114 protein-coding genes, 1 tRNA gene, 1 other RNA gene and 1 riboswitch (2 of these 117 cut by a window edge) are annotated in these 111,306 nt (G+C 70.9%); of the genes, 60 read left to right on the top strand and 56 right to left on the bottom strand.

Features of this window, described 5'->3' with window-relative positions; genetic code table 11:
• Positions 1–206, bottom strand: the beginning of a protein-coding gene (locus tag FHP06_RS00855) for a class I SAM-dependent methyltransferase (RefSeq protein ID WP_147682889.1). Its footprint begins 559 nt before the window's first position; 206 of the gene's 765 nt are visible here — the first part of the coding sequence; its start codon is at positions 204–206; its stop codon lies beyond the left edge, outside the window.
• Between the two features lie 91 nt (positions 207–297).
• On the opposite strand from FHP06_RS00855, the gene FHP06_RS00850 reads away from it, so the two are divergent.
• The gene (locus FHP06_RS00850; RefSeq protein WP_147682887.1) at positions 298–1,566 is read left to right on the top strand and encodes a phytoene desaturase family protein; all 1,269 of its coding nucleotides are present in this window, start codon (positions 298–300) and stop codon (positions 1,564–1,566) included.
• Here FHP06_RS00850 and metF read toward each other — a convergent pair.
• The gene (gene metF / locus FHP06_RS00845; RefSeq protein WP_147682885.1) at positions 1,563–2,456 is read right to left on the bottom strand and encodes a methylenetetrahydrofolate reductase [NAD(P)H]; all 894 of its coding nucleotides are present in this window, start codon (positions 2,454–2,456) and stop codon (positions 1,563–1,565) included. The genes FHP06_RS00850 and metF overlap by 4 nt on opposite strands.
• Positions 2,457–2,480: 24 nt before the next feature.
• On the opposite strand from metF, the gene FHP06_RS00840 reads away from it, so the two are divergent.
• The gene (locus FHP06_RS00840) at positions 2,481–3,521 is read left to right on the top strand and encodes a polyprenyl synthetase family protein (RefSeq protein ID WP_230973359.1); all 1,041 of its coding nucleotides are present in this window, start codon (positions 2,481–2,483) and stop codon (positions 3,519–3,521) included.
• Here FHP06_RS00840 and FHP06_RS00835 read toward each other — a convergent pair.
• Together FHP06_RS00835 and FHP06_RS00830 are read right to left on the bottom strand one after the other, a co-directional pair.
• Positions 3,496–3,912: a barstar family protein gene (locus FHP06_RS00835; RefSeq protein WP_147682883.1), complete on the bottom strand. Its 417-nt coding sequence runs from the start codon at positions 3,910–3,912 to the stop codon at positions 3,496–3,498. The genes FHP06_RS00840 and FHP06_RS00835 overlap by 26 nt on opposite strands.
• Positions 3,909–4,310 carry a ribonuclease domain-containing protein gene (locus FHP06_RS00830; RefSeq protein WP_147682881.1) on the bottom strand — a complete coding sequence of 134 codons (402 nt, stop codon included), beginning with the start codon at positions 4,308–4,310 and terminating at the stop codon, positions 3,909–3,911. The genes FHP06_RS00835 and FHP06_RS00830 overlap by 4 nt, the downstream gene beginning before the upstream one ends.
• 122 nt (positions 4,311–4,432) lie before the next feature.
• Here FHP06_RS00830 and pknB point away from each other — a divergent pair, with 122 nt between their 5' ends.
• Both pknB and FHP06_RS00820 read left to right on the top strand, forming a co-directional pair.
• Entirely contained in the window at positions 4,433–6,490 is a 2,058-nt protein-coding gene (gene pknB / locus FHP06_RS00825) for a Stk1 family PASTA domain-containing Ser/Thr kinase (protein WP_230973389.1), read from the top strand.
• Positions 6,491–6,525: 35 nt separating this feature from the next.
• Positions 6,526–7,056: a carboxymuconolactone decarboxylase family protein gene (locus FHP06_RS00820; RefSeq protein ID WP_147682878.1), complete on the top strand. Its 531-nt coding sequence runs from the start codon at positions 6,526–6,528 to the stop codon at positions 7,054–7,056.
• 3 nt (positions 7,057–7,059) lie between these two features.
• Here the strand turns inward: FHP06_RS00820 and FHP06_RS00815 are convergent, their stop codons facing one another.
• From FHP06_RS00815 to FHP06_RS00805, 3 genes are all read right to left on the bottom strand, one after another.
• Positions 7,060–8,391, bottom strand: coding sequence for a class II 3-deoxy-7-phosphoheptulonate synthase (locus tag FHP06_RS00815; protein WP_147682876.1), 1,332 nt, complete (start codon positions 8,389–8,391; stop codon positions 7,060–7,062).
• Between the two features lie 127 nt (positions 8,392–8,518).
• Positions 8,519–9,544, bottom strand: a complete 1,026-nt coding sequence (locus FHP06_RS00810) for a 6-phosphofructokinase (protein ID WP_147682874.1) — start codon at positions 9,542–9,544, stop codon at positions 8,519–8,521.
• A gap of 33 nt (positions 9,545–9,577) precedes the next feature.
• Positions 9,578–10,330 (bottom strand): lysophospholipid acyltransferase family protein, encoded by a 753-nt coding sequence (locus tag FHP06_RS00805; protein ID WP_147682872.1) that lies wholly within the window; start codon positions 10,328–10,330, stop codon positions 9,578–9,580.
• A 62-nt stretch (positions 10,331–10,392) separates the two neighbouring features.
• Here FHP06_RS00805 and FHP06_RS00800 point away from each other — a divergent pair, with 62 nt between their 5' ends.
• Together FHP06_RS00800 and FHP06_RS00795 are read left to right on the top strand one after the other, a co-directional pair.
• On the top strand, positions 10,393–11,154 hold the full coding sequence (locus FHP06_RS00800; protein WP_147682870.1) for an alpha/beta hydrolase: 762 nt from the start codon (positions 10,393–10,395) through the stop codon (positions 11,152–11,154).
• On the top strand, positions 11,141–11,530 hold the full coding sequence (locus FHP06_RS00795) for a hypothetical protein (protein ID WP_147682868.1): 390 nt from the start codon (positions 11,141–11,143) through the stop codon (positions 11,528–11,530). Before FHP06_RS00800 ends, FHP06_RS00795 begins: the two co-directional genes overlap by 14 nt.
• On the opposite strand, the gene FHP06_RS00790 is transcribed toward FHP06_RS00795, so the two are convergent.
• Genes FHP06_RS00790 through FHP06_RS00775 form a run of 4 tightly spaced genes read right to left on the bottom strand, consistent with a single transcriptional unit; the run spans position 11,436 to position 14,173 of the window.
• Positions 11,436–12,473, bottom strand: a complete 1,038-nt coding sequence (locus tag FHP06_RS00790; protein WP_147682866.1) for an ROK family glucokinase — start codon at positions 12,471–12,473, stop codon at positions 11,436–11,438. The two genes, FHP06_RS00795 and FHP06_RS00790, sit on opposite strands and share 95 nt — an antisense overlap.
• 1 nt (position 12,474) lies before the next feature.
• Positions 12,475–13,446, bottom strand: a complete 972-nt coding sequence (locus tag FHP06_RS00785) for an ROK family glucokinase (RefSeq protein ID WP_147682864.1) — start codon at positions 13,444–13,446, stop codon at positions 12,475–12,477.
• On the bottom strand, positions 13,443–13,742 hold the full coding sequence (locus FHP06_RS00780) for a hypothetical protein (protein ID WP_147682862.1): 300 nt from the start codon (positions 13,740–13,742) through the stop codon (positions 13,443–13,445). Before FHP06_RS00780 ends, FHP06_RS00785 begins: the two co-directional genes overlap by 4 nt.
• Positions 13,739–14,173 carry an SRPBCC family protein gene (locus FHP06_RS00775; RefSeq protein WP_147682860.1) on the bottom strand — a complete coding sequence of 145 codons (435 nt, stop codon included), beginning with the start codon at positions 14,171–14,173 and terminating at the stop codon, positions 13,739–13,741. The genes FHP06_RS00780 and FHP06_RS00775 overlap by 4 nt, the downstream gene beginning before the upstream one ends.
• Before the next feature lie 88 nt (positions 14,174–14,261).
• Between FHP06_RS00775 and FHP06_RS00770 the strand changes: the two genes are divergently transcribed.
• Positions 14,262–15,995 carry an AMP-dependent synthetase/ligase gene (locus tag FHP06_RS00770; RefSeq protein ID WP_230973358.1) on the top strand — a complete coding sequence of 578 codons (1,734 nt, stop codon included), beginning with the start codon at positions 14,262–14,264 and terminating at the stop codon, positions 15,993–15,995.
• On the opposite strand, the gene FHP06_RS00765 is transcribed toward FHP06_RS00770, so the two are convergent.
• The 3 genes from FHP06_RS00765 to FHP06_RS00755 form a co-directional block, all read right to left on the bottom strand.
• Positions 15,962–17,209 carry a gluzincin family metallopeptidase gene (locus FHP06_RS00765; RefSeq protein ID WP_147682856.1) on the bottom strand — a complete coding sequence of 416 codons (1,248 nt, stop codon included), beginning with the start codon at positions 17,207–17,209 and terminating at the stop codon, positions 15,962–15,964. The genes FHP06_RS00770 and FHP06_RS00765 overlap by 34 nt on opposite strands.
• A complete protein-coding gene (locus tag FHP06_RS00760) occupies positions 17,202–18,182 on the bottom strand; it encodes a C40 family peptidase (protein WP_222706314.1) in 981 nt (326 codons plus the stop codon). The genes FHP06_RS00765 and FHP06_RS00760 overlap by 8 nt, the downstream gene beginning before the upstream one ends.
• Before the next feature lie 5 nt (positions 18,183–18,187).
• Positions 18,188–18,340: riboswitch (cyclic di-AMP (ydaO/yuaA leader) on the bottom strand.
• Between the two features lie 97 nt (positions 18,341–18,437).
• Entirely contained in the window at positions 18,438–18,665 is a 228-nt protein-coding gene (locus FHP06_RS00755; protein WP_147682854.1) for a hypothetical protein, read from the bottom strand.
• A 106-nt stretch (positions 18,666–18,771) separates the two neighbouring features.
• Here FHP06_RS00755 and FHP06_RS00750 point away from each other — a divergent pair, with 106 nt between their 5' ends.
• Positions 18,772–20,448, top strand: coding sequence for a DEDD exonuclease domain-containing protein (locus tag FHP06_RS00750; protein ID WP_147682852.1), 1,677 nt, complete (start codon positions 18,772–18,774; stop codon positions 20,446–20,448).
• A complete protein-coding gene (locus tag FHP06_RS00745; RefSeq protein ID WP_147682851.1) occupies positions 20,445–20,720 on the top strand; it encodes an Lrp/AsnC family transcriptional regulator in 276 nt (91 codons plus the stop codon). Before FHP06_RS00750 ends, FHP06_RS00745 begins: the two co-directional genes overlap by 4 nt.
• 4 nt (positions 20,721–20,724) lie before the next feature.
• Here the strand turns inward: FHP06_RS00745 and trpD are convergent, their stop codons facing one another.
• Positions 20,725–21,765 (bottom strand): anthranilate phosphoribosyltransferase, encoded by a 1,041-nt coding sequence (gene trpD, locus FHP06_RS00740; RefSeq protein ID WP_147682849.1) that lies wholly within the window; start codon positions 21,763–21,765, stop codon positions 20,725–20,727.
• A gap of 6 nt (positions 21,766–21,771) precedes the next feature.
• Entirely contained in the window at positions 21,772–22,176 is a 405-nt protein-coding gene (locus FHP06_RS00735; protein WP_147682847.1) for an Rv3143 family two-component system response regulator, read from the bottom strand.
• Positions 22,177–22,200: 24 nt separating this feature from the next.
• Between FHP06_RS00735 and ctaE the strand changes: the two genes are divergently transcribed.
• The 4 genes from ctaE (at position 22,201) to qcrB (ending at position 26,512) form a co-directional block, all read left to right on the top strand.
• A complete protein-coding gene (gene ctaE / locus FHP06_RS00730; RefSeq protein WP_456236631.1) occupies positions 22,201–22,839 on the top strand; it encodes an aa3-type cytochrome oxidase subunit III in 639 nt (212 codons plus the stop codon).
• 75 nt (positions 22,840–22,914) lie between these two features.
• Positions 22,915–23,742: a cytochrome bc1 complex diheme cytochrome c subunit gene (qcrC, locus tag FHP06_RS00725; RefSeq protein ID WP_222706313.1), complete on the top strand. Its 828-nt coding sequence runs from the start codon at positions 22,915–22,917 to the stop codon at positions 23,740–23,742.
• A complete protein-coding gene (gene qcrA / locus FHP06_RS00720) occupies positions 23,739–24,806 on the top strand; it encodes a cytochrome bc1 complex Rieske iron-sulfur subunit (RefSeq protein ID WP_147682843.1) in 1,068 nt (355 codons plus the stop codon). Before qcrC ends, qcrA begins: the two co-directional genes overlap by 4 nt.
• Positions 24,803–26,512 carry a cytochrome bc1 complex cytochrome b subunit gene (qcrB, locus tag FHP06_RS00715; RefSeq protein WP_147682841.1) on the top strand — a complete coding sequence of 570 codons (1,710 nt, stop codon included), beginning with the start codon at positions 24,803–24,805 and terminating at the stop codon, positions 26,510–26,512. The genes qcrA and qcrB overlap by 4 nt, the downstream gene beginning before the upstream one ends.
• Positions 26,513–26,673: 161 nt before the next feature.
• On the opposite strand, the gene FHP06_RS00710 is transcribed toward qcrB, so the two are convergent.
• The 9 genes from FHP06_RS00710 to htpX all read right to left on the bottom strand — a co-directional run bounded on the left by FHP06_RS00710 (position 26,674) and on the right by htpX (position 35,807).
• Positions 26,674–27,831: a L,D-transpeptidase gene (locus FHP06_RS00710; RefSeq protein ID WP_230973357.1), complete on the bottom strand. Its 1,158-nt coding sequence runs from the start codon at positions 27,829–27,831 to the stop codon at positions 26,674–26,676.
• Between the two features lie 42 nt (positions 27,832–27,873).
• Positions 27,874–28,269: a cytochrome c oxidase subunit 4 gene (locus FHP06_RS00705; protein WP_147682839.1), complete on the bottom strand. Its 396-nt coding sequence runs from the start codon at positions 28,267–28,269 to the stop codon at positions 27,874–27,876.
• A gap of 3 nt (positions 28,270–28,272) precedes the next feature.
• Entirely contained in the window at positions 28,273–30,018 is a 1,746-nt protein-coding gene (ctaD, locus tag FHP06_RS00700) for an aa3-type cytochrome oxidase subunit I (protein ID WP_147682837.1), read from the bottom strand.
• Positions 30,018–30,836 carry an aa3-type cytochrome oxidase subunit II gene (ctaC, locus tag FHP06_RS00695; RefSeq protein ID WP_147682835.1) on the bottom strand — a complete coding sequence of 273 codons (819 nt, stop codon included), beginning with the start codon at positions 30,834–30,836 and terminating at the stop codon, positions 30,018–30,020. The genes ctaD and ctaC overlap by 1 nt, the downstream gene beginning before the upstream one ends.
• Before the next feature lie 66 nt (positions 30,837–30,902).
• Positions 30,903–31,874 (bottom strand): carbohydrate kinase family protein, encoded by a 972-nt coding sequence (locus FHP06_RS00690; RefSeq protein WP_147682833.1) that lies wholly within the window; start codon positions 31,872–31,874, stop codon positions 30,903–30,905.
• Between the two features lie 203 nt (positions 31,875–32,077).
• Positions 32,078–32,443: a HesB/IscA family protein gene (locus FHP06_RS00685; RefSeq protein WP_147682831.1), complete on the bottom strand. Its 366-nt coding sequence runs from the start codon at positions 32,441–32,443 to the stop codon at positions 32,078–32,080.
• A 55-nt stretch (positions 32,444–32,498) separates the two neighbouring features.
• Positions 32,499–33,620 (bottom strand): glycerate kinase family protein, encoded by a 1,122-nt coding sequence (locus FHP06_RS00680; RefSeq protein WP_147682829.1) that lies wholly within the window; start codon positions 33,618–33,620, stop codon positions 32,499–32,501.
• Positions 33,621–33,623: 3 nt separating this feature from the next.
• Positions 33,624–34,895, bottom strand: a complete 1,272-nt coding sequence (locus tag FHP06_RS00675) for a PLP-dependent aminotransferase family protein (RefSeq protein ID WP_147682827.1) — start codon at positions 34,893–34,895, stop codon at positions 33,624–33,626.
• Between the two features lie 9 nt (positions 34,896–34,904).
• Entirely contained in the window at positions 34,905–35,807 is a 903-nt protein-coding gene (gene htpX, locus FHP06_RS00670) for a zinc metalloprotease HtpX (RefSeq protein WP_147682825.1), read from the bottom strand.
• 106 nt (positions 35,808–35,913) lie between these two features.
• On the opposite strand from htpX, the gene FHP06_RS00665 reads away from it, so the two are divergent.
• From FHP06_RS00665 to FHP06_RS00650, 4 genes are read left to right on the top strand one after another with little or no spacing between them, the layout of a single operon-like run.
• Positions 35,914–37,143, top strand: a complete 1,230-nt coding sequence (locus tag FHP06_RS00665; protein WP_187271726.1) for an SGNH/GDSL hydrolase family protein — start codon at positions 35,914–35,916, stop codon at positions 37,141–37,143.
• A complete protein-coding gene (locus tag FHP06_RS00660; protein WP_147682821.1) occupies positions 37,133–37,717 on the top strand; it encodes a hypothetical protein in 585 nt (194 codons plus the stop codon). The genes FHP06_RS00665 and FHP06_RS00660 overlap by 11 nt, the downstream gene beginning before the upstream one ends.
• 13 nt (positions 37,718–37,730) lie before the next feature.
• Complete coding sequence (locus tag FHP06_RS00655; protein WP_147682819.1) at positions 37,731–38,270, top strand: DUF3043 domain-containing protein; 540 nt, start codon at positions 37,731–37,733, stop codon at positions 38,268–38,270.
• On the top strand, positions 38,270–38,545 hold the full coding sequence (locus FHP06_RS00650; RefSeq protein WP_147682817.1) for a hypothetical protein: 276 nt from the start codon (positions 38,270–38,272) through the stop codon (positions 38,543–38,545). The genes FHP06_RS00655 and FHP06_RS00650 overlap by 1 nt, the downstream gene beginning before the upstream one ends.
• Here the strand turns inward: FHP06_RS00650 and FHP06_RS00645 are convergent.
• Positions 38,542–38,736: a YegP family protein gene (locus FHP06_RS00645; protein ID WP_147682815.1), complete on the bottom strand. Its 195-nt coding sequence runs from the start codon at positions 38,734–38,736 to the stop codon at positions 38,542–38,544. The two genes, FHP06_RS00650 and FHP06_RS00645, sit on opposite strands and share 4 nt — an antisense overlap.
• Position 38,737: 1 nt before the next feature.
• Positions 38,738–39,844, bottom strand: a complete 1,107-nt coding sequence (gcvT, locus tag FHP06_RS00640; protein WP_147682813.1) for a glycine cleavage system aminomethyltransferase GcvT — start codon at positions 39,842–39,844, stop codon at positions 38,738–38,740.
• 70 nt (positions 39,845–39,914) lie between these two features.
• Here gcvT and FHP06_RS00635 point away from each other — a divergent pair, with 70 nt between their 5' ends.
• Complete coding sequence (locus FHP06_RS00635; protein WP_147682811.1) at positions 39,915–41,390, top strand: leucyl aminopeptidase; 1,476 nt, start codon at positions 39,915–39,917, stop codon at positions 41,388–41,390.
• 8 nt (positions 41,391–41,398) lie between these two features.
• Positions 41,399–42,757 carry a serine hydrolase domain-containing protein gene (locus FHP06_RS00630; RefSeq protein WP_147682809.1) on the top strand — a complete coding sequence of 453 codons (1,359 nt, stop codon included), beginning with the start codon at positions 41,399–41,401 and terminating at the stop codon, positions 42,755–42,757.
• Positions 42,758–42,761: 4 nt separating this feature from the next.
• Here the strand turns inward: FHP06_RS00630 and FHP06_RS16245 are convergent, their stop codons facing one another.
• A complete protein-coding gene (locus tag FHP06_RS16245) occupies positions 42,762–43,319 on the bottom strand; it encodes a hypothetical protein (protein WP_222706311.1) in 558 nt (185 codons plus the stop codon).
• A 94-nt stretch (positions 43,320–43,413) separates the two neighbouring features.
• Between FHP06_RS16245 and lpdA the strand changes: the two genes are divergently transcribed.
• The 4 genes from lpdA to FHP06_RS00605 are packed head-to-tail and all read left to right on the top strand — an operon-like array spanning position 43,414 to position 48,019.
• The gene (lpdA, locus tag FHP06_RS00620; protein WP_147682807.1) at positions 43,414–44,799 is read left to right on the top strand and encodes a dihydrolipoyl dehydrogenase; all 1,386 of its coding nucleotides are present in this window, start codon (positions 43,414–43,416) and stop codon (positions 44,797–44,799) included.
• 24 nt (positions 44,800–44,823) lie between these two features.
• Positions 44,824–46,611: a 2-oxoglutarate dehydrogenase, E2 component, dihydrolipoamide succinyltransferase gene (gene sucB / locus FHP06_RS00615; protein ID WP_147682805.1), complete on the top strand. Its 1,788-nt coding sequence runs from the start codon at positions 44,824–44,826 to the stop codon at positions 46,609–46,611.
• The gene (locus FHP06_RS00610) at positions 46,608–47,513 is read left to right on the top strand and encodes a TIGR01777 family oxidoreductase (RefSeq protein ID WP_330999594.1); all 906 of its coding nucleotides are present in this window, start codon (positions 46,608–46,610) and stop codon (positions 47,511–47,513) included. Before sucB ends, FHP06_RS00610 begins: the two co-directional genes overlap by 4 nt.
• Positions 47,513–48,019, top strand: a complete 507-nt coding sequence (locus tag FHP06_RS00605; protein WP_147682801.1) for a mycothiol transferase — start codon at positions 47,513–47,515, stop codon at positions 48,017–48,019. The genes FHP06_RS00610 and FHP06_RS00605 overlap by 1 nt, the downstream gene beginning before the upstream one ends.
• On the opposite strand, the gene FHP06_RS00600 is transcribed toward FHP06_RS00605, so the two are convergent.
• On the bottom strand, positions 47,991–48,437 hold the full coding sequence (locus FHP06_RS00600) for a hypothetical protein (protein WP_147682799.1): 447 nt from the start codon (positions 48,435–48,437) through the stop codon (positions 47,991–47,993). The genes FHP06_RS00605 and FHP06_RS00600 overlap by 29 nt on opposite strands.
• Positions 48,438–48,504: 67 nt before the next feature.
• Here FHP06_RS00600 and lipB point away from each other — a divergent pair, with 67 nt between their 5' ends.
• The 4 genes from lipB to FHP06_RS00580 are packed head-to-tail and all read left to right on the top strand — an operon-like array spanning position 48,505 to position 51,239.
• A complete protein-coding gene (gene lipB, locus FHP06_RS00595) occupies positions 48,505–49,230 on the top strand; it encodes a lipoyl(octanoyl) transferase LipB (RefSeq protein ID WP_147682798.1) in 726 nt (241 codons plus the stop codon).
• A 23-nt stretch (positions 49,231–49,253) separates the two neighbouring features.
• Positions 49,254–50,168, top strand: coding sequence for a lipoyl synthase (gene lipA / locus FHP06_RS00590; protein ID WP_330999593.1), 915 nt, complete (start codon positions 49,254–49,256; stop codon positions 50,166–50,168).
• A 10-nt stretch (positions 50,169–50,178) separates the two neighbouring features.
• Complete coding sequence (locus FHP06_RS00585; protein ID WP_147682794.1) at positions 50,179–50,889, top strand: DUF4191 domain-containing protein; 711 nt, start codon at positions 50,179–50,181, stop codon at positions 50,887–50,889.
• A 2-nt stretch (positions 50,890–50,891) separates the two neighbouring features.
• Complete coding sequence (locus tag FHP06_RS00580; protein WP_147682792.1) at positions 50,892–51,239, top strand: hypothetical protein; 348 nt, start codon at positions 50,892–50,894, stop codon at positions 51,237–51,239.
• Here FHP06_RS00580 and FHP06_RS00575 read toward each other — a convergent pair.
• Positions 51,233–51,595, bottom strand: a complete 363-nt coding sequence (locus FHP06_RS00575) for an RDD family protein (RefSeq protein WP_147682790.1) — start codon at positions 51,593–51,595, stop codon at positions 51,233–51,235. The two genes, FHP06_RS00580 and FHP06_RS00575, sit on opposite strands and share 7 nt — an antisense overlap.
• Before the next feature lie 123 nt (positions 51,596–51,718).
• Between FHP06_RS00575 and glnA (FHP06_RS00570) the strand changes: the two genes are divergently transcribed.
• Together glnA (FHP06_RS00570) and FHP06_RS00565 are read left to right on the top strand one after the other, a co-directional pair.
• Positions 51,719–53,140 (top strand): type I glutamate--ammonia ligase, encoded by a 1,422-nt coding sequence (glnA, locus tag FHP06_RS00570; RefSeq protein WP_147682788.1) that lies wholly within the window; start codon positions 51,719–51,721, stop codon positions 53,138–53,140.
• 3 nt (positions 53,141–53,143) lie between these two features.
• Positions 53,144–54,031 carry an LLM class flavin-dependent oxidoreductase gene (locus tag FHP06_RS00565; protein WP_147682786.1) on the top strand — a complete coding sequence of 296 codons (888 nt, stop codon included), beginning with the start codon at positions 53,144–53,146 and terminating at the stop codon, positions 54,029–54,031.
• A 1-nt stretch (position 54,032) separates the two neighbouring features.
• On the opposite strand, the gene FHP06_RS00560 is transcribed toward FHP06_RS00565, so the two are convergent.
• Entirely contained in the window at positions 54,033–54,515 is a 483-nt protein-coding gene (locus FHP06_RS00560; protein ID WP_147682784.1) for a MarR family winged helix-turn-helix transcriptional regulator, read from the bottom strand.
• 95 nt (positions 54,516–54,610) lie between these two features.
• Here FHP06_RS00560 and FHP06_RS00555 point away from each other — a divergent pair, with 95 nt between their 5' ends.
• Positions 54,611–55,228 carry an FMN-dependent NADH-azoreductase gene (locus FHP06_RS00555; RefSeq protein WP_147682783.1) on the top strand — a complete coding sequence of 206 codons (618 nt, stop codon included), beginning with the start codon at positions 54,611–54,613 and terminating at the stop codon, positions 55,226–55,228.
• 1 nt (position 55,229) lies between these two features.
• On the opposite strand, the gene FHP06_RS00550 is transcribed toward FHP06_RS00555, so the two are convergent.
• Together FHP06_RS00550 and FHP06_RS00545 are read right to left on the bottom strand one after the other, a co-directional pair.
• Positions 55,230–57,146, bottom strand: a complete 1,917-nt coding sequence (locus FHP06_RS00550; protein WP_147682781.1) for an FtsX-like permease family protein — start codon at positions 57,144–57,146, stop codon at positions 55,230–55,232.
• Positions 57,143–57,889, bottom strand: coding sequence for an ABC transporter ATP-binding protein (locus FHP06_RS00545; RefSeq protein WP_147682779.1), 747 nt, complete (start codon positions 57,887–57,889; stop codon positions 57,143–57,145). The genes FHP06_RS00550 and FHP06_RS00545 overlap by 4 nt, the downstream gene beginning before the upstream one ends.
• 107 nt (positions 57,890–57,996) lie before the next feature.
• Between FHP06_RS00545 and FHP06_RS00540 the strand changes: the two genes are divergently transcribed.
• The 3 genes from FHP06_RS00540 to FHP06_RS00530 are packed head-to-tail and all read left to right on the top strand — an operon-like array spanning position 57,997 to position 60,712.
• Positions 57,997–59,256: a sensor histidine kinase gene (locus FHP06_RS00540; protein WP_147682777.1), complete on the top strand. Its 1,260-nt coding sequence runs from the start codon at positions 57,997–57,999 to the stop codon at positions 59,254–59,256.
• On the top strand, positions 59,241–59,906 hold the full coding sequence (locus FHP06_RS00535; protein WP_147682775.1) for a response regulator: 666 nt from the start codon (positions 59,241–59,243) through the stop codon (positions 59,904–59,906). Before FHP06_RS00540 ends, FHP06_RS00535 begins: the two co-directional genes overlap by 16 nt.
• A 17-nt stretch (positions 59,907–59,923) precedes the next feature.
• The gene (locus FHP06_RS00530; protein ID WP_147682773.1) at positions 59,924–60,712 is read left to right on the top strand and encodes an MBL fold metallo-hydrolase; all 789 of its coding nucleotides are present in this window, start codon (positions 59,924–59,926) and stop codon (positions 60,710–60,712) included.
• Here FHP06_RS00530 and FHP06_RS00525 read toward each other — a convergent pair.
• A complete protein-coding gene (locus FHP06_RS00525) occupies positions 60,696–61,811 on the bottom strand; it encodes an NAD(P)H-dependent amine dehydrogenase family protein (RefSeq protein WP_147682771.1) in 1,116 nt (371 codons plus the stop codon). The two genes, FHP06_RS00530 and FHP06_RS00525, sit on opposite strands and share 17 nt — an antisense overlap.
• A 24-nt stretch (positions 61,812–61,835) precedes the next feature.
• Between FHP06_RS00525 and FHP06_RS00520 the strand changes: the two genes are divergently transcribed.
• Both FHP06_RS00520 and FHP06_RS00515 read left to right on the top strand, forming a co-directional pair.
• Positions 61,836–62,573 (top strand): SDR family oxidoreductase, encoded by a 738-nt coding sequence (locus FHP06_RS00520; RefSeq protein ID WP_147682769.1) that lies wholly within the window; start codon positions 61,836–61,838, stop codon positions 62,571–62,573.
• Positions 62,574–62,605: 32 nt separating this feature from the next.
• Positions 62,606–63,946: an adenylate/guanylate cyclase domain-containing protein gene (locus FHP06_RS00515; protein WP_147682767.1), complete on the top strand. Its 1,341-nt coding sequence runs from the start codon at positions 62,606–62,608 to the stop codon at positions 63,944–63,946.
• Here FHP06_RS00515 and FHP06_RS00510 read toward each other — a convergent pair.
• Positions 63,936–64,430, bottom strand: a complete 495-nt coding sequence (locus FHP06_RS00510) for a DUF2834 domain-containing protein (RefSeq protein ID WP_147682765.1) — start codon at positions 64,428–64,430, stop codon at positions 63,936–63,938. The genes FHP06_RS00515 and FHP06_RS00510 overlap by 11 nt on opposite strands.
• A gap of 79 nt (positions 64,431–64,509) precedes the next feature.
• On the opposite strand from FHP06_RS00510, the gene FHP06_RS00505 reads away from it, so the two are divergent.
• The gene (locus FHP06_RS00505) at positions 64,510–65,121 is read left to right on the top strand and encodes a TetR/AcrR family transcriptional regulator (RefSeq protein ID WP_147682763.1); all 612 of its coding nucleotides are present in this window, start codon (positions 64,510–64,512) and stop codon (positions 65,119–65,121) included.
• Positions 65,122–65,153: 32 nt separating this feature from the next.
• Positions 65,154–66,722 (top strand): phytoene desaturase family protein, encoded by a 1,569-nt coding sequence (locus tag FHP06_RS00500; RefSeq protein WP_147682761.1) that lies wholly within the window; start codon positions 65,154–65,156, stop codon positions 66,720–66,722.
• On the opposite strand, the gene FHP06_RS00495 is transcribed toward FHP06_RS00500, so the two are convergent.
• A complete protein-coding gene (locus FHP06_RS00495; RefSeq protein ID WP_147682758.1) occupies positions 66,719–67,459 on the bottom strand; it encodes a nuclear transport factor 2 family protein in 741 nt (246 codons plus the stop codon). The two genes, FHP06_RS00500 and FHP06_RS00495, sit on opposite strands and share 4 nt — an antisense overlap.
• A 51-nt stretch (positions 67,460–67,510) precedes the next feature.
• On the opposite strand from FHP06_RS00495, the gene FHP06_RS00490 reads away from it, so the two are divergent.
• Together FHP06_RS00490 and FHP06_RS00485 are read left to right on the top strand one after the other, a co-directional pair.
• A complete protein-coding gene (locus tag FHP06_RS00490) occupies positions 67,511–68,692 on the top strand; it encodes a cytochrome P450 (protein WP_147682756.1) in 1,182 nt (393 codons plus the stop codon).
• On the top strand, positions 68,689–69,171 hold the full coding sequence (locus FHP06_RS00485; protein ID WP_147682754.1) for a TetR/AcrR family transcriptional regulator: 483 nt from the start codon (positions 68,689–68,691) through the stop codon (positions 69,169–69,171). Before FHP06_RS00490 ends, FHP06_RS00485 begins: the two co-directional genes overlap by 4 nt.
• Before the next feature lie 82 nt (positions 69,172–69,253).
• Here the strand turns inward: FHP06_RS00485 and FHP06_RS00480 are convergent, their stop codons facing one another.
• Positions 69,254–71,650, bottom strand: coding sequence for a hypothetical protein (locus FHP06_RS00480; RefSeq protein ID WP_147682752.1), 2,397 nt, complete (start codon positions 71,648–71,650; stop codon positions 69,254–69,256).
• 14 nt (positions 71,651–71,664) lie between these two features.
• Between FHP06_RS00480 and FHP06_RS00475 the strand changes: the two genes are divergently transcribed.
• Entirely contained in the window at positions 71,665–72,294 is a 630-nt protein-coding gene (locus FHP06_RS00475; RefSeq protein WP_147682750.1) for a GNAT family N-acetyltransferase, read from the top strand.
• Here the strand turns inward: FHP06_RS00475 and FHP06_RS00470 are convergent.
• Positions 72,291–72,917, bottom strand: a complete 627-nt coding sequence (locus tag FHP06_RS00470; protein WP_187271725.1) for a TetR family transcriptional regulator — start codon at positions 72,915–72,917, stop codon at positions 72,291–72,293. The genes FHP06_RS00475 and FHP06_RS00470 overlap by 4 nt on opposite strands.
• Before the next feature lie 137 nt (positions 72,918–73,054).
• Here FHP06_RS00470 and FHP06_RS00465 point away from each other — a divergent pair, with 137 nt between their 5' ends.
• From FHP06_RS00465 to FHP06_RS00440, 6 genes are all read left to right on the top strand, one after another.
• Positions 73,055–74,140, top strand: a complete 1,086-nt coding sequence (locus FHP06_RS00465) for a ferredoxin reductase (RefSeq protein ID WP_147682746.1) — start codon at positions 73,055–73,057, stop codon at positions 74,138–74,140.
• 16 nt (positions 74,141–74,156) lie between these two features.
• The gene (locus FHP06_RS00460) at positions 74,157–75,443 is read left to right on the top strand and encodes a fatty acid desaturase family protein (protein ID WP_147682744.1); all 1,287 of its coding nucleotides are present in this window, start codon (positions 74,157–74,159) and stop codon (positions 75,441–75,443) included.
• A 70-nt stretch (positions 75,444–75,513) separates the two neighbouring features.
• Positions 75,514–76,776, top strand: a complete 1,263-nt coding sequence (locus tag FHP06_RS00455; protein ID WP_147682743.1) for an NAD(P)/FAD-dependent oxidoreductase — start codon at positions 75,514–75,516, stop codon at positions 76,774–76,776.
• Positions 76,773–77,534: a DUF1365 domain-containing protein gene (locus FHP06_RS00450; RefSeq protein ID WP_230973355.1), complete on the top strand. Its 762-nt coding sequence runs from the start codon at positions 76,773–76,775 to the stop codon at positions 77,532–77,534. Before FHP06_RS00455 ends, FHP06_RS00450 begins: the two co-directional genes overlap by 4 nt.
• Positions 77,531–78,754, top strand: a complete 1,224-nt coding sequence (locus FHP06_RS00445; protein WP_147682739.1) for an SAM-dependent methyltransferase — start codon at positions 77,531–77,533, stop codon at positions 78,752–78,754. Before FHP06_RS00450 ends, FHP06_RS00445 begins: the two co-directional genes overlap by 4 nt.
• Before the next feature lie 66 nt (positions 78,755–78,820).
• Entirely contained in the window at positions 78,821–79,099 is a 279-nt protein-coding gene (locus tag FHP06_RS00440; protein ID WP_147682737.1) for a WhiB family transcriptional regulator, read from the top strand.
• 3 nt (positions 79,100–79,102) lie between these two features.
• Here FHP06_RS00440 and FHP06_RS00435 read toward each other — a convergent pair whose 3' ends face one another.
• Together FHP06_RS00435 and glnA (FHP06_RS00430) are read right to left on the bottom strand one after the other, a co-directional pair.
• Entirely contained in the window at positions 79,103–82,018 is a 2,916-nt protein-coding gene (locus FHP06_RS00435) for a bifunctional [glutamine synthetase] adenylyltransferase/[glutamine synthetase]-adenylyl-L-tyrosine phosphorylase (protein WP_147682735.1), read from the bottom strand.
• 18 nt (positions 82,019–82,036) lie between these two features.
• Entirely contained in the window at positions 82,037–83,374 is a 1,338-nt protein-coding gene (glnA, locus tag FHP06_RS00430) for a type I glutamate--ammonia ligase (protein ID WP_147682733.1), read from the bottom strand.
• An 80-nt stretch (positions 83,375–83,454) separates the two neighbouring features.
• Between glnA (FHP06_RS00430) and FHP06_RS00425 the strand changes: the two genes are divergently transcribed.
• The 3 genes from FHP06_RS00425 to FHP06_RS00415 all read left to right on the top strand — a co-directional run bounded on the left by FHP06_RS00425 (position 83,455) and on the right by FHP06_RS00415 (position 87,118).
• A complete protein-coding gene (locus tag FHP06_RS00425; protein ID WP_147682731.1) occupies positions 83,455–85,206 on the top strand; it encodes an NAD+ synthase in 1,752 nt (583 codons plus the stop codon).
• Between the two features lie 87 nt (positions 85,207–85,293).
• Positions 85,294–86,145, top strand: a complete 852-nt coding sequence (gene panB / locus FHP06_RS00420) for a 3-methyl-2-oxobutanoate hydroxymethyltransferase (RefSeq protein ID WP_147682729.1) — start codon at positions 85,294–85,296, stop codon at positions 86,143–86,145.
• 97 nt (positions 86,146–86,242) lie between these two features.
• Positions 86,243–87,118: a glycoside hydrolase family 16 protein gene (locus tag FHP06_RS00415; protein ID WP_187271724.1), complete on the top strand. Its 876-nt coding sequence runs from the start codon at positions 86,243–86,245 to the stop codon at positions 87,116–87,118.
• Between the two features lie 3 nt (positions 87,119–87,121).
• Here the strand turns inward: FHP06_RS00415 and FHP06_RS00410 are convergent, their stop codons facing one another.
• Both FHP06_RS00410 and FHP06_RS00405 read right to left on the bottom strand, forming a co-directional pair.
• Positions 87,122–87,385 carry a hypothetical protein gene (locus FHP06_RS00410; RefSeq protein ID WP_147682726.1) on the bottom strand — a complete coding sequence of 88 codons (264 nt, stop codon included), beginning with the start codon at positions 87,383–87,385 and terminating at the stop codon, positions 87,122–87,124.
• Complete coding sequence (locus FHP06_RS00405) at positions 87,382–87,585, bottom strand: hypothetical protein (protein WP_147682724.1); 204 nt, start codon at positions 87,583–87,585, stop codon at positions 87,382–87,384. The genes FHP06_RS00410 and FHP06_RS00405 overlap by 4 nt, the downstream gene beginning before the upstream one ends.
• Before the next feature lie 27 nt (positions 87,586–87,612).
• Between FHP06_RS00405 and map the strand changes: the two genes are divergently transcribed.
• The 4 genes from map to FHP06_RS00385 all read left to right on the top strand — a co-directional run bounded on the left by map (position 87,613) and on the right by FHP06_RS00385 (position 91,412).
• Entirely contained in the window at positions 87,613–88,461 is an 849-nt protein-coding gene (map, locus tag FHP06_RS00400) for a type I methionyl aminopeptidase (protein WP_147682722.1), read from the top strand.
• Between the two features lie 81 nt (positions 88,462–88,542).
• Positions 88,543–89,448 (top strand): glycoside hydrolase family 16 protein, encoded by a 906-nt coding sequence (locus FHP06_RS00395; protein WP_147682720.1) that lies wholly within the window; start codon positions 88,543–88,545, stop codon positions 89,446–89,448.
• Between the two features lie 53 nt (positions 89,449–89,501).
• Positions 89,502–90,398: a glycoside hydrolase family 16 protein gene (locus FHP06_RS00390; RefSeq protein WP_147682718.1), complete on the top strand. Its 897-nt coding sequence runs from the start codon at positions 89,502–89,504 to the stop codon at positions 90,396–90,398.
• Positions 90,399–90,527: 129 nt separating this feature from the next.
• A complete protein-coding gene (locus tag FHP06_RS00385; protein ID WP_147682716.1) occupies positions 90,528–91,412 on the top strand; it encodes a glycoside hydrolase family 16 protein in 885 nt (294 codons plus the stop codon).
• Here FHP06_RS00385 and FHP06_RS00380 read toward each other — a convergent pair.
• The 3 genes from FHP06_RS00380 to rnpB form a co-directional block, all read right to left on the bottom strand.
• Positions 91,391–92,260 (bottom strand): alpha/beta fold hydrolase, encoded by an 870-nt coding sequence (locus FHP06_RS00380; RefSeq protein WP_147682714.1) that lies wholly within the window; start codon positions 92,258–92,260, stop codon positions 91,391–91,393. The genes FHP06_RS00385 and FHP06_RS00380 overlap by 22 nt on opposite strands.
• A complete protein-coding gene (locus tag FHP06_RS00375) occupies positions 92,257–93,738 on the bottom strand; it encodes an adenylate/guanylate cyclase domain-containing protein (RefSeq protein ID WP_147682712.1) in 1,482 nt (493 codons plus the stop codon). The genes FHP06_RS00380 and FHP06_RS00375 overlap by 4 nt, the downstream gene beginning before the upstream one ends.
• Positions 93,739–93,819: 81 nt before the next feature.
• Positions 93,820–94,211, bottom strand: an RNA gene (gene rnpB, locus FHP06_RS00370) — RNase P RNA component class A.
• 216 nt (positions 94,212–94,427) lie between these two features.
• Between rnpB and FHP06_RS00365 the strand changes: the two genes are divergently transcribed.
• The 3 genes from FHP06_RS00365 to FHP06_RS00355 are packed head-to-tail and all read left to right on the top strand — an operon-like array spanning position 94,428 to position 96,850.
• On the top strand, positions 94,428–94,982 hold the full coding sequence (locus FHP06_RS00365) for a TMEM165/GDT1 family protein (RefSeq protein ID WP_147682710.1): 555 nt from the start codon (positions 94,428–94,430) through the stop codon (positions 94,980–94,982).
• A gap of 13 nt (positions 94,983–94,995) precedes the next feature.
• On the top strand, positions 94,996–96,066 hold the full coding sequence (locus FHP06_RS00360; protein ID WP_147682708.1) for an SLC13 family permease: 1,071 nt from the start codon (positions 94,996–94,998) through the stop codon (positions 96,064–96,066).
• Positions 96,067–96,085: 19 nt separating this feature from the next.
• Complete coding sequence (locus tag FHP06_RS00355; RefSeq protein WP_147682706.1) at positions 96,086–96,850, top strand: YaaA family protein; 765 nt, start codon at positions 96,086–96,088, stop codon at positions 96,848–96,850.
• On the opposite strand, the gene FHP06_RS15820 is transcribed toward FHP06_RS00355, so the two are convergent.
• The 9 genes from FHP06_RS15820 to FHP06_RS00315 all read right to left on the bottom strand — a co-directional run bounded on the left by FHP06_RS15820 (position 96,847) and on the right by FHP06_RS00315 (position 105,157).
• Positions 96,847–97,959 (bottom strand): bifunctional RNase H/acid phosphatase, encoded by a 1,113-nt coding sequence (locus tag FHP06_RS15820; protein WP_187271723.1) that lies wholly within the window; start codon positions 97,957–97,959, stop codon positions 96,847–96,849. The genes FHP06_RS00355 and FHP06_RS15820 overlap by 4 nt on opposite strands.
• Positions 97,956–98,732, bottom strand: a complete 777-nt coding sequence (locus tag FHP06_RS15815) for a zinc ribbon domain-containing protein (RefSeq protein WP_230973354.1) — start codon at positions 98,730–98,732, stop codon at positions 97,956–97,958. The genes FHP06_RS15820 and FHP06_RS15815 overlap by 4 nt, the downstream gene beginning before the upstream one ends.
• Positions 98,696–99,832 (bottom strand): Nif3-like dinuclear metal center hexameric protein, encoded by a 1,137-nt coding sequence (locus FHP06_RS00345; protein WP_147682704.1) that lies wholly within the window; start codon positions 99,830–99,832, stop codon positions 98,696–98,698. Before FHP06_RS00345 ends, FHP06_RS15815 begins: the two co-directional genes overlap by 37 nt.
• Positions 99,833–99,845: 13 nt before the next feature.
• Complete coding sequence (locus FHP06_RS00340) at positions 99,846–101,957, bottom strand: RecQ family ATP-dependent DNA helicase (RefSeq protein ID WP_147682702.1); 2,112 nt, start codon at positions 101,955–101,957, stop codon at positions 99,846–99,848.
• A 52-nt stretch (positions 101,958–102,009) separates the two neighbouring features.
• Complete coding sequence (locus tag FHP06_RS00335) at positions 102,010–102,975, bottom strand: NAD(P)H-dependent flavin oxidoreductase (protein ID WP_147682699.1); 966 nt, start codon at positions 102,973–102,975, stop codon at positions 102,010–102,012.
• A 13-nt stretch (positions 102,976–102,988) separates the two neighbouring features.
• The gene (locus FHP06_RS00330; protein ID WP_147682698.1) at positions 102,989–104,041 is read right to left on the bottom strand and encodes an LPXTG cell wall anchor domain-containing protein; all 1,053 of its coding nucleotides are present in this window, start codon (positions 104,039–104,041) and stop codon (positions 102,989–102,991) included.
• A 44-nt stretch (positions 104,042–104,085) separates the two neighbouring features.
• Positions 104,086–104,159, bottom strand: a tRNA-Val gene (locus FHP06_RS00325).
• A gap of 156 nt (positions 104,160–104,315) precedes the next feature.
• Complete coding sequence (locus FHP06_RS00320; protein ID WP_147682696.1) at positions 104,316–104,774, bottom strand: peroxiredoxin; 459 nt, start codon at positions 104,772–104,774, stop codon at positions 104,316–104,318.
• Positions 104,771–105,157: a DUF3052 domain-containing protein gene (locus FHP06_RS00315; RefSeq protein ID WP_147682694.1), complete on the bottom strand. Its 387-nt coding sequence runs from the start codon at positions 105,155–105,157 to the stop codon at positions 104,771–104,773. Before FHP06_RS00315 ends, FHP06_RS00320 begins: the two co-directional genes overlap by 4 nt.
• 121 nt (positions 105,158–105,278) lie before the next feature.
• Here FHP06_RS00315 and aceE point away from each other — a divergent pair, with 121 nt between their 5' ends.
• From aceE to FHP06_RS00300, 3 genes are all read left to right on the top strand, one after another.
• Positions 105,279–108,038 carry a pyruvate dehydrogenase (acetyl-transferring), homodimeric type gene (aceE, locus tag FHP06_RS00310; RefSeq protein WP_147682693.1) on the top strand — a complete coding sequence of 920 codons (2,760 nt, stop codon included), beginning with the start codon at positions 105,279–105,281 and terminating at the stop codon, positions 108,036–108,038.
• 70 nt (positions 108,039–108,108) lie between these two features.
• Complete coding sequence (locus FHP06_RS00305) at positions 108,109–109,149, top strand: phosphatase PAP2 family protein (protein WP_147682691.1); 1,041 nt, start codon at positions 108,109–108,111, stop codon at positions 109,147–109,149.
• 9 nt (positions 109,150–109,158) lie between these two features.
• On the top strand, positions 109,159–109,980 hold the full coding sequence (locus FHP06_RS00300; protein ID WP_147682689.1) for an acyl carrier protein: 822 nt from the start codon (positions 109,159–109,161) through the stop codon (positions 109,978–109,980).
• Between the two features lie 164 nt (positions 109,981–110,144).
• Here FHP06_RS00300 and FHP06_RS00295 read toward each other — a convergent pair whose 3' ends face one another.
• Complete coding sequence (locus FHP06_RS00295; RefSeq protein ID WP_147682687.1) at positions 110,145–110,645, bottom strand: DUF3145 domain-containing protein; 501 nt, start codon at positions 110,643–110,645, stop codon at positions 110,145–110,147.
• Positions 110,646–110,810: 165 nt separating this feature from the next.
• On the opposite strand from FHP06_RS00295, the gene FHP06_RS00290 reads away from it, so the two are divergent.
• Positions 110,811–111,137: a GNAT family N-acetyltransferase gene (locus FHP06_RS00290; protein ID WP_147682685.1), complete on the top strand. Its 327-nt coding sequence runs from the start codon at positions 110,811–110,813 to the stop codon at positions 111,135–111,137.
• On the opposite strand, the gene FHP06_RS00285 is transcribed toward FHP06_RS00290, so the two are convergent.
• A protein-coding gene (locus FHP06_RS00285; RefSeq protein WP_147682683.1) for a phosphatase domain-containing protein crosses the window boundary here: on the bottom strand, positions 111,118–111,306 show its 3' portion. 234 nt of this gene lie beyond the right edge of the window; only the last 189 of its 423 coding nucleotides appear in the window; its start codon lies beyond the right edge, outside the window — the gene reads right to left on this strand; it ends in the stop codon at positions 111,118–111,120. The genes FHP06_RS00290 and FHP06_RS00285 overlap by 20 nt on opposite strands.

The raw sequence follows: 111,306 nt of genomic DNA, 5'->3' as shown, positions 1-111,306 counted from the left end.
GCCTCGCTCGCTCGACGGTCCAGGGACGCCAGGGCGTCGGGGCTCGGGTCTACGACGGTCACTCGGTGCCCGAGGAGCGCCAGCCGGACGGCGTCGCCGCCGGTGCCTCCGCCGAGGTCGAGGACGTCGAGCGGACGGTCGTGGGAGGTCGCGGCGACGGCGTCGAGCACCGCGTTCCACATGACCTCAGTCCGGACCGGTCCCATGGACAGCACTGTGCCACAGCGCTAGATCCATTCGCCGCCCACGGCCCGGCACCCCCGCCGGGTCCATCTGCCGCCCCGTACTCTGCGGTGCATGGCGGACGTGGTCGTGGTCGGCGGCGGGTTCGCGGGGATGTCCGTCGCGGCGCGCCTCGCGAAGCTGCGCCACACCGTGACGATCCTCGAGGCCGGCGACGTCCTGGGCGGGCGACTGCGCGGCCACGAGGTCGGCGGCCACACCTGGCAGCTCAGCCCGGACACCGTCTCGCTGCCGGGCGTGCTGCGCGACCTGTTCCGCAAGTCCGGTCGCCCGATGGAGAAGGTCGTCGACCTCCTCCCGGTCGAGGGCCGCCGGCACGTGTTCTCCGACCGGTCGGTCCTCGACCTGCCCATGGGGCGCCGCTCCGACCAGCACGACGCCGTCGAGGCCGCACTCGGGGCCGACGCCTGGAACCCGTGGGTCGACACCCTGGCCGACCAGTGGGACGTCCTCCGCCGGTCCGTCCTCGAGCGACTGATCGACGGGCGCGACGACGTCGAGTCGATCCTGCGGTCGGACCTCGGCGGCCGGCGCTCCCTCCGGCGGATGGCTCGCAAGGACCTCCGGGACGACCGGCTCCGCACCATGGTGCGCGACGAGCTGCGGCTCGAGGGCCAGCACCTGGAGTCGACGCCTGCCTTCGTCGCGGTGCAGCACTACGTGGAGCGCAACTTCGGCCGCTGGCAGGTGGACGGCGGCCTCCCGGCCCTCGCCGACGCGCTCACGAGCCGGCTCGAGGAGCGGGGCGTCGAGGTCCGCCTCGGCACGGCGGCGCACGAGCTCACCGTCAGCGGCGGGCGCGTCACCGGCGCGGTGACCGACACCGGCTCCGTCGAGGCCGACGTCGTCCTGTGGTGCGCCCCTACCTGGCCCGCTCCCCTGCCCGAGCCGCGCGGGCTGCCGGCCATCCCCGCGTCGCGCATGCTCCTGCTGCTCGACGCCGACGCGCCCGCACTGCCGCGCGACCTCGTGTTCCACGGCAAGCCCGCGCTCCGCCTGTGGAGCGACGGCCCGCTCGTCACCGTCGCGCACCACAACGCCGAGGACCCGCTGACCGCGCTCAAGCGTGCCGGCATCCGCATCGAGGAGCACGTGGTCGAGCGCCACGACCTCGGGCCGGCGGACCTCGTCCGCCTGGGTCACTGGGGCTGGGCGTGGCAGGGCTGGAGCACCGTGCTCGACCGGCCGGGCACCGACGCGACGCAGCGGTTCGGAGACACCCTGTTCATGGCCGGCGCGCACGCGCACCCCGGCAGCACGATCGAGGAGATCGGCATGGCGACGGCGACGATCGCCGAGCACCTCGGCGCGGCGCCCCGCTAGACCAGGCCCTCGGACCGCAGCGTCTCGAAGATCTCCCGCGTCGCCTTGGAGCGGTTCAGCGTGATGAAGTGCAGACCGGGCGCTCCGCCGGCGAGCAGGTCGCGGCACAGCTGGGTGGCAAGCTCGATGCCCTTGGCCCGCACCGCGTCCTTGTCGTCGGAGATCGGCTCGATCTGGTCGAGCACCTCGCGCGGGATCTCCGCACCGGACAGCTCGGCCATCCTCGACACCTGCGCGAAGTTCAGGATCGGCATGATGCCCGGGATGATCGGGATCCGGCCGCCCAGGTCCCGGACGCGCTGCACGAGGTCGAAGTAGTCGGACGCGCGGAAGAACAGCTGGGTGATCGCGTACTCGGCGCCGGCGCGCTCCTTGGCGACGAGCACCTCGGCGTCGGCCTGGAGGCTCGCGGCGTCCGGATGGCCCTCGGGGAACGCCGCGACCCCGATGCAGAACCCGCCGAGGTCGCCGGCGAGCTCGACCAGGTCGATGGCGTAGGTCATGCCGTCCGGGTGCGGCTCCCACGGGGCGCGCGGGCCGCCCTTCGGGTCGCCGCGCAGGGCCAGGACGTGGTCGATGCCGGCGGCCGCGTACTGCTTGAGGACGTCCTCGATCTCGCCCTTGCTCTGGGCGACCAGGGTCAGGTGGCCGATGGCCCGCATGCCGCTCTGCTCGGCGATGCGCGCCGTGATGCGCACGGTGCGCTCCTGGCTCGTGCCGCCGGCGCCGTAGGTGACCGAGACGAACGTCGGCTCGAGCGGCTCGAGGTCGGCGATGGTGTTCCACAGCACCTCCTCGCCCGCGTCGTCCTTGGGCGGGAAGAACTCGAAGGAGAAGCTCGGGACGCCGTCACGCAGGTGCGCGGCGAGGGATCGGTCCAGGTCCGGCATGGTTCCAACGGTATCGTCCGGCTCGTGGCGACCGCAGACGATGACGCATTCCGGACGCGCGTCGACGCCGCGCTCGACGCCTTCGTCGAGCGCCAGCGCACGGTCCTCGCCGGTCTCGGCCCTGATCTGCACCCGTTCTTGGACGCCGCGCACGACTTCGTCCGGGGCGGCAAGCGGCTGCGCCCGCTGTTCTGCCGCGCCGGGTGGCTGGTCGCCGGTGGAGCGGCCGACGAGCCGGGACTCGACCGGGCCGCCGCCGCACTGGAATGGCTGCAGGGCAGTGCCCTCGTGCACGACGACCTCATGGACGGCTCCGACACGCGGCGCGGCCGCCCGAGCGTCCACCGCGCGTTCGAGCAGGTGCACCGCGACGCCGCCCTCGCCGGTGACGCGGTGCAGCACGGCGCCTCGGTCGCGGTGCTGCTCGGCGACCTGATGCTCTCCTGGGCCGACGAGCAGTTCCGCACCAGCGACCTGCCCGGCACCGCGCGGGCCCTGCACTACCTCGACCTGTGCAAGAGCGAGGTCGCCTCCGGCCAGTACCTCGATGTGCTCGCCCAGACCCGCTCGTCGGTCGACGTCGAGACGGCCATGAGGGTCGTCCGGTACAAGTCGGCGAAGTACACGGTCGAGCGGCCCCTGCACCTGGGTGCGGCACTGGCCGGCGGGAGCGACGAGCTCGTCGCCGCGCTGTCCGACGTCGCGATCCCGCTGGGCGAGGCGTTCCAGCTCCGCGACGACGTGCTCGGCGTCTTCGGTGATCCGGAGGTCACCGGCAAGCCGGCCGGCGACGACCTCCGGGAGGGCAAGCGGACCGTCCTCGTCGCACGGGCCGCCGAGCTCGCCGAGCCGGGCGATCGCGAGACGCTGTGGCGGACGCTCGGCACCGCGGAGGGCGTCGACGAGCTGCGCGAGCTGATCCGGAGCACTGGCGCGCTCGACGCCGTCGAGGCCGACATCGACCGCCTGGAGCGTCAGGCGGACGCGGCCCTCGACGCCTTGCCGGCCGGGTCCCGCCACGTGCTGGAGCCGCTGCTGCTCACAGCAACCCGTCGGACCCGATGACCATCGGGTCCTGACGCAGCACCACCGAGAAGGAGTCCGCGGCGTCGATCGCGTCGCGCAGGACGCTCAGCACCGACGCCGCCAGCTCCGGATCGGTGTCCGCGAGCGCGGCCGACCCGTCCCACACGACGAGACTCTCAGAGAACGTCATCTCGCCCAGCGCGTCGAAGAGTGCGTCGAGGTTGTCACCGAACCACGGCGGCAGCCCCCAGGCGGACCGGACCTCGTCGTAGAAGCCCTGCCGCGAGACGACGGCCGACGTGTCCAGCGGCCAGGCCGCCCAGCCCGCGCCGATCGCCTCGCCCACGAGGTCGCGCTCGGCGTCGCCGCGCCACTCGAACAGCCCGGGCGACGCGGCTCCGGCCAGGAGGTCGTCGAACCTGCTCGTCATGACTCCCCCGGTCCTCTGATCTTCCGGAACGTCCGGTAGTGGTCGCCGGTGTAGTAGGCCTCTCCCCCACGACCGACCACCAGTCGCCGCGCCCCCCGGTCCTGCGCCCCCGGCGTCGGCACCGTGTACTCGTGCCAGTACCCGCGCTCGTGCGAGGGGAGCAGGCCCTCGCGGTTCATGAACACCACGCCGTCGCGCCGGTACGGGAACGGTCCGCCCCGGTCGACGAGGTCCAGCGTCTCCTGCACCTCGGCCGGCAGCCCGGACGGTGCGGTCTGCGACGTGGCCGACGCCTGGGGCGCCGGGTTCCCGCCGTCGTCGGTGTCGACTCTCTGCAGCACCAGGAGCGCGAGGACGGCAGCGACCAGCAGGAGAAGGGTCCAGGCGGGACGGCGCACTGCTCCATCCTCCCTGATGAAGTGGGCTGTGACACGCCACGGGAGGGCTCGGCACGCCGAACCGCTCTCTACAATCTCAGGAAGATCGACCGGCGATCCCTAGGAGCGATGACGTGGCAGTGATGGGCGACGAAGCCCTCGTCGGGCGGGTGCTCGACGGCCGCTACCTCATCGGCGAGCGCATCGCCCGCGGCGGCATGGCCAGCGTGTTCCTGGGCACTGACCAGCGGCTCGACCGGCCGGTGGCGATCAAGGTCATGCATCACGGCCTCGGCGACGACGCCACGTTCACGCAGCGGTTCGAGCGCGAGGCGCGCGCCGCGGCCAAGCTCAACCACCGCAACGTCGTCTCGGTCTTCGACCAGGGCACCGACGGCGAGATCACCTACCTCGTCATGGAGTACGTGCCGGGCAGGACGCTGCGCGACGTCATGCGCGACGAGTGCCCGATGTCGCCCACCCGCGCCCTCGAGCTGCTGTCCCAGGTGCTCGTCGCCCTGTCGGCGGCCCACGACGCTCACCTCATCCACCGCGACATCAAGCCCGAGAACGTCCTCATCACGCCGGGCGGCGAGGTGAAGGTCGCCGACTTCGGCTTGGCCCGCGCCGTCAGCGCCGCCACCACCGCCACCGGCGGAACCCTGATCGGCACCGTCTCGTACCTGGCGCCGGAGATCGTCGTGAACGAGGGCGCCGACGCCCGCTCCGACGTCTACGCCTGCGGCGCGATGCTCTACGAGATGCTCACGGCGGCCAAGCCGCACTCGGGCGAGTCGCCGATCCAGGTGGCCTACAAGCACGTGCACGAGGACGTCGCCGCCCCGAGCTCGGTCCGGGCCGGCATCCCGCCGTACGTCGACGCCCTGGTCGCCCGGGCCACGTGCCGCGACCGCGACCAGCGGTCGGCCGACTCCCGGGTGCTGCTGCAGCAGGTCCGGCTCGTCCAGCGCGCCCTCGAGGAAGGTCTCAAGGACGACCCCGAGCTCACGGCCGACCTGATGCCGTCGGCGCCGGTGCATCACGCCGCCGGCGTCGAGGAGGACACCGAGCAAGTGCCACGGCCCACCGGAGGCGTCGCGGCGGCCACCGGCCTTGCCGGCGCCGCGGTCAGCGGTGCCGCCGTCGCCTCGGCCACCAGCGCGGCCGAGGACGCACCGACCGAGGCGGTCGGCTGGGTCACGGCGGCGGAGGACGTCCAGCCCACGGTCCAGTGGAGCGCCGGCAGCCCGCCGCCCACCGGGGTGCAGCCCCCGATCTCGCCGCGCGAGTACCGCGAGGCCACGCCCGACGGCCCCGCCAGCCGCCGCGGCCGGCTCTCGCTCGTCGCCGTCATCGTCGCCGCCCTCGTGCTCGCCGGCGTCGGCTGGTACATCGGCATCGGCCGGTACGTCGAGACGCCCGTGCTGGTGGGCAGCAGCGAGACGCAGGCTGCGAAGGACGCCGAGGACGCCGGGTTCGAGTTCGAGGTCGTCAAGCGCTCCTACTCCGAGACCGCGCCCCTCGGCACGGTCATCAGCACCGATCCCGGCGCGGGCGACCGCATCCTGCCCGGCGGCACGATCGAGGCGGTGGTGTCCCGCGGCAAGGAGCGGTACCCGATCCCCAACCTCAAGGGCCAGACCCTCGACGAGGCGACGGCCGCCCTGGAGAAGCTGAACCTCCGGGTCGGCGACGTCACCACCGCGTACGACGAGAAGGTCGAGAAGGGTCAGGTCGTCCGGGCCGCCGAGTTCCGCGTGGGCGACCAGGTCAAGCGCAACACCGCCGTCGACCTCGTCCTGAGCAAGGGCCGCAAGCCCATCGACATCGTCGACTACACCGGCAAGTCGGGCTCCGGCGCGAAGAAGGCACTGGAGAAGGCCGGCTTCAAGGTCAGCATCGAGCAGGCATTCTCCGACGAGGTCCCCAAGGGCGACGTCATCAGCCAGTCCCCCAGCTCAGGCGCCGGCTTCAAGAAGGACACGATCGTCCTCACCGTGTCCCGGGGGCCGGAGTTCATCCCGGTGCCGGACATGGTCGGTCACTCGAAGAACTTCGCGATCAAGCAGCTCGAGGCCGCCGGGTTCAAGGTCCGTGCCGTGCTGGGGACCGGCAACTTCAAGGTCCGGTCCCAGAGCCCGCGCGGTGGGACGAAGGCGAGGGTCGGCAGCACCGTGACGATCACCGCCCTCCCGTTCTGAGGCATCCGTCCAAGTCCGGCCGTTAGAGTCCAGCCATGAGCACGCCCCGCATCGCTCCCGGCAGCCGTCGCGAGATCGGCCTGGTCAACCACGTGTTCGCCCGGCTGGCCGGCCGGGTGACGGGCGGACCGCCGCCGAACATCTTCACGACACTCGGCCGCCAGCGCGGGCTGTTCCGCGCGTGGCTCTGGTACAGCGGCAAGCTGATGCCGGGCGGCAAGCTCCCGCGTCGTGAGACCGAGCTCGTCATCCTCCACGTCGCGGCCGTGCGCGAGTGCGCGTACGAGCAGGGCCACCACCGACGCCTGGGCCGACGCGTGGGCCTCACCGCCGAGCAGGTCGAGCACGCCGGCGACCTCGAGTGGTCCGGCTGGACCGACCGGGAGCGCGTCCTGCTCACCGCCGCCGACCAGCTGGTCCGGACCAAGGACGTCGACGACGCCACCTGGTCGGCTGTCCGGCAGCACCTCGACGAGGCCACGACGATCGAGCTGCTCATGCTCGTGGGTCAGTACGACTCGCTCGCCACCACGCTCATGACGCTTCGGGTCCAACCTGAAGGGTGAGACCTACTTGCTGAGCATCTCCGCGACGAGGAACGCCAGCTCGAGCGACTGCTCGCGGTTGAGGCGCGGGTCGCACAGCGTCTCGTAGCGGTGCGAAAGGTCGGCGGCCGAGAGCTTCGCTCCCCCGCCGACGCACTCGGTGACGTCGTCGCCGGTGAGCTCGACGTGCAGGCCGCCGGGCCACGTGCCGAGGGAGTGGTGCACCTCGAAGAAGCCACGGACCTCGTCGACGACGTCGTCGAACTCGCGGGTCTTGTAGCCGCTCTCGGCCTCGAACGTGTTGCCGTGCATCGGGTCGCAGACCCAGGCGACCTCGACACCGGCGGCCGTGACCTTCTCCACCAGGTGCGGCAGCAGGTCGCGGATCTTGCCCGCGCCGAACCGGGTGACGAACGTGATCCGGCCGGGGACGCGCTCGGGGTTGAGCTTCTCGTACAGCGCGATCGCGTCGTCCGGCGTGGTGGTGGGGCCGAGCTTCACGCCGATGGGGTTGGCGATGTGGCTCAGCAGCTCGACGTGCGCCCCGTCGAGCTGACGCGTGCGCTCGCCGATCCACACGAAGTGGCCGGACACGTCGTACGGCAGCTCGGTGCGCGAGTCGATGCGGGTGAGCGCGTGCTCGTACTCCAGGATCAGCGCCTCGTGCGAGGAGTAGAAGTCGACGGAGTGGAACTCGTCCGGGTCGACGCCGATGGCGTCCATGAACGCCAGCGCCCGGTCGATCTCGGCGCCGATGCGCTCGTAGCTGACGCCGACGGGGCTGCGCTTCACGAAGTCGGTGTTCCACGCGTGCATCTGGCGCAGGTCGGCGTAGCCGCCGGTGGTGAACGCGCGCGCGAGGTTCAGGGTGGCCGAGGACGCGTGGTAGACGTCGACGAGCCGCTGCGGGTCGTGGACGCGGGACTCGGGGGTGAAGTCGAAGCCGTTCACGGCGTCGCCGCGGTAGGCCGGCAAGGTGACGCCGTCGCGCGTCTCGGTGTCGCTCGAGCGCGGCTTGGCGTACTGGCCGGCCAGGCGGCCGACCTTGACGACGGGAACGCTCGCCGCGTAGGTGAGCACGACCGCCATCGAGAGCAGCACCCGCAGCTTGTTGCGGACGTTCTCGGCGGTGACGCCCTCGAACGTCTCGGCGCAGTCGCCGCCCTGCAGCAGGAACGCCTCGCCCCGGCTCACGGCGGCCAGCCGCTCGCGAAGGTCGTCGCACTCACCGGCGAAGACCAGCGGCGGCATCTTGCGCAGCGTCTCGACCGCGGCGTCGCGCGCGGCGACGTCGGCGTACGTCGGCTGCTGGGCAGCGCCGATCGCCCGGAGGTCGTCGAGACTGGGGATGCTCACCGCTCAAGGGTACCGAGGTGCCGAGCGAGCCTGATTCCTCACCCGGCTTCGCACCGGACGCCTTCGGCGTGACGCGCTCCCGCTCCGCTAGCCCGGGTTCACGCTCGCTCGCCAGGGCTCGCTCGGTTCACCCGAATAAGACCTCGACCTCCTCGTAGAGCTCCGGCCGGACGACCTTGAGCTCCGACGTGCCCTCAGCCAGCGGGACGCGGACGATCTCGGTGCCGCGCAGCGCGACCATGGTGCCGAACTCCCCGTCGGTGACCGCCTGGATGGCGTGCAGGCCGAACCGGGTGGCGAGCCAGCGGTCGAACGCCGTGGGCGTGCCGCCGCGCTGGATGTGGCCGAGCACGACGGCGCGGGCCTCGCGCCCGGTGCGCTCCTCGATCTCGTGCGCGAGCCGGTCGCCGATGCCGCCGAGCCGCACGTGGCCGAACGCGTCCTTCTCGCCGCTGACGAGCTCCATCGTGCCCTCGAGCGGCGTCGCGCCCTCGGCCACCACGATGATCGGTGAGTAGTGCGTCGCGAAGCGGCTCTCCACCTGGGCGCAGACCTTGTCGATGTCGAACGGCCGCTCGGGGATCAGGATGATGTTGGCGCCCCCGGCCAGGCCGCTGTGCAACGCGATCCAGCCCGCGTGGCGGCCCATCACCTCGACGACGAGGGCGCGGTGGTGCGACTCGGCCGTCGTGTGCAGCCGGTCGATGGCCTCCATCGCGATGTTGACGGCCGTGTCGAAGCCGAACGTGAAGTCCGTGCCCGAGAGGTCGTTGTCGATGGTCTTCGGGACGCCGACGACGTTGACGCCGAGGTCGGCCAGCTTGGTGGCGACGCCGAGGGTGTCCTCACCGCCGATGGCGATCAGGGCGTCGCAGCCGGCGGCCGCCAGGTTGTCCTTGATGCGCTCGACGCCGTTCTCGATCGCGAACGGGTTGGTGCGCGAGGACCCGAGGATCGTGCCGCCCCGCGGCAGGATGCCCCGCACCTCGTCGATCCCGAGCGTCATGGTGTCGCCCTCGAGCGGGCCGCGCCATCCGTCGCGGAACCCGACGAACTCGTGGCCGTGGGCGGTGACGCCCTTCCGCACGGCGCCACGGATCACCGCGTTCAGTCCTGGGCAGTCGCCGCCCCCGGTCAGCATGCCGACGCGCATCAGCTTTCTCCTTGCTCGTGTGGGTGGTGCGGGTCAGTCGGGCTTGATCTCTTCCCAGACCTCGTCGGCCTCGGCCTGCGCGGCCACCTTGGCGGCCTCGCGCTCGGCGTCCCGGTCGCGCTTCTTGGAGTCCTGGGCGTAGAGGTCGACGTACTCCTGGCCGGAGAGTCGCATGATCTCGTACATGATCTCGTCGGTGATGGCCCGGAGGATGTAGCGGTCGTCCTGCAGCCCGTCGTACCGCTTGAAGTCGAGCGGCTCGCCGAAGCGCACGCCGGGACGGGCGAACTTCCCGAAGACCTTGCCGGGCGGGGCGACGACGTCGGTGTTGATCACCGCGACGGGGATGACCGGCACACCGGCCTCCAGCGCGAGGCGGGCGACGCCGGTGCGACCGCGGTAGAGGCGGCCGTCGTGGGACCGAGTGCCCTCCGGGTAGATGCCGCAGACCTCGCCCTCGGACAGCAGGCGCAGCTGCGTCTTGATGGCGCCGGCCGCGGCGCTGCCGCTCGTGCGGTCGATCGGTACCTGACCGGACCCGGAGAAGAACTTCTTCTGGAGCCAGCCCTTGATGCCCGGCGACTCGAAGTACTCGGCCTTCGCGACGAACGTCACCCGTCGCGGGATGACGAGCGGCATGAACAGCCAGTCGCTGTAGGAGAGGTGGTTGCTGGCGAGGATGACGGCGCCCTCGCTGGGCACGTTCTCGGTTCCTTCGGCCCACGGGCGGAAGATCAGCTTGAGGAGCGGACCGATCGCCAGGAACTTGAGGAACCAATAGAACACGACGCGACTCTACTCTGAAAGACCCGTCACCTCGCCATGGTGAGATGAGGGAAGATGAGGGCATGGAGACCTCCCCCGCCGTCGTCGCCGGAGCCGAGCCGTTCACCGCCGACGGCGGACCGCTGGGTGTGCTGCTGAGCCACGGATTCACCGGCTCACCTGCGTCGATGACGCCCTGGGGACGTGCCCTGGCCGAGCGCGGGCACACCGTCCGCGTGCCCCGGCTGCCCGGTCACGGCACCACCTGGCAGGACCTGAACCGCACCCGCTGGGAGGACTGGTACGGCGAGGTCGAGGCCGCGTTCGACGAGCTGCGCGCGCGCTGCGACACCGTCGCCGTCGCCGGGCTCTCCATGGGCGGGGCCCTCGCCCTGCGCCTGGCCGAGCAGCGGGCCGACGAGGTCGACTCCGTCGTGCTCGTGAACCCCGCCATCGGGCTGCGCAACTGGCAGCTGCGTCTCGTCCCGGCCCTGAAGTGGGTCGTCCCGGCGATGCCCGGGATCGGCAACGACATCAAGAAGCCCGGCGCCGACGAGACCGGGTACGACAAGACGCCGCTCAAGGCCCTGGCGTCACAGCTGAAGGGCTGGCGCCTGGTCGCGGCCGACCTCGAGAAGGTCACGGCGCCGCTGCTGATGTTCCGGTCCACCGACGACCACGTGGTCGACGAGACCAGCCTCGGCCTCATCCGCGCGGGTGTCTCGTCGGAGGTGGCGGAGTACGTCACGCTCCACGACAGCTACCACGTCGCCACGATCGACAACGACGCCGAGCTGATCGTCAAGCAGTCCACGGCGTTCATCGAGTCCCATGCCCGAGCCTGACGACGAGTTCGACGAGATCGTCCAAGGGCTCGATCTCGACCTCTCGTTCCCCGACGATCCTCCCAGGCCGCCGCCTGCGGCGGCACCGTCACCCGAGCCGGTGGACTTCGACGACCTTCCGGACGAGCCGTTCTACCGCCGCGTGACGCCGCCCCCGCCGCGACCGCCGCACCGCGGGCGCACGGCGGCCTGGATCGCGGTGCTCGGCTCGCCGGTGGCGATCATGCTGGCCACGTTCCTGCACGTGTGGCTGGCCCGGCCGGTGCTGCTCGGGATCGGGCTCATCTTCGTCGCCGGGGCGATCTACCTGATCTCCCAGCTGCCCGAACACGGACCCTCGCGCCCGGACTGGCCTGACGACGGCGCCGCGCTGTGAGTCGAGCCATGTCGGCGGCACCCACGAGCCCGGCCTCGGGCCCGAGGTGGGCCCGCACGATGCGCGCCTCCGTCCGGTAGCCGCGGCCGGTCAGCGTCCGCGAGAACGCCTCGCGCGCCGGACCGAGCAGCAGCTCACCGGCGTCGCTCACCCCGCCGCCGATCACGACGACGCCGGGGTCCAGCGCCGCCGCGAGCCCGGCGATGCCCACGCCGAGCCAGTCGCCCACGTCGGCCAGCCAGGCGACGGCCTCCTCGTCGCCACCCTCGGCGGCCGCGGTGACCTGCCGCCCGGTGACCGCCTCGGGGTCGCCGCCGACCGCGTCGAGCAGCCGCCGGCCGAGCTCCGTGCCCGACGCCGCCGCCTCCCGGCCGCGGCGGGTGAGGACGCGGCCGCTGGCGTACTGCTCCCAGCAGCCGCGGTTGCCGCACTCGCACGGCAGCCCGTCGGGCACGACCTGCATGTGGCCGAACTCGCCGGCCAGGCCGTAGCGGCCGCGGTACGGCTGCCCGTCGATGACGACGGCGCCACCGATGCCGGTGCCGAGCGTGATGAGGACGAGGTCGGGCTCGTTCTGCGCGGCGCCGAAGCGCCACTCGGCCCACCCTGAGGCGTTGGCGTCGTTGTCGACGAGCACGGGCAGGCGGGTGCGCCGGGCCACGGCGTCGCGGAGGGGCTCGTTGCGCCACGCGAGGTGCGGCGAGAACAGCACCGTGGAGCCGGTGGCGTCGACGAAGCCGGCGGCCCCGATGCCGATGGCGCGGACGTGGTGGTCGCTCCGGAGCTCCTCGGTGATCGTGGAGATCGCGTCGAGCACGGCCATGGGGTCGGTGCTGGGCGTCTCGGTGCCGCGTCGGGCCAGGACGCGCCCGTCCTCGTCGACGACCCCTGCGGCGATCTTGGTGCCGCCGATGTCGAAGCCCAGGGCGAGCCGTTCGGGCACGTCAGTGGTCCAGCCGGGCCAGGTCCGCCGCGCCGATGATCCCGGCCTCGTTGCCGAGGGCGGCCAACCGGACCTCGGCGACCTTGCGGTGGTCGTGGGCGGTGAGGTGCTCCTCGAAGGCCGCGCGGGCCGGGTCGAGCAGCAGGTCTCCGGCGTCGGCGACGCCGCCGCCGATCGCGATGACACTGGGATCGAGCACGGCGGCGAGCGTGGCGATGCCCTCGCCCAGCCAGCGACCGGCGTCGTGCAGCAGGTCGACGCACATCGGGTCGCCCTGCTGCGCGAGGTCGGTGACCATCGGGCCGGTGATGGAGTCGGCGTCGCCGGCCACCTCGAGCAGCGGGCTGGCCTGCGGGTCGTCGGCCTCGACACGTTGCCGAGCGTCGGCGACGAGAGCACGACCGCTGGCGTACTGCTCGAAGCAGCCGTGCTGGCCGCAGCCGCACAGCCGGCCGCCGGGCACGACGCGCATGTGGCCGATCTCGGCCGCCGCGCCGAAGCCGCCGCGGAACAGCGTGCCGCGATGCACGATCCCGCCGCCCACGCCGGTGCCGACCGTCACGAGCAGGAGGTCGTCGGTGTCCTCACCGGCGCCGAAGCGGTACTCGCCCCAGGCCGCGGCGTTGGCGTCGTTCTCCACGACGACGGGCAGGTCGACGAGGCGGCCGACGTTGGCCGCGAGCGGCTCGTCGACCCAGTCGATGTTCGGGGCGAACCGCACGGTCGCCCGGTCGGCGTCGACGAAGCCCGCCGCGCCGATGCCGATGCCGCCGACGCGATCGGCGCCCACCGGGCCGGTGGTGTCAGAGGCGAGGAGGCGGTTGACGAGCTCGGCGACCGCCGGAGCGATGAGGTCCGCGTCCTCCGGGGTGCTCTCCTGCACGGCGTGGACGATCTGCCCCTTCTCGGAGACGAGACCGGCGGCGATCTTGGTGCCGCCGATGTCGACGCCGACGCCGTGGTCGGCGGTCATGCGGGGCTCGTCGGGTCAGCGTCACCCTGGCCGGACGACGCCTGGTCGAGCAGCACGTCCCGCACCGATCGGACCATCTGGATGGCCGAGTCGGCGACCTGCTCGACGACCTCCGGGTGCTCCTTCACGAAGCCGACGACCTGGCACACCGGGCACCAGGCGGTGGTGCAGACGTGAGCGGCTCCAGGCTGCTCACCGTCCGCGTCGGGGCGGCCGGATGACGACGACTCAGCGAAGGCGCGCAGCAGGCGGACCGCCTCCTCCCCCAACGAACCGACGGACTCCGGATCGGTCACCGGTTGCCCTCGACGTGCTTCTTCAGCCCCTTGAGGGCGGTGTCGATGATCACCTTCTCGGCCTTGCGCTTGAGCATGCCGAGCATCGGGATCGAGACGTCGACCGACAGCTGATAGGTGACGCGGGTGCCGTCGTCGACCGGGTCCAGCTGGTACTTGCCGTCCATCGAGGTGAGCATCGAGCCGCGCTCGACGAGGCTCCAGGTGACGGAGTGATCGCCGTCCCACACGTAGCCGAGCTCGTACTCGTCGCGGATCGGCGCGGCCTCCAGCACGAAGTGGACGCGCTCGGCGCGGTCGCCGTCCTGCTCCACGACCTCGGCGCTGCGGACGCCGGTGGCCCAGTTCGGGTAGTCGTCGAAGTCGGCGATGACGGCCATGATCTGCTCGGGCGGGGCGGCGATGACGATGTCGCTCGTGGTGCGGGCCATCTGCTCTCCTCGGCGTCCAGGTCTCGGTCGTGACCATCGTAGTGGCCGCAGGAGGTAGGGCGTCCCCGCCCCGAGTAGCCTGCGACATGTGGCACCGACGATCGCGACAGCACCCGGCAACCTGACCGACGACGTCCTCGACCGCCTCGCCACCGAGCCCGACGCCGTCGCGCTCCTGCGTCGCGTCGACGGCGCCTGGCAGGACGTGACCCTGCGGTCCTTCCACCAGGAGGTCACCGAGGTCGCGAAGGGTCTCGTCGCGGCCGGCGTGCAGCCCGGCGACCGCGTCGCCCTGCTCTCCAAGACCCGGTACGAGTGGACGCTGCTCGACTACGCGATCTGGTGGGCCGGCGCCGTCACCGTGCCCGTGTACGAGTCGTCGTCGGCCGCCCAGATCGCCTGGATCCTGGCCGACTCCGGCGCCGTCGCCGCCGTGGTCGAGACCTCCGAGCACGCCGATCGCGTGGCCGAGGCCCGGTCGGAGGCGCCCGACCTCTCGCACGTCTGGGTGCTCGACGACGCCGCCGTCCAGGCGCTCCGCGACGAGGGTTCCGACGTCACGGACGACGACCTGGAGAAGCGCCGGTCCAGCCTCGGTCCCGACTCGTTGGCCACCTTGATCTACACGTCGGGCACCACCGGGCGGCCCAAGGGCTGCCAGCTGACCCATGGCAACTTCCGTTCCGAGATCGCCGGCGCGCTCGAGCGGCTTCCCGAGCTCTTCGGCCGCGACGACGCGTCGACCCTGCTGTTCCTGCCACTGGCGCACGTGTTCGCCCGGATCATCCAGGTCGGCGCGATCCGGTCCGGCGCACGACTCGGGCACACCGCCGACATCAAGGACCTGGTCACCCACCTCGGCGAGTTCCAGCCGACGTTCGTCCTCGCCGTCCCGCGCGTGTTCGAGAAGGTGTTCAACACGGCGAGCACCAAGGCGTACGCGGACGGCAAGGGCCGGATCTTCGACCGCGCCGTCCAGACGGCCATCTCCTACAGCCGGGCGATCGACATCGGCGGGCCGGGCCTCCTCCTGCGCAGCCGGCACGCGGTCTTCGACCGCCTCGTCTACGGCAAGCTCCGGGACGCCCTCGGCGGGCACGCCGAGTGGGCGATCTCCGGCGGCGCGCCGCTCGGTGAGCGCCTCGCGCACTTCTACCGGGGCATCGGCGTCACCGTGCTGGAGGGATACGGGCTTACCGAGACCACCGCGGCGCTGTGCGTCAACACGCCCGAGCACCAGCGCATCGGCACCGTCGGCCGGCCGTTCCCCGGCACCGAGGTGGAGGTCGCGAGCGACGGCGAGCTGCGGTTCCGCGGCCCCCAGGTGTTCACCGGCTACTGGCACAACCCGGAGGCCTCGTCGGAGGCGCTGGACGCCGACGGCTGGTTCGCCACCGGCGACCTCGGCGACGTCGACGACGACGGCTACGTCCGCATCACCGGCCGCAAGAAGGAGATCCTGGTCACCGCGGGCGGCAAGAACGTCGCGCCCGCCGTGCTCGAGGACCGGGTCCGCGCCCACCCGTACGTCAGCCAGTGCCTGGTGGTCGGCGACGGCAAGCCGTTCGTCGCCGCGCTCGTCACCATCGACACCGAGGCCTGGGCCGGGTCACTGGACGACCCGGCGCTCGAGGCCGCGGTGCAGAGCGCGATCGACGACGCGAACTCCCAGGTCTCGCAGGCGGAGTCCATCCGCAAGTTCGTGATCCTGCCGGACGACTGGACCGAGGCGAACGGCTATCTGACGCCGTCGTTCAAGGTGAAGCGCAACGCGGTGCTGCGCGACTTTCACGACACCGTCGAGGCCTTGTTCGTCAGGTAGCGACGCCAGTCGGCGGTGATCTGCTTAACGGTCAGGCCGAGATCGGCGCGCGCGGCCTTGTCGGCCGAGTCGCCCTGGAGGACGTCGCGGTAGAACCGCACGATCCTGGCGTCGTCGAGTCGTTCGCCGAGCATCCGGAAGACCAGCCAGGCCTCCTCGTACACGGCCCCGAGACCGCGGCCGGCGCCGCCGAAGTCCGCCGCGCTCGGCAGGGCTCGGGGCGCGCCGTTCTCTCGCACGGACCGCAGGGCCTGCCCGGCGCTCAGGGTCAGCGGGGCGTCGTCGTCGTGGAGCGCGACGAAGTCGGCGAAGCCCTCCGCGACCCACGGCTCCGGCGACGTGCCGACCGCGTCGGTGAGCTGGTGCGTGGCCTCGTGAGTGACGACGACCTGCGCCGCGCGGGCGTCCATGGTGCGGAACTGGTCGGGGTTGAGCACGATGACACGGGCCGTCTTGGTGCCGCCGTCGACGGTGGTGGTGACCGCGGCGATCGGCTCCACGTCCTGCTGCGACCGGCCGACCAGCGTGGCTGTGAGTGCCCGGGTCGCGGGTGAGACCACGGTGAGGTCGCCGTCGACGCCGCGGACCACGGAGCGGACCGTGCTCGCGGCCGTGCGAGCCATCGACATCACGTCGAGACCCGGGACTCCCCCGTCGACCGCGATCACCCGGACCCCGGGCTTCCGCTGGACGTCGACGCGGCCGGCGAGCCAGAGCGGCAACGGCTCCGTGGACGTGGCGGAGCGGATGGCGAACGTGCCGTCGCGGCGCGGGTCGACGCGGAACCGCACCGTCGCGTCCCGCACGGACGTGCCGGTGACCACCGAGTCCGGGCCGGCCGTCCACGACACGGCGGCCTGGACGGTGGTGGAGCCGTCGGCCCGGTCGGCGACCTCGCCGCCGCGCAGGTAGCGCAGCTCGACGTCGCGGACGTCCAGCGCCGCGCGGGCGGCCCAGGCGTCGCGCGCGAACGAGCGCGCGGCCGAGCCGGAGCCCGCCGCCTTCACGAACGCGTCCTCGCTGTCGGCCGCGCTCAGCGCGCGGAACTGGTCGGCCAGAACGGTGGCCGCGTCGGCGGGGATCTCCGGGGCGTCATCGGGATCCGACGAGCTCCACGGCCGCTGCCAGAGCAGGACTCCGGCGGCGAGTGCCAGGAGGACGACCCCGGCGACCAGGTTCGGCGACAAGCGTCGCCGGGACCTGGGGTCAGCCAACCCGTCCGGCCTTGCTGAAGCCGCCGAGACCGGTGTACTCGACGCTCCGGCCGGGGTGCGGGGCGTGGATGACCTTGCCGTGACCGACGTAGATGCCGACGTGGGACATGTCGCCGTAGAAGACGAGGTCGCCCGGCTGCAGCGCGCCCATCGAGATGTGGCGCGTGGCGGAGTACTGCGGTCCGACGACCCGCGGCAGCGAGACACCGGCAGCCGCGTAGGCCTTCATCACGAGGCCCGAGCAGTCCCACGAGTTGGGGCCGGTGCCGCCGTAGACGTACGGGTCGCCGAGCTGGGCCTGGGCGAACTGGATGGCGCGGGCGGCGCGACCCGACGCGTCGACCTCGAAGCCGAGGTTCAGGTCGCTGGTGGTGAACGCGGCCTGGTCGGCGGCGCTCAGCAGCCCGAGCTCGGCCTTCGCGGCCTGGTACTTCTTCCGGATCTCGCGCTTCTTCTTGGCGACGTCCTTCTGGTCCTTCTTGAGGGACTTCTGCCGGTCCTCCAGCTGGGCCTTGCGGTTCTTCAGCTGCTTGGCCGTGCGGCCGAACGACTCCAGGGCGTCGGCGCGCGTGCTGTTGAGGGCCTGGACGGCACCGAGGCCGTCGAGGAACTCCTCCGGGTCGCGGCTGCCGAGCAGGTTGACCGTGGGACCGAGCGGCGCGTCCATGTGCTGCTGGACGATCGCCGAGCTCAGGGCGTCGCGCTGGGCGCGGTAGCCGACCATCTGGCGGTCGATGTCCTCGGAGAGGTCGTCGATCTCCTGCTTGGTCTGCTTGATCTGCTCCTTCAGGCCGTTGACCTGCTCGGAGACGGCCTCGACGCGGTGGAAGGCCTGCTCCACGTCGTGGACGGTCACCTTCTTGTCGGGCTCGGCCTGCGCGCCCACGATCAAGCCGGCGGAGAGCGCGGTGACGCTCGCGAGGGCGATCAGGGTACGGCGGGTGGTGGTGTGGCGATGGGGGGTGACGCGCACAACGCTCCTACGATCCTCGACGCCTACCGGGTGAGCTGACGGGTTCGGGCCAAGGTCTGCCCTACGACTCGCGGACGAGTCGATTCACCCCACTTGCGTGGTTCCCCGGCACGTCACGGCCGCCTGGGACGGCCGATCAGTCTCGGCGGTGCTCCCGGGGCAGACCATGTCGGTCCACCTTCTCCGGACGCACGAGGCCTCACTCTAGGGGGGCGTGGGTGCGCGATCAAATACGCGCGCCGTACCTGGGGAAACTCAGGCGGTGTGGGTGGCCGGTCCCGTGATCGGGATCACGAGCCGGAGGGGCGGCACGAGGCCACCGTCGGCCAGGGCGTCGAGAGCGGCGACCTCGTCCTGGTCGAGCTCGATGCCCTCGGGGGGCGCGCCCAGGAGCACGGTGACGACGCAGTCGCCGCAGGCGCCGGGGCTCCGGACGAGGCAGCGGTCGCAGTCGACGACCACGGGATCGGTCGGATCGGTCATGGGAAGCACCTCCTAGTGCTGACGTCCCAGACGCTAGACAGGACCTCGGACAGTTCCGGCGTGTCGTTCGAACACACTGTCGGATGTCCGACCTACCGTTCCCTGCGTGGAAGCAGTCCAGGCCTCGTTCGACGACCTCGGTCGCCCGCTGAGCGACGTGACGTTCTGCGTCGTCGACCTCGAGACCACGGGCGGCTCCCCCGCCCAGGGCTGCAAGATCACCGAGATCGGCGCGGTCAAGGTGCGCGGCGGCGAAGTGCTCGGCGAGCTGCAGACGCTGGTGAACCCGGACGAGTCCATCCCGGCGTTCATCACCGTGCTGACCGGCATCACCGACGCCATGGTGATCCACGCTCCGCGCATCGCCGAGGTCATGCCGAGCTTCCTGGAGTTCGCGCGGGGGTCGGTGCTCGTCGCCCACAACGCGCCGTTCGACGTCGGCTTCCTGAAGCACTACTCGCGCGAGCTCGGCATCCCGTGGCCGCGCTTCGAGGTGCTCGACACCGCGGTCCTGGCCCGGCGCACGCTGTTGCGCGACGAGGTGCCCAACGTCAAGCTCGCCACCCTCGCCCGGCACTTCCGCGCCACCACCACGCCCAACCACCGGGCCCTGGAGGACGCCCGCGCCACCGTCGACGTCCTGCACGGCCTGTTCGAGCGGCTCGGCCCGCTCGGCGTCTCCTCGCTGGAGGAGGTGTCCACGTTCACGGCCCGGGTCACGCCCGCGCAGCGGAAGAAGCGCCACCTCGCCGACCACCTGCCCCAGGCGCCGGGCGTCTACCTCTTCCGCGACGCCCGCGACGACGTCCTGTACGTCGGCACGTCCAAGCGGCTGCGCACCCGGGTGCGCTCCTACTTCACCGAGTCCGAGACGCGGTCCCGGATGGGCGAGATGGTGATGCTCGCGCAGCGCGTGGAGGCCGTCGTGTGCGCCACCGCCCTGGAGGCCCAGGTGCGCGAGCTTCGACTCATCGCCCGGCACCGACCGCCGTACAACCGGCGCTCGAAGTTCCCCGACCGGCTCTCCTGGCTCAAGCTCACCCGCGAGCCTTGGCCACGACTGTCGGTCGTCCAGCGCATCCTCGACGACGACGCCGACTACATCGGCCCGTTCCGCGGCCGGGTCGCGGCGGAGGACGCTGCGGCCGCGCTGCACGACACGTTCCGCATCCGGCAGTGCACCCCCAAGCTCGCGAAGCGGTCGCGGCGCACCCCGTGCGTCCTCGCGGAGCTCGGGCACTGCCTCTCCCCCTGCGACGGCTCGGTCGAGGTCGACGCCTACGACGCCGAGGTGAACCGGGTCCGTCGGGCCATGACGGCCGACCCCGCCGAGCTCGTCGACGCCATCGGCCGGCGGATGTCCGACCTCGCCACGCAGCAGCGCTACGAGGACGCCGCCCGCTGGCGCGACCGGCTCACGGCGCTGGTGCGCGGCGTCGTGCGCACGCAGCGCCTCCTCGAGCTCACCCGCGTCCCGGAGCTGGTGGCCGCCGCGCCGCACCCGGACGGGTGGGAGATCCACGCCATCCGGCACGGCCGGCTGGCGGCCGCCGGCGTCATGCCCCATGGCACCCACCCGCACGGCTGGGTCGACGCGCTGCTCGCCACGGCCGAGACCGTCGACGCCGGGTACGGCCCGATCCCCGCCGCCACGGCCGAGGAGACCGAGTGCCTGCTGCGCTGGCTCGACACGCCCGGGCTCCGGATGGTTCGCGGCGCCTGGAGCTCGCCGCTGGAGAGCGGCGCACGGCACCTCGACCTTCTGGCTAAGGTGGCGCCATGATCACCGCGATCGTCTTCATCCAGGCCGACGTCTCGCGACTGTCCGAGATCGCCGAGCAGATCGCCGACATCGACGGGGTCAGCGAGGTCTACTCCGTCACCGGCGACCTCGACCTCCTCGCCATGGTGCGGGTGCGGACCCACGAGGAGATCTCCGACGTCGTGGCCGACCAGCTCAACAAGGTCGACGGCGTCCTGTCCACCCAGACGCAGATCGCGTTCCAGACGTTCAGCCAGCACGACCTCGAAGAGGCCTTCAGCATCGGTCTGTGACGGGCTAGACGAGCGCCTGCGTCGCCGACGCCCACCGGTCGAGCACGGACCGCGCCGAGCCGGAGTCGATCGACTCCCGGGCCCGCTCGATGCCGGCGACCAGCCGGTCCTCCAACGAGCCCGCCTCGGCCGCGTGGGCGGCGATGCCCGCGCCGGCGTTGAGCAGGACGGCGTCGCGGACCGCCGACTTCTCGCCGTCGAGGACGCGCCCGAACACGCCCGCGTTGAAGGCGGGGTCGCCACCGGCGAGCGCCGACGGCTCGGACGTGTCGATGCCGAGGCGCGTGGGGTCGACGACGTGCTCGGACACGTCGCCCGTGGCCGGGTCGCCCACCCACACGTGCGACGTGGTGGTGGTGGTGATCTCGTCCAGCCCGTCGTCGCCGCGGAACACCAGCGCGTCGGCACCGCGACCGGCGAGCACGCCCGCCATGAGCGGCGCCATGCGCGGGTCGGCCACCCCGACGGCCATGGCGGCCGGCCGGGCCGGGTTGGTGAGCGGGCCGAGGAAGTTGAACGGCGTGGCGATGCCGAGCTCGCGGCGTGGCACCGCGGTGAACCGGAACGACGCGTGGAAGACCGGGGCGAAGCAGAACGTGATGCCGGCCTCGCGCAGGACGTCGAGGAGCTTCAGCGGCGGCACGTCGAGTCGCACGCCGAGCGCCTCGAGCACGTCGGCCGATCCGCTGGAGCTGGACGCGGCGCGGTTGCCGTGCTTGACCACCGGCACGCCGGCGCCGGCGATGGTGACCGCCGACATCGTGGAGATGTTGACCGTGTGAGCGCGATCGCCGCCGGTGCCGACGATGTCGACGACGCGCTGGTCGACCGTCAGCGGCGCGGCGTGGCGGTACATCGCGTCGACCAGGCCCTGCATCTCCGCGAGCGTCTCGCCCTTGCTCCGGAGCGCGACGGCGAACCCGGCGATCTGGGCCGGGGTGGCGTTGCCGGAGAGGATCTCCTCCATGGCCCAGGACGTCGCGGCCGCGTCGAGGTCGTGGCCGGCGACGAGGGTCGCCAGGACGTCCGGCCAGGTCTGGCTCATGTCAGGTCACGCCGAGGCGAGGACCCCGCGGGCCAGACCGATGACGGTCTCGGCCAGGCGCAGCGGGTCGATGGGGTGCGGCAGCGCGGCCTCGGCGCGCGACCAGGTGGCGAGCCAGGCGTCCTGCGGACGGCCGGTGAGGACGAGGACCGGCGGTGCCTGGTAGATCTCGTCCTTCATCTGCCGGGCGATGCCCAGACCGCCGGCGGGAACCGCCTCGCCGTCCAGGATCACGAGGTCGATGCCGCCCTCGTCGAGGTGGTTCCACACCACCGGCTCGGTGGCGCACTCGACGTAGTCGAACGGCGGAAGATCGGGGTGCGGGCGAGCGCCGAGGCCCGCGATGACAGTGGCTCGGACGTCGCGGTCGTCGCTGTACACGAGAACACGCAGGGGCTTGTGCTCACTCACAAACGAATCGTACATAATGAGCGCGTGGCCACTACCTCCGTGATCCCCGCCTCCCGTCTGCACGGCACCGAGGGACGTCCGTCCATGGTGACCGTCGGCACCATCGTCTGGCTCTCCAGCGAGCTGATGTTCTTCGCGGGACTGTTCGCGGCGTACTTCACCATCCGCAACGTCGCCCCCGACCTGTGGGACGTCGAGACGGCCAAGCTGAACATCCCGTTCGCGTCGGTGAACACCACGATCCTGGTGCTGTCGTCGGTCACCTGCCAGTACGGCGTCTTCGCCGCCGAGCGAGGCCGCCCCGGACGCACCGGCACCCTCCTGCAGATCGGCAAGTGGGGCATGCGCGAGTGGTTCGTGCTCACCTACGTCATGGGCGCGATCTTCATCGGCGGCCAGGCCACCGAGTACGCCGAGCTGGTCCACGAGAACGTCACCATCCCGAGCTCGTCGTACGGCTCGATGTTCTACCTGGCCACCGGCTTCCACGGCCTGCACGTCATCGGCGGGCTCATCGCCTTCATCCTCGTCATCGGCCGTACGTTCATGGCGCGCCGATTCACCCACGAGCAGGCCATCAGCGCCATCGTGGTCTCGTACTACTGGCACTTCGTCGACATCGTCTGGGTCGGCCTGTTCGCCACCATCTACCTGATCCAGTAACAAGGCTGACCTAACTCCATCGACGCGGCTCCTCGCTGGGTACGCTGACCCCACCAACCAGGAATGAGGTTCTCGGTGCGGAAACTGTCGACCAGACGCCGGCATCCCCTCGCCGGACTCGTGGTCCTGCTGCTCGGACTTGTCGTGGCCGGCGGCCTCTACGCCGCGTTCGCGCCGCGTGCCGCCACCGCTGAGGAGGCTTCGGCGCGCGACGTCGAGGCCGGGCGTCAGCTCTTCCTCATCGGCTGCGCCAGCTGCCACGGCAAGAACGCCGAGGGCATCACCACCAAGTCCGGTGGCAACTACGGTCCGAGCCTGATCGGTGTCGGCGCCGCGGCCGTCGACTTCCAGGTCGGCACCGGTCGCATGCCGATGGCCAACGCCGGACCGCAGGCCCCGCGCAAGGACCCGGAGTACACCGCCGAGGAGACCAAGCAGCTCGCCGCGTACGTCGCGTCGCTGGCTCCCGGCCCGTCCGTCCCGGAGTCCGAGTACACCGACTACAAGGCCGCCACCACCGAGGAGATCCGCGAGGGCGGCGAGTTCTTCCGCACCAACTGCACGGCCTGCCACAACTCCGTCGGTGCCGGTGGCGCGCTGCCGAACGGCCGCTACGCCCCGTCCCTGAAGGGCGTCAGCGCCAAGCACATCTACGAGGCCATGCTCACCGGCCCGCAGCAGATGCCGCTGTTCTCCGACGAGGTCATCACGCCCGAGGACAAGCGCAACGTCATCGCCTACATCAAGTCCGTCCAGGACCAGCCGACCCCCGGCATCGCCGGCGGCAGCGTGGGTCCGGTGTCCGAGGGCATGTTCACGTTCCTCATCGGCATGGGCGGGCTCGTCGGCGTCGCGGTCTGGATCGGCGCCCACGGCGCGCGAGTGAAGAAGAGGAGCTCATGACCGACGACCTCGAGCCCACCGGCGCGTCCGAAGGAACGGTCGCGCACGAGCCCATCGGCGACCCGGGGCTGCCGGAGCACCAGTGGCGCCCCACCGACGTCGACGCCGACCTCGAGCGTCGCGCCGAGCGCCAGGTCTCCACGCTCTTCGGACTCGGTGCCCTGCTCTTCCTCGGCTTCTGCGTCGCGTACTTCACGGTCGACGCGGACCAGACGTTCCTCGGCTGGAACGGGCAGAACTTCGCCCTCGGCGCCACGTTCGGCGGCGGTCTGCTGCTGATCGGCGTGGGCATCATCCAGTGGGCCAAGAAGCTCATGGGCGACCACGAGATCGTCGAGGAGCGTCACCCCAGCGCCTCGTCCGACGAGGACCGCACGGCCGTCATGATCGACGTCAACGCCGGCCTCAACGAGTCCGGCATCGCGCGCCGTCCGATGATCCGCAACAGCCTGCTGCTGTCGCTGGGTGCGCTCGGCCTCCCGGTCATCGTCGCCCTGCGCGACCTCGGCCCGCTCCCCCACGACCAGCGCCGCACGGTCTGGAAGAAGGGCATGCGGGTCGTCAACGACGTCTCCGGCACGCCGATCAAGCCCGAGCAGCTGCAGGTCGGCCAGCTCGTGAACGCCGAGCCGGCCATCCTCTTCGAGGAGGACGCCGACGGCGAGCGCGTGCTGCACGGCACCGAGGCCCTGCAGGTCAAGTCCAAGGCCGCCGTGATCGTCGTCCGGATGCGTCCGGAGGACATCACCCCGTCCAAGGGCCGCGAGAACTGGGGTGTCGACGGCATCCTCTGCTACTCCAAGATCTGCACGCACGTCGGCTGCCCGATCAGCCTGTGGGAGCAGCAGACGCACCACCTGCTGTGCCCCTGCCACCAGTCCACGTTCGACCTCGCCGACAACGGCAAGGTCATCTTCGGCCCGGCCCATCGACCGCTGCCGCAATTGCCGCTCGGCGTAGACTCAGAGGGGTACCTGATCGCGATGAGCGACTTCCCGGAGATCGTCGCTCCGAGCTATCCGGAACTCGCGCGTGACCAGAAGAAGCTGGACAAGAACTCATGACGACTGAGTACACCGACATCGAGAAGACCCCCGTCGGCAAGAAGATGGCCGGCCCGGTCGAGTGGCTGGACGACCGCCTCGGCCTGGCGGGAGCGGGCAAGAAGCTCATGCCGGTCCGCAAGGTCTTCCCCGAGCACTGGTCCTTCATGCTGGGCGAGATCGCCCTCTGGTCGTTCATCGTCCTGCTCGCCACCGGCGTCTACCTGACGTTCTGGTTCCAGCCGAGCATGGCCGAGACCGTCTACAACGGTCCCTACAAGCCGCTCAACGGCCTCGAGATGTCGCAGGCCTACTCCTCGACGCTCGACATCTCGTTCGGCGTCCGTGGCGGCCTGCTGATGCGCCAGGTGCACCACTGGGCCGCGATGCTGTTCGTCGCCGCCATGGTCGTGCACATGCTGCGCGTCTTCTTCACCGGCGCCTACCGCAAGCCGCGCGAGGTCAACTGGCTGATCGGCCTCGGTCTGCTGACCCTCGGCCTCGTCGAGGGCTTCGCGGGCTACTCGCTGCCGGACGACCTGCTGTCCGGCACGGGCCTGAGGTTCGTGGACGGACTGATCCGGTCCATCCCGCTCGTCGGGTCGTACCTGGAGTTCTTCATCTTCGGTGGGGAGTTCCCGGGCAACGAGATCATCCCGCGCCTCTACATGGCGCACATCCTGCTGATCCCCGCGCTCCTGCTCGGGCTGATCGGCGCCCACATGCTGCTGCTCGTCTACCAGAAGCACACGCAGTGGCCCGGCCCCGGACGCACCGAGAAGAACGTCGTGGGCTACCCGCTGCTCCCGGTGTACGCGGCGAAGGCCGGCGGCTTCTTCTTCGTCGTCTTCGGCTTCACCGCCCTGATGGGCGCGATGATCCAGATCAACCCGATCTGGGCCTACGGTCCGTACAACCCGTCCGAGGTCACCGCCGGCTCCCAGCCGGACTGGTACATGGGCTTCGTCGAGGGTGCGGTCCGTGTCATGCCCAACTGGGAGCTGACGTTCCTCAACTACACCTGGAGCCTGAACGTCTTCATCCCGGGCGTGCTGCTGATGGGCGTGCTGTTCACCGCTCTGGGCGCCTGGCCGTTCGTCGAGTCCTGGATCACCGGTGACAAGCGCGAGCACCACCTGCTGGAGCGCCCGCGCAACGCCCCGGTGCGCACCGCCTTCGGCGTCGCCGGCATGACGATGTACGCCGTGTTCTGGATCGGCGGCGGCAACGACATCATCGCCACGAAGTTCCACCTGAGCCTCAACGCGATCACCTGGTTCGTGCGGATCGGCTGGATCGTCCTGCCGGTCATCGCGTTCATCGTCACCAAGCGCATCTGCATCGGTCTGCAGCGCGCCGATGCCAACCGCATCCTGCACGGGTACGAGACGGGCATCATCGAGCGCACGCCGGACGGCTCGTACTCCGAGCGCCACGCTCCCCTGCCCGTCGCGAACCAGTTCGTGCTGACGTCCCACGACCGCCTGCCGGTGCTGGAGGCTCCCGCCGAGGAGGACGCCAACGGCGTCGCCGCCCCGGGCAGCCGAGGCGCCCGCCTGCGAGCCAAGGCGCGGTCGTTCTACTACGACGGCGCGGTCGACAAGCCCACCACGCACGACGTCGAGCACGCCGCCGAGCACCTGGGCGACCACGACGGCCACCCGGTCCCCCTCGGCGAGGACTTCCAGGGCGTCAGCGAGACCGGCATCCCCCGCTCCCACTTGTGACGGCCTGAGCTCGCGCTGCGAGCGAACGGCCGGCCAGGTCGAGTGTGCGCGCCGGAGGCGCCCGGCGTATCGAGACCTCGCGAGTTGTGAGGCTCGCGCTTGACGTGGTCTCTATACACCCCCGCTCGCTGGCGCTCGCGGGGGCACTCGACCACCGGGGGCTAGCTCAAAGCTGAGCCCTTGACCCAGTCGGACCAGGAGACGTTCCAGTCGGTCCAGCCGTTCTGGGACTCCAGGGGGCGCGGGCTGTCGACGAACTTCACGACGTCGCCGCGGCGGGACTGGCTGAAGAGCCAGGCCGCGTCGGCCGTGCTCATGCCGGTGCAGCCGTGGCTGACGTTGGCGCGGCCCTGGTTGCTACCCTGCCACGGGGCGGCGTGCAGGAACTCACCGGAGTTGGTGACGCGCATGGCCCACTTCACGTCGTCGATGTTGTAGTAGTCGGGGTCCTCGGAGTCGACGCCGGTGGTGGCGGCGTCCATCCGCACGGACGAGAACTTCTCCATGATGATCTTGGTGCCGCGACGGGTCTGGTGCCGTGCGTCGCCGGCGGAGATCGGGATGGTGCGGGCGGTCTTGCCGTCGATCTTCACGGTCAGCCGGTGGGCGCCGACGTCGACGGTGCTGACGACGCTCCGCCCGATCCTGAACGGGACGACCTGGTCCTTCTGCCCGTAGATGCCGTCACCGGCGGGCAGGCTGTTCAGCCGCAGCACGACCTTGACCTTGGTGCCGGCCGGCCAGAACTCCTTGGGGCGGAAGTGCGCCTCGCGGTCACTCAGCCACGTCCAGGAGCCCTCGGTGACCTCGGGGTCCGTGGTCACGTGCATGTTGCGCTCGTACAGCGTCTTGTTCTTCACCGGCAGGTCGAACTTGACGATGATCGGCATCCCGACGCCGACGGTCTCGTTCTTCAGCGGGGCGACGGCCGGGAAGGTCTGCTGGTCGAGGGTGAGCTGCTGCGTCGTGAACGACCGGGTCAGGGTGTCGGCCTTGCCGTCCTCACCCTTGCCGGTGACGGTCAGCTCGTACCTGGTGCCCGGCTCCAGACGCTCCGACGCGACCCACTGGTCACCGGTGACGCGCCCCTTGAGGCTGTCCTTGCCGTCCGCGGTGGCGAGCTTCGCTTGCGTGATGGTGCCGTGCTCGGCGCTGGCGGTCACGATCGTGTCGACCGGGACGTCCTTGGCCTTGACCTGCACGTTGGACGCCAGCGTGATCGGGTCCTTCGGCGCCACCACGTCCTTCACGTCGCCCGCGGAGCAGGCGGCGAGCAGGGCAGCAGACAGCGGGACGATCAGCAGGCGCAGGGATGACACCACGACATTCTACGTGGCCCCTCTGACCGCGCCGGACGGCCGTCAGTGGGCGTGGACGCCGCGGTAGTACTCGAAGATCCAGCCGCTCACCGTGAGGGCGCCGATGCCGGCACCGATGATGAACAGCCACCAGCCGATGACGACGCCGAGCACGATCGTGGCCAGCGCCATGGCGCAGAACAGCGGCCACCAGCTGAACGGCGGGAAGAAGCCCTGCTCCCCCGCGCCCTCGGCGATCTCGCCGTCGCTGCGGTCCTCGGGGCGGGCCGGGATCTGCCGCGCCACGACAGCCAGGTAGAAGCCGAGCAGGCCGCACAGCAGGGTGGTCATGACCAGGGCCGTCGTGCCGGTGGGGTCCTCGGTGAGGATCCAGTAGATCGGCGCGATGAACGCGAAGAAGACCGCCGTGAAGATGATGGTCAGGTACTCAGAACGCATGGCTCAGCTCTCATCCTTCGAGTCGGCGATCGCCTCGCCGCGTCCGGAGACGTCGGGCGCGTCGGCCAGGCCTTCCTTCTCCCCCGGGTTGTGCACGAGCTCGAGCTCGGCGATCTCCGGGTGGTGGAGGTCGAACGCCGGGCTCTCCGAGCGGATCCGCGGGAGCGACACGAAGTTGTGACGCGGCGGCGGCGAGCTCGTGGCCCACTCCAGGGAACGGCCCCAGCCCCACGGGTCGTCGAGGTTGACGAGCGGGCTCTTGCGCGACTTCCAGACGTTGTAGAGGAACGGCAGCGTGGACGCGCCGAGCAGGAACGCACCGATCGAGGAGATCTCGTTCAGCGTCGTGAACCCGTCGGTGGGGCTGTAGTCGGCATAGCGACGCGGCATGCCCTCGACACCCAGCCAGTGCTGGACGAGGAACGTCATGTGGAAGCCGATGAACAGCAGCCAGAAGTGGATCTTGCCGAGCTTCTCGTCGAGCATGCGTCCGGTGAGCTTGGGCCACCAGTAGTAGAAGCCCGCGAACATCGCGAACACCACGGTGCCGAAGACGACGTAGTGGAAGTGCGCCACCACGAAGTAGCTGTCGGACAGCTGGAAGTCGAGCGTCGGCGACGCCAGGATGATGCCGGTCAGGCCGCCGAAGAGGAACGTCGTGAGGAAGCCCAGCGACCAGATCAGAGGGGTGTCGAATGACACAGATCCGCCCCAGAGCGTGCCTATCCAGTTGAAGAACTTCACGCCGGTCGGCACGGCGATGAGGAACGTCATGAAGGAGAAGAAGGCCAGGTCGACCGCGCCGGTGACGAACATGTGGTGCGCCCACACGGCCACGGACAGCGCCGCGATCATCAGCGTCGCGCCCACCAGGCCGATGTAGCCGAAGATCGGCTTGCGGCTGAAGACCGGCAGGATCTCGGTGATGATCCCGAAGAACGGCAGCGCGATGATGTAGACCTCGGGATGGCCGAAGAACCAGAACAGGTGCTGCCACAGGATCGGTCCGCCGTTGGCGGCGTCGAAGACGTGGGCGCCGAGCCGGCGGTCCGCCTCCAGCGACAGCAGTGCCGCCGCGAAGATCGGGAACGCGATCAGCACGAGGATGCTGGTGACCAGCGTGTTCCACACGAAGATCGGCATCCGGAACATGGTCATGCCCGGTGCGCGCATCGTGAAGATCGTGGTGACGAAGTTGACGGCGCCGAGGATGGTGCCGAGGCCGGCCATCCACAGACCCATGACCCACAGGTCGCCGCCGATGCCCGGCGAGTTCACCGCGTCGCTGAGCGGCGCGTACGCGAACCAGCCGAAGCTCGCCGCGCCACCGGGGACCAGGAAGCCGCTGACCGTGATCAGACCGCCGAACAGGAACAGCCAGTAGCTGAACATGTTCAGGCGCGGGAACGCGACGTCAGGCGCGCCGATCTGCAGCGGCATCACCGCGTTGCCGAACCCGAAGAACAGCGGCGTCGCGAACAGCAGCAGCATGATCGTGCCGTGCATCGTGAAGAGCTGGTTGTAGAGCTCGTCGCTGACGACCTTGGACCCCGGCTGGGCGAGGTTCGCGCGGATGATCAGCGCGAGGATGCCGCCGAACAGAAAGAAGCAGAACGACGTGACCAGGTACAGGTTGCCGATGACCTTGTGGTCGGTCGTGGTGATGACCGTGACGATCTTCTGGCCGAGCGTCCGCTCACGCGTGACCGACCGGGAGCTGGTGTCCTCGAACGCTGCCGTGGTGGCCATCAGCCCTCGCCTCCGCTCTTCTCGAGGCCGGCGATGGTGTCGGCCTCCTTGGCGCCTGTGGGGGCACCGATCTCACCCTTGTTCTTGAGCTCGACGAGGTGCTGGTCGTACTTCGCACGCGAGACGATGTGCACCTCGAAGATCATCCGCGAGTGGTACATGCCGCACAGCTCGGCGCAGCGGCCGGTGAACACGCCCTCACGGGTGGGCGTGAGGTCGAACGTGTTGTGGCGCCCGGGGACGACGTCCATCTTGAAGTAGAACTCCGGGATCCAAAACGAGTGGATGACGTCCGGCGACTTCAGCGTGAACCGCACGGACTCGTCGACCGGGAGCCACAGCTCGGCCGGGTCGGCGGGCGTGCCGACGTCGAAGACGTTGTCGCGGTTGGTGGCCGGCTCGTCGAGGTAGTTGAAGGCCCACTGCCACTTGCTGCCGACGACGTCGATGGAGTGGTCGGGGTTCTTGACCTTCTCCAGCATGTCGTTCTGCGAGGTGACGGTGTGGAAGAAGAAGACGGCGACGACGATCACCGGGGCGATCGTGTACAGCGCCTCGATCGGCAGGTTGTAGCGCACCTGGGCGGGAACCTCGTCGTCGCTGCGACGGCGGTAGCGCACGACGGCGTAGACCATGCCGCCGAAGACCAGCACGAAGACCACGAGGACGGCGATCCAGGCGCCCAGCCAGAGGTCCCACATCGGGTCGGTCCGGTCACTGCCCGCGACGGGGAGCGCAAGCCGCTTGACGTCGGAGTCGTCAACGGGAGAACAGCCACTCAGCACGAGTGCCGCGGCGGCCAGGGCCACCAGCTTCATCCGACCCACGGGGTGCCTTTCTGATCCAGACAGTCCTGCGATGACATCAACACGATAGTCCAGCGCTCACCCGAGGCTGAGAGCGGCATCGACCTCGGAGGCCGCCGTGTCGCCGTAGGCCGCGCCCAGGCGCTTGAGGAAGCCGTCACGCGTGAGCTCGTACTCCTGCGTGCCCTTGGTCTCGACCACGCTGGCGGCGATCGTGCACCCGATCTGGGCGGACCGCTCGAGGTCCAGCTCGGCCGCGATGCCGGCCAGGAAGCCGGCGCGGAAGCTGTCGCCGACACCCGTCGGGTCGACGGCCACGACGCCCTCGATGGCCTTGACCTCGACGGCCTCGCCGTCGGCCGGATAGACCGAGACGCCGTCCTTGCCGCGCGTGACGATCCGGGTGCCGACGTGCGCCTGGACGTCGGCGGACGACCAGCCGGTCTTCTGCTCGATGAGCGCGGCCTCGTAGTCGTTGCTGAACAGGTAGGTGGCGCCGTCGATCAGCTCGCGGATGAGGTCACCCTCGGCCCAGGCGAGCTGCTGCGACGGGTCGGCGGCGAAGGCCTGGCCGCGGTCACGGCAGCTCTGGGTGTGGCGCTGCATGCCCTCCGGGTCGTCGGGGCCGACGAGGACGAGGTCGAACTCGCCGAGCGCGGCGAGGTCGATGTCGCGCGCCTCGGACATCGCGCCGGCGTAGAACGTCGCGATCTGGGCCAGCGAGGAGTCGGTGGTGCAGACGAAGCGGGCGGTGTGCCGGGTGTCGGAGACGCGCACGCCGGTGGTGTCGACGCCAGCGTCCTCGAGCCAGCCGCGGTACTCCATCTCGAAGTCGCGTCCGACGGACCCGACCAGCACGGCGCGGTGGCCGAGCTGCGCCAGGGCGAACGCGATGTTCGCCGCGCAGCCGCCGCGGCGGACGTCCAGGTCCTCCGCGAGGAAGGAGAGGGAGATCTTGTCGAGCTCCTCCGGGACCAGCGAGTCGGCGAACTTGCCGGGGAAGGTCATCAGGTGGTCGGTCGCGATGGAACCGCAGATGGCGAGGCGCACGCGGACACGATAGACGATCCGAATCCCCGAGGGCGCGAAGCGCCCGAGCGGGATGAGGAGGTCGAGTGTGCTACCGCGAAGCGGTCCGGCGTACCGAGACCTCGGAAGCAATCAGGCCCAGCCGATGCACGGCTGGGCCCGAAGGTGATGTGGTCTCGATACGCCGCTCGTTCCTCGCGGCTACTCGACCACCGAGGGGATGGCTAGTGGAACGAGTCGCCGCAGGCGCACGAACCGGTGGCCATCGGGTTGTCGATCGTGAAGCCCTGCTTCTCGATGGTGTCGACGAAGTCGATGGAGGCGCCGTGCAGGTACGGCAGGCTCATGCGGTCGACGACGACGTTGACGCCGTCGAACTCGCGGATCTCGTCGCCGTCGAGCGAGCGCTCGTCGAAGAACAGCTGGTACCGCAGTCCGGAGCAGCCGCCGGGCTGCACGGCGATGCGCAGGGCGAGGTCGTCGCGGCCTTCCTGGTCGAGCAGGCTCTTCACCTTGGCGGCGGCGCCGGCGGTGAGCGTGATGCCGTCGGTGGCAGTGGTGGTGTCGGTGCTCGTGCTGTCGACAGTCATGTGGTCTCCCGGGTCGGGGGTGCGTCAGACAGAGCCAACGCCGGTGGTGCGGTACTCATTCCATGGTACGCGCGGGTGGTGACCACGTGCGGGCCACCCGCTCGGCGAGCCGCGCCAGTGATCCGTAGGGATCGGCGAGGGAGGCCTCGACGCCGGCGAGGTCCGCCGCACCGTAGGCGGACTCCACGCCCATCGCCCGCATCTCCCGCGTGCCGACGGTGACCTGGCCGGCCAGGACGATGCAGGGCCGGGCGGCGCCGGCGGCCCGGGCAGCCACCCCGTGCACGACCTTGCCGCTGCGCGACGTGTGGTCGAACGTGCCCTCCCCGGAGACCACGAGGTCGTGCGCGGCACAGGTCTCGGCGAGCCCGACGGCGTCGGCGACGAGGTCGACCCCCGGCTGCGTCGTGGCACCGAGGAGCAGCAGGGCGAAGCCGAGGCCGCCGGCCGCGCCGGCCCCCGGGCTGTCGGCGATCCGCCGCTCGGCCGGGGTGGTGCCGCACGTGGCGTCGACGAACGCGTCCAGCAGGCGGTCGACCACGAGGATCTCGTCCTCCTGGAGGCCCTTCTGCGGGCCGAAGGTCTTGGTGGCCCCGAACATCCCGAGCAGGGGTGCGTCGACGTCGATGGCCGCGACCAGCTCGACGCCCTCCAGCCGCTCCCGGGCGGGCGCGAGGTCGACGGACGTGACGTCACGCAGTCCGTTCGGCCCGGCGTCGAGCGGCACGTCCGCGGTGGCGCCGAGCGCGCCGAGCAGGCCCGCTCCCCCGTCGTTCGTGGCGCTGCCGCCGAGCCCGATCACCACGCGACGAGCCCCGGCGTCGACCGCGGCCGCAATCGCCTCGCCGACGCCCACCGTGCTCGCGTGCCACGGGTCCGGTCGATCGAGCAGCGGGTGCCCGCAGGCCTGCGCCGACTCGATCCACGCGGTCCCGTCGCGCAGCAGGACGGTGACCGGGACCGGCGCGCCGACGGGTCCGCGCACGGTGACGACCTGGAGGTCGCCGCCCAGCGCGGCGTGCAGCACATCGACGAATCCCGGGCCGCCGTCGGCCATCGGCACGGCCGTCAGCTCGTCACCGGGCGACTGCCGGCTCCAGCCCTCGGCGATGGCGCGCGCGGCCTCGGGCGCCGAGAGGGTGCCGGCGAACGCGTCCGGCGCGACCAGCACCCGCATGGGCTAGGACGCGAGCTGCTTCTCGGCGGCGGCCAGGAGCACGCACGTGGCGAGCCCGTCCATCGCCGCGCGGAGGTCGTCGATCGACGGGAACGACGGCGCGATCCGGATGTTCCGGTCGCGCGGGTCCTGGCCGTGCGGGAACGACGAGCCGGCCGGGGTCAGCGCGATGCCGGCCTCCTTGCAGAGCTCGACGACGCGAGACGCCGTGCCGTCGACGACGTCGAGGCTCACGAAGTAGCCGCCCTTGGGCTCCGACCACGTGGCGACACCATGACCGCCGAGCCGGTCCTCGAGGATCTCGAGCACCGCGGCGAACTTGGGGGCCAGGATGGCGCGGTGCCGGTCCATCAGGTCCAGCACGCCGTCGAGGTCGCGCAGGTGCCGGGCGTGCCGCAAATGGTTGAGCTTGTCGGGGCCGATGGTCCGCTTGCCGAGCAGGCGCAGGTACCACGCGACGTTCTCCTCCGAGCTGCCGAGGAAGCAGACGCCGGACCCGGCGAAGGTGATCTTCGACGTGGACGCGAACAGGATCGGCCGGTTCGGGTGACCCGACGCGGCGCTCAGTCCGGCGATGTCGGGGGTCTTGGTGCGCTGCTCGGTGAGGTGGTGCACGGCGTACGCGTTGTCCCAGAAGATCCGGAAGTCCGGGGCCGCCGTCTCCATCGCAGCGAGCTCGGCCGCCACGGCCTCGCTCACGACCGCGCCCGTGGGGTTGCTGTACGTGGGCACCAGCCACATGCCCTTGACCGACGGGTCGGCGGCGAGCTCGCGCACCGCCGTCATGTCGGGACCGTCGGGTCGCATCTCCACGGGGGCCATGCGGATGCCGTACTGCTCCGTGAGGGCGAAGTGGCGGTCGTAGCCGGGGACGGGGCAGATGAACGTGACCTCGTCCTCCTCCACCCACGGGCGTGGCGAGTCGGGCGTGCCCCTGAGCAGCGCGAAGACCAGCGAGTCGTGCATCATCGCCAGGCTCGCGTTGTCGCCGGCGACGACCTGCTCGACGGGCAGGTGGAGGATCTCGGCGAAGATCGCGCGCAGCTCGGTCAGGCCCTCGATGCCGCCGTAGTTGCGGGTGTCGATGCCCTTGGAGTCCTTGAAGTCGGGCCCGGGCAGCGTCAGGAGGTCGGACGAGAGGTCCAGCTGCTCCGGCGACGGCTTGCCTCGCGTGAGGTCGAGCGTGAGTCCCGCGGCCTTGAGGGCGTCGTACTTCGCCTGCTGGTCGTCGTGGAGGGCCTGCAGCTGGTCGCGGGTGAGGGCGTCGAACGTCACACGCCGAGACTATCCAGCCGTCGTGCCTCGATCGATCTGGGCTCCGAGCTCCTGCAGCTGCGCCAGGCGACGCTCGAGCGACGGGTGGGTGGAGAACAGCGCGCTGATCGACTCGCGGCTGATCGCCGGCGCGAAGAAGAACGCGCTGAGCGCCTGCGCGTCGCGCAGCTGGCTGTTGGGGATGCGGCTCATGTCGCCGGAGATCTTCATCAGCGCCGTGGCCAGCGCGGTGGGGTTGCCGGTGAGCGCGGCGCCGCTGCGGTCGGCGCTGAGCTCGCGGTAGCGCGACAGGGCGCGGGTCAGCAGGAAGCTGACGAAGTACACGACCATGCTCACCGCGAACACGACGATGAACGGCACGCCGTTGCCGTTGCGGTTGCGGCCGCCGCCGAAGAAGAAGCCCCAGCGGGTGATGAAGCCGGCGAGCAGGCCGAGCGACGACGCCACCGTCATCACCGAGACGTCGCGGTTCGCGACGTGCCCGAGCTCGTGCCCGATGACCGCCTCGAGCTCGTCGCGGTTCAGTCGCTGCATGATGCCGGTGGTGACACAGACGACGGCCCGCTTCGGCGTGCGGCCAGTGGCGAAGGCGTTCGGCATCGCGGTGTCGGCGACCGCGACCCGCGGCTTCGGCATGTCGGCCATCAGGCAGAGGCGGTCGATCATCGCGTGCAGCTCCGGCGCCTGCTGGGGCGTGACCTCCTGGCCGCCGATCGACCGCAGCGCCAGCCGGTCGGAGAAGAACCACTGGCCCCAGGCGAGGCCGAGCGTGATGACGATGCCCATCAGGGCGCTGCCGGAGAAGGAGATGAGCACGGCGCCGAAGAGCACGTAGAGCGCGCCCAGGCCGAGGCCGACGCCGCCCATCCGCCAGCTCAGTCCCCGATCGCCACGAAATCCGGTGCGGGCCATGGCCGTTCTCCTTCCAGGTCCGGCCAGGGTACGACCCAGGTGGGTGGGCCCACGATGGGTCCACGGACCCTGGTCGCCCGTGACGCAGGTCACGTTCGATCGAGCCATGCGCGCGCAGCCGATCCGCGAAAGAGGCCAGGGCTCCACCGAGCTCCTCGGCATCGTCGTGCTGGCCGCGATCATCGTCGGGGGGCTGGTGTTCACCGTCAGCAGCTCCGACGACCACGTCAGCTCGACGATCCGCTCGAAGATCTGCGAGATCACCTCCGGCGGCGAGGGCGACTGCGGCGACGTCGCGCCGCTCCCGACGCTCACCACCACCGGCGTCCCGACCTACCTCGACCCGTCACTCACGCCGCAGCAGCAGGCGGAGTCCGGACGGTACGTCGCGCTGGGCGACTCCTTCTCCTCCGGCGAGGGCGGGTCGGAGTACGACCCGAAGACCGACGAGAACTACGCCGACGAGGCCGAGTACTACTGGCGCACCCACAACCCGGACGGCACGCAGAAGCCGACGATCTGCACGTACCACCCGCAGATCCCGGGCGACCACCGCGCGTGCGGCAACGACCCGTACGCCCCGCAGGAGAAGCCGTACAACAACACGTGCCACCGTTCCACCCAGGCATACCCGCAGCGCGTCAACGACGAGCACACGTTCGCCGGCGGCTGGACGTTCGCGGCGTGCTCCGGCGCGGTCACGGACGACTTCAGCCGCCCCAACCCGAGCAACGACGACGAGCCGGCGCAGCTCTCCCACCTGAACGCCGAGACCAGCCTCGTGACGTTCAGCATCGGCGGCAACGACGCGAAGTTCGCCGACACCCTGTCCGGCTGCATCGCCGCCGGCCTCAACCCGTTCGACTCCTGCACGGACGACGACGAGAAGCAGGCCGTGGAGGAGAACATCGACGTCGCCCTCGAGAACCTGGAGGAGCTGTTGCCCCTGGTTCGCGAGAAGGCGCCGAATGCACGCATCCTGGTGGTGGGCTACCCGCGCTTCTTCCCGGAGGAGCCCGGCAGCGAGTGGGGCGACGGCACCCAGATCGACCACGACGACATCCTGTTCATCAACAGCAAGGTCAAGGACATGGACGAACGCATCGGTCAGCTGGTCGACCGGCTCAACGAGGAGCACCCGCACAGCTTCGAGTACGTGGACGTCTACGACGCGTTCGCCGGGTGCGAGATCGGCACCGACTCGCCGTGCATGAACAACATCGAGCTGCGCTGGGCCGACGGCAAGCCGGACAAGAACGGCAGCTACCACCCGAACGACAAGGGTCACGGGAAGCTGGCCGAGCAGGTCGAGGAGGTCATCCGGCATGGCAGCTAGACGACTCGCGGTCCTCACCGTCCTGGCCCTGACGCTCTCCCTCTCGGCCTGCGGCAGTGACGCGCCGAAGGACGACAAGAAGCCCACGGCGGCGGACGTGCGGGCGAACCGCACCATCCTCGAGGCGGACGACCTGCCCGACGGCTGGCGCCGCGTGCCGGCCAAGGACCGCCTGGACGGGCCGCCCGGCACCGCCCGCTACTGCGGGGTCGTCGCCGAGCCCGACCCCGTGCGCGAAGGTCGGATCTCCTACTACGAGCAGGCGTCGCTCCCGCGCTCCGTGCTCGAGTACGGGATGCTCAGCACCGTCGACGGCGCCTCCGCGACGATGGCGACCCTAGTCGAGCGCAAGGACGACTGCGCCGAGCCGGGCGCGAAGGTCACCCCCGTGCCCGTGTCCGTCGGCGACGAGTCGGTGGCCTGGGACTTCACCCGCGAGGGCGGCCCGTCGTTCCGCACCGTGGTGTTCCGGCGCGCCGACGTCGTCGTGGTCCTCGTGGCCACCGGCGACACGTCCGTGCCCGGCGACGAGCAGCTCGAGATCGCCCGGGCGATCGACGACCGGCTGCGCTGACTAGGCTGGCGTCGTGGACGACGACGTACGCAAGGGACGCGCGACGCCCAGCCGCAAGGAGGCGGAGGCGGCGCGCAAGAAGGCCATGAAGCCTGCGCTGACGCGCAAGGAGCAGCTCAGGCGCGAGCGCGAGGCGCGCGCGACCATCCGCCAGCGCCAGCAGGAGGCCATGCGCGGGACGAGCGGCAGCGACGAGCGCTACCTCCCGTCGCGCGACCGCGGACCGGTGCGCCGGTTCGCCCGCGACTACGTCGACCGCCGCCGCACGTTCGCCGAGTACCTGCTGCCGGTCCTGATCGTCGCGTTCATCGCGACGCTGTTCCCGCCGATCGCGACGGTCGCGGTGCTTGTCTGGGTGATCTGGACGGCCCTGTTCATCGTCGACGAGGTCGTCATGATCCGCGGGCTCAAGAAGGAGATCCGCCGGCGGTTCCCCGGCGAGTCCACCCGGGGCATCACCTTGTACGTGCTGCTGCGCAGCACCCAGATGCGCCGGCTGCGTCTCCCCAAGGCGCAGATCCCGCGCAACGCCCCGCTGCCCGACCACTACTGATGGCCGACCGTCGCGCGGTCGGGTCCGTCGCGGCCACCGTCCTCGTGCTCGCCGCGGCCGGACTGGCGTGGTTCGTGTGCGGCGTCGTGTGGCTCGTCGACTTCGACGACTCCGACCCGGACAGTGCCCGGGCGGGCACCTCCGCAGTTCTCCTGACGATCACGATCGTCGGGGCTCTCGTGGCGATCCTTGCGGCGCGCGACGCCCGGCTCGGCCGGCGCGTGATCTACGCCGGCGCGGTCGCCGCGGCACTCCCCTGGCTCACTGCTCTCTAGGCCGGGTGCAGCGACATCGGGCCGTAGACCTCGGTGTCGCCGTCGAACAGCCGGAGCTGGTCGATGCCCTGCTCGAGGAGGGCGTTGAACTCCTCGCCCACCCAGGACTCGGCATCACTGCGGCTGTCGAACGCCTCGGAGCGGCCGACGGTGGCGCCGTCCGCGGTCTCGTAGGTCCAGGTCCAGGCCATCTCAGCTCTCCTTGGTCGACGGCTCGACGAACGGCGGCTTGGTGACGGTGAACGACTCCGCGCGCCCGCGGACGTCGACGACCACGGTGTCCCCGTCGCCGACAGAGCGGTCGAGCAGGGCCAGGCCGACACCCTGCCGCAGCGTCGGCGAGAACGTGCCGGACGTGACCTCGCCGACCGTGGCGCCGGGGTCGTCGGCCCGCCGGACGGTCATGCCGGGGCGAGGGATCCCGCGACCCTCGGCCAGCAGGCCCCGGACGAGCGGGACGGACTTCTCGGCGCGCTGCTTCTCCAGGGCGTCCTTGCCCCAGAACGCCGGCTTGTCCCAGCCGACCGCCCAGCCGGCACGCGCCATCACCGGGCTGATCTCGACGGACAGCTCGTGGCCGTGCAGCGGGTAACCCATCTCGGTGCGCAGGGTGTCGCGGGCGCCCAGGCCGCAGGGGCGCAGCCCGTGGGGCTCGCCGGCCTCGACGAGCGCGTCCCACACGTCGACCGCCCCGTCGCTGGGCACGACGAGCTCGTAGCCGCGCTCCCCCGTGTAGCCCGTGCGGCAGACGGTGAGCTCGTGGCCGGCGACCGTGCCGTCGGCGAAGGACATGTACTCGTGGTCGACGGGCAGGTCGAGCGCGGTGAGCACCTCGTCGCTGAGCGTGCCCTGCACGGCGAGGACCGCGTGCTCCCGGTGCTGGTTCGTGACCTCGATGCCGTCCGGGGCCGCCGCCTTCAGCCGGTCGACGACCGCGGCGGTGTTGGCCGCGTTGGGGATCAGGAAGACCTCGAAGTCGCTGCGCAGGTAGGCGATCAGGTCGTCGATCGTGCCGCCGTCGTCGTCGCAGCACAGCGTGTACTGGGCCTTGCCCGGCTGGATGCGCCGCAGGTCGTTGGTCAGGCAGGCGTTGACGAACTCGGCGGCGCCCGCACCGCGCACCAGCGCCTTGCCGAGGTGGCTGACGTCGAACAGACCCACCTGCTCCCGCACCGCCTTGTGCTCGGCCAGCACACCCCCGCCGGCATATTCCAGCGGCATCTCCCAGCCGCCGAACTCGGCGAGCTTCGCCCCGAGGGCGACGTGGCGGTCGTGGAGCGGCGAGTGCAGCAGGTCCATGCGCGCCAACCTAGCCGTGCCTCACGGCCCGGCCTCACCGTAGGTACGACTTGGTGGTTACATGGCGCCCATGGTGTCTGTGAGCCTCAGCACGTCCAAGCCGACCACCGCCCGGGCCGACGCCCTGGTCCTCGGCATCAGGACCGACGACGACAAGGACGTGTTCGGGCCCAGCCTCGACGCGATCGGGTTCACCGGGGAGCGGAACCAGGTGTCCTCGTTCCCGGCCGGCGACCTCGCCCGTGTGTCCTTGGTCGTCGCCGTCGCGCTGCCCGAGGAGCCGACCGCCGAGGACCTCCGCCGAGCCGCCGCCCGCGGCGTGCGGGCCGCCGCCCAGGCGAACGTGACCTCCGTCGCCGTCGACCTGCACCCGGCCGACGTCGATGAGCTGGGCGCCGTCGCCGAGGGCGTCGCGCTGGGCACCTACCGCTACGAGGCCTACAAGTCCAAGGGCAAGGACAAGAAGAAGGCCAAGGCGAAGAAGCACGTCGAGTCCGTCGTCCTGCTCAGCCCGTTCGCCCGCCAGGTCGCCGCGCAGGACGCGCTCGACCGCGCCGAGATCGTCACCGGAGCGGTCAACGTGGTCCGGAGCTGGGTCAACACCCCGCCCGGCGACCTGCGTCCGCCGATGTTCGCCGACGCCATCGCCGAGCACGTCGGCACCCAGGGCAGCCCGGTGAAGGTGCAGGTCTGGGACGAGAAGCGCCTGGCCCGTGAGCGCTGCGGCGGACTGATCGGCGTGGGCTCCGGCTCCGACGCCCCGCCGCGCCTCGTCAAGCTCACCTACTCCCCCGCCGGCGCCACGCAGCACATCGCCCTCGTGGGCAAGGGCATCACGTTCGACTCCGGCGGCCTGTCGATCAAGCCCGGCGCGTCGATGCAGACCATGAAGCTCGACATGGCGGGCGCCGCGGCCGTCGTCGGGGCGACCGTGGCCATCGCCGAGCTCGGCCTGCCGATCAAGGTCACGACGTTCGCCTGCCTCGCCGAGAACATGCCCAGCGGCTCGGCCACCCGGCCCGGCGACGTGCTCTCCATGCGTAACGGGTCCACCGTCGAGGTCCACAACACCGACGCCGAGGGTCGGCTCGTCCTGGCGGACGGCCTCTCGCTCGCGGTAGAGGCCAAGCCCGACCGCATCATCGACGTCGCGACCCTGACCGGCGCCTGCATGATCGCGCTCGGCGAGCTCACCGCGGGCATCCTGGGCAACGACGACGACTTCCGCGACCAGGTCTTCGAGGCCTCCAAGACGGCCGGCGAGTCCATGTGGCCGCTGCCGATCGTCGAGGAGATGAAGGAGAAGGTGAACTCCTCCTCCATCGCCGACCTCCGCCAGCACAACCCGAAGCCGTACGGCGGCACGCTGTTCGCCGCCGCGTTCCTGCGGGAGTTCGTCGGCGACGTGCCGTGGGCCCACCTCGACATCGCCGGTCCGTCGTTCAACGAGGGCTCCGCGCGCGACTACACGCCCGTGGGCGGCACGGGCGTCGCGGTCCGCACGCTCGTCCAGCTCGCCTCCGAGCTGGCCGGCTCCGCCGGCTGACGTCGGCCATGGCGCTCTCCCCGGCGACGGCGGTCCTGCTCGGCCGGCGCCTCCGCGAGGAGCAGGCCGACCGGCGCCTGCCGTCGGTCGTCGCCGCCGTCGTGCGGGACGATCAGGTGGTCTGGTCCGACGCGGCCGGCACCCTCGACGGCCGACGCGACGGCCTCGCGCCGACCGCGGCCACCGCCTACCGCCTGGGCTCCATCACGAAGACGTTCGTGGCCGTGGAGGTCATGCGGCTGCGCGACGAGGGTTCGCTCGATCTCGCCGACACCGCCGCCGACCACCTCCCCGAGCTCGCGTCGCTCGACCTGGGCCGGGTGACCGTCGGGCAGCTCCTCACCCACACGTCCGGACTGCAGTCGGAGACCGACGGCCCCTGGTGGGAGCGCGCGCCGGGCGACGACTGGCCGGCCCTCGTCGAGGCCGCTCCGCAGCTGCGCTTCGCCCCGGGCACGCGCTACCACTACTCGAACACCGGGTACGCGGTCCTCGGCGAGATCGTCGCCCGTCGCCGCGGCGTGGCCTGGACCGAGGCCGTGGAGGGCGGCATCCTGCGGCCTCTCGGCCTGACCATGACGACCCGGCCGCCTGCCGACGCCGCCCCCGGGCTCGCGGTGCACCCGTTCGCCGACCTGGTCCACGCCGAGCCGGAGCACGACGCCGGCGCCATGGCCCCGGCGGGCCAGCTCTGGGCGTCGATCACCGACCTGGCCGGCTGGGCCGCGTTCCTCGCCGGGGCGACCCGGGACGTCCTCGCCGCGGACACCCTGACCGAGATGCTCCGGCCCGTCGCGCTCAACGACGTCCCCGACGTCGCCTGGGGCAGCGCGCACGGGCTCGGCTGGCAGGTCTGGAACGTCGACGGACGCCGGTACGCCGGGCACGGCGGATCGATGCCGGGCTTCCTGGCGACCCTGCGGGTCGACCTCGAGACCGGCGACGGCGCGGTGCTGCTCACGAACGCGACGTCGGGCTTGGGCACGGTCAACGCGGACCTGCTCGACCTGCTCCACGAGCACGAACCGCACCTCCCAGCTCCGTGGAGCGTCGACACCGCCCACGAGGCCGGGCTCGACCTCGTCGGTGAGTGGTTCTGGGGCACGCAGGCCTTCACCCTGCGGCTGGACGGCACCGACGGTCTCCGGCTCGGCACGCCGGGCGAGGGACGCGGCGCCCGGTTCACCCGGCGCGGAGACGCCTGGATCGGCCTCGAGGGTTACTACGCCGGCGAGACCCTGACCGTCCGGCGCGACGCCGACGGGGTCCCGGTCCAGCTGGACCTCGCGTCGTTCGTCTTCACCCGGACGCCGTACGACCCGGCGGCCGAGCTGCCAGGCGGCCACGACCCGGCCGGGTGGCACTGACGGCCTAGGTGTGCAGGCCGAGCGTCCGTGCGGCGTCCTCGACCTCGTCCCACGCGGCGCGGTCGCCACCGCGGCGGTCCGGATGGGCGCGGCTGCGGGCCAGGCGCCAGATGCGGCGCAGCTCCTCGGGATCATGACCCTTCGCCGACTCGCCGGCGAGGTCCTCCAGCCACCCGAGCGCGGCGCGCTGGTTGGTGTCGAGGCCGGCCGGTCGCGTGGCCTCTGCCTCGCGGGGTGTGGTGGTGGTCTTCGCGCGGTCGCCGCGCTGGCGCATCGTGTAGTCGCGCATCCGCTGCGGATATCCGACCCGGTTGGTGTCGTACACCGGGATCCCCTGCTTGCGCGCGAAGTCGGCCGCGGCCTGGGGGCTCGGGACGCGTCGACGCGTCCACTCGCCGTCGCCGGCGACGAGCAGCATCGTGGTCTGCGTGACCGACGTCTGCGGCTCCACGTACGCCTCGACACCGCGCCGGGACGCACACCAGTCGCGCAGCTGCGCGAGGTCGTCCTTGGTGGCCTTGCGGTCGCTCCGCGGGCCTCGACGACTGCGGAACAGACCCATGCGACCAGTGTGCCTGACGGCGGTAGCCCCGGTGGCAGGACCGACCAGCCAGGTGACAAGATGACGAACGAAGATTCCATCACGGGAGGCGACAGTGGCCGACAGCCCTGCGGACACCAACAACTTCGACATCGTGGTCCTGGGCGGTGGCAGCGGCGGCTATGCGTGCGCGCTCCGCGCCGCGCAGCTCGGGCTGACCGTGGCGATGGTCGAGAAGGGCAAGGTCGGCGGCACCTGCCTGCACAACGGCTGCATCCCGACCAAGGCCCTCCTGCACGCCGCCGAGGTGGCCGACGCGGCCCGTGAGGGCAGCGCGTTCGGCGTGAAGAGCACCTTCGACGGCATCGACATGCCGCAGGTGAACACGTACAAGGACGGCGTGATCACCAAGATGTACAAGGGCCTTCAGGGCCTCATCAAGGCGGCCGGCATCACGGTCGTCGAGGGTGAGGGCAAGGTCGTCGGAGACAAGACGGTCGAGGTGAACGGCACCCGGTACACCGGCAAGAACCTCGTGCTCGCCACGGGCTCGTACGCTCGCACGCTGCCCGGTCTGGAGATCGGCGGCCGCGTCATCACCAGCGACGAGGCGCTCACCATGAGCGAGGTCCCCAACAACGTCGTGATCATCGGCGGCAGCGTCATCGGCGTGGAGTTCGCGTCGGTGTGGAAGTCGTTCGGCGCCGAGGTCACCATCGTCGAGGCCCTGCCCACGCTCATCCCGCTGGAGGACCCCACGCTCTCCAAGCAGCTCGAGCGCGCGTTCCGCAAGCGCAAGATCGCCTTCAAGACCGGCGTGAAGTTCAGCGGCGTCAAGCAGACCGACAGCGGCGTCACCGTCTCGCTGGAGAACGGCGAGACCATCGAGACCGACCTCGTGCTCGTGGCCGTCGGCCGCGGTCCCCGCTCCGAGGGCATGGGCTACGAGGAGGCCGGCATCACGGTCGACCGCGGCTGGGTGCCCACCGACGAGCGCCTGCACACCAACGTCGACGGCGTCTTCGCGGTCGGCGACCTCGTGCCCGGCCTGCAGCTGGCCCACCGCGGCTTCGCGCACGGCATCTTCGTGGCCGAGGAGATCGCCGGCCTCAAGCCGCAGCCCGTCATCGACTCCGGCATCCCCCGCGTCACCTACTGCGAGCCCGAGGTCGCTTCCGTCGGCCTCACCGAGCCGCAGGCCAAGGAGAAGTACGGCGAGGTCGAGACCTACGAGTACAACCTCGGCGGCAACGGCAAGAGCCAGATCCTGCAGACCGCCGGCGTGGTGAAGCTGGTCCGCGAGAAGGACGGCCCGATCGTGGGCGTCCACATGGTCGGTGCCCGGTTCGGCGAGCAGGTCGGCGAGGCCTCGCTGATGGTCAACTGGGAGGCCTTCCCCGAGGACGTCGCCCAGTTCATCCATGCGCACCCGACGCAGAACGAGTCGCTCGGCGAGGCGTCGCTCGCGCTGGCCGGCAAGCCGCTCCACTCCCACGCCTGATCACACCTGAGGACAGAGGACACCATGGCCACGACCGTCACCCTTCCCGCCCTCGGTGAGAGCGTCACCGAAGGCACCGTCACCCAGTGGCTCAAGCAGGTCGGCGACGAGGTCGCCGTCGACGAGCCGCTCCTCGAGGTCTCCACCGACAAGGTCGACACCGAGATCCCGTCCCCGGTCGCCGGCACGCTGCTGGAGATCAAGGCCGACGAGGACGAGACGGTCGAGGTCGGCGCGGTGCTCGCCATCATCGGCGAGGCCGGCGAGAGCGCCGACTCCGGCAGCGGTGACGACTCCGCGCCCGTCGAGGACACGGCCGAGGCACAGCCCGAGCCGGAGCCCGCCCCCGAGCCCGAGTCAGCACCGGAGCCCGAGCAGAAGGCCGAGCCGGAGCAGAGCGCGCCGCCGGAGGACACCCCGTCCGGGCCCGACACGCGCGAGACGGACCAGGGCACCGAGATCGTGCTCCCGGCGCTCGGCGAGAGCGTCACCGAGGGCACCGTCACCCAGTGGCTCAAGCAGGTCGGCGACGACGTCGCCGTCGACGAGCCGCTGCTGGAGATCTCCACCGACAAGGTCGACACCGAGGTCCCCTCCCCCGTGGCCGGAAAGCTCCTGGAGATCCGCGCCGAGGAGGACGAGACCGTCGAGGTCGGCGCCGTCCTGGCCGTGATCGGGTCCGGCGACGCCGCGCCGCAGCAGGAGTCTCAGCCCGCGGCCGAGGAGAAGCCAGAGCCGGAGCCCGAGCCCGAGCCGGCACCTGAGCCCGAGCCGGAGCCGAAGGCCGAGGAGGCTCCCGCTCCTGAGCCCGAGCCTGAGCCTGAGCCTGGGCCCCAGAAGGCCCCCGAGCCCGCCCCGGCGCCGCAGGCCTCCACGAGCTCGAGCTCGTCGGGCGACACGTACGTGACGCCGATCGTGCGCAAGCTCGCCAAGCAGCACGGCGTCGACCTCGCGTCGATCACCGGCACCGGCGTCGGCGGCCGCATCCGCAAGCAGGACGTGCTCGACGCCGCCGAGAAGGCACCGGCCGCCGCGGCACCCGCGGCCGCTGCCACGTCGGCCCCGGCCGCCCCGGCGCAGCCGTCGCCGCTGCGCGGCAGCACCGAGAAGCTGAGCCGGCTGCGCAAGACCATCGCCACGCGCATGGTCGAGTCGCTGCAGGTCTCCGCGCAGCTCACCCAGGTGCACGAGGTCGACGTCACCGAGATCGCCCGCCTGCGGGCGCGGCACAAGGACGCGTTCCTCGAGCGCGAGGGCGTCAAGCTCACGTACCTGCCGTTCTTCGCGAAGGCCGCCATCGAGGCGCTCAAGTCGCACCCGAAGGTCAACGCGGCGCTCGACGTCGAGGCCGGCACCGTCACCTACCCGGACGGCGAGCACCTCGGCATCGCGGTCGACACCGAGCGCGGCTTGCTCGTGCCGACGATCCGCGACGCCGGTGACCTGTCGATCGCCGGGCTCGCCCGGAAGATCGCCGACGTCGCCGAGCGCACGCGCACCAACAAGATCTCGCCCGACGAGATCTCCGGTGCCACGTTCACGATCACGAACCTCGGCAGCAACGGCGCCCTGTTCGACACGCCGATCATCAACCAGCCGCAGGTCGCGATCCTGGGTGTGGGCGCGGTCGTCAAGCGCCCGGTCGTCATCACCGACGCCCAGGGCGGCGAGAGCATCGCGGTGCGCAGCATGGCGTACCTCGCGCTCACCTACGACCACCGCATCATCGACGGTGCGGACGCCGGCCGGTTCCTGACGGCTGTGAAGGACCGCCTGCAGAACGGGTCCTTCGACGGCGAGATGGGGTCCTGATCCCAAGCCTGCAGGTCGTCGTCGGGGGCGCGTCGGGGTTCCTCGGAACCGCCCTCGTGGCGCACCTGCGCGCGCAGGGCCACGGGGTCACCCGGCTGGTCCGCGACGAGCGACAGGTCCGCGACGACGCGTCGCTGTGGGACCCGCGCACGGGCCGCATCGACCAGATCGTCATCGACCGGGCCGACGCCGTCGTCAACCTGTCGGGTGCGTCGATCGGCCACTGGCCGCGCACGTCGTCGTACAAGCGCGAGCTCATGCGGTCCCGTGTCGACCCCACCACGACCCTGGCCCGGGCCATCGCCGGCTCGGACGACCCGCCCGTGCTGCTCTCCGGCTCCGCGATGGGCATCTACGGGAGCAACCGCGGCGACGACGTCCTCACCGAGGAGAGCGAGCTCGGCGACGACTTCCCCGCGCAGATCGCCACCAAGTGGGAGGCGGCGGCACAGCCCGCCGTCGACGCCGGCGCTCGTGTGGTGTTCCTGCGGACCGCCCTGGTCCTGGAGCAGTCCGGCGGCCTGCTCGGCCCGATCCTGCCGCTGTTCAAGCTCGGACTGGGCGGCCGGCTCGGCAACGGCCGGCAGCACATGGCGCTGGTCTCCATGACCGACTGGCTCCGGGCCGTGACGTTCCTGCTCGAGAACAAGGACGCCTCCGGGCCGTACAACATCGTCATGCCCGCCGACGTCACCAACTCCCAGTTCACCGCCGCCCTGGGCGACGTCCTGCACCGCCCGACCGTGATGACCGCGCCGCGGTTCGCGCTGCGCGGCGTCCTCGGCGGCATGGCGAACGACCTGCTCGGCTCCATCCGCCTGCAGCCGGCCCGGCTGCGCGAGGCCGGGTTCGAGTTCGAGCACGCCGACCTCGAGTCCGCGATGCGGTCGGCCCTGGCCTGATGGTCCTCGTCGAGGTTCAGCCGTCGGACGCGGCCGACCCCGCAGCGCACCTGCGCGCCCAGCTCGACTTCTACCGCTCGGCCGTCCTGAGCAAGCTCGACGGCCTCGACGACGCCGCGCTCGACGCCGCCGTCCTGCCGTCGGGCTGGACGCCGCGCCAGCTGCTCGCACACCTGGTGTTCATGGAGCGCCGCTGGTTCGTGTGGGGATTCCTCGGCGAACAGGTCGCGGACCCGTGGGGCGACCAGGTCGACGAGCGGTGGCACACCGACGCGTCCGTCGCCGAGCTCTCCGAGAGGCTGGTCGCGGGCGGACGTCGCACGTCGGAGATCCTGCGCGACCGTCCGCTCTCGGCCGTCGCGGCCACCGGCGGTCGCTTCCCGGCGGAGGAGCCACCGCCCACGCTGGCGACCATCGCGTTCCACGTGCTGCAGGAGATGGCGCGGCACGCCGGCCACCTCGACGTCGTCCGCGAGCTCATCGACGGCTCCACCGGGGAGAGCTGACCGACGCGATCCGCCACGCGTCGTCGACGCGCCGGAGCACCACGGTGTGGCGCGACCACTCGTCGCGCGGCAGGCGGCGCCACGATCCGTCGGCCGTGCGGACCGTCGTGGGCGCGAGCCGGTCGACGACGTCGAGCACGACGCGATCGGGATCGTCCGACGCCACCTGGCACCGTCGCCGCTCCAGCCTCATGCCGTGCAGCCGCAGGCCGCGCTCGCGGTACGACCGCAGCACCGCCACGTCGGGCCGAGCCGCGCGCTCGTCGGTGTAGACGTCCGCCAGCCGCTGCTCGTCAGAGCTCACGAAGGCCTGCGCCCGCGCGGCGTCGAGCCCGCCGAGAACCAGGCACGCCGGGTGGTCGTCGGCCCCGCCGACCCACGCGGCCAGCAGCCACAGCAGCGCGAGCACGGAGTCCATGGCCGCAGTGTCGACGAGCGGCCGGACGCTCGCCGATCGCCATCCACAGCCGCGCTAACCTGAAGTGGTGACGGCGCTGAGCATCCTCGACGACTGGTACGGCGCGAACGCGCTGCCCTACGAGGAGGCCTGGGCCCTCCAGCGGGAGCTGCACGAGCAGCGGACGAACGACTCGATCGGCGACACCGCGCTCTTCCTCGAGCACCCGCCCGTCTACACCGCCGGCAAACGCACCGAGCCGCACGAGCGTCCGTTCGACGGCACTCCGGTCGTCGACGTCGACCGCGGGGGCAAGATCACGTTCCACGGCCCCGGCCAGCTGGTCGGCTACCCGATCACCAAGCTGCCGTCGCACGTTCTCGTCGTCGACTACGTCCGACGCGTCGAGGAGGCACTGATCCGCGCCGTCGCCGACCTCGGTGTCGCCGCCGGTCGCGTCCCGGGACGCTCAGGCGTCTGGCTTGCTGCCGACGACCGCGGCCAGGAGCGCAAGATCGCCGCCATCGGCATCCGCGTCGCCAAGGGGGTCACGATGCACGGCTTCTCGCTGAACGCCGACGTCGACCTCGCCTGGTACGACCGCTTCGTCCCCTGCGGCATCGCCGACGCGGGCGTCACCACGCTGTCCGAAGAGCTCGGCCGCGACGTCACCGTGCCCGAGGCCGCCGGTGCCGTCCGGCCCCACCTCGTCGATCTCCTCGCGTGGGAGCCGTACACCCCGTCCCCCGACATCGCGCACGACGCTCACGAGAACCTGAGCGTTCCCGTGGGCACCGTAAGGTTGAGCTCGTGACCATCGCTCCTGAAGGCCGCAAGATGCTGCGCCTCGAGGTCCGGAACGCCGAGACCCCGATCGAGAAGAAGCCCGAGTGGATCAAGACCCGGGCGAAGATGGGCCCTGAGTACAACGAGCTGATGAACCTGGTGAAGGGCGAGGGGCTGCACACCGTCTGCCAGGAGGCCGGCTGCCCCAACATCTTCGAGTGCTGGGAGGACCGCGAGGCCACCTTCCTCATCGGTGGCGAGCAGTGCACCCGGCGGTGCGACTTCTGCCAGATCGACACCGGCAAGCCCGCTCCGCTGGACCGGGACGAGCCGCGTCGTGTCGCCGAGAGCGTCAAGAAGATGCAGCTGCGCTACTCCACCATCACCGGCGTCGCCCGCGACGACCTCCCCGACGGAGGCGCGTGGCTGTACGCCGAGACGGTCCGCCAGATCCACGAGCTGAACCCCGGCACCGGCGTCGAGAACCTGATTCCCGACTTCAACGGCGTCCCGGAGCTGCTCGAGCAGGTCTTCGACTCCCGCCCGGAGGTGCTGGCTCACAACGTGGAGACCGTGCCGCGCATCTTCAAGCGCATCCGCCCGGCGTTCCGCTACGACCGCTCCCTCGACGTCCTCACCCAGGCCCGCGCGTACGGCCTGGTCACCAAGAGCAACCTGATCCTCGGCATGGGCGAGACCCGCGAGGAGGTCAGCCAGGCGCTGCGCGACCTGCACGACGCCGGGTGCGACCTGATCACCATCACCCAGTACCTGCGCCCCTCCAAGCGCCACCACCCCGTCGAGCGGTGGGTCAAGCCCGAGGAGTTCGTCGAGCTCAAGGACGAGGCCGACGAGATCGGCTTCGCCGGCGTCATGTCCGGCCCGCTGGTCCGCTCCTCGTACCGCGCCGGCCGCCTGTACCAGCAGGCTCTCGCCGCCCGCGGCATCGCCACGCCCGCCGAGTAGGCTGGTCCGCATGTCTAACGCCGCGCCACAGCCGGAGAAGGGCCGCCTGCGCCAGATGCGCCAGGCCTACCGGATCACCAAGAACTCCGATCCGAACATCGGGCTCATCCTGCTCCTGTGGTTCGTCCTGGTCGGTGGCCTCTTCGCCGTCGGCGGGTTCTTCCTGTTCGGCACCGGAACGTTCGGCATCATCCTCACGGTCGTCTTCGCGCTGATGACCGGCCTGCTGGCCGTCCTCATCGTGTTCGGCCGGCGCGCCGAGAAGGCCGCCTACGCCCAGGCCGAGGGCCAGCGTGGTGCCTCCGCCGGAGCGCTCGGCATGCTCAAGCGCGGCTGGGACCTGAAGACCGAGCCGGTGGCCGTCACCCGCAACCAGGACGTCGTGTTCCGCGTCGTCGGCCGCCCAGGCATCATCCTGGTGGGCGAGGGCAACGGCAGCCGAGTCCGTGGGCTGCTGGCGTCGGAGAAGAAGCGGCACAGCCGCATCGCCGGCGAGGAGATCCCGGTCCATCTCGTCGTGGTCGGTCGCGGGGAGGACGAGGTTCCGCTCACCAAGCTGCTCAAGCACGTGCAGAAGCTGCCGAAGGCGCTCAAGCCGGCCGAGCAGACCGCGGTCATGAACAAGCTGAAGGCGCTCGACTCGATGCGACCCGGCGTCCCGATCCCCCGCGGCCCGATGCCCACGAACCTGAAGGGCGCCCGCCGCGCGATGCGCGGCTGACCGTGCGACCCCTCCTCCTCGGGGCGGCCGTCGTCGTCCTGCTCGCCGGCTGCCAGGGCGAGAATGACCCCGGCGAGATGACCGCCCAGCAGTACCGCTCGCTGGCGGCCCAGAAGAGCACGCTGTCCGTCGACGACGTCACCGCCAAGGGCGCGATCCGCAGCACCAAGCTCGAGAAGGCATGGTCCGACGACGGCGGCGCTGCACCCGCCGCCGGGCTCGACTGCCTCTTCGCGCGCACGACCTTCAAGACCCGCGACCGCGGTGTCGCCCGGTTCTGCTTCGACGCCCAGGGCACGGCCGTCTCGGTCGAGCGCAACCGCTCGGACCTGCCGAACCCGTCCTACTGAACCGGCATCACGCGCGACGTCACGGCGATGTCGTGCAGTCCGCGGCGCTCGTCGTTCATGACGACCGCCGGGATGACCAGGCAGACCAGCAGCGTGCGCAGGATCGCCCGCGGGACGCCGATCGGGCGACCGTTGGGCCCCTCGACCTTCAGGCCCACGACCCGCTTGCCGATCGAGTAGCCGAGCAGACCGGTGAGCAGCGCGACCTCCCCGACGAAGAAGCCGGTGATGACGAGGTTCTGCCCGATGTCGTCCGGTGGATAGCTCACTCCGGCCAGCGCGATGGCGCTGAACGCGGCGATCACCCAGTCGATCAGCAGGGCGACGAGACGTCGTCCCAGGGAGACATGGGGCACGAGGCGACCCTATCCGCGGACTTGTAACATGCCGGAAACAAACAGGTGACGGTCGGGAAACTGCCCGACCCTAGCGTGTGGACCACAATCGATGGCCGCGCCGGAAGCGGCTGAGGAGGCCCCATGTTCGGCAGTGCCGACGAGCTGTTCAAGTTCATCAAGGACGAGGGAGTCGAGTACCTCGACGTCCGATTCACCGACCTTCCCGGCATCCAGCAGCAGCTCACCCTGCCGGCCGCGTCGTTCGACGCGGACATGGTGCAGAACGGCGTCGCGTTCGACGGCTCGTCCGTCCGCGGCTTCCAGACCATCGACCAGTCCGACATGGTGCTGTTCCCGGACGTGAGCACCGCCTACGTCGACCCGTTCAAGGCGCGCAAGACGATCGCGATGGACTTCTTCGTCCACGACCCGATCACCGGCGAGGCCTACTCGCGCGACCCGCGCAACATCGCCCGCAAGGCCGAGGCGTACCTGGCCACCACAGGCATCGGCGACACCGCCTTCTTCGCGCCTGAGGCCGAGTTCTACATCTTCGACCGCGTGAACTACGGCACCAGCGCCAACAAGTCGTTCTACGAGATCACGTCGGCCGAGGCCGCCTGGTCCACCGGTGACGACATCACCGACAACCGCGGCTACAAGGTGCGCTACAAGGGCGGTTACTTCCCCGTCGCCCCCACCGACAAGCTGGCCGACCTGCGCAACGACATGATGACGAACCTGCAGGACGCCGGCCTCGTCCTCGAGCGCGGTCACCACGAGGTCGGCACGTCGGGCCAGGCGGAGATCAACTACCGCTTCAACACGCTGCTCAAGGCCGCCGACGACCTGATGAAGTTCAAGTACATCGTCCGCAACACGGCCTGGGCCAACGACAAGACCGTGACGTTCATGCCGAAGCCGATCTTCGGCGACAACGGCTCGGGCATGCACGTGCACCAGTCGGTGTGGAACAACGGCGAGCCGCTGTTCTACGACGAGGCCGGCTACGGCGGACTCTCCGACACCGCCCGCCACTACATCGGCGGCATCCTGAAGCACGCGCCGTCGCTGCTGGCGTTCACCAACCCGTCGGTGAACTCGTACCACCGCCTGGTGCCGGGCTTCGAGGCCCCGATCGCGCTCGTCTACTCCGCGCGCAACCGGTCCGCCTGCGTCCGCATCCCGATCACCGGTGCGAACCCGAAGGCCAAGCGCATCGAGTTCCGCTGCCCCGACCCGTCCAGCAACCCGTACCTCGCCTTCTCGGCGCTGCTGCTGGCCGGCCTCGACGGCATCAAGAACAAGATCGAGCCGCCGGCGCCGATCGACAAGAACATCTACGAGCTCCCGCCCGAGGAGTACGCGGAGATCGACCACGTGCCGACCTCCCTCGGCGCCGTCCTCGACTCGCTCGAGGCCGACCACGAGTTCCTCACCGCCGGTGACGTGTTCACGTCCGACCTGATCGAGACGTGGATCGAGTACAAGCGCACCGAGGAGATCGCGCCGGTGCAGCTGCGGCCGCACCCGCACGAGTTCGAGCTCTACTACGACATCTGATCGGTGAAGGTCGGCGTCGCCGTCCCCCAGATGGCGACGGAGTACGGACCAGGCACCACGGTGTCGTGGGCCAGGGCCATCGACGACGGACCGTTCTCGAGCGTCTCGGCCGGCGAGCGCGTCACCTTCTCCAACCCGGAGATGGTGGCGACGCTCGCCGCGTGCGCTGCGGTCACCGAACGCGTCCGGGTCTTCGCCAATCTGTGGGTGCTCCCCCAGCACCCGATGGCGATGGTGGCGCAGCAGATCGGCACGCTCGACCAGCTCTCCCACGGTCGTCTCGACGTCGCGGTGGGCGTGGGGGCCCGGGACGACGACTACCGCGCGCTGGGCGCCGAGGTCCGCAACCGGCACGCACGGCTGGACGCCCAGGTGGCCGAGCTGCGGTCGCTGCTGGCAGGTGAGCCGCCGTTCGACGGTGCGGACCCCGTGGGGCCGGCAGTCGTGCAACCCGGCGGTCCGCAGATCCTGGCCGGCGCCGTGGGACCGAAGGCGATGCGCCGCGCGGCGCAGTGGGCCGACGGGATCAGCGGCTTCAGCATCGCCGCCGACCCTGCCGAGATCGGCAAGGTCAACGCCCTCGCCGAGACGTGCTGGCAGGACGCCGGACGTGCCGGCGCGCCGCGGAAGGTCAACGGCACGTTCGTCGCTGTCGGCGTGCCCGACAGCGTCGAGACACTGCACGCGTTCACCGCCCGCTACCTCTCGTTCCTCGGGCCGAAGCTGGCGGAAGCGATCGCGGCCACCGCCCGCACCTCCTCCCCCGACGCCCTGCGGGCTGCGCTGGACGGCGCCGAGGAGGCCGGGTGCGACGAGATGATCGTGGTTCCCGCCACCACGGACCTCCGCTGCCTCGACGTCGTGGCGGACGTCGTCGCGTCGCGCGGCTAGCTCAGCAGGACTGGATCCGGCAGCGCACCTGTTCGCCGATCTCGGCGAGGGCCGTGATCTGCGCAGCACTGAGCGGATCGATGACGAGGTCGCGGACGGCGGTCACGTGGCCCGGCGCGGCCTCGACGACCTTGTCCATCCCGGACTCGGTGAGGGTCACGTTCGTGTAGCGGGCGTTGGTCGGGTCGGGCTCCCGGCGCAGCCAGCCCCGCTCCTCCAGCCGTTTCACGACGTTCGAGAGCCGGGACAGGGATCCGCCGGCCATCTCGGCCAGCTCGCTCATCCGGCACGTCGGCTCGGGCTCCGTCATCGACAGTCGGCTGAGGACGAAGTACTCGTACAGGTTGAGGCCCGCGTCGCGCTGGAGCTGCGCGTCCAGCGTCGTCGGCAGCTCCACCAGGACGTGCGCCAAGGCGACCCACGCCCGCTGCTCGTCCTCGGTGAGCCACTGCGTCGTCGAGGCAGCGGTGTCCTTCGTGGCCATGCCTTCACGGTAGTCGCCCGACACCCCTGCTTGTCCTCACTTCAAGGTTGAACTATTCTAACTTCAAGCTTGAACTATCACACGAGGAGACCTTCATGACCCTGTTCCGACTCGACGCCAGCATCCGCACCGACGGATCGGCGAGCCGCGAGATCGCCGACATCGTCGAGGCTGAGTGGCTCGCTGCTCACCCCGGCGACACCATCGAGCGGCGCCACATCGGCGTCGACGTGCTCCCCGCCGACGCCTGGGCGCAGTCCGTGTCCGGCGAGGCGGCCGGGCAGCAGCTCGCCGCCCAGCTCGTCGACGAGCTCCTCGCGGCCGACGCGATCCTGCTGGCCGTGCCGCTCTACAACTTCGGCGTCTCGCAGCACGTCAAGACCTGGATCGACCTCGTCGCCACCGACCCCCGAGCCGCCGACCCCACTGCTCCCCTGCTCGCCGGCAAGCCGGTCGTGCTGTGCACGGTGCGCGGCGGCGCGTACGGGGCGGGCACGCCCCGCGAGGGCTGGGACCACTCCACCGCCTACCTCCGGCGCATCCTCGAGGACGTCTGGGGCGCCGACCTGACCGTCGTCGAGCGCGAGTTCACGCTGGTCGGCGTCAACCCGGCCCTCGACGACTTCGCCGACCTGGCCGCCGAGATGCACCAGAAGGCGCTGTCGGCAGCGCGCGAGGCCGGCCGGGCACTGGCGGTCCCGCAGGCCGCCTGACTCACGACCGTGCGGTGCGCGCTCCGGCAGCCCCCGCGGCCGCAGCGAGCGCACCGCACGTCAGGGCGATGGCGGCGAGCGGCAGCCACGGGATCGTCATACCCGGATCGACGCCGGTGCCGGCGAGGTCGGCGGAGATCGCCCGGCGGACCAGGATGCCCATCAGCACCGTCGTGAGTCCACCGATCACCAGCCCGGCGCCGGTGACGAGCGCGGCCTGCCACAGCGCGACCCGTCGCAGCTGTTCCCGCGTGGCGCCCAGCAGCGCGAGCACGCGGTGCTGGCGCCGCCGCTGGGTCGCCCCGATGAGGGTCGCGTTGACCATCGCGATCGCCGCATAGAAGCCGGCAGGGCCGAGCAGGATCACGAGCCCGAGATTGTTGGCCCGCCGGGTCTGGGCGGTCACGTCGTCGATCCAGTCGTCGGCGGTCCGGACGTGGCTGTCGGTACCGTGCAGTCGCCGCTCCAGGGCGCTCCGAACCGCGTCCACCGAGGTGCCTGGGGCCGGCACGACGAACAGCTCGTCGGGCGGGTTGTCCGCGAGCCGGTCGGGCCACAGGTCCGTGGGCAGCATGATGTCCCCGTAGAGGTCGGGGGCGTCCTTGACCACGGCGACGATCCGCACGTCCACGCGATGACCGTCGACCCGGACGCGCAGGTAGTCGCCGAGGTTCTTGCCCGAGTCCGTGGTCCAGGTCCGGGAGACGGCGACGGCGCGGCCGTGCAGGTCGGCGAGCCGCCCACGGACAGCGCTCAGACCGCGCGCCGCGGTGGCGGTGGACACGTCGACGGCGTCCACGTCCTCGCGGGAGTAGCCGTCGTCGTCCAGCTCGATCGTGGTGGTGCGGCGCTGGTCCACGAGGCGCACCGCCGGGTCCTCGACGACGGTGCGGACGGTGTCGGCGTGCTTCGGACCAGGCTGGACCACGAGCGGCGCGCGCAGCTGTGCCCGGTCCTGGGCGGAGGTCCAGTCGGCCGTGAAGCTGAGCGAGATCAGCATCGAGCCGGCGATCGCCGAGATCGCCATGACCGGCGCGGCGACGGAGGTCGTGGTCCGCACGGCCGCGCGCAGCTCGTCGCGGGCGAACCGTGCGGTGACGTCCCGTGAGACCCACGGACGCGCCAGCAGGGCGGCGAGCCGCGGAATCAGCAGCGGGCCGAAGCACATCATCGCGATCACGACGACTTCCGGAAGGAGGATCGACGCGACCAAGGCGAACAATGGACCGCCCTCCGCGGCGAGGATCGCGGCCGCGACGACGCCGGCCAGGCAGAACGTGCCGACGACCCACTGCGCGGCGCTCGGACGTCCGCGCTCGATGGCGGCTTCCTGCAGTGCGGCGACGGGCGGGACCTTCGCCGCCCGTCGGGACGCCCGCCGGGCGCCGAGGATCGCCACGGCCATCCCGGTCGGTGCGGCGATGGCCCAGGCCAGCCACGGCGCTGGAGCGACCAGGTGCTGGTCGGTGACCCCGATCCGACGGACCATGGCGAGCACCGGCCCTGCCAGCGGCGTCGCCACCAGGCACCCGGCGATCGACGCCAGGACGGCGACGACGAGCGACTCCCCGAGCACCAGGCGGCGCACCTGCCGGCCAGTGGCGCCGACGAGCCGCAGCAGCCCGAGCTCGCGTCGCCGGGTCGCGACGACGAACCCGAACGTCGACCCGACGACGAACAGAGCCATGAACATCGAGACCGCGGACATGATGCCGAACATCGAGGTGAGGTCGTCGAGCTGCTGGCGCTGGTCCACCGTCGCCGACGGGCCGAGGCGGGACAGCGTGGCGTCGACCGAGGCGACCAGGTTCACCGTCGTGGCGATCAAGACCACGCCGCTGGCCAGCGCCACGAACGCGCCGAGGTAGGCGGGCCACGAGGTGCGGACGGTCTGCCGCGCCAGGCTCATCGTCCTCATCGGTCCTCCAGCTCGCTCATGCGCTGCGCGATCGCGGCGGCGTCGGCGTTCTGGAGGCGCCCGACGATCCGGCCGTCGGCGAGGAAGAGAGTCTCGTCGGCGTAGGACGCGGCCAACGGGTCGTGCGTGACCATGACCACCGACTGCCCGTCGTCGGCGACCCGGCGGAGCAGGGCGAGCACGTCGCGGCCGGTGGTGCGGTCGAGGGCACCCGTCGGCTCGTCGGCGAACAGGACGTCCGGGCGGGAGTGGATCGCGCGGGCGATGGCGACGCGCTGCTGCTGGCCGCCGGACAGCTCTGGTGGGCGACGGCGCGCGAGGTCACGCAGCCCGACCTGGTCCAGGGCGTCGAGCACGGCGGCGCGGTCCACGGGACGTCCGGCGAGGCGGGCCGGTAGCGCGACGTTGTCGAAGGCGGTCAGGGCGTCGAGCAGGTTGTACGACTGGAAGACGAACGCCATCGAGGTGCGGCGGAACGTCGTGAGGGCCGTCGCCTTCAGCCGGCCCAGGTCGGTGCCGCCGATGCTGACCCGACCGCCCGAGGGGACGTCGAGGCCGGCGGCGAGCTGGAGCAGCGTGGACTTGCCGGAGCCGGACGGCCCCATGATGGCGGTGAAGGTGCCGGCGCCGAACGCGTGGCTGACGCCTCGGAGCGCGTGGACGCTCCCGGCGCGGGTCTTGTAGACGCGGGACAGGTCGTCGAGGGCGACGGCCGGGGCGGCGGGAATCGTCTGGACGGTCATGGGACCAGTCCAGTCGCCGTGGCCGCCCTGCACACGGGCTCACGCGCGACAGCAGAGGTAGCGTGCGCGCTACCGTCCGCGGGCGTTCCGGCTCCTAGGCTGGTCGTGTGAGCCAGTACCCGGACGCGTGGACCGCCCTGCGCACGCGTCCCGCCCGGCTCCTCGTGACGACGTGGCCGTGGCGCTCGCTCGCGTACCTGATCTCCACCGTGCCGGTCGGCATCGTCGCCCTGGTGGTCCTGGCGACGGTGGTCGCTCTCGGTGTCCTCACCGCGGTGATCGTGGTCGGCCTGCTCCTGCTGGCCAGCGTCCCTCTGCTGACGTCCGTGATCGCGGACGCGGAGCGGACCCGCCTCCGGCTGGTACTTCCTCGTGACTCGGTCGCGGACGACACGAGCGCACCGACCCTGCGCGAACGCGTCGGCGCCTGGCGGACACTTCCGGTCTCCTGGCCTGAGGTCGGCCACGCCGTGCTGCTGGCAACGGTGCTCTGGGTCGTCGACGCCGTGGTGCTGGTCTTCGCGATCACCGCGCCCGCCACGTTGATCCTCTCGCCCGTCCTCGTGCAGCTCGACACGCTCGAGGTCCTCGGGTGGCGCATCGACGACACCGCCGAGGCGTGGCCGGCGGTGGTCGTGGGCCTGCTCGCCGCGGTCGTCGCCGCCTACCTCGTCACGGCACTCGCCAGTGCGCAGGCCGGCCTCACTCGCCTGCTCCTGGAGCCCACGGAGGCCCGGCTGGCCGCCGCCGTCGAGCAGCTGCGCCGGTCGCGGACCGGCCTCGTCGATGCGTTCGAGGCCGAGCGCCGCCGGATCGAGCGCGACCTCCACGACGGCGCCCAGCAGCGGCTCGTCGCGCTGACCATGACGCTGGGGCAGGCGGAGCTGGAGCTCCAGGACGGCCCGGCGCTCGAGCTCGTCGGCAAGGCACACGCCCTGGCCGAGGACGCGCTGGCCGAGCTGCGCGCCACGGTGCGCGGCATCCACCCGCAGGTACTCACCGACCACGGCCTCGCGGCGGCGATCCGTGAGCTGGCCGACCGCTCCCCCGTCCCCGTCGACGCCGACCTGCATCTCGACGGCCGGCTGCCGGCGCGCGTCGAGGCCGCGGCGTACTTCCTGGTCAGCGAGGCGCTCACGAACACCGCGCGGCACGCGGGCGCGTCCTCCGTGCGGGTCCACGCCTGGGTCGCGGACGGCTCGTTGACCGTGTCCGTCGAGGACGACGGTCGCGGTGGTGCCGATCCCGTAGCCGGCACCGGCCTGGCCGGTCTGGCCGCCCGGGTCGAGGCGGTCGACGGCACTCTGGAGCTGACCAGTCCGCCCGGCGGGCCGACGACCGTGAGGATGACATGTCCGACCACCTGAGGATCGTCCTCGCCGAGGACGCCGCCCTGCTGCGCGAAGGGCTGGTCGGGATCCTCGAGAAGGCCGGGCACGAGATCGTCGCCGCCGTGACCGACGCGGACGCGCTGCTCGTCTACACCGACAACCACCGGCCCGACCTGGTCATCACCGACATCCGGATGCCCCCGACGCACACCGACGAGGGCCTGCGGGCGGCGGTCACCATCCGCGAGCGGCACCCGGACATGGCGATCATGCTGCTGTCTGCGTACATCGCCGAGGCGTACGTCGCGGACCTGCTGGACTCGACTGCCGGAAGCCACGCCGGCATCGGCTACCTGCTGAAGGACCGCGTCGGCCACGTCCGCGACTTCCTCGACAGCGTCGACCGCGTGGCCGGCGGCGCCACCGTCGTCGACCCCGACGTCGTCCGCCACCTGCTCGCCCGCGGCCGTGACGACGGCCCACTCGCTGCCCTGACCGACCGCGAGCGCGAGGTCCTCGCCCTGATGGCCGAGGGCCACACGAACCCGACCATCGCGGACCGTCTCGTCGTCAGCGAGGCTGCCGTCCGCAAGCACGTCGGCAACATCTTCGCGAAGCTCGACCTCGAGCCGACGTCGGATCGTCGCGTCTCCGCCGTGCTCACCTACCTGCGCGGACCGTCCTGAGTGCGGGACAGTGAGGCATGACCGAAGCCCGCATCACGCACATCGGGGGCCCCACCGCGCTCGTCGAGGTGGACGGATGGCGCATCCTGACCGACCCGACGTTCGACCCTCCGGGGCAGCGCTACTTCTTCGGCTGGGGCACGACGTCGCGCAAGGTGGCGGGGCCGTCGATCTCCCCGGACGAGCTCGGCCCGATCGACGCCGTCCTGGTGAGCCACCACCATCACGGCGACAACCTCGACCCGTCGGCGCGTGACCTGCTCCCCCGGTGGGGCCGGGTGTTCACGACGAAGGCCGGCGCGAAGAAGCTGGGCGGCGGCGCCACCGGGCTCGCGGCCTGGGACACCACGACGCTCGAGGCGCCCGGCAAGCCGACCATCACCATCACCGCGACACCGTGCCGCCACGGACCGGCCGGCAGCGACCCGATCACCGGACCCGTCGTCGGCTTCGACCTGACCTGGGACGGCCAGGAGCACGGCTCCCTGTGGGTCACCGGTGACACCGTGTTCTACCGCGGCCTGCGCGACGTCGCCGAGCGCCGGGACGTCGGGACCGTTCTGCTCCACCTGGGCGGAGTGAAGTTCCGGTACCTCTCGGGCGGCCTCCGCTACACGATGGACGCCAAGGAGTCGCTGAAGCTGCTCGACCTGCTCGGCGCGACGCACGTGGTCCCCGTGCACTACGAGGGCTGGACCCACTTCAAGCAGGGCCGCTCCGAGGCCCAGCGGGTGCTCGACGCCTCACGGCACGCCGGCAGCGTCACCTGGGTCGATCCCGGCGAGGCCGTCACCGTCCAGGTGTGACCGGGCCCGTGTAGGTGCCGTGACCCGTGGGGAGCGGCAGGTCCAGGGTGGTGCGGATGCCCGGCGGCGCGGCGAGGACGTCCGGGATGGAGTTCACGATCCGGCCGCAGGCGGCGACGATCGCGGCGTGGTTGTGGTCGCCGTGGTCGCTGCTCGGGACGATGTCGACGACGAAGCTCGGCTCACCGGTGATCTCGACGCGGTAGGCGCCTCCGCCCGATGACGGGCGGGCCCAGTCGGGGCGGAGGTCGTCGCGGGTGCGGGTGACGTGCTCCACCACGATCGCCGGATGGCCGGCGACCATCCCGGTGATCGAGAAGTGCAGCGCGGCGATCGTTCCCTTCTCGATCCGCCCGGCGGCGATGTCGTAGGACTCCGGCGCGGGCTCGGCTTCCCAGAACTCGACGACCTCGTCGATCGTGATGCCGAGACCCTCGGCGATCATCCGGATCGCCGTGCCCCAGGCGAAGCCCAGGACGCCGGGCAGGAACAGCAGCGGCGTGTCGTCGAGCGGCTTGCCGAAGCCCATCAGGTCGAACATCACCTCGGCCCCGTCGTACGTGGCGTAGTCGGCCAGCTCGTAGCAGCGGACCTGCTCGACGCGCTGGCACGTGCTCGCCAGCGCGAGCGGGATCAGGTCGCTCGCGAAGCCGGGGTCGACGCCGGTGATGTAGACCGAGGCGTCGCCGGCGCGCGCCGCGGCCTCCACCTTCTCGATGACCGCGTCCGGCATCGTCCCCCACGGGAACTGCAGCGTGCCGGGCGCGGACCCGACGACGTCGATCCCGGCCTCGAGCAGGCGGCGGACGTCGTTGGTGGCCTCGACCGGGCGGGTGTCCCCCATCGCGCAGTAGACGACGCACTGCGGCCTCGCGTCGATGACGGTCTGGAGGTCCATCACCGCGCGCACGCCGGTGGTCGCGTCGATGCCCGCAAGCTCACCCGCGTCGATGCCGACCTTGTCGGCGGTGGAGACGCCGACGGCGACGAGCTCGAACCGCGGGTCCTGCACGAGCTGGCGCAGCGTCAGCCGTCCCGCGTTGCCGGTGCCGACCTGGGCGACGCGGATCGGTTCAGTAGAACGTGTTCTACCAGGCATGGCGATGATGCTACCGTCCCGCGCATGGGTCGCGTGGACGGCAAGGTCGCTCTCATCACCGGCGGGGCACGCAACATCGGTGCAGCGAGCGCGCGCATGCTCGTGGCCGAGGGTGCCCGGGTCGTGCTCGGCGACATCGTCGACGACGAAGGTGCCGCACTGGCCGACGAGCTGGGTGACGCAGCCCGCTACGTCCACCTCGACGTCCGCAGCGAGGACGACTGGACCCGAGCGGTCGAGCTGGCCGTCGCGGAGTTCGGCTCGCTGAACGTCCTGTTCAACAACGCCGGGATCTTCAACGGCGGGAAGCTCCAGCGCTACCCCGTGGAGCAGTGGCAGGAGATCCTCGACATCAACCTGACCGGCGCGTTCCTCGGCTGCAAGGCCGTCGCCGACGCGATGATCGCCGCCGACGGCGGGTCGATCATCAACAACTCCTCCATCGAGGGACTCCGCGGCACCGCGTGGGCGCACGGCTACGTCACGTCGAAGTGGGCCCTGCGCGGGCTGACGAAGTCCGTGGCGATCGAGCTCGCCCCGCACGGCATCCGCGTCAACTCCATTCACCCCGGCCGCATCCGCAACGAGCTCACCGACGCGATGCCCGCGGACATGATCCCGATCCTGCTCGGCCGCCCCGGTGAGCCCGAGGAGGTGGCGACGTTCGTCGTCTTCCTCGCCAGCGACGAGTCGTCGTTCTCGACCGGCTCGGAGTTCGTGGTGGACGGCGGCACCGTCAACCACATCCCCGTAAACGGCTGACGACCGGCATTACAGGCCAATACGCTCGCTGCGTGGCCGAGACCGCCGTCGATCATGCCGTTCGGTGGTTCGGTCTGCGGTTCGCCTCCGAGCGCACCGAGCGTGAGTACCGCGAGTGGCGCATCGCGACCGCCACGCCCTTCGCGCGGATCGGCTACATCGGCTCGATGCCCAGCTGGTGCCTCCTGCTCGTGAGCGTCGTGGTGCTGGACTGGGAGTCGGTGCCGACCGCCGGTCCGCCGATCTTCGGGTGGATCCTGGCCCTGGCCGTCCTCACCGCGCTGACCTTCCCGGGCGCCGCCCGGCCATGGGTCATGCCGCTGGCCGCGGTGGCGAACTGTGCTGCCGGCTTTCTGGTCATCTGGCTGATGTTCGACGTGCTCGCCTCCGACCTGCCGGCGCAGTCACGCGCGGGCCTCATGACGGCCGGGATGTTGATCGTGATGTTCTTCGGATTCGCGATCTTCCGCATCCCGCCGCTGCTCGCGATGGCCGCCGTGACCCCGTACACGATCTTCGCCTCCCTCCACCTGTACGAGGATCACCAGGACGGGAACCTCGACGACGTCGAGGCGGGCGGCTTGGCCGCGGCCCAGTGGATCGCCTACCTCGGCTGCCTGTTGGTCTACATCGTGATCGAGATCGTCAACCGGCGCAGCTTCTGCAAGGACCAGATCATCCGCGTCCAGCAGGCCGAGCTGCAGCGCAGTCGCGACGCGATCCGCCGCTACGTGCCGCCCAAGGTCGCCGAGCGCATCGTGCGCGGCGACACGGTGAGCATCGAAGAGCCGGTCCGACGGCGCATCACCGTCCTGTTCGCCGACCTCGTGAACTTCACGATCCTGGCCGACCGCGTCGAGGCCGAGGTCCTGACGACCGTCGTCAACGAGTACATGACCACCATGAGCGAGATCGTCGCGGACCTTCATGGCACGGTGACCGAGTTCGCCGGGGACGGGCTCCTCGCCTTGTTCGGCGCCCCGGACGAGCTCGATCCGGTGGATCAGGCCGTGGCAGCGGTCCGCGCCGCGAAGAGCATGCAGCGGCGGATCCCCTCGCTCAACGAGGGCTGGCTCCGACTCGGCGTCGGAGAGCCCCTCGCGATGCGGGTGGGCATCAACACCGGGGTCCTCAGCGTCGGCAGCTTCGGATCACGAGGGCGCATGACCTACACGGCGATCGGCATCCAGGCCAACATCGCCGCACGGATCCAGTCGCAGTGCGAGCCGGGCGGGATCCTGCTCAGCGACACCTGCTGGCACCTCGTGAAGGACCAGGTGCCGTGCGAGCTGCGGGGCGAGGTCGAGTGCAAGGGAGTGCACTACCCCGTGCGGGTCCACGCACCGCTGACGCTGACCCCCGTCATGAGCTGACGGCGGCCTCCACGGGCACACGCGCGCCGAGGCGGCGCTGGCGCTCGACCGTCGCGGCGTAGAAGGCCCAGCCGGCAGTGAAGCTCGCGAACAGCGTGACCACGAAGTACAGCCACGGCTTGTTGATGCCGCGACGGCGGCCGTCGGCGATCGCGATCAGCGGGAGCAGCACGACGTTGGCGATGATGAAGTCGATCGACGCCGAGCTCGCGGCGGCGTTGTCGAACATCAGGTCCATGTACTGCGCCCACGAGCCGTCGCCCCACAGCGGGTTGGTGAGCCAGCCGTCGGTGTTCTCGGTGACGAACCGGATGTTGAACGTCCAGCCGCCGACGACCGACGCGACGGCCACGCCGTAGAGCGCCAGCTCCATCGGCGAGAACATCGGTCCGGAGTCGGGGCGCCGGAAGATGGTCGGATTCGCGCGGAGCGTCACCAGGACGACGACCACGGCGAGGATGGCGTGCACGGTGAGGGAGAGCATGACCACACCGTGGCCACTGATCCATGTTTTGTCAATGTTGACGTAACTTGCCGCGAATCCTCTGGGGTACCGTCATGCCATGGCGCGCAACCCGCAGACGATCCGCAGCGAACGCACCCGCGTCGCGCTGCGGAAGGCCGCCCTCTCCCGGTTCCAGGCGCAGGGCGTCGAGGCCACCACCGCGGAGCAGATCGCTGCCGACGCCGGCGTCACGCTGCGCACGTTCTACCGGCACTTCCCGTCCAAGCACGACCTGCTGTTCGCCGACTACGACTCCGGCCTGCAGTGGTTCCGCGGCGCCCTGGCGGCACGGCCGGCGGACGAGTCCGTCGTCGAGTCCGTGCGAGCAGCGATCTTCGCGTTCCCGTACGACGTACAGCCCCTCACCCAGATGGCCGCGTTCCGGGCGGCGGAGCTGGACCCCGAGCGCATCGTCAACCACCTGCGGCGCGTGGAGAACGACCTGGCGGAGGCCATCACCGAGCACCTGGAGCGACGGACGAAGGGCTCGGACCGGGCGCTCGACGTCGTGGTGACCGCCCGCTGCATCGCGGCCGCCCTGTTCGCGGCGATGGAGGTGTGGATGCGGCAGGACCGGCGGACGCTCGCCGACCTCGCCGAGGCGAGCCACGCCACGCTCACGGCACTCGAGACGGGCCTCGGCCCGGACGGCATGTTTCGTCATAGTTGACGAAACTGTGGAAGCGGTGGCACCGTGCGTCCATGAGTGACCACGAGGCGTACGACGCCGTCGTCATCGGCGCCGGGCACAACGGCCTGACCGCCGCCGTCCTGCTGCAACGCGCGGGCCTCCGCACCGTCTGCCTGGAGTCCAAGCGGTACGCCGGCGGGATGGCGTCCACCGTCGAGCTGTTCGACGGCTATCAGTTCGAGATCGCCGGCTCGGTCCAGCTGCCGACGTCGGCGATCGTCAGCAAGGAGCTCGGGCTGGACACGCTCCCCCAGGTCGACCTCTCGGTCATGTCCGTCTCGCTCATCGACGAGGGTGTCGAGCCGCTGATCTACTACACCGACCTCGCCGAGGCTGCCGTCCACATGGAGCAGGTGCACGGCATCGAGGTCGTCCTCGGGATGGCCGAGATGATGGGCTGGAGCGCCGCACCGACCCGGGCCCTGGGCCGGTTCGAGGCCGGCACGCTGCCGAAGTCGCTCGACGAGATGTACGCCTGCGCCACGAGCGACGCCGAGCGCGCCAGCATCACCGAGATGCTGTTCGGCAGCGCCACCGACGTCCTCGACCGCTACCTGCCTGACAAGCAGAAGCACGCCGCGCTGCGTGGCATGCTCGCGTTCCTCGCGGTGAACTCCACCTACCGCGGACCGGCCAGCCCGGGCAGCGCGGCGGGCCTGGCGTTCGGCATGGCCGTCCCGGACGAGAACACCGTGCTCACCAAGAAGATCAAGGGCGGCATCGGGACGCTCACCAAGCACCTGGAGGAGCAGTACGCGGAGGCCGGCGGCGAGCTGCGGCTCGAGGCTCCGGTCAGCGAGATCGTCGTCGAGGACGGCAAGGCCGTCGGCGTCGTGCTCGACGGCGGCGAGCGCATCGACGCCGGCAGCGTCGTCTCCGCCGTGGCCCCCGACCTCACGCTCACGTCGCTCATCTCGGGCGATGCCGTCGACCCGGCGCTGGTCACGCGCCTCAACGGCATCGACCACCGCGGCAGCTACGTCCAGATGCACTTCGCCCTCGACGGCGTGCCGGAGTTCGCGGCGCCGTACGAGTTCCTCAACGACCCGGCGATGCAGGCCGCGATCGGCATGTTCGCCACGCCGGAGCAGCTGCAGCAGCAGTTCGAGGACAGCCGGCGCGGCATCGTGCCGGAGACGCCGGCCGTCGCGTTCCAGATCCCGTCGGCGTCCGACCCCGACCTCGCTCCCCCGGGCAAGGCGGCGGCATCGGCGTTCTCGCTGTGGTTCCCGGTCGAGGAGGACCCGTCGGAGTACGCGCGCCTCAAGGCCGAGATGGGCCAGCGGGTCATCGACCGGATCACGCACTTCGCGCCGAACTTCGAGAGCCTGATCCTCAAGCACACGACCTTCACGCCGAAGCACATGGGCACGATGTTCGGCGCGCCCGGTGGCGACTACTGCCACGGCCTCATCCATCCGGAGCTGCTCGGCCCGTACCGGCCCGGCCCGCGCGGCTACGTCGACCAGCCGCACGGGATCGACGGCCTCTACCTCGGCAGTGCCGGCTGCTACGGCGGTCCCGGCATCACGTTCATCCCGGGCTACAACGCCGCCCAGGCCGTGCTCGGGGACCGCTAGACGTAGACGTCGATCTCGCGGATCGCCCTGGTGCGGGGCGAGAACGTCGCGTAGAGCAGACCGGGCGTGCCGTCGACGGTCACCGTCGCGGTGACGAAGCGGCCGGCGGCGATCACCTTGTCGGTTGCGACGGGCGCGACGCCGCCGAGCCGGTCGAGCGCCGTCCGGTCACCGCGCTGGGCGTTGGCCAGCAGGTCGAGGACGGCGAGCTTGCCGCGACGGCCGACGCTGCCGCGCATCGCGGACGCGAAGCCCAGCACTCCGCCGACGCCCTGGACGCGGAGCATCCGGGCCTGCTGGGCCGACAGCGCACGGACGTGCGCCGCCGTCGGGTGGATGCTTTGGCGCAGCACGGGCAGGAGCTCCCAGAACGCGCTCATGTGCGTGATCTCCAGGCCGTCGTCACGGCGGCGGAACTCGTACTTCAGGTGGGCCGGCGTCACGACCTCGATGCCCTGGGGCATCTGCGTGCGGATGGTGACGTCGCGGACCACGTGGTCGTCGCGCGGGACCTCGTGGTGGACCTCGAACCGGATGTCGTTCGGGGCGATGAACGTGTCCCAGAAGCGGCGGAGCGACGCCTTGGGATCAGGACCGCCCTCGGGCACGACTGGACGCGAGCCGACCGGGTCGTCGACCCGGAAGTCGTCGGCGAACAGGCCGACCCAGCCCTCGCGGTCGTGCGCGGCGACCAGCTCGGGCGAGCGCGCGACCGCGCTGAGCAGCTCGTCGATCATGGGCAGAGAGTATCGTGAGACATATCGCTCTGTTTGTCTTACGCTGAACGCGTGACCCTCCAGTTCCGGCTCCGCGACCGCGACACCTGGGCCGACCCGTTCCCGCTCTACGCCGCGCTCCGTGAGCACGACCCGGTGCACCACGTGGAGGACGGCGACTACTGGGTGCTCACCCGGCACCGCGACGTGTTCTCCGCCGTGCGCGACCACGAGACGTTCTCCTCCGCGCAGGGGCTCACGGTCGAGTACGGCGAGCTGGAGAAGATCGGCATGCAGGACAGTCCGCCGATGGTGATGACGGACCCGCCGAGCCACACCGAGTTCCGCAGCCTGGTCTCCCGCGGGTTCACGCCGCGCCAGGTCGAGAGCGTCGAGCCGGCGGTGCGGGCGTTCGTGCAGGAGCGGCTCGAGGGCCTCGTCGGCGATGGTGGCGGCGACGTCGTGGCGTCGCTGTTCAAGCCGCTGCCGAGCATGGTGGTGGCGCACTACCTCGGGGTGCCGGAGGAGGACCGGCCGCAGTTCGACGGCTGGACCGACGCCATCGTCGCGGCGAGCGCGACCGGCAGCTACGGGGACGTCGCCGACGCCATCGGCGAGATGCTCGGCTACTTCACCGAGCTGATCGAGCACCGGCGCGAGCACCCTGAGGACGACACGGTGTCGCACCTCGTGGCCGCCGGCGAGGCGGGCGACACCGACGGCATCCTGCGCATCCTCGCCTTCACGTTCACGATGGTGACCGGCGGGAACGACACCACGACCGGGCTGCTCGGCTCGGGCGTGCAGCTGCTCAGCGAGCGGCCCGACCAGCGGGCTCGGGCGCTCGACGACCCGGCCGCGACGGTCGAGGAGCTGCTGCGACTGACCACGCCGGTGCAGGGTCTGGCCCGGACGACGACCCGCGACGTGGACATCGACGGCGTCACGATCCCGGCAGGCCGGAAGGTCCTCATGTGTTACGGCGCCGCGAACCGCGACCATAAGGTCTTCGGTTCCGACGCCGAGGAGCTCGACGTCGCCCGGAACCCGCGGCAGATCCTGACGTTCTCGCACGGCGCGCACCACTGCCTCGGTGCGGCCGCGGCGCGGATGATGGGCCGCGTCGCGCTGGAGGAGCTGCTGACCCAGATCCCCGATTTCACCGTCGACCTCGACGCCGTCACCTGGGCCGACGGCGGCTACGTGCGGCGCCCGACGAGCGTCCCGCTCCGGGTGACCGAGGTAGCCCGATGACCGACGCGGTCGTCGAGCGGATCCTCGACGCGGCCGAGCGACTCTTCGCGTCGGAGGGGCCGCGTGGCGTCGGCATGGCCGCGATCGCCGAGGCAGCCGGGTGCTCCCGCGCCACGCTCTACCGGTACTTCGAGAACCGCCGCGAGCTGCAGACCGCCTTCGCCAGTCGCGAGGCGGGCCGGATCGTCGACGACGTGCTCGCCCGGTCCGGCGACGTCGTCGAGACCATCCTCGGCGCCCTGGCCGAGGTGCGTTCCCGGCCCAGCCTGGCCGCCTGGATCAGCCCCGACGCCTCCGCCGAGCTCCTCGACGTCCTCCGACACTCCCCGCTCGTCGAGGCCACCATCGACCCGGCGGACACCGACCTCGCCCGCTGGACGCTCAGATCACTGGTCTCGCTCCTCGCCTTCCCGCCCGACGACGCCGCCGAGGAGGAGCGCCTCGTGCGTCGTTTCGTGGCCCCGCTGCTCGCCGGCTGACCGCGCGCCCCCGACCACGACTTTCGTGGACCTACGCAGGTTCCCGGACGCGGGTACCTTCGAATCCCTTCAAAAGCTGCGCTTAGGGTCGCGAGCGCCTCACCGCAGCCAACGCTTCCGGCCACACCGGATTGGTCCAGTAGTAGCTGTGCCCGTGCAGCGCGTTGACCGGAGCCTCCTGGGTCTCCTCGACGCGCGGCACCGGGTCGAGGAGTCGCCAGTCGTCACCGCAGAGCCTGGTTCGGTACCCGTCCGTGACCGGGTCCTCGCTCGGTCCGTCCTCCGGGAACGGGAACGACTGCGACGTCCCGCCGTCGCCGTGGTGCTCGTGGTTCCACGACAGCACTGGCCCGGCGAGCGGATCGGTGTCGCGATACAGGTTGATCCAGCCCCCGTCGAGCCGCTGGTGCATGAGCGAGATCGCCTCGAAGTTCACGTACATCGGGAAGGCTCGCGGGAAGATCACCCGCAGCTGCGAGCCGAACGTCAGGAACCCGACGCGCCGGCACTCCTCGTCGCTGAGCAGGTTGAGGGCGGCGAAGCTGACCAGGCTCCCCTGGCTGTGCCCGCACACCACGACGGGCCGGCCGTCGTCGACCGGAACCTCGGAGTGGTTCCGCACCCGCTCCACGAGGTCGCCGACGGTACGCAGCGAGTACGGCGTCGGAATGAACGGATGCACCGCGTGCGGCCAGAACGCCACGACGTCCCAGATGATGTTGACGCCACGCCGAAGATTGGCGTCCCGGAACGCGCCGCGCGCCAGGAACACGATGCCGAGGACGAGACCGAGCAGAACCCAGGTGCCGATCTGGGTGAGGAACTCACTCCCCCGACCGTCAGCGGACGTGCCACTGAGGAGGCCCGCGTCATTCGTGTCGTGCTTGGGGGCCATCTCGACGATGATCGCGAGTGACAGGAAGGTGCCGGCGACCACGAGAGTCCACACGATGTGCTGCACGCCGTTCTTCGCTCGGGCGAACCAGATCGCGGACGCCAGCTTCGTGCGCCACGGCGTCAGACGCGCAGCAGGGAACGGCGCATCCTCGGGGTAGCCGACCATGGCCAGCTCAGCGAGCTTCCTCCTGCTCCGCATCTTCTGCACCAGCATCACGAGGACGACCAGGACGATGGGGACGAGCGCCAGGCTGAAGGCATAAGAGACCCGTTCGAGCATGACGGTGGAGGCGTAGACCTTGCCCTTCGGCCCCTCGCGCTGCTGGAGCGTGGTGGACGTCCCGATGACGAGGGCAGCCGAGTAGCCGACCCCGAGGAACAGGCCGAGTCCGGCGACGGGCATCGCGGCACAACTCTTGCTGTACGGCCGGAAGAACCACGCCGGGCTGTCCTTCTTCGGCCGGGCCGACCGCGTGGTCCACGCCAGTCCGACGACGAAGATTCCCAGCAGGATCAGGGCGCCGGCGCCGAGGTACAGGAACCAGAGTGACCAGCGATCCAGGTCCACCTGGTCGTGACGGTCCCGGGCATCGAGCGCTTCCTCCCTCGTGTAGCCCTTCATGGCGCGGGCCGAGACGATCAGGGTGAAGGCGGCCACCGCGACGGCCGCCCTCGAGAGCCACACCGCGAGTCGGTGCCACCACCGGTCGCCGGCCGTCTCGGCGCCGGTGACGGCCCCACCGTCCTTGTCCCCGAGCAACGTGGTGAGGACCATGACCACTGCGAGGATCCACAGCGAGAGCTTCTCCCACTCGTCGGTGTAGGTGCTCGCGATCAGCGCCGGGACGGCGAGTCCTGCTGCGACGTGGAAGCCACGCAGGGTCATGGTGTCGGGATCGCCGTCGTAGAAGATCTTGCTGGCGAACGGTGTCGCGGACCAGTTGTGCGGCGCGGCCGCCAGCTTGGTCTGGTCGTTCGGGGGGCGCTTCGGCGTGGGAAGCAGCGACTCGTCCAGGCCGACGGTGTCGCCGCGTCGCTTCAGTAGTCGCACGAACCACGACCACCCGCCGAGCAGCGCCAGCACGGCGCCGGACAGGAACGTGGCGACCATGGGCGTCCACTCCCGCACCCACCCTTTCGACCAGCCTTGACCAGGTGCCCAGCGACCGGCGACGACCTCGATCAGGGTCAGCGCGATCGCGAAGCTCAGGAGCATCGTCATCAGCAGAGCCAGGAACCGCAGCACGCCGAGGGCGGCCGCACGCCAGGGACCCGCGCCCCGCAGGTCCTTCCCGTCGGGAGTGTGCGGCGCCGGGAGCATGAAGGCCGCGAGGTTCACCAGGCCGAACGGCAGCATGGTCAGCCAGAACGACTGCTTCCACGAGCCCGACGTGTACTTGCCCCAGTGGTAGCCCTCGATGGTGTGGCCGTCGTCGCCGGTGAGGATCGTGTCATTGGAGTCGACCGCCCGGAAGAAGCGCGACTTCTTGTCCCCGTCCACCTGCCGCACGTGCGGACGGGCCAGCAGGTCCTCCGGCGGCGTGCCGCTGACGCCGTGAACCCGAAGCTCCACCCAGCTCATGATGGGATCGTTCCATGACCGACGACCGGGAGACGGCAATTCGGTGGGTTCGCGGTTGGGCCCACGTCCGCGACCTCACGGTCGAGACGGTCGACGGCTGGCCCCTCGTGCACGTCGACAGCGCGTCCCGCGACACCGAGATCGTCTGCGTCGACCCCGGGCGGAGTGCCTTCGCCACGCTCGCCGAGCACGTTGCCGGCGACGCCCGAGCCATGCTCACCGTCCTGGCCGACGACCTCGACCCCTACCGCGACGTCGCCTCAGGGCTGCGCGTCGACCGGGACGACGAGACGTTCATGACCGCGCCCCTGACCCCGTCGGAGTCCTCGCTCCTCGGCGGAGGCTCACCGCGGTGGCTGGTCGACGGCTCGCGCGCCACGTACTGCGTCGACGTCGACGGCCGGCTGGCCGCGGAGGGGTCGGTCGGCGTCCTCGGCACGGACGCGGTCTTCGACCGGATCGAGACGTCACCGGACCACCGCCGGCGCGGGCTCGGCCGCCACGTGATGGCGACGCTCACGTCCTGGGCGATGAGCGAAGGAGCCACCGCAGGCCTGCTCGTCGCCTCGGTCGAGGGCGCTGCGCTCTACCGCTCGCTCGGCTGGGACGCACAGTCCTCGGTGCTCTCGCTGATGGGTGCTTAGCTCCGCCACTTCTCGAAGCCGAGGACGATCATCCGCATCTCACGACGCGCCTTGCGCTTGATCTCCTCCTCGAGATCAGGCCGGCCGTCGGGCGTGGCCACGACCTGCTCGGCCCGGTAGACCATGTTCCGCACGAACAGGCCCGCGACCATCGTGACGTCGTCGCTGCTCCAGCTCTGCAGCTCGGGCACCCGAGCGAGGAAGACGGCCAGCTCGCTGATGAACAGCTCGAGCTCGTGCTGGATCGCGTCGCGCACCGGGGCCGGGCCGCCGAGGCGCTCGCGGGCGACGAAGGCGAAGTGCTCGCGGTTCTGCTTCACCGCGGCGACGAGGACGTCGGCCGACGCGTCGATGAGGTTGTCGACGACCTCGGGGTCGCGCTGGGCGTCGCGGATCATCCGGCGCAGCGTCATGAACGACTGCTCGACGAGCGCCAGCCCGACCTCCTCCATGGAGTCGAAGTGCCGGTAGAAAGCCGTAGGCACCACGCCGGCGGCGCGCGTGACCTGGCGCAGGCTGAGCTGCGAGAGGCCCGCGTCGTGGCTCAGCTGCAGCGCAGCCGCCAGGATCGCCTCCCGCGTGCGCTCCTTCTGCGCCTGGCGCAACGGCACTGGTTCGGACACCCCACCAGTGTAAACGTCACGCTCGGTGAACACCTGTGTGCTTCGTGGGCCCGATCACGCGGCGCGCCGGTTGCACACCGGCTCGACGCATGCCACTATTTGAGTGCACACGCGTTCACTGACTTCGAAGGGTTGCCATGGGTGTCATCCGCCGCATGCTGGCCTCCAAGGCCGTCGGCTCCCTCACCTCACCGCACTCCATCGACCACTATCTCGAGCACGTGCACCCCATGCTCACCGTCTCGGAGGTCCGCGCCCGCGTCGTGCGGGTGATTCGCGAGACCGGCGACGCCAGCACCGTCGTGCTCCGCCCCAACGGCGCCTGGCGCGGGTTCGTCCCCGGCCAGCACGTCCAGTTCGGGGTCGAGGTCGAGGGCAAGCGCCGCGTCCGCGTCTTCTCCGTCTCCAGCTCGCAGGCGAACCGCGACGGCACGTTCAGCGTGTCCGTGAAGGCCCACCCGGACGGCTACGTCTCGCAGTTCCTCCACACCGGGCTCGCGCCGCGGACGATCGTCCACCTCTCGCAGGCCGAGGGCGAGTTCGTCCTCCCCGACGTCGTGCCCGACCCGCTGCTCCTGCTGAGCGGCGGCTCCGGCATCACCCCGGTCATGTCGATGATCCGCACCCTGCGCGACCGCCAGCACCGCGGCGACGTCACGTTCCTGCACTACGCCCGCTCGCGCGACGACGAGATGTTCACCGCCGAGCTCGACGCCCTCGCCGACGCCGGCGTGCGCGTCGTCCGCGTCTACACCCGGCAGCCCGCTCCGGGCGCCGAGCTGGCCGGCCGGTTCCACGTCGACCACCTCAAGCACCTGGGCATCGATGCCGCCGACACGCTCACCTACGTGTGCGGCCCGGCCGGCCTCATCGCGTCGGTGCGCGACACCTACGCCGAGCTCGGCGCCGCCGAGCAGCTGCGAGCCGAGTACTTCAAGGTGCCGTCCGTCGACCTCGACGCGGCCGACGCCACCGGCACCCTGACCTTCGACACCACCGGCACCGAGGCCGAGAACTCCGGCGCCACCATCCTCGAGCAGGCCGAGGCGGCGGGGCTCTCCCCCGCGTACGGCTGCCGGATGGGCGTCTGCAACACCTGCGCGGTCAAGAAGCTGCACGGCGCCGTGAGGCACGTCGTCAGCGGCGAGGTCTGCGCTTCCACCGACGAGACGATCAAGGTCTGCGTCAACGTGCCCGTGGGCGACGTTGCCGTGGCGCTCTGACCCGAGGGAGATCCACATGTCACGCAAGAAGACCTACGCACCGGTCGCCTACGACGCCAGCGGGCACGACGCCGGACCGCAGCCACTCGAGGGCGAGGCGGGCCAGCGCTCCACGATCGGCACCGACGTCCTGACGTACGAGCAGCTCGACGAGCTCGGCCGCGAGCTCGACGCCATCCGCCAGCGGGTGCTCGACGACCTCGGCCAGGCCGACGCCGACTACATCCGTCGCGTGATCAAGGTGCAGCGGGCCTTCGAGGTGCTCGGCCGCGTCGGCATCTTCATGCCGTTCTTCTGGCCGGCGTTCCTCGCCGGCGTCGCCTTCCTCGCGCTGGCCAAGATCCTCGAGAACATGGAGATCGGCCACAACGTCATGCACGGCCAGTACGACTGGATGAACGATCCCGCGCTCGACGGCGTGACGTACGAGTGGGACATCGTCGCGCCGGCCCAGGACTGGAAGCACAGCCACAACCACGTCCACCACACGTACACGAACATCCACGGCATGGACCGCGACATCGGCTACGACCTGCTGCGCATCGACGACGGCCAGAAGTGGTACCCGAACCACCGGTTCAACCTGCCGCTCGCCTTCGTCCTGATGCTGATCTTCGAGTGGGGCGTGATGTCCCACGGTGTCGAGTACGGCGACTACCGCGCCGGACGCATCTCCAAGGAGGAGTTCGAGGGCCAGAAGCAGCGCGCCTGGCGCAAGATCCGCCGCCAGGTGGTCAAGGACTTCGTCGCCTACCCGGCGCTCGCGCTGCCCCTGATCCCGTTCGTCGGCTGGTGGGCCCCGCTCGCCGTCATGGGCGGCAACCTGGTCGCCAACGTCATCCGGAACATCTGGTCGTTCCTGATCATCTTCTGCGGCCACTTCCCTGCCGACGTCCAGTCGTTCGAGGAGGAGGCGGCCAAGGGCGAGAACCGCGGCCAGTGGTACCTGCGCCAGATGCTCGGCTCGGCCAACATCTCCGGCTCGAAGCTCTTCCACGTGATGAGCGGCAACCTGAGCCACCAGGTCGAGCACCACCTCTTCCCGGACATCCCCGCCCGCCGCTATCCGCACATCGCCCCCGAGGTGCGGGAGATCGCCCAGCGGTACGGCCTGCAGTACAACAGCGGGCGTTTCGGCAAGCAGCTACTCAGCGTCGCCCGTCAGCTGGCCGTCTACGGACGCAAGCCCGACGACCCGTACATGGTCGGCAACAGCCCGGAGTCGAAGGCCCTGCGACGCGCCAAGCGCGAGGAGGAAGCACGGCGGCGCGAGGCCGAGAAGGCTGCAACAATGGCGGCGTAGCACGCCCCTGCAGCACTCCCCGACAAGGAGGGCGACCCATCCGGACGACCTCTGGCAGCGAACTCCTCACATGAGCGAGCCGGGAGAACGCACCGTTGCCGTCGTCGGGTCAGGCGTCTCAGGACTCACGGCCGCCTACCTGCTGTCACGCCACCACCGGGTGACGCTGTTCGAGGCCGACGACCGCTTCGGCGGCCACGCCCACACCCACCAGGTGGGCGAGCACGCCGTCGACAGCGGCTTCATCGTCCACAACGACCGCACGTACCCCCTGCTGCGCCGCCTGTTCGCCGAGCTCGACGTCGACGTCCAGCCCACCGAGATGAGCATGAGCATCCACTGCGACGGGTGCGGGCTGGAGTACGCCGGCGGCCGTGGCGCGAAGGGCATCTTCGCCCAGCGACGCCGCCTCGGCGACCCGCGCTTCCTGCGGCTGCTCACGTCGGTCAAGCGGTACCAGCGGCTCGCGCTCGCCCTGCTCGAGTCCGAGGAGTCCGACGACGAGCCGCTGACCTACGGCGACTTCCTGCGCTTCCACGAGTTCTCCGACCACTTCGTCGCTCACTACGCGGTCCCCGTGGTGTCGTGCGTCTGGTCGTCCGGCCAGGAGACGGCGCTCGCCTACCCGGCGCGCTACCTGTTCGAGTTCCTGAAGCACCACGGCTTCCTGTCGCTGTCGGGCTCGCCGCAGTGGTTCACCGTGAGCGGCGGCTCCCAGGCCTACGTCCGCAAGGTCACCGACGCGATCGGCGACGTGCGCTCGTCCACGCCGATCCGCGCGGTCTCCCGCAAGCCCGACGGGGTCCACCTCCTGGACGCGCACGGAACGGTCCACGAGGCGGACGCCGTCGTCATCGCGACGCACGCCGACGAGGCGCTCGCCCTGCTCACCGACGCGACCGACGACGAGCGCCGCGTGCTCGGCGCGTTCGGCTACTCGAACAACGAGACCGTGCTGCACCGCGACCCGAGCCTGCTGCCGACCGCGGTCCAGGCCCGGTCCGCGTGGAACTACCGGATGGACACCTGCGAGAGCCGGCTCGACACCATCGCCGTCACGTACTGGATGAACAAGCTGCAGGACTTCCAGAGCGACGACCCGTTCGTCGTCACCCTCAACTCCACCGATCGCATCGACCCCGACGCGGTGGTCGCCACCATGCAGTACACGCACCCGATCTACACCCGCGAGTCGCTCGCGGCCCAGCGTGACCTGCCGTCGCTCTCCGGCGACCGCACGGTCTTCGCCGGCGCGTACCACGGCTGGGGATTCCACGAGGACGGCTGCCGCTCCGGCGTCGACGCCGCGGCCGCCTTGGGAGTCACCTGGTGAGCACCGTCGCGCTGCCCCAGCTCCCGGCACTCGTGCCCGGCGAGGTCGGCCACACCCGGCGGACGCCGCTGCGGCACCGGTTCACCACCAGCGTGTACCTGTGGCTCGTCGACCTGGACCGCCTGCCGAACGAGACCGGCCCGCGGCTCCCCCGCTGGCTGCGCCCGTTCTCGACGTTCCGCGCCGCGGACCACATCGGCGACCCGAGCCAGTCGATCAAGGCGAACCTCGAGCGGTTCTGCGCCGCCGAGGGCGTCGACGTGTCTGACCACCGCATCCTCATGCTCGCCAACTCGCGCGTGCTCGGGTACACGTTCGACCCGCTCAGCGTGTTCTGGGCGATCGCGCCCGACGGCACGGTCACGTGCGTCGTCGCCGAGGTGCACAACACCTACGGCGAGCGGCACGCCTACCTGCTGCGCACCGACGACGCCGGCCGGTCCCGCACCGACAAGGCGTTCTACGTCTCTCCGTTCTTCTCCGTCGACGGCACCTACGACCTGCAGTTCCGCCTCGCCGACGACGTCGTCTCGTCCACGGTCGTCCTGCGGCAGGGCGGCAACGCCGTCTTCTCCGCGACGTTCCGCGGCACGCCCCAGCCGCTGACCGCGCGACGCCTCGCCCGGCTCGTGCTCACCAAGCCGTTCATCACCCAGCGCACCAGCCTGCTGATCCGCCTCCACGGGATCTGGCTCTGGCTGCGGCGCCTGCCGGTCGTCCCCCGACCGGCCCACCGACCCCAGGAGGGAACCCAGTGAGCGACACCATCCAGGCGGCCCGCTGGCCGGGCCTCGCCCGCACGCCGCGCACCCCGCTCAAGGCACGGATCGCGAAGAGCATCGTCAAGGGCGCGGTCCGGGGCCTTCCGGTGCGCCTGACGTTCCCCGACGGCACCGTGTGGGGCGCCGGCGGGCCGGACTCCCCCGAGATGGCCGTCCGCCGGCCGCAGGCGTTCTTCGCCCGGCTCGGTGCGGACACCAAGATCGGCTTCGGCGAGGCGTACATGGCCGGCGACTGGACCACCGGTGACGGCACCGACCTCGCCGACCTCCTCACCCCGTTCGCCGCGCGGCTCACCACTCTCGTCCCACCGTCGCTGCAGAAGCTCCGCGGCCTCGTCGACGTCCGGCTGCCACACCACGAGCGGAACTCGATCGAGGGCTCCCGCTCCAACATCGAGCGCCACTACGACCTGTCGAACGAGCTGTTCGCCGAGTTCCTCGACCCGTCCATGACCTACTCGTCGGCGTGGTTCGAGGAGGGTGACGACCTCCAGGCCGCCCAGGAGCGCAAGATCGACGGGATTCTCGACCAGGCCGGCGTCACCGAGGGCACGCGAATGCTGGAGATCGGCAGCGGCTGGGGCGCGCTCGCCATCCGCGCTGCACGTCGCGGGGCGAAGGTCACCACGATCACGATCTCCCAGGAGCAGGCAGCGCTGGCGCGGGAGCGCTTCGCCGAGGCCGGCGTCGACGTCGACCTCCAGCTCGTCGACTACCGGGAGGTCGGCGGCGAGTACGACGCGATCGTCAGCGTCGAGATGATCGAGGCGGTCGGCGAGGAGTACTGGCCGGTGTACTTCGCCACGATCGACCGGCTGCTCGCGCCCGGCGGCGCGGTCTCGATCCAGGCGATCACGATGGCCGACCACCGGTACCGCACCACCCGGAACTCCTACGGCTGGATCCAGAAGTACATCTTCCCGGGCGGGCTGATCCCCTCGGAGGAGGCGATCGACCGCACGCTCGCCGAGCACACCCGCCTCGCGGTCACCGACCGTCGTCCGCTCGGCCGGCACTACGCCCGGACGCTGCGCGAGTGGCGCGAGGCGTTCGACGCGCACTGGCCGGCCGTCAACGCCCAGGGCTTCGACGAGACGTTCCGGCGCATGTGGGACTTCTACCTGGCCTACTGCGAGGCCGGGTTCGGCGTCGGCTACCTCGACGTCGTCCAGCTGCAGATGAGACGACCTGGTTGACGGAGCAATCCATCCGATGCCGGGCTCCGAATCACGGACGACACCCGACGTCGGAGGAGGACTTGCATGGCCAGCATCACCCGGCTCCCCCAACCGCTCCAGGAGTCGTACGAGTGGCAGTTCCTCGGTGCCTGCCGCGACGAGAACCCGGAGACGTTCTTCTCGCCCGAGGCCGAGCGCGGCCCGCGCCGCCGGGCCCGCGAGGCCGCGGCCAAGGCGCTGTGCGACCGGTGCCCCGTCGTCGAGCAGTGCCTGCGGCACGCCCTCGACGTCCGTGAGCCCTACGGCGTCTGGGGCGGCCTGAACGCCACCGAGCGCGGCCACCTCCTCCGCGACGCCGGCTAGCGCCTAGGCCCAGAAGACGCGCTCGACGACCTGGCGGGCGTGGCGGGTGGCCCGGCGGTAGTCGTCGACCATCCGCTCGCTCTCGTCCATGCCGTAGCCGAGCAGGTGAGCGACGCCGGCTCGGTCGGCGGCGTGCTCGACCATCGACTCGGCCGGCTTGCCTCGCAACAGGACGACCGCGTTGCGGATGCGGCTCACCAAGGTCCACGCCGTCTCCAGCGTCTCGGCGTCGTCGGCCGAGATCAGGTCAGCCTCGACGGCGGCGTGCAGTGCGTCCAGGGTGCCGGTGGTGCGCAGGCCCGGGACGGCGTGCGCGTGCTGCATCTGCAGCAGCTGCACGGTCCACTCGACGTCGGCCAGACCGCCGCGGCCGAGCTTGAGGTGCGTGGCGGGGTTGGCTCCGCGGGGCAGCCGCTCGGAGTCGACGCGGGCCTTGATGCGCCGGATCTCGCGGATCTCCGCCTCGCTCACGCCGTCCGCCGGCCAGCGCAGCGGGTCGATCATGGCGGTGAACCGGTCGCAGAGCTCCAGGTCGCCCACCGCCGGTCGCGCACGGAGCAGCGCCTGTGCCTCCCACACGGCAGACCACTTCGCGTAGTACGCCTCGTACGCGGCGATCGAGCGCACCAGCGGACCGTTACGGCCGTCGGGTCGGAGGTCGGCGTCGACCTCAAGGGGCGGGTCGTCGGCCGGTGCCGCGAGCATGGTGCGCAGCCCGGACGCGACGGCGAGCGCCGCCTCCGACGCCTCCTTGTCGTCGGCGCCGGGCAGCGGGTCGTGCACGAACATCACGTCGGCGTCCGAGCCGTAGCCGGACTCCCGGCCGCCGAGCCGCCCCATGAGGACGATGGCCATGCGGGTGGGCAGCTCGCCGCGCTCCGCCTCCACGGCCGACGTCGACGCGAGCAGCGCACTGGCCAGCGTGGCGTCGGTGATGTCGGCGAGGGCGTGGCCGACGGTCCGGACGTCGAGGCGGCCGAGCACGTCGGCGATGCCGATGCGGGACAGCTCACGGCGGCGCACCCGGCGCACGGCCTTGATCGCGGCGTCCGGCTGCTTGTGCCGCCGGGCGGCGACCTCCATCTCCGACCGCAGGCGGTCGGGCTCGCGCGGCACGAGCTCGGCGTCGTCGCCCAGCAGGGCCACCGAGTCCGGGGCGCGCAGGATCAGGTCCGTGACGTAGCGGCTCGACCCGAGCACCTGGGCCAGCTGCTCGGCTCCCTCGCCCTCGTCGCGCAGCTTGCGCAGGTACCAGTGGGTCTCGCCGAGCCCCTCGGAGATCTTGCGGAACGCCAGCAGACCCGCGTCCGGGTCCGGCGCCTGCGCGAACCACTCGAGCATCGCCGGCAGCAACGACTTCTGGATGGCCGCACGACGCGAGACGCCGGTGGTGAGTGCCTGGATGTGCGCGAGGGCTCCGGTCGGGTCGGCGAAGCCGAGCGCGTTCAGCCGCAGGACCGCGTCCTCGGTCGTGAGCCGCAGCCCCTCGGTCGGGATCGACGCGACCGCCTCGAGCAGCGGGCGGTAGAAGAGCTTCTCGTGCAGCCGACGGACGACCCGCCGGTGCGCCTGCCACTCGCTCTCCAGGCTCTCCGCCGGCTTCTGCCGGAACCCCATGCTGCGGCCGATGCGGCGCAGGTCCTCCTCGTCCTCGGGGACGACGTGGGTCCGGCGCAGCTTGAACAGCTGGATCCGGTGCTCCAGCGTGCGGAGGAACTCGTAGGCCTCCTCCATCGCGGCGCCGTCGCGGCGGCCGACGTAGCCGCCGTCGGTCAGCGACTGGAGGGCGACCAGGGTCGTGGGGCTGCGCAGCCGCTCGTCGGCGCGGCCGTGGACGAGCTGCAGGAGCTGGACCGCGAACTCGACGTCGCGCAACCCGCCCGCGCCCAGCTTGAGCTCGCGGTCGCGCCGGCCCGCCGGGATGTTGTCGAGGACCCGCCGCCGCATGGCGCGCACGTCGGTGACGAAGTTGTCGCGCTCGCCCACCGACCAGACCATCGGCGCGACGGCGTCGAGGTACTGCCGGCCGAGCTCCTCGTCGCCGGCGGCGAAGCGCGCCTTGAGCAGGGCCTGGAACTCCCACGTGCTCGCCCACTTCTCGTAGTAGGCGACGTGACTGGCGAGCGAGCGGACGAGCGGTCCGTCCCGCCCCTCCGGCCGCAGGTTCGCGTCGACCTCCCAGATCACGCCCTCGCCGGTGTGCTCGCCGCACAGCCGCATCGTGGCCGACGCCAGCCGCGTGGCCGCCTGGGTCGCGGTGTGCTCGTCGGCCCCGTCACAGGGCTCGTGCACGAACACGACGTCGACGTCGCTGAGATAGTTCAGCTCGCGGCCGCCGGTCTTGCCGAGCGCGATGATCGCCAGCCGGCACGCGTCGGCGTCGGGCTCATCGGCTCGCGCGATCCTCAGTGCGGCGCCCAGCGTGGCGAGGGCGAGGTCGGCGAGCTCGGCGGACGACTCCTCGAACGACGTCAGGGCCGTGAGGTCGCGCGCCGCGACGTGCACGAGCTTGCGCCGATAGGCGACACGCAGCTCGTCGGCGGTGGTGGCGGTCTCCATCTGCCGGCGCAGGTCCTCGAGCGGCAGGGCGGTGCGGGAGAGCTGGTCGGCGGCGAGGTCGTCGACGACGTCCGGGTGCCGGGCCAGGAAGCTGCCGAGCGCCTCACTGGTGCCGAGCAGGACCAGCAGCCGCTGGCGCAGCTCCTCGTCGCGACCGAGCGTCGTGAGCAGCCGCTCGACGCCCCACGCCTCTCCGATCGCCGCCAGGGACCCGAGGGCGACGTCCGGGTCGGCCGCGCCCGCGACCTGCTCGACGAGATCGTCGGAGATGCCCGCGAGCGTCCGCAGGTGGCTCGCGGCGGCCTCGCCGTTCCGGAAACCGCGACGGGCGAGCGTCAGGTCAGGGTTCTCCGGGGCCACTGCTCGAGACTAGGCCACCTAGAGAACCGGCATGAGCCGGTCGATCTCGAACTGCGTCACCTGCGACCGGTAGCCGTTCCACTCGGCGCGCTTGTTGCGCAGGAAGAAGTCGAAGACGTGCTCGCCGAGCGTCTCCGCCACGAGCTCGCTGTTCTCCATCTCGCGGATCGCCTCGTCGAGGTTGCGCGGCAGCGGGGCGATGCCCATGGCCTTGCGCTCGTTCTCGCTCAGGCCCCAGACGTTGTCCTCGGCCTCCGGCGGCAGCTCGTACTTGTGCTCGATGCCCTTCAGCCCGGCGGCGAGCACCAGCGCGAACGCGAGGTACGGGTTGCAGGCGGAGTCGATGGCGCGGTGCTCGACGCGGGCCGACTGACCCTTCTGCGGCTTGTACATCGGCACCCGGACGAGCGCGGAGCGGTTGTTGTGGCCCCAGCACACGTAGTTCGGGGCCTCTCCCCCGCCGGCCAGGCGCTTGTAGCTGTTGACCCACTGGTTGGTGACCGCGGTGATCTCCGGGGTGTGCTGCAGGACGCCGGCGATGAACGCGCGGCCGGTCTGCGAGAGCTGGTACTCGGCGCCAGCCTCGTAGAAGGCGTTCTCGTCGCCCTCGAACAGCGAGACGTGGGTGTGCATGCCGGAGCCGGGGTGCTCGGTGAACGGCTTGGGCATGAACGAGGCCCACTTGCCCTGGCTCAGCGCCACCTCCCGCACGACGGTGCGGAACGTCATGATGTTGTCGGCCGTGGAGAGCGCGTCGGCGTAGCGGAGGTCGATCTCCTGCTGGCCCGGGCCGCCCTCGTGGTGGCTGAACTCGACCGAGATGCCCATGTTCTCGAGCATCGTGATGACCTCGCGGCGGAAGTCCTGACCGCCGCCCTGGGCGGTGTGGTCGAAGTAGCCGCTGTCGTCGTTCGGGACCGGCCGTCCGCCGACGTCGGGCTTGCCCTTGAACAGGTAGAACTCGATCTCCGGGTGCGTGTAGAACGTGAAGCCCGCGTCGGCGGCGCGCTGCAGGGCGCGCTTCAGCACGTGCCGCGGGTCGGCGAACGACGGCGCACCGTCGGGCATGAGGATGTCGCAGAACATACGCGCCGTGGCCGGCGTCTCGCCCCGCCACGGCAGGATCTGGAACGTCGACGGATCGGGCTTGGCCAGCATGTCGGCCTCGTGCACGCGGGCGAAGCCCTCGATGGCCGACCCGTCGAACCCGATGCCCTCGCTGAACGCGCCCTCCAGCTCGGCCGGGGCGATCGCGACGGACTTCAGCGACCCCAGCACGTCGGTGAACCACAGGCGGACGAATCGCACGTCGCGCTCCTCGAGCGCGCGAAGGACGAAGGCTTCCTGCTTACCCATGCGCTCAGTCTCGCACGCAGCGTGTTTCGTTCATGTTTCCTGACGAGGCCACCTCGCCGGCCCGCCACTAGGCTCGAGTCGTGCCTCAGCTCCGACTCGCCCTCGCCCAGGTCAACGCCCGAGTGGGCGATCTCGAGCACAACGCCGACCTCGTCGTCGACCAGTGCAAGCAGGCCGCCGAGCAGGGCGCCCACCTGATCGTCTTCCCCGAGATGGTGCTCACCGGCTACCCCTTGGAAGACCTCGCCTTCCGCTCCTCGATCATCAAGGCGTCGAAGGCCGCGGCCGCGGACCTGGCGAAGCGTCTGGCGGACGAGGGCTGCGGCGACCTGGTGGCCGTGGTCGGGTTCCTGGACGACGCGGAGGACGTCAAGGAGGCCGTCGGGATCCCGAAGAACGCGCCGCAGAACGCCGTCGCGGTGATGCACGGCGGCGAGATCGTCGCGAAGCAGGCCAAGCACCACCTCTGGAACTACGGAGTTGGCGACGAGATCCGCACGTTCGTCCCCGGCGACACGATCAACATCGTCCAGGTGCGCGGCATCGACGTCGCGCTCGCGATCTGCGAGGACCTCTGGCGCGACGGCCCGTCCGCCGCCGCGAAGGCCGCCGACGCGGCCCTGCTCGTGGTGCCCAACGGCTCGCCGTACGAGGCCGACAAGGACGACGTCCGTCTCGACCTGTGCGTCCGGCGCGCCCGGAAAGGCGAGTGCGCGCTGGCCTACGTGAACCTCGTCGGCGGCCAGGACGAGCTGGTCTTCGACGGCGACTCGATCGTCGTCGGCGCCGACGGCACGCTGCTCGGCCGCACCGAGCAGTTCGAACCCGAGCTGCTGGTCGTCGACCTCGACCTTCCGGCGGCCACCCCGGCCATGCCCGACGAGGACGAGCGGTTCGGCGGCCTGAAGATCAAGCGCACGATCGTCACCGACGAGCCGGCGGAGTCGTACGAGCCCCGTCCGGTCGAGATCCGCGAGCGCATGGACCGGAACCGCGAGATCTACACCGCGATCGTCGTGGGCTTGCGCGACTACGTCGAGAAGAACGGCTTCCGCAGCGTGCTGTTCGGCGCGTCCGGCGGCATCGACTCCACCCTGGTCGGGGCCATCGCCGTCGACGCGCTCGGCCCGGACCGCGTCTTCGGCGTCTCCAACCCGAGCTCGTGGTCCACCGAGCACTCCAAGACCGACGCCGCCGAGCTGGCCGAGCGGACCGGCTTCTCCCTCGACACCGTCCCCATCGCGCCGATCTTCGACGCCTACCAGGAGGCGCTGCACCTCGAGGACGTCGCCGAGGAGAACCTGCAGGCCCGCATCCGGGCCGTCATCTGGATGGGCCTGTCGAACAAGGACGGCCACCTCGTGCTCGCCTGCGGCAACAAGTCCGAGCTCGCCACCGGCTACTCCACCATCTACGGCGACGCCGTCGGCGGCTACGCCCCCATCAAGGACGTGCCGAAGACGCTGGTCTGGGAGCTCTCGCGCTGGCGCAACGCCTGGGCCGAGGAGCACGGCGAGACCCCGCCGATCCCGGAGAACGCCATCAGCAAGCCGCCGTCGGCCGAGCTCCGTCCCGGTCAGGTCGACTCGGACTCCTTGCCGCCGTACGACCTGCTCGACGCCATCCTCGACGCCTACGTGGAGCGCGACCTCGGCTCCGCCGACGTGATCGCCGAGGGCTTCGACCCGGAGGTCGTGCAGCAGGTGATCACCCTCGTCGACCGCGCCGAGTACAAGCGCCGGCAGTACCCGCCGGGTCCCAAGGTGTCCCGCCGGAACTTCGGCCGCGACCGCCGGGTGCCGATCACCAACCTCTGGCGCGAGCACCTGTAATCCTCCTCACTGCGCAACTGCGTCCGGTCTGTCACGCTTGAGGTGTCCGTGGACCCCGAACGGGGCTGCGAGATCGGAGATCGCATCATGACCGAGGAGACCGCTCCTTACGGTTCGGGGCCGACGACGTCGCCCGACGTCAAGCGCGTCCGCACCCACCACCTGCGGCAGTGGAAGAACGAGGGCCAGAAGTGGCCCATGCTCACCGCCTACGACCAGTACGCCGCGCAGGTCTTCGACGAGGCCGGCATCCCCGTCCTGCTCGTCGGTGACTCCGCGTCCAACAACGTGTTCGGCAACGAGACGTCCCTGCCCGTCACCGTCGACGAGCTCATCCCGCTCGTCCGTGCCGTGACCCGCTCTGCCCACCGCGCCCTCGTGGTGGCCGACCTGCCCTTCGGCTCCTACCAGGGCTCGCCGCAGCAGGCCTTCGACACCGCCGTGGGGTTCATGAAGGAGGCCAACGCCCACGCCGTGAAGCTGGAGGGCGGGCTGCCGATGGTGCCCCAGGTGCAGCTGCTCACCGACGCGGGCATCCCGGTGATGGCGCACATCGGCTTCACCCCGCAGTCCGAGCACAACCTCGGCGGCTACCGGGTCCAGGGTCGCGGCGACGCCGCCCAGCGCATGGTCGACGAAGCGGTCGCCCTGCAGGACGCGGGGGCGTTCGCGGTGGTCATGGAGATGGTCCCGTCGCCCGTCGCGGCGGAGGTGACCAAGGCGCTCGACATCCCCACCATCGGCATCGGCGCCGGGCCCGACTGCGACGCCCAGGTGCTCGTCTGGCAGGACATGATGGGCCTGCGCACCGGCAAGGCGCCGCGGTTCGTGAAGCGCTACGCCGACCTGCACGGCACGATGCTCGACGCGGCCCGCACCTACGCCGAGGACGTCGCCACCGGCGCCTTCCCCGCCCCAGAACACACGTTCGACAGCTGACGGGGCCGTCGGCACGTTCCCACACGCCCGCCCGGCGATGCGCCATGATGTCGGTTCCGGCCGGCAACCTGTCGGCTTCCAGGGGAGGACCCTCGTCATGCGTCGTCTCGTCGCGCTCTCGACCCTTCTGCTCGCTGCCCTCTGCCTCGCCGGACTCCCCACCACGGGGGCGTCGGCCGACGTGTCCTCCCGGGCGTGCGGCTGGAAGAAGTACCACAAGGCCGACGGCTCGCTGTGGCAGTGCGCGTTCGCCGAGAACTTCGGCGGCTCCCGGCTGAACACCTCGCGCTGGCGGGTCCACGAGGCGGCCAAGAGCGGCGCGATGCCGGGTCACGCATGCTGGAGCGACACCCGCGACAACGTGCGGGTGTCCGGCGGCGCCCTCCGGCTGACGGTCCGGAAGACGTCGGCGCCGTTCGTCTGCCACAGCCTTTACGGCGACTTCACCACGCAGTACACGGGCGGCTCGATCAGCACGTGGGACAGCCTCACGCCCACCTATGGACGGTTCGAGATCCGCGCGAAGATGCCCACCGCCAAGGTGGCCGGCATCCACAGCGCGATCTGGCTGTTCCCCGTCAGCTCCACGTACGGACCGTGGCCGGCGTCCGGCGAGATCGACATCGCCGAGTACTACACGAAGTACCCGGACCGGGCGATCCCGTACCTGCACTACACGTCGGCGTCGTCGTCCCCGGTGACGAACACCCAGTGCATGATCCGCAACCCGCGGAACTATCACACGTACACCGCCGAGTGGACGCCCGGACGCATCGTCATCTCCTACGACGGGGTGCCGTGCCTGGTCCACCAGATCAAGGCGGCGTCACCACTGACGGGCTCCGCGCCGTTCGACCAGCCGTTCTACCTGATCCTCAGCCAGGCGCTGGGCATCGGGCAGAACCCGTTCGACCCGGCCACGACGCCGCTGCCGCAGACGATGATCGTCGACCGGGTGCGCGTCTGGCAGTAGTCGTCAGACGTGCCAGTCGAGGAGACCCACCCCGACGGCGTTGACCCCGACCCACGTCACCAGGGCGAACAGCGGGATCCACGTGCACCATGACGGCTTCGTGCGCGCCCACGACCGCACCAGCGGGATGTACGCCGCGACGACCGCCACGTGGAGCAGGACGCCCCACCACGGCGCGTAGATGACCGTGGAGATCGCCAGCCACAGCACGACGAACAGGCCGGCGACGGCGATCCACGGCCCGGACCGGTCGAGGTTGAGCCTCATCGGAGCTTGGGACCGGACCCCGGGCCCTCGTCGTTCCAGTTCGGGTCGTTGTCCCACTCCTGATTGCGCTCCTCGACCTTCTCGAGGGCACGGGCCGCCTCGTCCTCCGACGGGTACGGCCCGAGCCGGTCGGCGGGACGGCACCCGTCCGGACCCTCGACGGCGTGATGCTTGAGGCAGAAGTAGAACGAGTCGGCCATGCGTTCATCCTGCCGTAGGATTCCGCGGTGGCCACCGTGACCGCAGGACGAGTGTCGCCGACCCGGACGGTCCCGGAGCACGTCGACCGCCCCGAGTACGTCGGCCAGGTCGCACCGCTCCCCTACCGCGGACCCCGCGTGCGGGACGCCGAGACCATCGCCGCCATGCGGGTGGCCGGCCGGCTCGCGGCCCAGGCGCTCGACGCCGTCGAGGCGGCCATCGCCCCCGGCGTCACCACCGACGAGCTCGACCGCGTCGGCCACGAGTTCCTCGTCGCGCACGACGCCTACCCGTCGACCCTCGGCTACCGGGGCTTCCCGAAGTCCTTGTGCAGCAGCGTCAACGAGGTCATCTGCCACGGCATCCCCGACGACCGCCCGCTCGAGGACGGCGACATCGTCAACATCGACATCACGGCCTACATCGGCGAGGTCCACGGCGACACCAACAAGACCTACTGCGTCGGCGACGTCGACGAGGAGTCCCGGCTGCTCGTCGAGCGCACCCACGAGGCGATGATGCGCGGCATCGCCGCCGTCCGGCCGGGGCGGCGGATCAACGTCATCGGCCGCGTCATCGAGGCGTACGCCGGCCGGTTCGGCTATGGCGTCGTGCGCGAGTTCACCGGCCACGGCGTCGGACCGGCCTTCCACGACGGCCTGATCGTGCCGCACGTCGACGACCCGGACGCCGACGACCTGATCCAGGAGGGCATGACCTTCACGATCGAGCCCATGCTGACGCTCGGCACGACCGACTGGGACCTGTGGGACGACGGCTGGACGGCGACGACGCGCGACCGGTCCCGGACCGCGCAGTTCGAGCACACCCTGCTCGTCACCGCCGACGGGACCGAGATCCTCACGCTTCCGTAAAAGGTAGTTACATCCTGCACGCATCTCTGGCAGACTGTCCGGACCTGACGGGGGATCCGTCTGAACAAGGAGCGTCTGTTCATGAAGCATCACGTGCGGATGCTCCTTCTTGCTGCGCTGGTGGTGGCGGTCGGTTCCATCGCCATCCAGGCGCCCGGCACGGCGGCCACCAAGACGAAGCCGGCGGCTCCCAGCTGTGGTGCCAAGGTGCTCAAGTCCAGCGGCAAGGCGTGGACCTGCCGGTTCGCCGACGAGTTCAGTGGCACGAAGCTGGACGGCACCAAGTGGTCGGTCCAGCAGACCTCCGTGAGCGGTCACAGCGGCAACAAGGCCGACTGCTGGGTGAGCAGCCCGAACAACGTCGCCGTCGCCAACGGCACGCTGCGGCTCACGTCGCGCGAGGAGTCCAAGCCGATCGTCTGCAAGGCTCCCCGCGGGCACTACACGACCAAGTACACCTCCGGGTCGGTCACCACCTGGGGCAAGTTCGCCCAGACCTACGGCCGGTGGCAGATCCGGGCGAAGTTCCCGAACGCCGACGTCACGGGCTCGCACAGCGCCCTGTGGCTGTTCCCACGCGACCAGGCCTACGGAGAGTGGCCGCAGTCGGGCGAGATCGACATCGCCGAGTACTACACCCGCGCCCCCGACCGGGTGATCCCCGTCATCCACTACAACGCCGTGGGCCGCGCCAACCGCAGCCGCACGAACAAGAAGTGCATGGTGGCCGACGCGTGGAACTGGCACGTCTACACCGCCGAGTGGACGCCGGGCCGGATCCGGATCTGGATCGACAAGGAGCTCTGCGTCGATCACTCGATCCGCTCGCGCCGGCCGCACTCGAGCACGGCGCCGTTCGACCAGCCGTTCGCCACGTACCTCACGCAGTCCCTGGGCGTCGGCCGGAACCGGTTCCGCGACGTCGGCCGGTACGCCACCCCGCTCCCGGTGCGCACCGAGGTCGACTACGTCCACGTCTGGTCGTGACCTGACCCCTCCCTCCGCCATCATGGCTGGCAACCAGGGGAAGAGGGAGACTCATGAAGCGCACTGCTGCGCTCGTGCTGGCGACGGTGCTGGTCACGAGCCTGTCCACCATGCAGGCAGCCGAGGCCGGCAAGCCGGCCAAGCCCGATCCGGCACCGAAGGCGCCGAGCTGCGGGGCCAAGGTCGCGAAGGACACAGGCAAGCCGTGGACGTGCACGTTCGCCGACGAGTTCGACGGCTCGAGCCTGGACTCCCGCCGGTGGGTGCCGCAGACCACCGCGTCCGGCGCGCCCAGCCTCGCGGGTGACTGCTGGGTCGACAGCCCGAACAACGTCGCGGTCGCGAACGGCACGCTGCGCCTGACGTCACGCCGCGAGGCCGCCCCGTTCACGTGCCCGAGCCCGCTGTTCGGCGCCTACACCACGCAGTACACGTCGGGCTCGGTGACGACGCGCGGGACGTTCGACCAGACCTACGGCCGCTGGGAGATCCGGGCGAAGTTCCCGAACGCCACGGTCACCGGCTCGCACTCCGCCCTCTGGCTGTACCCGAAGTACGCCACCTACGGAGCGTGGCCCCGCTCGGGCGAGATCGACATCGCCGAGTTCTACACGACCTACCCGGACCGGGTGATCCCGTTCATCCACTACGAGGAGGCCGTGGACGACGGCAGCTACACGAACACGCGCTGCATGGTCGCGGACCCGTCGCGGTTCCACACGTACACGCTGGTCTGGACGACACGGAAGATCACGATCTCCATCGACGGCGCCACCTGCGTCGACCACACGATCGACGCGGCCGACCCGCTGACCGGCGCCGCGCCGTTCGACCAGCCGTTCGTCACCTACCTCACGCAGTCCCTGGGGGTCGGCCAGAACGCGTTCAACGCGTCCGTGACCCCGCTCCCGCTGACCACCGAGGTCGACTGGGTGCACGTCTGGTCCTGACCTGCGCTGCTGACGGGTGACCCCCGGCTTCTGCCATCGTTGGGGCCTGCAACGTCGTCGTCCGGACCGAATGGGAGTCGGTCCGGGGGTGAAGCGGCGACGTCGCGACAGCGACAAGAGGGAGCAACGATGAAGCGCACGAGTGCGCTGCTACTGGCGTCTGCCCTGGTAGCGGCCTTGACGACATTCACCACCACCGCACCCGCCGCGGCCGACGGTCCGTCCTGCGGCGCCACCGTCCTCAAGGACGACGGGACACCGTGGGTCTGCACGTTCGCCGACGAGTTCGACGGCAACGCGCTCGACCGGACCAAATGGACCCCCCAGGAGACGGGGGTCGGGGGTCTCAGCGGCGGCGGCACCGACTGCTGGGTCGACAACCCGAACACGATCGCAGTCAACGCCGGCACGCTGAAGCTGACGTCGCGGCAGTACCCCTGGCCGATCCTGTGCAAGAACCCGCGCGGCGGCAACTACGTCACGCAGTACATCTCCGGCTCGGTGACCACGCGTGGAGCGTTCGAGCAGACCTACGGGCGCTGGGAGATCCGGGCCAAGTTCGGCAACGCGCAGGCCACGACCGGCACGCAGAGCGCGCTCTGGCTGTACCCGAGCAAGCACACGTACGGTGACTGGCCGGCATCGGGCGAGATCGACATCGCCGAGTACTACTCGAAGTACACGGACCGGGCGATCCCGGTGATCCACTACAACCGGGCCGACACCGAGGACAAGTCGCACACCGACTACCGCTGCCTGATCTGGCAGCCGTGGCAGTTCCACACGTACACGCTGGTGTGGACGCCGACGGACATCGTGATCTCGATCGACGGCCAGGAGTGCATCGACCACAAGATCAGCGCCGCCGCGCCGTTGACCGGGTCCGCTCCGTTCGACCAGCCGTTCGTCACGAACCTGACGCAGACGCTCGGCATGGGCCAGAACCCGTTCGACCCGGCGACGACGCCGCTGCCGCAGCAGACCCAGGTCGACTACGTCCGCGTCTGGTCCTGACCGGACGCGGCCGCCGGCCGCGACGCCCGACGATCCAGCCAGCTGCGCATGAGTCGCGCAGTCTGGTCTGGGTCGTCGAGCATCGGGATGTGCCCGACGCCTGACAGGACGTGGGACTCCGCGTGCGGCACGGCCTGGCGCCAGAGCGGCTCCTCGTTCACCTTCGGCGTGAACCGGTCCAGCTCGCCCCACGCCAGCATGAACGGGACCGTCACCGCGGGCGTCGGCTCGAGCCGGAAGGCCGAGAAGCCAGGGAGCAGGTTGTCCCAGTCGCCGTTCGCACTGTTGCGCCGGAGGGCGATGGCCTCGCGGGCCGAGATCCGGTCGCCGTGCTCGAGCACGGCGCGCAGTGCGACACGTCTGAGGCGCGGGATCGAGAGCGCGACCGGGACGAGCAGTCGCTGGAGCCACGACAGGTCGTTGAGCATCTCGAAGTGCTTCACCAGCCGCTGGGTCTGCTCCTGGTTCGACCCCCCGGCAGGGCAGATGGCGAGCACGCTGCGCGCCCTCCCCGCCCGGGCGACCCCGAGCGCCGCCAGACCGCCCAGGGAGCACCCGACGACGTGAGCGGACTCGAGCCCGACCCGGTCCATCTCCTCGACGACACCACGCGTGAGGTCGTCGAGCACGATGGGGCCGGGCAGCGGGTTCCCGCCGTCCCAGCCGGCCAGGGTCGGCGCCAGGATCTCGAACCCGTCCAGGTGCGGAAGCACGTGCTGCCACTTGCTCCACGGATTGGCGCCCATGTGAAGGAGGACCAGCGGCTCCCCCGACCCGACGTGCAGCGTCCGGCGACCCTCGGGAGTCACCTCGACGAAGCGGGTGAGCCCCTTCCTGCCCGACGTCATGGGACGCGGACGCCCCGGTCGGTGGCGTTCGCCAGCTTGGCCATCGCGCGCATCAGGCGAGGCGCGCGGCGCGCCGCGTGCACGGCGACCTTGTCCATCGGCGTCTGGAGCGACTCGGTCGGCGGGATGACGCTGGGGCTGCTCGCGTGGTCGAAGCGGTACAGGTCCCACACGTCCGGGAGTCCCTCGAGCCGCTTGGTGCCGATCGACTCGAACTGCAGGCCCGACCCCACCACCAGGTCGCGGACCGTGCGCGAGACGTACACCTCCCCCGGACCCGCGGCCGCCATGACGCGGGCGCCGACGTGCACGTTGAGACCGGTCGCGTTCGCGACCTCACGCTGCAGCTCGCCCGCGTGCACGCCACAGCGCACCCGGAGTCCCGCGGCGCTCGCCTCGCGCACGATGCGCTCGGCGCAGCGGACCGCGGTGCTCGGCATGTCGAGCAGGCTGAACGTCCCGTCGCCGCTGATGTTCACGACCTGCCCGTCAGCCTCGGCCACGGCCGCCCGCACGGCGTGCTCGTGGGCCGTCCGCACGCGCTGGTACTCCTCGTCGCCGATCTCCGTCAGGAGCTGCGTCGACGACACGACGTCGGTGAAGAGGACCGTGCCGAAGAACCGGCTGTCCTCGGCGACCTTCTTGGGACCCAGGCCGAGCTCGAGGAGGTGCATGACGACCGGGTAGTACGCCTCCCCGATCGACGACCCGGGCGCCGGGACCGGCATGACGTGCAGGCTGGCGTTCGGCATCTCCGCGACCATGCGCTCGGCCCAGGACAGCGGGCTCACGCCCTGGTCCTGGATCAGGACCCGGGTGGGCGCCGCGATGGAGGGCAGGAGGTGCGTGTAGTCGAGCCCCGCGGACCACTCCCAGTGTGCTCGCGCCTCGGCCGGGGACATCGAGCTGCGCTCCAGCATGCCCATGAGCCGGCGGTTGTTCGCGGAGCGCATCTCCGCGTTCCACATGTCCATGGTCCGGCCGCGTCCCCAGTTGGCGACGACGCGGTCGACCACGTCCGCCATGTGCTCGATCTCGGCCTGGTCGGCCCACGGGTCGTCGCAGGACCCGTCGATCGGCTGCGGGAACGGCAGCCACAGGCACAGGCCGGTCACCCGCTCGGGATAACGCGCGGCCACCATCGCCGCCGGCCCGCAGGCACTGCCCGGAGCGCCGATCACGGCGCGGCGCATCCCGGCCGCGTCCATGACCGCGATGATGTCGTCGGCCTGCTGCTCGATCGTCGGCACGTAGTCGACGCGATCGGACAGGCCCAGGCCGCGACGCTGGAAGAGGGCGAGGCGGCCGTTGCGCGCCACCGCGCCCAGGTTCGCCTCGGTGTGGGGGTCAGCCCACAACAGGTCCAGGTGCATGATCTCGCTGCCGTAGTACACGAAGTCTCCGGGCCCGGTCCCGAACACCTGGTAAGCGAGACCCGCACCCTCACGATCGATGTATCTCGTGTCCGGGGGAGTCACGGGTCCATCGTGTCGCCAATCGCACTGATCAGGGTGGATTTTGCAGCAGAACGCGCCGAGACGGTGGGACGAGGCGTGGGGCGAATGAGCCGGCCTGTAAGCCGGATTCTGTCCTCACCTGGGGTGAGGGGCGGCCATCCATCTGGGACGCCCATTGCTGGACGCCTCGGTGCGACCTACCCGCTGACATCGGACGAGCAGCCCGTCAGCGCAGGCCCCGCGGACGAGGCCCTCTTGGTCTTGCTCCCGGTGGGGTTTACCGAGCCACACCGGTCACCCGGCGTGCTGGTGAGCTCTTACCTCACCGTTTCACCCTTACCCGCACCCCCGGCTCGAGAGCTGGGGGCCGCTGGCGGTCTGTTCTCTGTGGCACTGTCCCGCACGTCGCCGTGGGTGGCTGTTGGCCACCACCGTGCTCGGTGGAGTCCGGACTTTCCTCGACAGTCACCTGCCGCGGCCGCCCGGCCGACTCATTCGCCCGACCAGTGTAGGGCGTGGCGCCGTCCGGTAGGCTGGACCGACGAAAGGGAGTAGTCCCCAACGGCTGCGTCGACATACTGAGCCCCCGGGCTCCGGTGCAGCAGGCCAGGAACCTCTGGCGGACGAGACTTTCGACCGATGTGTCCACCACACATCCCGGTCGAGGTCTCCCCACAGGCTCTTCGTCCGGGTGACGAGGAGCCTTTCGCATGAGCGCCGTCCTGCTGAGCGCCGCCGTGATCTTCATCGCCGAGCTCGGCGACAAGAGCCAGCTGATGTGCATGACGTTCGCGACCCGCTACCGGGCGCGCACCGTCGTGATCGGTGCCGTCGCGGCGTCGGCCGTGCTCGACCTCGCGTCCGCGCTCGCCGGCGACGTGATCGGCGACGCCCTCCCCCGCGACGGCGTGCGGATCGCGTCGGGCATCGTCTTCCTGCTGTTCGCGCTGCTGGCGCTGCGCGAGGGCCAGATCGACGAGGACGAGGCGCGGCCGGTGGCCAAGGGCGGCCGGGCCGTGCTGGTCGTGGCGATCGCGTTCGCCCTCTCCGAGCTCGGCGACAAGACGATGGTCACCACCATGACGTTGTCGACGCAGTACTCATGGCCGGCGGTCTGGGCCGGTGCCACGCTGGCCATGGCCGCGTCGATCGTGCTCGCCGTGCTCGTGGGTCGCGCCCTGCTGCGGGTCGTGCCGCTGCGGATCGTGCACCTCGTCTCGGCCGGCCTGTTCGCGGCCGTCGGTGTGGTTCTGCTCATTGGATAGATAGGTTCGCCGGATGAGCCACGACCTGATCTCCCTGACGGAGGTCGTCGGCTTCCTCGTCGCGATCATGGTGCTGGCCCGCGCCTGCGACGACGAGGGCGTGTTCCGGGCCTGGGGAGCCGCTGTCGCCGCTCGGTCGTCGCACTCGGCGCCGCGCCGGCTCGCGCTCGCGATCGCGCTGGCGGCGGCCGTCACCACCGTGCTGAGCCTCGACGCCACCGTCGTGCTCCTCGCCCCGGTCCTGCTCGTCGCCGCCCGCGGTGCGCGCCGGCCGACGGCGCTGGCGGCGGTCAGGCTCGCCAACACCGGGTCGACCCTGCTGCCGGTCTCCAACCTGACGAACCTGCTGGTGTTCGCGGGCACGGGCCTCGGCTTCGTGGAGTTCGCCTGGCTCATGCTCCCGGTCTGGCTGGTCGGCGTGGCGGCAGAGTACCTGGTGCTGCGCCTCTGGTTCCGCCGCGACCTCGACGACACCGCGGCGATCGAGCCGGCCACCAGCATCGCGGTGCCGCTGTTCCCGAGCGCCGTCGTGCTCGTCGTCCTGCTCGGCCTGGCCACGGGCGCGACGCCCTGGGTCCCGGCCGCCGCCGGCGCCGTCCTCGTCGGCGGCTACGCGCTCTCCCGCCGGACCACCACCTGGCCGGACCTCCTCGAGGCCGCCAACCTCAAGCTCGCGGCCCTCGTCCTGATCTGGTGCGCCGTGGTGGTGTGGTTGGGCGACACCAGAGCGGGCGACTGGGTGGGCGACCTCCTGCCGGCCGGCGACTCCTGGGGCGCGCTCGTCGGCATCGCCCTGATCGCCATGGTGGTGGCGAACGCCGTCAACAACCTGCCGGCGACGCTCCTGCTCGGGCCCGCCGCGGTCGCCGCGGGCCCGGTCGCGGCACTCGCGCTGCTCGTCGGCGTCAACGTCGGCGCCAACCTCACCGGCATCGGGTCGCTGGCGAACCTGCTGTGGCACCGGTCGGGCATGCGCGCCACGGTCTCGTGGCGCACGTTCCACGCCGTCGGCCTGGCCACCACGCCGGTCCTCGTCGTGCTGTGCACCTCGGTGCTCTGGGCCTGGACCTCGCTCGTCCGCTGACCGTCGGTAGTCTCGCCGCGTGCTGATCCTGCTGCCGCCGTCGGAGGGCAAGACCTCACCGGCGACAGGGGAACCGCTCCGGCTCGACGCCCTCGACCTGCCGGCGCTGAACCCGACCCGCGAACGCGTGCTGCGCTCCCTCGTCGCCGTGTGCCAGGGCAACGCGACCCGGGCGATGAAGCGGCTCGGCCTCGGCCCGACGCAGGCCGACGCCGTCGAGCGCAACGCCGCACTGCTCGAGCAGCCCGCGGCCCGCGCCGACGAGGTCTACACCGGCGTCCTCTTCGAGGCGTGGGACCCGTCGACCCTCTCCCGCGCGGTGCGGCGGCGTGCCGACGAGACCGTGGCGATCGCCAGCGCGCTGTTCGGTCTGGTGCGCCCGAGCGACGCCATCCCGGCGTACCGGTTGTCCGGCACCGTCACGCTCCCCCGCCTCGGCCCGGTGGCCGGGCTCTGGCGCCCGAAGCTCGGCCCGGTCCTCGACGGCCTGGTCGGCCACGGGCTGCTCGTCGACCTGCGGTCCGGCACGTACGTCAACCTGCACAAGCCCGCCGGTGCGCTGGCCGAGCGCACGGCCACGGTGCGGGTGCTGCACGAGCGCGACGGAAAGCGCAGCGTCGTCAGCCACTTCAACAAGGCCACCAAGGGCCGCGTCGTGCGAGCCCTCCTCGAGCAGGACGTCCGGGCCCGGTCCATCGACGAGCTGCGCGAGGCGCTCGGCGACCTCGGCTGGACGGTCGAGCGCGACGGGCGCCGCCTGGACGTCGTCGTCAGCGAGCTCTAGTCAGGAACGACCGAGAACTCCTGGATCACCGGGTGGCCGTCCGGCCACCACTGCACCGTGGTGATGGACGCCGGTGACAGCTCGAAGCGGTGGATGACGTCCACGGACGCGTCGAGGGCGAGGCGGACCATCATCTTGATCGGCGTCACGTGGCTGACCACGACGACCGTTTTCCCCTCGTGCTCGCGCAGCAGGTCGTCGCGGGCCTCGCGGACGCGCTCGTAGACCGAGTCCATCGACTCGCCGCCCGGCGGCGCCACGGACGGCGACTCCAGCCACCGGCTCATCTGGTCGGGCCAGCGCTCCAGGACCTCGCCGAAGCCGTAGCCGTCCCAGTCGCCGAAGGCCATCTCGGTGAAGCGCGGCTCGATCCCCACGTCCAGACCCAGCTGGTCGGCGACCACGGCGGCCGTCTCGCGGGTCCGCTGCATCGGCGAGGAGAGGATCGCGTCGATCGGACCGCGGCGGGCGATGTGCGCAGCGGCGCGGGCGGCCTGCTCGCGACCCAGGTCGGTGAGGCCGGGGTCGGCGCCCCCGTGGCCGCTGAACAGCTTGCTCACGGTGTGCTCGGTGACCCCGTGCCGCAGCAGCATCACGGTGGTGGGCGTCTGCTGCCCCCGGCTCCGCCACGTGCGGCCGATGCGCTCGGCTGCTGTGTCATCTCGCCGCCCAGGGCCCGGCACCCCTGCCGCCACGGTCTTGCCATCAAGGGCCTGGTTCACGAGCGTGTCGGCGGCCTTGTTCTCCGCCCGCGGGACCCAGGTCCAGGTGATCGGCACCGAGACCAGGCGCTGCGCCTGCATCGCCAGCGGCTTCATGTCGGCGTGCTTGATCTTCCAGCGGCCGGCCATCTGCTCGACGACGAGCTTGGAGTCCATGCGGACCTCGATCTCGACGCCGGGCGCGACCTCGGCGGCCATCTCCAGCCCGGCGATGAGGCCGCGGTACTCCGCGACGTTGTTGGTGGCGATGCCGATGGTCTCGCCGCGCTGGGCGAGCACCTGGCCGGTGTCGGCGTCACGCACGAGGGCGCCGTACGCAGCAGGGCCCGGGTTCCCCCGTGATCCGCCGTCCGCCTCGATGACGACGCGACGCGGCTGGTCCGTCACAGCCCCGACTCGGCGGTGCGGACCAGGATCCGGCTGCACTCGGGGCAGCGGAGCACCTCGTTCTCGGGCTTCGTGGCGATCTCGCGGAGGTCGGCGCCGTTGAGCTCGAGGCGGCAGCCCTCGCAGCGTCGGGACCGCAGGGCGGCGGCCGCGAGTCCGCCGTACTGGTCGCGCACCTTGGCGTACAGCTCGAGCAGGTCGTCCGGCACCTGGCCGGCGATCTCCTCGCGCTCCCGGCTGACAGTGGCGGCCTCGGCGTCGATCGCCTCGACCGCGGCGTCGCGGGCGGCGATGACCTGCTCGAGATCGACGCGGACCGCGTCCAGGTCGGCCGTGATCGCCGTCAGCCGCGTCTGCGCGTTCTCGAGCTGTTCCATCACCTCGAGCTCCTCGTCCTCGAGCGTCGAGATCCGGCGCTCCAGGGCGCCCAGCTCGTGCTGCAGGGACTCCAGGTCCTTCGGGTTCGTGATGGCTCCAGAGCTCATCCGTTCCTCGTCGCGAGTGCGCCGGGCCTTCACCTGCTCGACCTCGGCATCGGCCTTCGACTGCGCCCGCGTGAGGTCGCTGACCTCGGTCTCGACCTCGATCCGCCGGCCGTCGAGCTCGGACGCCTGGGCCGTGAGCTCCTCGATGCGAGCCAGCTCCGGCAGCGAGGACCGCCGGTGCGCGAGCTGGGCGAGCGTCGAGTCGTGGGCCTGCAGGTCGAGCAGGGTCTGCTGGGCGATCGGGTCGGCGTTCAGCGTGGGCTCCTCGGCGGGACGACATGGGTCCACGGGTCGGTGACGGTCGTGGAGACTCTCGTCTCCACCGTATCGTCACAGCGCTCGGCCAGCGCCCGCGCGGCGACCGGCAGCCAGGTCCACTCCGCCGCCCAGTGCGGCACGTCGACGACGGCGCAAGAGCCCGGCCGCTCCCGGTGCTCGCTCACCGGGTGGTGGCGCAGGTCGGAGGTCACGTAGACGTCGGCGCCCGCGGCGTCGGCCGCGCCCAGCAGGAAGTCGCCGGACCCGCCGCACAGGGCGACGGTGCGGACGACGGCGTCGAGGTCGCCAGCCACACGCGTGGCGCTGGCATGGGCGGGCAGGCTCTCGGCGACGTGCTCCGCGAACGCGGCGAGCGACATCGGCTCGGGCAGCGTCCCGAGTCGGCCGCTCCCCCGGTCGACGACGTCGGCGGCCATCTCCACGACCTCGTGCGCCACCTCCTCGTACGGATGCGCCTCGCGCATGGCTGCGCGGATGGTCTCCCGGAGCGGCCGGGGCGCGACCAGGCGCAGCATCATCTCGTCGACGGCCTCGTCCGAGCCGACCGAGCCGATCGCCGGGTCAGCGCCCTCCAGCGGCCGGAACCGGCCGGTGCCCGGGGTCATGAACGCCGCGCGATCGTAGTCGCCGATGTCGCCGGCACCGGCCGCCCACATCGCCTCGGCCACGTCGCTCGCGGCGTCGGCCGGGACGTAGACGGTCCAGCTGTCGGTGGCGTCGGGGTCGGCGTCCAGCGGCCGCACGTCGACCAAGCCGAGCGCCAGCGCCATGGACTCCGACACCCCGAGCGGCGGGCTGTCGGCGTTCGTGTGGCAGGTGTGCAGCGCGACGCCGTGGGCGGCGAGGGTGTGGACCACCCGGCCCTTGGGCGTGGTGGCCGCCACCGACGTGACGCCCTTCAAGAACAACGGGTGGTGGGTGACCAGGAGGTCGGCGCCCCAGGCGACGGCCTCGTCGACCACCGCCTGCACGGGGTCGACGGCGAACAGGACCTTGCGGACCTCGGCGTCCGGGTCGCCCACGACCGTGCCGACGGCGTCCCACTCGTGCGCCCACCGCGGGTCGTAGAGGGCGTCGAGCACGGCCACGACGTCGCGCAGGGTTGACATGGGCCGAGCGTAGTCAGCCGACCGCTGCGAGGGCGAACGGCAGCACGGCATCGGCGCCGGCTAGCCTCAGCTCGCGCGCCGCGACCGTGAGCGTCCAGCGCGAGTCGACGAGGTCGTCGACGAGCAGCAGCGGCCCGGTGGTCTCAGCCACTGATGCGGCCAGCTCCGGGCCCACGGCGAACCGGCCCCACACGCCGGCGAGTCGGTAGGCGCTGTTGCCGCCCGACGTCTGGTCCGGCGCGCCGTCGGCGAGGTCGAGCCGCCCCAGCAGCGGCAGCCGACCGAGCCGGGCGATGCCCTCGGCCAGCGACGTCACCAGCTGCGGCCTGGAGACCGACGGCATGACGACCACACCGACCGGGCGCTCCGCCCACGGCCAGTCGCGCAGCGACCGGGCGCTGGCCGTCAGGAGCTCGTCGCTGACCGGACCGTCGGGAACGCCGGGCGCGAACAGCTCGCGCAGCGGTCCGCCCCAGCCGAGGTCGGTGAGCCGGGCCACTACTCGCCCGGTCTCCGGGCGCTCCCCCGGCGGGATCTTGCCGCGGACGTCGACGCCCAGCCGGTCGGCACCTTGCGGCCACTGGGCCCGCGGCTCGACGGGGACGCCGACCCGGTCGAGGGCTCCCGTCGCGGCCGCGACCGAGTCGGCCCGGGCCTCGGTCGGGTACCAGGGACCGGCGCAGACGTCGCACCGTCCGCACGGCTCGGCCGTGGGGTCGTCGAGCTGGCGCTGCAGGAGCTCCATCCGGCACGTCCCGCCGCGTTCGTAGGCGAGCATCGCCTCCTGCTCCGCCTCCCGGGCCGCGGCGATGCGCTCGTACCGCTCCTCGTCGTACTCCCACGGCTGACCCGTGGCCACCCATCCACCCTGGACGCGACGCACCGAGCCGTCCACGTCGAGCACCTTGAGCAGCAGCTCGAGCGGCGTGCGCCGGATGTCGACGCGGGTCTCGAGTGCCGTGGTCGACAGCGGCTCGGTGCCGAGGGCCCCGAGCACAGCCGCCGCCTTGGACGGGCTGGGCATGGAGGCTGTGGCGAAGTAGTGCCAGATGTCCGCGTCCTCGTGACCGGGCAGCAGGAGGACGTCGGCGGACTCGGTGGCGCGGCCCGCACGGCCGACCTGCTGGTAGTACGCCACCGGCGACGACGGGGCGCCGAGGTGGACGACGAAGCCGAGGTCGGGCTTGTCGAACCCCATGCCGAGCGCACTGGTGGCGACGAGGGCCTTCAGCTCGTTGGTCTTGAGCGCCTCCTCGAGGCGGACGCGCTCGTCCGGGTCGGTGCGTCCGGTGTACGCGCTCACCGCGTGACCAGCCTCGGCGAGCAGGCGCGCGGTGTCCTCGGCCGCCGAGACGGTGAGCGTGTAGATGATCCCGCTGCCGGGGAGGTCGGTCAGGTGGTCGAGCAGCCACCCGAGCCGCTCGCGCGACGTGGGCAGCGTGAGGCAGCCGAGGCGCAGCGACGTGCGCGCCAGCGAGCCGCGCAGGGTCAGCACGTCGCCGCCGAGCTGCTCCGCGACGTCGGTGACCACCCGGGCGTTGGCGGTGGCGGTGGTGGCCAGCACCGGGACGCCCTCGGGCATCGAGTCGACGAGGTCGGCGAGCCGCCGGTAGTCGGGGCGGAAGTCGTGGCCCCAGTCGGAGATGCAGTGCGCCTCGTCGACGACGAGCAGGCCGGTGCGCTGTCGCAGCTCGGGCAGCTGCTCCTCGCGGAACCGCGGGTTGGTGAGCCGCTCGGGCGAGACGAGCAGGACGTCGACGTCGTCGGCGGCCAGGCGCGCCCGGACGTCGTCCCACTCGTGCGCGTTGGCGGAGTTGATGGCCACCGCCCGCACCCCGGCCCGCTCCGCCGCCGCCACCTGGTCGCGCATGAGGGCGATCAGCGGCGAGACCAGCAACGTGGGCCCGGCCCCCTGCGCCCGCAGCAAGGACGTGGCGATGAAGTACACCGCCGACTTCCCCCAGCCGGTCCGCTGCACCACGAGGGCGCGCCGGTGCTCGTCGACCAGGGCGCTGATCGCCTCCAGCTGCCCCTCGTGGAAGGTGGCGTCGTCCCTCGCCGTCAGGCGGCGCAGGACCTCCAGCGCTCGCGTGGCGGTGTCGGACTCGGTGGCGGGGATGCTCATCGCCTCATCGTGTCAGCGGGTGCGGACATCCGCGTCGCGCCGTCCACAACGCCTACGGGGTCAGGGCGCGGACCAGGTCGCCTGCTGGGACGAGGTCACGGATCCGGGCGACGGTCTCGCCCGCGTAGAGGGCGCCGGTGCGCAGCATGCGCTCCGGAGAACCGGCCACCGGCGGACGTGGGCTGAGCAGGGGCGACCTGGCGGAGACACGGTGCGCGAGGGAGGCCTGGACCGCGAACGGCACGTGGCGCCGGACCGGCACCACCGACGCCTGCACGCCGCTGACCCAGCCGGGCACGCGGTCGTCGCCCCGCCGCTCGAGCCAGTGGGCCGTGGCGTCGTTCGGCAGCACCCGGTGGGTGGCGTTCGGCCACCCGAGCCCGAAGAGGTCCGTGAGGATCGTCGTGCTGCCGTCGACCAGCCGCCCCTTGTACCCCTCGTGGGCCGCCGACTCCTCCGACATCAGGAAGCGCGTCCCGAGCACCGCCGCCACTGCTCCGGCCTCGAGTGCGCCCTGCACGTCGGCGCGGTCCGCGATCCCGCCGGCGAGGAACAGCGGGTAGCCGTCGGGCAATGCTGCCCGGACCTGGTCGAACAGCTCGAGCGCCGGGGTCGCCCCGCGGACGTGCCCGCCGGCCTCCACCCCCTGCACCATGACCCCGTCGGCGCCCGCCGCGTGGGCCGCCCGTGCCTCGTCGACGCTCCCGCACTGGTGCATCCACGGCCCGTCGGTGCGACGACGTGGCCGGCCCCAGAACGTGACGACCAGGTCGGCACCGCTTGCGGCCCGCCAGTGGGCCCGCCGCGCGAACGGCAGCAGAAGATTGACCGCGATCGGTCGCCTCGTCAGCCGCCGGACTTCGGCGAGGCCACGCTCGAGCACCTCCGGTGCGGTCGTCGCCAGGGTGCCGAGTCCGCCGGCCTCCGAGACGGCCGCGGCCAGCTCCGGTCCGACGACACCGCCACCCATGCCCGCCTGGACGACGGGGACGTCGACGCCGAGCCGCTCGAGGAGCATGGCCCGACCGTACTCAGGTCAGGCGTCGACGGACGACGAGGCAACCCCCGACCAGCAGCGCGAGAGCAATCCCGAGAACGACGGGCGTCATCGACGAGCCGGTGTCCGGCAGAACCCCGCTGCTGTCGGAGATGTCGGCCGCCGGCCCGCTGCTGTCGGACACTCCGGGGTCGTCGGGGTCCCCCGGCGGGTCGGGACACGCCTCGGCGCCGCCGTTGGCGACGGTGTCGTACTCGTAGTCGACGCGGTTCGTCCAAGTCTGGCTCCTGGCGCCGCCCGGAAGCTCGTATCCCGTCCCGGCGGTCGCCGTCACCGACGACCCGTCGTCGGCCCGGGTGTACGTGATCCCAGCGGTGTCGGCCGGGACGTTGAGCACGTCGTCGCCACAGGTCTGCGCCGGGACGACGGTCGGAGGCGTCGGTGTCACCTCCACGATGCACGTGCCCGGGTCGGTCAGCGTGACCTCGAACGTCGCGTGCGTGTCGTCGACCTTGGTCCACCCCGCGGGGACGGTGTCGAAGCGGTACGTCATGTCGCTCGTGGCGACGGCCGTCGCGGTGACCAGATGCGTCGCGTCGTCGTAGTCGTAGGTGACGTGGTCGGGGCCGGTCGCGAAGGTCACGACCGGGTCCGAGTGCTCACCGGGCCCGGAACACTGCGCCTGGGTCACGGTCGGGTCCTGGGGCGTCACGGAGGAGACGCACGCATCCACCGAGATGGTCTTGGTGAACGTGGCACCCGTGGTGCCGTCGGGGTCGTCCGACGAGGTGACCTGCACCTTCCACGTGACGTCGATGGTCGGGTCGGCGGAGTACGACCCGCTGAAGCCCTCGAAGAAGCCCGCGGCGATGAAGACCGAGTCGTTGATGTAGAGCACGACCGTGCTGGGGTTCCCGCTGTTGTAGCCGGACAGCTCGACCGTCAGCTTGTTCCCGTCGGGCGTGCACTCCGCCGAGATGTTCGCGGTGGCGGCTCCTGCGGGCGAGGCGACGGCGAGGAGACCCGCCCCCACCAGGGTGAACACCGTCAGGACCGCGGCCAGGACCCCCCGAGATTCGATGCGCATGGCAACCAAATCTAGGCGACAGCCGCCCCTCTTGTCTGCAGCGGTGGGCGAAGACGGGTTCGAACCGCCGACCTTCCGGGTGTAAACCGGATGCTCTGACCAGCTGAGCTATTCGCCCCAGGAACCAGGGAACCCTACCGCAGCCCCACGGCCCGGAACCCCACGCAGAAAGACCGCGACCGCCAGGGTCTCGGGTCCCGGGCGGTCGCGGCAGGCTTATCAAAGCGCATCCGCCGGGGCAGTCGCGTGATTTTGCAGAAACCTTCAGCCGAGTTCAGGCGATTTCCGCGAGGGCAGTGCTGTACGCCACAAAGTCCCGGGCTTCACCGATGCCGTGTGCAACCTTCCAGCGCACGATCCCGTCCCGGTCGACGATGTACGTGCCCCGCTCGGCGGCTCCGGCCTGCTCGTTGAAGATGCCGTAGGCGCGAGCCACCTCGCCGTGCGGCCAGAAGTCGCTGAGCACGGAGAAGGTGAGACCCTCCTGGTCCGCGAAGGCCCGGTTCGAGAACATGTGGTCGCACGAGACGGCGACGACCTCGACCCCGTCGGCCTCGAAGCCGGACAGGTTGTCGCGGATCTCGCAGAGCTCGCCGGTGCAGATGCCACTGAACGCGAACGGGAAGAACACCAGCACCACGATCTTCTCGCCGCGGAACGACGAGAGCGTGACGTCCTGCCCGTGCTGGTTGCGGAGCGTGAAGTCCGGAGCGACGTCGCCGACGTCCGTCATCGGCGATGAGCGGTGAGCTTGGTGGCCGACCACTCGTCCGACGCCGACGACGTCGTGGTGGTGGACAGCCCGGCGACCGGAGCGGCCTCGGCGATGTCGGCGCCGGAGACGTACCCGTCGCGGCCCACCTTCGGGGTGAACAGCCACACGGACCCGCCCTCGGCGAGGTCCTGCAGGGAGTCGACGAGCGCGTCCACGAGGTCACCGTCGCCGTCGCGCCACCAGAGGATCACGCCGTCGACGACGTCACCGACGTCCCCGTCGACGAGGGTGTTCCCGCAGGTGGTCTCGATGGCCGTGCGGAGCTCGTCGTCGACGTCCTCGTCCCAGCCGAGCTCCTGGATGACGGTGTCGGGGCGAAAGCCCAACCGGCCGGCGTCCAACGGTCCTCCTCGTGGTGTCGTGGCTACCGAAAAGTAGCCTCGGCTGCGCTGTTGCCGGTCTCACAGTAGCGAATGCCACGTGGAAGTATGGAGGAGTCCACAAGACGCGTCAGGAGTCACCATGCCCACAGGCTCGAGCGGCGATCGCCCATCAGTCATCCACGAGGGACTGCCTACGCAGCTCCCCGACATCGATCCCGAGGAGACGGCCGAATGGGTCGGCTCGCTCGACGAGATGGTCGACGAGCGCGGACGAGCCCGTGCGCGCTACGTGATGCTGAGGCTGCTCGAGCGGGCCCGTGAGCAGAACGTCGGCGTCCCGGCGCTCCGCAGCACGGACTTCATCAACACGATCCCCCCGGAGCGCGAGCCGTGGTTCCCCGGCAACGAGGCCATCGAGCGCCGCATCCGGGCGTTCATCCGGTGGAACGCCGCCGTCATGGTGTCGCGCGCCAACCGGCCCGGCCTGGGCGTCGGCGGCCACATCGCCACCTACCAGTCGGCCGCCAGCCTGTACGAGGTCGGCTTCAACCACTTCTTCCGCGGCCGGAGCCACCCCGGCGGTGGCGACCAGATCTACTTCCAGGGCCACGCGGCTCCCGGCATCTACGCCCGCTCGTACCTCGAGGGCCGCCTCACCGAGCAGCAGCTCGACCGGTTCCGCCAGGAGCGCTCGCACGGTGCCGGCGAGGGTCTGTCGTCGTACCCGCACCCGCGGCTGATGCCCGACTACTGGGAGTTCCCCACGGTCTCGATGGGCCTGGCCGCCATCAACTCGATCTACCAGGCGCGGTTCAACCGGTACCTCCACGCCCGTGGCATCAAGGACACCAGCGAGCAGCGCGTCTGGGCGTTCCTCGGCGACGGCGAGATGGGTGAGCCGGAGTCGCTCGGCGCCATCGGTCTGGCCGCGCGCGAGGAGCTCGACAACCTCACGTTCGTCATCAACTGCAACCTGCAGCAGCTCGACGGACCCGTCCGCGGCAACGGCAAGATCATCCAGGAGCTGGAGTCGTTCTTCCGCGGCGCCGGCTGGAACGTCATCAAGGTGGTCTGGGGCCGCGAGTGGGACGACCTGCTCGCCCGCGACACCGACGGCGTCCTCGTCAACCAGATGAACCGCACCCCCGACGGCGAGTTCCAGACGCTGTCCGTGGAGTCCGGCGCCTACAACCGCGAGCACTTCTTCGGGCCGGACCCGCGGCTCACGAAGATGGTCGAGCACCTCACCGACGAGCAGATCGAGCGCCTCCCCCGCGGCGGCCACGACTACCGGAAGGTCTACTCGGCCTTCGACGCCGCCGTGAAGCACACCGGCCAGCCGACCGTGATCCTCGCGCACACGATCAAGGGCTGGCTGCTGGAGTCGTTCCAGGGCCGCAACGCCACGCACCAGATGAAGAAGCTCACCAAGGACGACCTCAAGGGCTTCCGCGACCGCCTGTACATCCCGATCTCCGACGAGCAGATCGACGGCGACGACCTCGCGCCCTTCTACAACCCGGGCAACGACAGCGAGGAGATCCAGTACATGAAGGCGCGCCGGGACGCCCTCGGCGGATCGATCCCCCGGCGCAAGGTCGACCCGACTCCGGTGAAGCTGCCGGGAGACGACGTGTACTCCGCCCTCAAGCAGGGCTCGGGCAAGCAGCAGATCGCCACGACGATGGCGTTCGTCCGCCTGCTCCGCGACCTCATGAAGGACCCGGAGGTCGGCCCGCGCATCGTGCCCATCGCGCCGGACGAGTACCGCACGTTCGGCATGGACTCGATGTTCCCGTCGGCGAAGATCTACAGCCCGCACGGCCAGACGTACGACTCGGTCGACCGCAAGCTGCTGCTGGCGTACAAGGAGTCCACGGAGGGCCAGCTGCTGCACGAGGGCATCAGCGAGGCCGGCGCCATGGCGTCGGCGATCGCTGCCGGCAGCGCGTACGCCACCCACGACGAGCCGATGATCCCGGTCTACCTCTTCTACTCGATGTTCGGCTTCCAGCGGACGGCCGACTCGATCTGGGCGATGGCCGACCAGCTCGCGCGCGGGTTCCTCATCGGCGCCACCGCCGGCCGCACCACGCTCACCGGCGAGGGTCTGCAGCACGCCGACGGACACTCGCCGCTGATCGCGCAGACCAACCCGGCGGTCGTCCACTACGACCCGGCCTACGGCTTCGAGATCAGCCACATCGTCAAGGACGGCCTGCGTCGCATGTACGGCTCGTCCGACGAGCACCCGCACGGCGAGGACGTCATCTACTACCTCACCGTCTACAACGAGCCGATCAGCCAGCCGGTGGAGCCGGACGAGCTCGACGTCGAGAGCCTGCTCAAGGGCGCCTACCTGTTCCGGAAGGCGACCGGTGGCACGATCAACGCCCGGATCATGGCGTCCGGCGTCGCGGTGCCGTGGGCGCTCAAGGCTCAGGAGATGCTGGCGGAGAACTACGACGTCGCTGCCGACGTGTGGTCGGTGACGTCGTGGAACGAGATCGCCCGCGACGCCGTCAACGCCGAGCGGTGGAACCTGAACCACCCGGGCGAGTACACGCAGGTCCCGTGGATCACCACGGCCCTGATGGATCGCAGCGCCGCCACCGTCGCCGTGAGCGACTACATGCGCGCCGTGCCCGACCAGATCGCTCGCTGGGTTCCCGGTCCGTGGCAGTCGCTCGGCACCGACGGCTTCGGCTTCGCCGACACGCGCGCGGCCGCCCGCCGCGCGTTCCAGGTCGACGCGGAGTCGATCGTCGTCGCGGTGCTGCAGACGCTCGCGCAGCACTCGCACGTCGAGCCGTCCGTCGTGCGCCAGGCGTTCACGGACCTGAAGATCGACGATCCCACCGCCACCGCGGGCATCGCGCAGGAGGGCGGCGACGCCTGACACTGTCAGGTTCGTCACGGCGTCTCACCAGTTCAGGGAACCCTCAGTCGTACCTCCTAGGATGTGGGTCATGCGTCGATGGCCCTACACCTTCGTGGTGTTCGTGTCCGTCGCCATCTCGGTCACGGCGATCGTCTACTCGCAGACCCTGGACCTGCCGCTGCGCGACCCCGAGGGCTTCCTCGGCCCGGCGTACGTCCGCCTCCCCGCGCTCGGCCTGCTGTTCTTCGCCGCGGGCATCATCCCTCCGGCGATCAAGCGGTACGGGCTCCGTCGGATGTTCCCCGGCATCCGGGAGATCGTCCGCGAGGAGTGGACCTGGAAGCGGGTCATCTACATCGCGACCGGCCTGCTGAGCTTCTACGCCTGCTACGTCAGCTACCGGAACCTGAAGAGCTTCCTCCCGGTCATCCGCAAGGACGTGCTGTTCGACGTCGACCTGCTGCGCCTCGACCACTGGCTGATGTTCGGCCACAACCCGGCGAGCCTCCTGCACGACCTGCTCGGCACCGGGATCGTCGCGGACTTCCTGGCGTTCTCCTACATCAGCTACCTCACCCTCGTGCCGATCTCCCTCGGTGCGGTCCTCGTCCTCGACCGGAACCTGTCCGTCGGGGCCTGGTACGCCACGGCCGTGAGCCTCAACTGGGTGCTCGGCGTCATCAGCTACTACGCCCTGCCGACGCTCGGCCCGGCCTTCGCGCAGCCGCAGTCCTTCGCCGACCTGCCGGAGACCGGCGTCACGGCGTTGCAGCAGAGCTTGTTCTCGCACGGGGTGGAGTCCAAAGCAGACCCGGCGAACGGCCCCATCTACGGCATCGCGGGCTTCGCGTCCCTGCACGTCTCCGTGGTCGTGACGGCCGCCCTGTTCATGTCCCGCACGGGTCAGCGCGCCGCCCTGCAGATCTTCGCGTGGGTCTTCCTCGGCATCACCGTGACGGCCACCATCTACTTCGGCTGGCACTACATCGCCGACGACGTCGCAGGCGCGGTCATCGGCTGGATGTCCGTCTCACTGGGCGCCTGGGCCACCGGCAACCGGGGCAGACGCAGACGTCGCGGGCTCGAGGACGACCTCGATCCCGAGCCCGTCCCCGCCGGCGCTCAGTAGAATCACCAGGTGCCCTCCGCCGACGACGTCCGCCCCGTCCTGACCGACATCATCGTGTCGGTCGTCGGGTGCGACCCCGAGGACGTCGAGGACCAGGCGCGCCTGAAAGCCCTGGGCGTCGACTCGCTGGCCGTCGTGGAGATCGCTGACGAGCTCGGCCGGCGCTTCGACCTGTACCTCGAGGACGACACCGTCAACGAGCTCCACACGGTGGGAGACGCGATCTCCGCGGTCGTGCACCACGCCGGGAGCGCGGCTCCCGCGCCCGTCGCGGCGGGATTCGCCGACGCGGGCGCGACGCCCACGCCCACCCAGCGGATCAGCGCCGATCCCGAGCGCCGCCGGGCGCTACGCCGATTCGCCGGCTGGTTCGCCGTCACGGGCGCCGCGGTCGGCATCGTGCTCGGCCTCGGCGGCGCCGCCCTGGTGAGCGCCACTGGCCTCGGGTCCACCGACCTGCCGCCCATCGCGCAGCCCACGACCCCGGCCCCCACCCCGACGCCCACGGAGACCGCCACTCCCGAGCCCGAGCCGGACTCCACGGCCGAGCCGGACCCGACGCTCGTCATCTCCGACACCCAGGTGTCCCCCGGCCAGCGGTTCGCGCTGGAGGGCCGCTTCCCGACGCTCGACCGCGGCGTCGAGCTCCAGGTCCAGGTCCGGGACAAGGGCGAGGACTGGGACGACTTCCCCGTCACCACCAAGGTCCGCGACGGCAGCGGCAAGTACCGCACCGAGATCTACACGTCGCGCACCGGCGAGCGCGACTTCCGCGTCGTCCAGAAGGACGCGAACCTCGAGACCCCGTCGGTGACGGTGCAGATCGGCTGAGCCTTACCGGTGGTCGAGTGCCTCCGCGAGCGCCAGCGAGCTGGAGGTGTATCGAGACCACGTCGCCCGAGCCTGACTCCTCACCGGGTCTCGTCAGATGGGCGCCTTCGGCGCAGTCGCTCGACCTGGCCGCACGCTCGCGCGCCGAGCGCGCTCGGTGCGCCTCAGATGACCTGGTGCAGCCAGCGCACCGGGGCGCCGGAGCCGGCGTGCCGGAACGGCTCGAGCTCAGCGTCCCAGGCGACACCGAGGAGGCCGTCGAGCGCCTGGTCCATCGTGATCTCGCCGAGTGCGGCCTTCACCCGGAAGGCCTTGATCCGGTCCTCCGGGATCAGCACGTCGCCGTGCAGGCCGGTCATGGCGTGGAAGATGCCAAGCGTGGGCGTGTAGCTGTACCGGGCGCCCTCGCTGGAGGCGGTCGGCTCCTCGGTGACCTCGAAGCGCAGCATCTCCCAGCCGCGCAGCGTGGAGGCGAGCGCCGCGGCGCTGCCGACGTCGGCCTGCCAGGACAGCTCCGTGCGGTAGGTGCCGGTCTCGGCGGGCTGCGGCACCCAGTCGACGTCGACGGTGCCGCCGAGCACGCCGGCGGCCGCCCACTCGACGTGCGGGCACAGCGCAGAGGGCGCGGAGTGGACGTACAAGACGCCACGGGTCGGGATGCTCATGGTGCCTCCTGGTCTCGAGAACCCGTCTTCCCCAACGTCTCTCGAGCTGAGCACCGAGCGTTCCGCTCGCGCACTCACATTCTGCCCCATGGGCACCACCTCCACCAAGCGTCTGGCAAACACGCTGGTGATGCGGTGTTTGCCGGCGCTTGGGAAGATGGAGCCATGGGGAACACCGTCACGGACAACGACGCCGCATCGCGCTTCGAGATCACCGTCGACGGGGAGCTCGCCGGCTATCTGGACTACCGGGAGCACCAGGGCGAGTACGCGCTGCCGCACACCCGGGTCCTCACCCAGTTCGAGGGTCGCGGCATCGGCTCGGAGCTCGTCGTCTCGGCCCTGGAGACCATCCGGGAGCGCGGCGGCACGGTGCTGCCGTACTGCCCGTTCGTGCCGAAGGTGATGCGCGACCACCCGGAGCTCATCGACCTGGTGCCGGAGGACGAGCGCGGAACGTTCGGCCTCGACGTCACACAGCGTGCACGGTGATCCCGCGCGACTCCCACAGCTCCACGATGTCGGCGCTGTCCTCCCACGCCTCCGTCACCGCGTAGCCGTCGGCCAGGATCTGGTCGAGCATCTCGGCCTTCACCACGTGGTCCGGCCGGTAGTCGCCGACCACGCGCATCACGAGCGCGTCGTAGGGGATGTCGTGCGC

This window comes from Aeromicrobium terrae, assembly GCF_008039565.1.
Lineage (GTDB): Bacteria > Actinomycetota > Actinomycetes > Propionibacteriales > Nocardioidaceae > Aeromicrobium > Aeromicrobium terrae.
Note: the sequence above shows the minus strand (reverse complement) of the source record. Positions and strands in the feature narration are given on the sequence as shown.

Bases quoted from the DNA above. Each gene is read 5' to 3' on its own strand.
- FHP06_RS00850 (WP_147682887.1), top strand. From the start codon at position 298: ATGGCGGACGTGGTCGTGGTCGGCGGCGGGTTCGCGGGGATGTCCGTC.
- metF (WP_147682885.1), bottom strand. From the start codon at position 2,456: ATGCCGGACCTGGACCGATCCCTCGCCGCGCACCTGCGTGACGGCGTC.
- FHP06_RS00835 (WP_147682883.1), bottom strand. From the start codon at position 3,912: ATGACGAGCAGGTTCGACGACCTCCTGGCCGGAGCCGCGTCGCCCGGG.
- pknB (WP_230973389.1), top strand. From the start codon at position 4,433: ATGGGCGACGAAGCCCTCGTCGGGCGGGTGCTCGACGGCCGCTACCTC.
- FHP06_RS00820 (WP_147682878.1), top strand. From the start codon at position 6,526: ATGAGCACGCCCCGCATCGCTCCCGGCAGCCGTCGCGAGATCGGCCTG.
- FHP06_RS00810 (WP_147682874.1), bottom strand. From the start codon at position 9,544: ATGCGCGTCGGCATGCTGACCGGGGGCGGCGACTGCCCAGGACTGAAC.
- FHP06_RS00800 (WP_147682870.1), top strand. From the start codon at position 10,393: ATGGAGACCTCCCCCGCCGTCGTCGCCGGAGCCGAGCCGTTCACCGCC.
- FHP06_RS00795 (WP_147682868.1), top strand. From the start codon at position 11,141: ATGCCCGAGCCTGACGACGAGTTCGACGAGATCGTCCAAGGGCTCGAT.
- FHP06_RS00785 (WP_147682864.1), bottom strand. From the start codon at position 13,446: ATGACCGCCGACCACGGCGTCGGCGTCGACATCGGCGGCACCAAGATC.
- FHP06_RS00775 (WP_147682860.1), bottom strand. From the start codon at position 14,173: ATGGCCCGCACCACGAGCGACATCGTCATCGCCGCCCCGCCCGAGCAG.
- FHP06_RS00755 (WP_147682854.1), bottom strand. From the start codon at position 18,665: ATGACCGATCCGACCGATCCCGTGGTCGTCGACTGCGACCGCTGCCTC.
- FHP06_RS00745 (WP_147682851.1), top strand. From the start codon at position 20,445: ATGATCACCGCGATCGTCTTCATCCAGGCCGACGTCTCGCGACTGTCC.
- trpD (WP_147682849.1), bottom strand. From the start codon at position 21,765: ATGAGCCAGACCTGGCCGGACGTCCTGGCGACCCTCGTCGCCGGCCAC.
- qcrA (WP_147682843.1), top strand. From the start codon at position 23,739: ATGACCGACGACCTCGAGCCCACCGGCGCGTCCGAAGGAACGGTCGCG.
- qcrB (WP_147682841.1), top strand. From the start codon at position 24,803: ATGACGACTGAGTACACCGACATCGAGAAGACCCCCGTCGGCAAGAAG.
- FHP06_RS00705 (WP_147682839.1), bottom strand. From the start codon at position 28,269: ATGCGTTCTGAGTACCTGACCATCATCTTCACGGCGGTCTTCTTCGCG.
- ctaD (WP_147682837.1), bottom strand. From the start codon at position 30,018: ATGGCCACCACGGCAGCGTTCGAGGACACCAGCTCCCGGTCGGTCACG.
- ctaC (WP_147682835.1), bottom strand. From the start codon at position 30,836: ATGAAGCTGGTGGCCCTGGCCGCCGCGGCACTCGTGCTGAGTGGCTGT.
- FHP06_RS00685 (WP_147682831.1), bottom strand. From the start codon at position 32,443: ATGACTGTCGACAGCACGAGCACCGACACCACCACTGCCACCGACGGC.
- FHP06_RS00680 (WP_147682829.1), bottom strand. From the start codon at position 33,620: ATGCGGGTGCTGGTCGCGCCGGACGCGTTCGCCGGCACCCTCTCGGCG.
- htpX (WP_147682825.1), bottom strand. From the start codon at position 35,807: ATGGCCCGCACCGGATTTCGTGGCGATCGGGGACTGAGCTGGCGGATG.
- FHP06_RS00665 (WP_187271726.1), top strand. From the start codon at position 35,914: ATGCGCGCGCAGCCGATCCGCGAAAGAGGCCAGGGCTCCACCGAGCTC.
- FHP06_RS00660 (WP_147682821.1), top strand. From the start codon at position 37,133: ATGGCAGCTAGACGACTCGCGGTCCTCACCGTCCTGGCCCTGACGCTC.
- FHP06_RS00650 (WP_147682817.1), top strand. From the start codon at position 38,270: ATGGCCGACCGTCGCGCGGTCGGGTCCGTCGCGGCCACCGTCCTCGTG.
- FHP06_RS00645 (WP_147682815.1), bottom strand. From the start codon at position 38,736: ATGGCCTGGACCTGGACCTACGAGACCGCGGACGGCGCCACCGTCGGC.
- gcvT (WP_147682813.1), bottom strand. From the start codon at position 39,844: ATGGACCTGCTGCACTCGCCGCTCCACGACCGCCACGTCGCCCTCGGG.
- FHP06_RS00635 (WP_147682811.1), top strand. From the start codon at position 39,915: ATGGTGTCTGTGAGCCTCAGCACGTCCAAGCCGACCACCGCCCGGGCC.
- FHP06_RS00630 (WP_147682809.1), top strand. From the start codon at position 41,399: ATGGCGCTCTCCCCGGCGACGGCGGTCCTGCTCGGCCGGCGCCTCCGC.
- FHP06_RS16245 (WP_222706311.1), bottom strand. From the start codon at position 43,319: ATGGGTCTGTTCCGCAGTCGTCGAGGCCCGCGGAGCGACCGCAAGGCC.
- sucB (WP_147682805.1), top strand. From the start codon at position 44,824: ATGGCCACGACCGTCACCCTTCCCGCCCTCGGTGAGAGCGTCACCGAA.
- FHP06_RS00605 (WP_147682801.1), top strand. From the start codon at position 47,513: ATGGTCCTCGTCGAGGTTCAGCCGTCGGACGCGGCCGACCCCGCAGCG.
- FHP06_RS00600 (WP_147682799.1), bottom strand. From the start codon at position 48,437: ATGGACTCCGTGCTCGCGCTGCTGTGGCTGCTGGCCGCGTGGGTCGGC.
- lipA (WP_330999593.1), top strand. From the start codon at position 49,254: ATGCTGCGCCTCGAGGTCCGGAACGCCGAGACCCCGATCGAGAAGAAG.
- FHP06_RS00585 (WP_147682794.1), top strand. From the start codon at position 50,179: ATGTCTAACGCCGCGCCACAGCCGGAGAAGGGCCGCCTGCGCCAGATG.
- glnA (WP_147682788.1), top strand. From the start codon at position 51,719: ATGTTCGGCAGTGCCGACGAGCTGTTCAAGTTCATCAAGGACGAGGGA.
- FHP06_RS00560 (WP_147682784.1), bottom strand. From the start codon at position 54,515: ATGGCCACGAAGGACACCGCTGCCTCGACGACGCAGTGGCTCACCGAG.
- FHP06_RS00555 (WP_147682783.1), top strand. From the start codon at position 54,611: ATGACCCTGTTCCGACTCGACGCCAGCATCCGCACCGACGGATCGGCG.
- FHP06_RS00550 (WP_147682781.1), bottom strand. From the start codon at position 57,146: ATGAGGACGATGAGCCTGGCGCGGCAGACCGTCCGCACCTCGTGGCCC.
- FHP06_RS00545 (WP_147682779.1), bottom strand. From the start codon at position 57,889: ATGACCGTCCAGACGATTCCCGCCGCCCCGGCCGTCGCCCTCGACGAC.
- FHP06_RS00535 (WP_147682775.1), top strand. From the start codon at position 59,241: ATGTCCGACCACCTGAGGATCGTCCTCGCCGAGGACGCCGCCCTGCTG.
- FHP06_RS00530 (WP_147682773.1), top strand. From the start codon at position 59,924: ATGACCGAAGCCCGCATCACGCACATCGGGGGCCCCACCGCGCTCGTC.
- FHP06_RS00525 (WP_147682771.1), bottom strand. From the start codon at position 61,811: ATGCCTGGTAGAACACGTTCTACTGAACCGATCCGCGTCGCCCAGGTC.
- FHP06_RS00520 (WP_147682769.1), top strand. From the start codon at position 61,836: ATGGGTCGCGTGGACGGCAAGGTCGCTCTCATCACCGGCGGGGCACGC.
- FHP06_RS00510 (WP_147682765.1), bottom strand. From the start codon at position 64,430: ATGCTCTCCCTCACCGTGCACGCCATCCTCGCCGTGGTCGTCGTCCTG.
- FHP06_RS00505 (WP_147682763.1), top strand. From the start codon at position 64,510: ATGGCGCGCAACCCGCAGACGATCCGCAGCGAACGCACCCGCGTCGCG.
- FHP06_RS00500 (WP_147682761.1), top strand. From the start codon at position 65,154: ATGAGTGACCACGAGGCGTACGACGCCGTCGTCATCGGCGCCGGGCAC.
- FHP06_RS00495 (WP_147682758.1), bottom strand. From the start codon at position 67,459: ATGATCGACGAGCTGCTCAGCGCGGTCGCGCGCTCGCCCGAGCTGGTC.
- FHP06_RS00485 (WP_147682754.1), top strand. From the start codon at position 68,689: ATGACCGACGCGGTCGTCGAGCGGATCCTCGACGCGGCCGAGCGACTC.
- FHP06_RS00480 (WP_147682752.1), bottom strand. From the start codon at position 71,650: ATGAGCTGGGTGGAGCTTCGGGTTCACGGCGTCAGCGGCACGCCGCCG.
- FHP06_RS00475 (WP_147682750.1), top strand. From the start codon at position 71,665: ATGACCGACGACCGGGAGACGGCAATTCGGTGGGTTCGCGGTTGGGCC.
- FHP06_RS00465 (WP_147682746.1), top strand. From the start codon at position 73,055: ATGGGTGTCATCCGCCGCATGCTGGCCTCCAAGGCCGTCGGCTCCCTC.
- FHP06_RS00460 (WP_147682744.1), top strand. From the start codon at position 74,157: ATGTCACGCAAGAAGACCTACGCACCGGTCGCCTACGACGCCAGCGGG.
- FHP06_RS00455 (WP_147682743.1), top strand. From the start codon at position 75,514: ATGAGCGAGCCGGGAGAACGCACCGTTGCCGTCGTCGGGTCAGGCGTC.
- FHP06_RS00440 (WP_147682737.1), top strand. From the start codon at position 78,821: ATGGCCAGCATCACCCGGCTCCCCCAACCGCTCCAGGAGTCGTACGAG.
- glnA (WP_147682733.1), bottom strand. From the start codon at position 83,374: ATGGGTAAGCAGGAAGCCTTCGTCCTTCGCGCGCTCGAGGAGCGCGAC.
- panB (WP_147682729.1), top strand. From the start codon at position 85,294: ATGACCGAGGAGACCGCTCCTTACGGTTCGGGGCCGACGACGTCGCCC.
- FHP06_RS00415 (WP_187271724.1), top strand. From the start codon at position 86,243: ATGCGTCGTCTCGTCGCGCTCTCGACCCTTCTGCTCGCTGCCCTCTGC.
- FHP06_RS00410 (WP_147682726.1), bottom strand. From the start codon at position 87,385: ATGAGGCTCAACCTCGACCGGTCCGGGCCGTGGATCGCCGTCGCCGGC.
- FHP06_RS00405 (WP_147682724.1), bottom strand. From the start codon at position 87,585: ATGGCCGACTCGTTCTACTTCTGCCTCAAGCATCACGCCGTCGAGGGT.
- FHP06_RS00395 (WP_147682720.1), top strand. From the start codon at position 88,543: ATGAAGCATCACGTGCGGATGCTCCTTCTTGCTGCGCTGGTGGTGGCG.
- FHP06_RS00390 (WP_147682718.1), top strand. From the start codon at position 89,502: ATGAAGCGCACTGCTGCGCTCGTGCTGGCGACGGTGCTGGTCACGAGC.
- FHP06_RS00385 (WP_147682716.1), top strand. From the start codon at position 90,528: ATGAAGCGCACGAGTGCGCTGCTACTGGCGTCTGCCCTGGTAGCGGCC.
- FHP06_RS00380 (WP_147682714.1), bottom strand. From the start codon at position 92,260: ATGACGTCGGGCAGGAAGGGGCTCACCCGCTTCGTCGAGGTGACTCCC.
- FHP06_RS00365 (WP_147682710.1), top strand. From the start codon at position 94,428: ATGAGCGCCGTCCTGCTGAGCGCCGCCGTGATCTTCATCGCCGAGCTC.
- FHP06_RS00360 (WP_147682708.1), top strand. From the start codon at position 94,996: ATGAGCCACGACCTGATCTCCCTGACGGAGGTCGTCGGCTTCCTCGTC.
- FHP06_RS00345 (WP_147682704.1), bottom strand. From the start codon at position 99,832: ATGTCAACCCTGCGCGACGTCGTGGCCGTGCTCGACGCCCTCTACGAC.
- FHP06_RS00340 (WP_147682702.1), bottom strand. From the start codon at position 101,957: ATGAGCATCCCCGCCACCGAGTCCGACACCGCCACGCGAGCGCTGGAG.
- FHP06_RS00335 (WP_147682699.1), bottom strand. From the start codon at position 102,975: ATGCTCCTCGAGCGGCTCGGCGTCGACGTCCCCGTCGTCCAGGCGGGC.
- FHP06_RS00330 (WP_147682698.1), bottom strand. From the start codon at position 104,041: ATGCGCATCGAATCTCGGGGGGTCCTGGCCGCGGTCCTGACGGTGTTC.
- FHP06_RS00320 (WP_147682696.1), bottom strand. From the start codon at position 104,774: ATGACGGACGTCGGCGACGTCGCTCCGGACTTCACGCTCCGCAACCAG.
- aceE (WP_147682693.1), top strand. From the start codon at position 105,279: ATGCCCACAGGCTCGAGCGGCGATCGCCCATCAGTCATCCACGAGGGA.
- FHP06_RS00305 (WP_147682691.1), top strand. From the start codon at position 108,109: ATGCGTCGATGGCCCTACACCTTCGTGGTGTTCGTGTCCGTCGCCATC.
- FHP06_RS00295 (WP_147682687.1), bottom strand. From the start codon at position 110,645: ATGAGCATCCCGACCCGTGGCGTCTTGTACGTCCACTCCGCGCCCTCT.
- FHP06_RS00290 (WP_147682685.1), top strand. From the start codon at position 110,811: ATGGGGAACACCGTCACGGACAACGACGCCGCATCGCGCTTCGAGATC.